The sequence below is a fragment of the Rufibacter sp. XAAS-G3-1 genome (assembly GCF_013623775.1).
Classification (GTDB): domain Bacteria; phylum Bacteroidota; class Bacteroidia; order Cytophagales; family Hymenobacteraceae; genus Nibribacter.
On record NZ_JABFAM010000005.1, the window covers coordinates 288,358 to 403,700 of the forward strand.

Sequence of the window (115,343 nt, forward strand, 5' to 3'; positions counted from 1 at the left end):
TTTTGCGTGGGTGCAGGTGCTGCATTGTTTCATCTTTTACGGTAAGCGCTCACGGCCGCGGGGCCCCGTCTTCCCCTCTCGCACTGCCCTTTCGGCCTGTGAAGCCTGTCTCTTTTAGTTGGTGTTTAGCTATGGCCAAAAGCGAGGCGCGCTCGGGGAAGACTGGAACTGGGGAAAGGAGCAGAAGCGATATCTATCCGTTTGGTACTTCTGACTTTTAAAGCAGATACTCCCCCTTTGAAGGGGGCGAAGGGGACTGTTTACACCTGCTGGTCACACGCATTCCTTTCAACCCTGCAAAGGCGCATTCCCCTCCTGGGAGGGGGGGTGAGTTCTGTTGCAAACCGCAAAAACCGCCTACTCAAAAGACCTCGTAGTGTCTTTAGACCTACGAGTGTCTGTGCCAATGGCATTTCGTCACTACTACTACTACTACTACTACTACTACTACCAGACCTAATAACATAAAAACACTTACGGATACTGCTTAGGAAGTAAATCAGGGCCATGGAGAGCAATGCCCTAAACGCATCTTCACCTCTTCAAATTGGCACATCTCCACATTAAGAATCACCCCAAGCCCAGCTCTTTCCAGGCATCCTGGACCAAGTCCAGTTCATAGCCTTTGCTTTGCAGGAAGTACTGGATTTTCTGGCGGCGGGCTAAGGGGTTGCGTTCGCCTTCGGTGGCGTTTTTCTTCTCCAGCAGGTGCAGCAGGTTTTCCCAGTACACATCGGGGTCAATTTCTTGCAAGCCCTTCCGGATGCAGTAGTCAGAGACACCTTTGGCTTTCAGGCCCAGCTGGATTTTACGGCGGCCCCAGCGCTTGAGCCCATACTTGCCGCGCACGAAGGATTGGGCGTAGCGTTCCTCGTCCAGCAGTTTTTCCTGGGTCAGGAGAATGATGAGTTCATCGGCTTCGTCTAAATCCAGGCCATAGTCCAGCAGTTTGGCGCGTACCTCGTTCTGGGTGCGTTCTTGGTAGGCGCAGTAAGCGGCAATCTTGGGCAGCGCCTCTTTCTTGGTGTAGACTTTCTTTTTCTGGGGGCTGAACACAGGCGGAGTTTTATAGACACAGGATACAAGATTCAGGACACAAGGCTTCCACGTCCAGTTGAAAGAGTGAGCCAAACTACTTAGGAAATACTTCTGGTTCTTGCAAACCAATCAAGACTTCCAAATCTTATGTCTTACGTCTTGAATCTTGCGTCTATCTATAAACCAAAAATAGGCAAAAACAGTTTGCCAAAACGCCGTTTCTGGGCCGAAAACCTAAAAGAAGGGCGAAATGCTACCGCTAAAACCCCGACCTTTGCGGCCTCATTCTCCGCTTACCGCCATGACCAAAGGGGTTCAGTACATGCTGCTTTCCACGTTCTTCTTCGCCCTTATGAACGTGTGCGTGAAGTTTCTGTCGCACTTGCCGCCCATGGAAGTGGTTTTGTTCAGGTCTGCCATCTCATTGATGCTGAGCTACGCCATGATTAGGCAAGCCAAGGTGTCGCCGTGGGGAAACCGGAAGCCTATTCTCATTGCCCGCGGGCTGGCCGGTGGCTTTTCGCTGCTCCTGTTCTATACCACGCTGCAGAACATTCCGCTGGCGGGCGCGGTGACCATCCAATATCTGGCGCCCATTTTCACGGCTTTGCTGGGCGTGTTCATTGCCAAAGAGAAAGTGGCACCCTGGCAGTGGGTGTTTTTCCTGATTTCCTTTTCGGGCGTGTTGGTGATTGAGGGGGTGGATACGCGCATTTCATCGTATTACCTGCTCATTGGCATTGGCAGCGCGTTTCTGTCTGGGGTGGCGTACAACTCGGTGCGGAAACTGAGCGAGACGGAGCATCCGTTGGTCATTGTCTTTTACTTTCCGCTGGTCTCGTTGCCGCTGTCGCTCCTGTTCTGCTTCTTTGACTGGGTGCCGCTGCGCGGAAATGACTGGCTGTGGCTCTCATTGACGGGAATTCTCACGCAGTTGGGGCAGTACTTCATGACACGGTCTTACCAGATAGAGAAACTGGCGCGGGTGGCCAACCTCAACTACCTAGGCATTCTGTACGCGTTGGGGCTGGGAATGGTATTCTTCGGGGAGACGTTTCATTTGTACGCCTATCTGGGTATTGCGCTGGTATTGCTGGGGGTGGTGCTGAACATGCAGTACAGCAGGAAATTACGGAAACAGGAAGCCGCGCAGGCAACCAGTTAGCTGTTTTAGGCATCTATTCTGAAAAACAGGCTTAAAACGGCCTGGCGCTTTTGCATCCTACCGCCTCTTCTCTTTACCTTTCGCATTCTTCCCTTCGGGTTTTCCTGATAGAGCACCTGGGGAATAGAAGATGAAGTATTTTGAATAAATGGTATGTGAGAAGGGAAGCCTGTTTCGTTATGCCGCCAAACGCCTCGTCCATGTTTTCTTTAAAATTGAGTCTGTTTTCCGTGAAGCGTAAAAATCTTCTTTACGTCTTGTGCGGCTGGTTTTGCCTTCTAACCGCCGGGGCCGAGGCGGGCGTGCTGAAAGGAAAAGTGACCGATGAAAAAGGAGAGGGGCTGGCCTTCGCGACGGTGTATCTGCAGGGTTCTACCGTGGGCTCCACCACCAACGAGCAGGGCGATTATCAGTTGATGGTAGACCCGGGCAAGCATACGGTGGTGTTTCAGTATGTGGGCTACAAAAGCCAGACCCGGGCCATAGAAGTAGTAGAGGAGGAAACCCCGAAGCCACTGGTGCTAAACGTACAACTGCTCCCCGATGTCTACAACCTGAACGAGGTGCGCGTAAGCCTCAGCGGTAAGAATCCGGCGTACGGCATCATGGAGCAGGTCATCGCGAAGCGCGAGTACCATTTAAAGGAAGTGCAGGCGTTTACCGCGCAGGTGTACGTGAAAGGGTTGCAGCGGCTTATCAACGTGCCCAAGCGCGTGCTGGGCATCATGAAGGTTCCGGCGGGGCTGAAACCGGGCATTTTGTACCTGTCAGAGTCGGTGTCTGAGATGAGTTTCATGCAGCCGGGCAAGTACCGCGAGCGGATGATTTCGTCTAAGGTAAGCGGAAACAGCCGGGCCTTCAGCTTTAACCAGGCGTCTGAGTTTAACGTCAATTTTTACCAGAACCTGGTCAAAGCGCAAGGCGTGAACGAACGCGGGTTTGTCTCGCCGTTGGCCAACAATGCCCTATTCTTCTACAAGTATGAACTGGTGGGCAGCAGCCAGAACAACGGTCACCTCATCCACCGCATCAAGGTCATTCCCAAACGCAAAACCGACCCGGTGGTGACGGGCTACCTGTACATTGTGGACGGTTCCTGGCGCTTGCAGAGCCTGAACCTGTACGTGACCAAAGACCAGCAGATTGAGTTTGTAGACACCCTGCGCATCACGCAGCAGTTTACCCCGGCCGCCGGCAACGTGTGGGTGCTGCAATCCCAGAAATTCACGTTTGACGTGGAGGGCTACGGGTTTAAAGGCAACGGCTATTTTATGGCCGTTTACAGCAAATACCGCGTAAAACCGGCTCCGTTCGTGAAGCAGCCCCCAGTGCCTGCCACGCCCGCCGCCCCGGCCCCCGTGGTGAGTGCGCCCGTGGTAGCCGCCGCGCCCGCGCCCAAACCTACCCGAAAAGAACGGAAAGCCCTGCGCAATGCGCCTCCGCCCAACGGCGTACCCAATGCCGAGTTCTTCAAGAAAAAAGAGGTATTGCTCATTGAGAAAGACGCCAACACCCGCGATAGTGCTTATTGGTCCGAAATTAGGCCCGTGCCCCTCACCGAGGAGGAGGTAGTAGATTACCACACCAAAGACAGCCTACAGGTCATCAAAGAATCCAAGCCCTACCAAGACTCGCTGGACCAGAAAAACAACAAGTTCTCCGTCACGGGTCTGCTCCTCTCGGGCTATTCTTACCGGAATTCGTTTGAGCGCACCCGCTTCAGCATGGAGCCGGTCACGCGCATCTGGCAGTACAACACCGTAGAAGGCTTGGTGGCCAACCTGCGCATCGCCTACACCAAACAATTTGAAGACCGCCGCAGCTACACCATCGCGCCCACGGTACGGTACGGGTTCAGCAACCAGAAAGCCCAGGCGAAACTACAGGGCACCTACAACTATGATTTGGTGAAGCGCCGGGCAGTGGGCTTTGAAGGCGGCCGGTTTGTAAGCCAGTTCAACGCGACAGAGCCGATTACCCCTTTTGTGAACACCGTGTACACGCTGCTGCTCAAAGAAAATTACCAAAAGCTGTACCAACGGGAGTACCTGCGCCTGTGGCACAACCGCGAGCTGGTCAACGGCCTGTCGGCGACGTTCATGGTAGACTACGCCCAGCGCGAAATGCTATTCAACACCACAGATTACGTGCTGCGCGACCGCGTTTCTAGGGTGTTTACGCCAAACGAGCCGCAAAACGCTGAGCTCGCCACTACCGCCTTCCCGCGGCACGAAGCGTTGACCGCCACCGTTTCGCTTTCCTATCGGCCGGGGGCCGAATACATCTCCCACCCCGACCGCAAGATTAACCTCGGCTCCAAGTGGCCCACTTTCAACTTCTATTACCGCAAAGGCCTTTCCAACGTGCTGGGCAGCGATGTAGACTATGATTTTGTGTCGGTGGGCATCAGCGATTACCTGCAATTAGGCCTGCTGGGCGCGAGCGAGTACTCGGCCAGCGTGGGTACTTTCTGGCGGAAAAACCAGCTATACTTCATGGATTTCAAGCATTTCTCGGGCAACCGCACCATTCTGTCCGGCGATTTCAGCGGCTTTCAGTTACTGGACTACTACCAGTACAGTACCCAGAAAACGTACATTGAAGCCCACTACAGCCATCATTTCAACGGCTTTATCCTGAACAAAGTCCCGCTGCTGCGCAAACTGAAATGGCAGGAAGTTGGCAGCGTCAATTACCTGCACACCAATGTCGCCGGTCATTACCTGGAACTGGGCGTGGGGCTGGAGCACCTGTTCAAGGTATTCCGGGTAGATTTTGTGACCGGTTTCCAGGAGCGCCAGAAAGTAAGCTCCGGCATTAGGGTAGGGTACGGGTTTTAAGCCTCTTTTCCTGGAAATAGGCCTAAAACAGATTCAGAACTTGATTGACGCATCATGCTGCAACTAAAAAGCATTCACCACATTGCTATCATCTGCACAGATTACGCCTTTTCCAAAGCGTTTTACACGCAAGTGCTGGGACTTACCTTAGTGCAGGAAATCTATCGCGCGGAGCGGAACTCCTATAAAGCTGATTTGGCTTTGAACGGAACCTATGTGCTGGAGCTGTTCTCTTTCCCGGATGTGCCCGCCCGCCTGTCTTTTCCCGAGGCGGCCGGACTAAGGCATTTGGCATTTGAAGTGGAAGACGTAGAAGCTGCGCGTCAGGAACTGATTGGGCAACAGGTGGCCGTGCAGGAAATCAGAACAGATGAGCACACCGGCAAACGCTTCTGCTTCTTCACCGACCCCGATCACCTGCCGCTGGAACTGTATGAGCGGTAATGCTACCGTTTTAGCCCTGTTTTCGTGAAAAGAGCCGCAAAACAAAGCCGCAGCTTACGCCGCGGGCTTTCCCATTCCCTGTTAGTTGAAAATTACAGGACGGCAACGGAGATTTTGGCTTCCTTCTCTACCAGGCTCAGGTTTGAGATTCTGGGATAAGGCGAGACTTCCCGCAGGGTAAGCTGGTAGGTTTTACCGCCCAGCGGGACGTTGACCAGCCTGCCCAGCGACAAGGTTTTGGACACGCTGCCGCCGGTTGAATCCTGCACCTGAACCCCTGCGGCCGCGGCCCCGGCCCAGATACAGAGCGCATCTTTGGGGCACCGGCTGTCTTCTATCTTTTGCAGCGTGACGGTAAGGCCGCCTATGGCCACCGGTTTCTGCCAGTAAAGCGTCACCGCTTCGCCCGGCGGGAAAGCGGAAAGCGGCTGGAGCGAAGAAAGTGGTGGCACAAAGACCCTCTGTTCAGCCGAAGCCGCGTTTTTTGTGCGGGCGCAGCCCATCAGGAGAACCAAACCAATAAGAAAGCTGCGGGTGCGTTTCATGGGCGTTTTCTGAAAAAGGGCAGGTTTTCCTCTTCTAGTGATAAGAGCCCTCGGCTTAGCCGAAGGTTGCACCGGCCGGGGTAAATTCTCTAAAAAACTAGGCAAAGACTTACAAGGCCTGCACAGAGAGCATCGCCTTTTGCTTAGTGGGGGAAGGATTGTTGAAGTTGGGGTACGGTTGCACCTCGCTCAGGACAAGGCGGTACGGTTTGTTGCCGAGGTGCACCACCACGGTATCGGCTTCCCGGAAGCCGCGGTTGTTTGGGGCGGGCAAAGGGTTGCCCAGGTAAAGCTGCTGGCTCATAGAGACGCCCTGGGCATCTGTTAATTGGAACGTGGCGGCGGCGTACCCGTACCAGATGCACACTACGTCTTCTGGGCAGCGGCTGTCTCCAATAGCAAGCAAGTTGACCAACAAACCACCCAAAAGCGTGGGTTGGTTGACCGTGAGCAGGGTGGCGCCTTTGGATCGGGCTTGCCGCAGGGCCTCTTCTTCCTCCGGCGAAAGCAACTCAGGACGGGCGCACCCGAAAGCCAATCCCAACAGAAGTACAAACAAAAATCTGCTTTTCATCATAACGCGCGGTTTTGGGCCATGCCTTGGATTAACTGGAAGAGCCTTTTTCTGGCTTAAACGTTGTACGCAAGAAATAGAAATATCAGGCCGAAGCCTGGGGTTCCTGCTTCTTCCCGATGGGCAGATTATACAGAACCACTGACAGGAAAATAACGCCATACGCAATGACCTTCTGCTGACTGGCCACCTCACCGAAGTACAGAAACGCCATGGTGAAGTTGATGATGGGGTTGAGGTACATGAGCACGCCCACCGTGGCAGATTTCAGTTCTTTGAGCGCGTACAGGTTCAGAAACAGCGGAATCACGGTGAACAGCCAACTCAGCAGCACAATCTGTCCCATAAAATGGGCTGTGACGGGCTGCGCGTCTGCGCCCACAAACCACGGGTAACTGGGCCCAATGAACGCAAACGCCAGCAGCAGTTGCAACGTGAGCAGCACAATCTTGTCGTACTCCTTCAGCAGCCGTTGCGTGATGAGGTAAAAGGCGTAAGACGCGGCAATGAGCAGACTGAACAGCAGGTTGTAAAGCGAATCGGTGCCCACCAATAGACAGCTCATCAAACTCAGCGCCACCGAAATCCACTGGTTCACCCGCAGGTGTTCGTGCAGAATAAGAAAGCCCAGCACCGCGGTTAAGATGGGGCACAGCAGGTAAGAGAAAGAGCCAGTCTGGATGTCTACATGGTTCACCACGTAAATGAACGCGAGCCAGTTAATGGTGAGCAACGCGCCGCCCAGCAAGGTGTAGATAATAAACCGCCGCTTTTCTACAGGCCCCTGTGCTTTGAATAGCCGGAACGTCTGTTGCCACTGCTCCCGGCGGGTGGTGCCCGAAATGACCAACAATGTGAGCACCGCCACCAAAATCCGAAAATACAGAATCTGGCTGCTGGGGAATGCCGTCAAGGCTTTCAGCGGAAACGGGATAAAGCCCCAAATGATGAAAGCGCTGATGGCCGCGCCGTGGTACCGGTTAAATTTCACAGGATTTTTTTTCAGAAGCGCAAAGGTAGAAGTTGCGCCGCGCACTGCCTAATACGCCGCATTGTCGGCTTAAAACAAACAAGTTGCGCTCAGAAACCAGACCAATGCGGCCGTTGGCTTCCTGTTTTGGCCGTGTTTTCCAGAAAACAGCCCCAAATCATTTTCATTCCCCTTCGGCCCACGGCCGAAAGTCAGCGTCACGGACTAGGTCTTCTGTTGTATATTTGACTAACAGATGGAGTAATCATGTTTAGTTTCAAAGAAATTGCCCAGGTAATGGGAGGCATGTTGGTGCAGCACACAGGAGAGTATCCCGTGCAGCACCTGGTCACCGACAGCCGTAAAATCGCCAATGCCGCTTCTTCGGTGTTTTTCGCCATCCGGGGCGAATTCCATGACGGGCACCAGTACCTGTCTGAACTGTATGCGGCCGGGGTACGGCAGTTTGTGGTGGAAGACGCGTCGGGCATCATGGATTTGACCAGTTACCCGCAGGCCAACGTGTTGCTGGTGAGTGACAGCATTCAGGCCATGCAGCGGCTGGCGGCTTACCATCGGCGTAAGTTCAGCATTCCGGTCGTGGGCATTACGGGCAGCAACGCCAAAACCATTGTCAAAGAGTGGCTCTCGCAGTTGTTGAGCGTGTCTGAACGGGTGGTCAAAAGCCCCAGGAGCTACAATTCCCAGATTGGCGTGCCGCTCTCGGTGTGGCAAATGAACGAAAGCCATACCATTGGCGTGTTTGAGGCCGGTATCTCCCAGCCAGACGAGATGGAGCACCTGGCCAGCGTGCTGCAACCTACCCTAGGCGTGTTTACCAACCTGGGCTCGGCGCACGACGAGGGTTTTACGTCCCAAACCCAGAAACTGCACGAAAAGCTGAAGCTGTTCGCGCACGTGACCCAACTCATTTACTGTGCCGACCAACCCGTGGTGCGCGAAACCATTCAGGCCGAAGGTTTGCCCGGTTTTGCCTGGAGTACGCAGGAACATCCGGCGGCGCAGGTGCAGTTGAAGGTGCTGGAAATGCACCACGGCAAAACCAAAGTCCGGTTCCGGTACAGAGGAAACGGTCAGGATTTGACACTGCCCTTCGCCGATGAGGCTTCCCTAGAAAACGCCCTCCATTGCCTAGCCGTGTTGCTCTACCTGGGCGTGAAGCCCGAAGAACTGGGCAGTCGGTTTGAACGCTTGATGCCCGTAGCCATGCGCCTGGAGCGCAAAGAAGCCATCAACGGTTGCTACGTCATTGATGACACGTATAACAATGACCTGGCCGGGCTGCGCATCGCGCTGGATGTACTGGGCCAACAGGCTCGGCGGGGTCGGAAAACCCTCATTGTCTCAGATTTACTGGAGGCCGGGCTGGAAGAACACGCGCTCTACCAGCAGGTGGCGCAGGAAATCACGGCCCGGGGCGTAGACCGCGTCATCGGGATTGGCGACATCATTACCCGCCACCAGGACTTTTTCCCGAAGGGCAGCGAGTTCTACCTCGGCACCGATTCCTTTCTGGGCCAGCTCCGCTCCGAGACCTTCCGGCAGGAAACCATTCTGGTGAAAGGCGCGCGCGTATTCCACTTTGAGAAAATTGTGGCCGCCCTGCAACAGCAGGTACACGGCACCATGCTGGAGGTGAACCTAGATGCGCTGGTGCACAACCTCAATTATTACCGCGCCAAAGTGCCCGCCCCAACCAAAATCATGGTCATGGTCAAAGCCTTCGCCTACGGCGCAGGCGCGTACGAGATTGCCAACCTGCTGCAGTTCCACCGCGTGGATTATTTGGCCGTGGCCTATGCCGATGAGGGCATTTCGCTGCGCGAGCACGGCATCACGCTGCCCATCATGGTGATGAACCCCAGCCCAGACAGCTTCCTGAAAATGCAGCAGTACAACCTAGAGCCCGAGATTTACTCCTCAGATTTACTGCATCGGTTTTTAGACTATTTTCCCCAAAAGAGCCCTAAAACGCCACCCATCCACCTGAAACTGGATACCGGCATGCACCGCCTGGGGTTTGACGCCGAAGAGTTGGAAGAGGCCTTGGCTGTATTAGACCAAATGCCCCACGTGCGGGTGCAAAGCGTCTTCAGCCATTTGGCTGGTGCCGATGAAGCTTTATACAATGATTTCACGCAGGAGCAGATAACCCAATTCCAGCAGATGGCCACGCGGGTAGAGAAAGAACTGGGCTATTCGGTGACCAAGCATATCCTTAACTCGGCGGGCATTGTGCGGTTTGGCGAGGAAGCCGCTTTTGACATGGTGCGGCTGGGCATCGGCTTGTACGGCATTGAATCGGCGGGGCAGGAGCAAAGCAGTTTGCAGACCGTGGGCCAGCTCAAAACCACCGTTTCTCAGGTGAAATCCGTCAAAGCGGGCGAAACCGTGGGCTACAGCCGGCGCGGAGTAGCCGCGCAGGACAAGTACACCGCCACCATCGCCATCGGCTACGCCGACGGGTACGACCGCCGCTTCGGGAACGGCGTGGGTGAGGTGCTCATCAACGGGCAGCGCGCGCCCATCATCGGAAACGTCTGCATGGACATGTGTATGGTGGATGTAACTGGGTTAGACGTGCGGGCCGGAGATGAGGTGCTGGTATTTGGCGAAGGACTGCCGCTTACCGAACTGGCGGCCCGTATAGGAACCATTCCGTATGAATTACTCACCAACGTGAGCACGCGGGTGAAGCGGGTGTTCTTTAATGAGTAGCGTTTTAGGGCTCATTTGCGAAAACGAGCCCCAAAACGCGGAAAGTCTTTTCAACCATTCATCATAAGGAATGGGCCTAAGAAGAGATGGTGGAGAGTAAAACCCATCTCTACCTCCCAGGAGGGGAATCAATCTTTGCAGGAGAAAGGATGCGTGGTAGAGACAAGGCCGTGGCTGGTCTCTACAGGTACAATCATCACCGCTTTCGCTACTTTCCCCAGTTCCAGTCTTCCCCGAGCGTGCCTCGCTTTTGGCCCTAGATAAGCATCTACTAAGGTAGACAAACAGTTCAGGCCGAAAGGGCAGTGCGAGAGGGGAAGACGGGGCCTCGCGGCCGTGAGCGCTTACCGTAAAAGATGAAACAATACAGCACCTGCACCCACGCAATAAACGGACAAGCCAAGGGGACAGCAAACTGCGTGCACCTGCTAACCTCCCCAAAGAAGCCAATTTTAAGCAAGTGCTAAACCGCAGCAATGAACCAATAAAGGTGTAAGTATAAACAAAAATGCCACTGAATCTCCAGTGGCATTTTTGTTATGGGAAAGAACAAGGGAAAACCTAGCTTCGGCTATTCAATTTAGAAAGCAACCGCAGGATTTCAATGTATAACCAAATCAAGGTGACGGTAAGGCCGAAGGCGGCGTACCATTCCATGTTTTTAGGAGCGCCATAAGCCACACCCTGTTCAATGGTATCAAAATCCAGAATCAGGTTCATGGCGGCAATAATGACCACAAACACGCTAAAGATAATTCCGGCCACGCCACTGCTGTGAATCAAGGCCATCTCTACCCCAAAAAACTGCAGCACAAACGAAATCATGTAATAACAGAAAATCCCGAAGGTGGCGGTCAGGATAATGGATTTAAAGCGTTCGGTGGCTCTGATCACGCGGGTGCTGTACAGAAGCAACATGCCGCCAAATACGGTGAACGTCAGCAGCATGGCCTGGTTCGCAATGCCGGGGAACTTCGTCTCCAGCAAACCAGAGACTCCGCCTAAAAACAGACCTTGCAGCGCACAGTAAAGCGGGGCAATATAGGCCGCCCACTGTTTTTTGAACGTAATCAGGAAAGCCAGACCCACGCCCACCAGCGGAATGGAGATCAGGAAGGGAAGGGGCACGCCCACCATGCCGAACAAATCCCAGGCGAACACCGCGAACACCAGCACAATGCCCAGCAGCAAAGCAGATTTGCCAATGGTACCGTTCAAGGTCATCGCCGGCCCGTCTAACGCCTGCGGAACAGCCGCTTGGGTAAACGCTTCTTCTTTAAGAGCAGGGTTGTTTGAAGTGAAAAGTGACATGTTTTTTAGTTGGTTTTACGAAATTTACGAGAAATCCTTCAGGCGCGCAAGCCTGGGTTAGCTAATGGATGTATTTATCTTCGGGTAAGTGGTTACTCCACAGATGAGCGGAAAAGGATTTTTAGGAAACTGTAGCTTTCCTGCAACAAGATTTTAATATCCATCCTGGAAAAATTCACCTCGGGTTTCAGCATCACGGTAACAGGCTGAATGGACAGGCTGGTAGGCGCCTTTGATATAAGGTAAATGAATTCTAAGTCGAACAGGTAGCGATTGGTCTTGGTTTTCAGGAACACCTGTTTTCCTTTTTGGTTAAAACCTTTCAGTCCACATTGGGTGTCATTGATGGGTAGGTGGAGCAAGTGTTTGGTGAGAAGTTGAAGAACTTGAGAGATTTTGATTCTAATAGGCGGCACCTGCGCGTAATATTCTGTTTCCCTAACCCCCACTAGTATATCTGCCTCGGCTTGCATTAACCAATTTATGATCTTAGCCATACTCTCTAGGGTGTAGGGGAAGTCAATATCAGTATACAGGCAAAATGGGTTCAAACTTGCCTGTACGCCTCTGCGCACGGAAAAGCCCTTTCCTTGGTTGACTTTATGGTGGAGATAAGAAAAATGGGTCAGGTTTTCTTGTAAGAACTTGATGTCAGCCGGGTGAATGCCACGGGTGGAGCCGTCATTCACTAAAATTAGATGAATTATTAAATTTGGATGGCAAGCTTGCAACTGCCGAAGATTGTCAAATAAGTTATAAACCCAGCCGTCAGCGGGGTTATAACAGGGCACTACTAGGTCAAGCAGAGCAGGGGCTATGGGCGTGTGAGGTTAAGTTGTAGCAAATTTATGAAATTTTAGAGAGTTACTCGTATGCTAGAGGACTGGGTTGTGCATGAACTTGATAAATGCACATGGATAGAAAGAACTCTTTTACCTTTGCCGGAAAGGAAAAGGAGGCATGCCTAAAAAGTACGGTGACAAAATATACGCATTGATCAGTGCAGGGGCCATTTTACTTGTCTTCATAGCTGTGGTGGGCATAGATGTGGTTCTGCATCCGGGGCGTTACCTTTTTGAGGTGCACGGGGATCATATAAAGAATTACTACGTGGTGGCGTACTACGTGAAATATAATTCTGGCCTCTGGTTCACGGGCATGAATTATCCGTTTGGGGAACTTGCGCTTTTCTCAGACAACCAGCCGCTTTTCTCCTTTCCGTTGGCCTTCATTCATCACTATGTCTGGCCTATTGCAAACTATGTCACGGCGGGTCAGAACCTATTTTCAATTTGCTCGCTCGCCATCGGGGCCTGGATTATGCAACGGATTTTACTTAGATTCCATTTGCCGGGTTGGTACACGGTGCCCGTGGCGGTGATTATAGTGGCCATGAGTCCGCAGAACACGCAGTTTGACTTTCAGTATGCGCTCAGTTATTCCTTCGCATTGCTGCTGCCCTGGCTTTTGGTGATGAAATATTTTGAGAACCAGGGTAGTTGGAAGTGGTGGGGGCAGTATGTTCTGGTCTCTTTGGCAATTGGATTTATACATGTTTATTTCCTGGCTATCAATGGGCTCTTTGGGGTAGGGGTAGCGGTAGTCTATGCCATGCAGGAGAAGCAATTCAAGGTATCAGCAAAGTTGCTCCTAGGGGTGGTGCTGCCCAGCGCGTTCTTCCTGCTGTTTATGGCCACTGTAGACCAAGTAACTGACAGGCCCCAGCACCCTGAAGGTTTTTTTGTGCACCGGGCAAACTTAGAAGGTATCTTTTGGCCCTATGATCTTTTCTACCTGCCTCTCCTGCAGAAGGTATTTCCTTCGTTGCAAGATTCCCGGCAGGTGAGTTATGCCTACGCTGGAGTACTGGGTACTTTTTGCGTGCTGTTTTTTGTGGTGAGAGGGCTGCGGTATGTGTTTAGGAAAAGATTTCAGCTTGTGTTAAAGCCTGTATTGCCACTTGCCTTACGGTGGAGTGTATGGCCAGCGGTAGGGACGCTTCTGTTTTCCATGGCCATACCTCTTAAGTATGGTCTGGAGGAAGTAGTGGAAGGGTCTCCTCTTTTGGAGCAGTTCCGGGTTCTATACCGCTTTGCGTGGTCTTTCTATTATGTGTATGCATCAGTGTTGGCTTTCACGTTGTATGCTTTGTACCGGCGGTTGCGGCGTTTAAATAAAAAGGTAGCCGTTCTCGTGCTGGCAGCCGCCTTATTCCTATGGGCCCTTGATACCGTCTTTTTCCTCAGGAAGGAATTCCAGACGCTACGGGGTTTTCCGGTGGGATACTCCTTCAACGGGCAGCAAGACAACTTGGTAGAAGCTCTAGAAGCTAATGGATATGCTGTACATGAGTTTCAGGCAATAGTACCGTTGCCCTACTTCTGCATTGGTTCTGAGAAAATAGGCGTAGGGTATCTCTACAGGTCAGTGTACGAAGGCATGCGGGTGTCACTACAGACGGGGCTTCCGTTGGCTACCATGATGATGGCCCGTACGTCGCAATCACAGGCCTTGGCACAGGCCCAGTTGCTGAGCAGTGCATTGATTGAGAAAACGCTTTTAAGAAAGTTGCCCAATCAAAAGCCTTTTTTGCTGGTGGTCGCCCCTGGGCAGAGAACTCTGGCAGAGGAAGGGCTACGGCAGAAGGCCGCTCTCCTTTTCAAAACTGATAACCTAGAATTCTATAAGTTGCCATTAGAGGCTCTGCGTAAAAATGATAGGTCGCGGATAGCGCAGGAATTTACTCAAGATTCAGCTTCGTTGCCTAAAAAAGGGAATTGGTACCTAAGCCAAGACAAGCCCTTTGTTTGGAAAGGATTGGGAGCCAAAACTACGGGCGGCGTTTTTGGACAAGGTGCCCTACGGGTGGTAAAAGGGCCTCTGCCGCTTTTTGACGCTGTTTTTCCTTCTGGGGAAGATACCCTTTGGGAAGCCTCTGTTTGGAGTAATGCCGCTGCTGACCGGCAGCTACCAACGCTTTACTATGAGCAATTAGATGCCCAAGGGAAAGTGCTGGCACAGCACAAGGTGCTTGGGCATACATCCTTTGACGTGTATGGGAGTTGGGTAAAGCTTGATATCTCCTTCCCTAGGTTGGCTGCCGGGGAACATATTAAGATTTGGTTAGAGGGAAGTGATATCTGGGCAAGTTCTTTCCTGCTTAAACCAGTTGAGACTGATGTGTATTGGCCTTTGCCCAATAACAAGTTGCTGTTTAATAATTTTGCCATACAGGAGTAGGGGATATCAAGCCAAAGAGTTCTCCCCATGCATATCCCTGAACTAATACTGGTTTCGCCCTAAAAATGCACCTATTATGTATAGGCAAGAGGGAAAAGCACGTATCTTTTTGGATTCACCCGGAACACCTTGTACCTTGCAACTGTTTATAACAAGTCTAAATAAAGCAGAGACAGGTGCAAGAACAACAGAAAAGTGTGCGGGATTTGAAGATAGGGGAGAAGGGCATCATTTGTTGCTTAACTGACCCCGAGATGTCTTTGAAACTGCTGGAGATGGGCTGTATTCCCGGCGAGGAGATCAAACTCAACAGCCGTGCCCCCCTTGGCGACCCCATTACCATTATTGTGAACGATTACACCCTTTCTTTGCGTTTAGACGAAGCTGCTACCATCAAGTTAAAGGCTTAGTCTATGTCAGAAGTTCTAGCGCCGGCCCCCGCCTCCGTTCCCCATACCTCCTCCGCTTCCGCCACCCGCAAGGTGGCCAGAGTGGCCCTCATCGGGAACCCTAACTCCGGTAAATCATCGTTGTTTAACCACTTAACCGGTCTGAACCAAAAGGTAGGGAACTTCCCGGGTGTCACCGTTGACAAGAAAACCGGCATCAGCCAACTCACGCCCAGCCTCAAGGCGCAGGTCATTGACATGCCCGGCACGTACAGCCTCTACCCCAAATCCTTGGACGAAAAGGTCATCATCGACCTGCTCCATGACAAAAAGGCGGCCTCTTACCCAGACGTGCTCATCATCACCGCCGATGCCTCTAACCTGAAGCGGAATCTCCTTTTGTTCACCCAACTGGCAGACCTGAAGATTCCGGCGGTGCTGGCTTTGAATATGATGGACGTGGCCGAAAAGCACGGCGTCAAGATTGACCTGGCCGAGTTGCAGCAGGAATTGGGCGTGCCCGTGATTCCGGTGAACGGCCGTACCGGTAGTGGTCTAGCGGCGCTTAAGATTTTGCTTTCGCAGGAGTTGGAGAAACCTAAATCCTCCTTCTTCCAAATCCCCGATGAGTTGCTGGTGATGGTGCGCCAGATTCGCTACTACTTTGAACTGAGCAACGATTACCTGGCCTGGCACTACGCCCACCAATACCAGAAGCTTTCCTTCCTCTCTGAGGATGATAGAGAATACATTGGAGAACTGGTAAAAAAGTACGGCTTCCATTCCAACACGCTGCAGGCCGCAGAAACCATTGACCGGTACACCCGCATCAACGGCTTGCTGCTGGATGCCATGCGCGTGACCAAGGCCGAGAACAATGAGCAGTTCAGCAACAAGCTGGATCAGATTCTCACGCACAAAGTCTTTGGGTACCTCATCTTCTTTTTGGTGCTCTTTTTGTTATTTCAGGCCATTTTCGCGTGGGCGGCTTACCCCATGGAACTCATTGACACCGGCGTGGCCACCCTCAATGCCTGGATTCATACGCTGGCTGATGGCCCGCTCATTGATCTGCTCACCGAAGGCGTTCTGGCCGGGCTGGGCGGCGTGCTGATTTTCATTCCGCAGATTGCCTTGTTGTTTGCCTTCATAGCCGTGCTGGAAGAAACCGGCTACATGGCCCGCGTCACGTTCCTGATGGACAAAATCATGCGCAAATTCGGGCTGAACGGTAAAAGTGTGGTGCCTTTGATTTCGGGCGTGGCCTGCGCGGTGCCGGCCATCATGGCAACCCGCACCATTGACAACTGGAAAGACCGCATGATCACCATCTTCGTGACCCCGCTCATGAGTTGCTCGGCGCGCTTGCCCATTTACACGGTCATGATTGCGCTGGTGGTGCCGGAGAAGTATTACCTGGGGTTCATGAGTCTGCAGGGCTTGGTGCTGATGGGCTTGTACTTGATTGGTTTTCTGGCGGCTATTTTCTCGGCGGCCTTGCTCAAATGGGTGCTCAAAACCAAAGAGCGCAGCTACTTCATCATGGAGTTTCCTACCTACAAAATGCCGCGCTGGAAAAACGTGGGCCTTACCATTGTAGAAAAGGTAAAAGCGTTCGTGTTCCAAGCCGGTAAAGTGATTCTGGCCATCTCCGTTATCTTGTGGGTCATGTCTTCCTACGGCCCGGGCAACGCCATGCAACAGGCCGAGGAACGCGCCACCGCTGAACTTACCACGCTAAATCTAAACGAAGCGGATGCCGAGGCGCACATAGGCGGCCAGAAGTTGGAAGCTTCCTACGCCGGGCAGTTCGGGAAATTCATTGAACCCGCCATTCGTCCGTTGGGCTATGATTGGAAAATCGGGATTGCGTTGCTTACTTCCTTCGCGGCCCGCGAGGTGTTTGTAGGTACCATTTCCACCATCTACAGCGTAGGCGATTCTGAAAACATCTCCACCGTCAAAGAAAAACTGTTGGCTGAGAAAGATGCGTTCGGTCAGCCGTTCTTCACCCCGGCCCGGGCGTTTTCACTGCTTATCTTCTACGTTTTCGCCATGCAGTGCATGAGCACCATTGCCGTGGTGTACCGCGAAACCAAAGGCTGGAAATGGCCTATCTTGCAGATGCTCTACATGACCGGTTTGGCGTACGGTTCTGCGTTTCTGGTATTTAGATTGTTCTCCTGAGCAAGCGTTTCTGGCCTGTTTTCCTGAAAACGGGCCAGAAACGTGATAACAAACTGGTAAGAGCAATCCCGTGTGGCTGCCCAGGCGTTTTCGGGCTGTTTTTTGGAAAGTAGCCTTAATCAAGTCCCTTCCCGTTGAACTATTCACCTAACCAATAGGTTAATTCATATATAGAAAACCTTGCGTCCACGGGTTCTGTAGCTGCGGGTTTTGCGGATTTTCCTCCATGAAATTTCTATTGATAATATCTTAAAGCGCACATAATACGCTGTTGCTTGTGTTTCAGCGGATTTGTTTGTACATTTGTGCGATTAAAGTGAAATGGAGGGGACGAGAGAGTCCCCCTTTTTATTTGTTATCCAGAGTACCAATGGCCTTAGAGGAAATAATAATACAAGGATATGCCCAGGCAGCCCTGCCCGAACCCGACCTGTTCATTGTGAGCGTAAAAGTGTCTGACAGCCCGGTGCGGCCCAAAATAACCATCCTGGCCGACGGTGACCAAGGCATCAGCATTGACCAGTGCGCCAAGATCAGCCGCCGCGTGGCCAAGCAGATTGAGGAGGCTTACGGCGAGGAGATTTCCTATGTGCTGGAGGTGTCTTCGCCCGGCGTGGATTTCCCGTTGACCCAGCCCCGGCAGTACGCCAAAAATGTGGGCCGTCACGTAAAAATCAAGTTAGCCGACGGCGTGGAGAAAACAGGCGAGATACGGGAAGTAACCCAAGACGGCTTTCTTTTTGCCGAAGAAGTGAAAGTAAAACATAAGATAGCGTTGCTGGAGCCCGTGCACGTGGCGTTCAGTGATATTGTGAAAGCGCAGATTGTAATCTCTTTTAAATAAGAAAGACATGGATAGTTCAATATTAATCGAGTCGTTTGCGGAGTTCGCTAAATTCAAGAACATTGACCGCCCTACCATGATGCGGATCTTGGAGGACGTGTTCCGCACTATGATCCGGAAGAAGTGGACGACAGATGAGAATTTTGACATCATCCTGAACGTAGAAAAAGGCGACCTGGAAATCTGGCGTAACCGCGAGATTGTGGATGATAACTCGGAAGACATCTGGGACGATGACAAGATTGCCCTGTCTGACGCCCGCAAGATTGAACCCGACTTTGAAGTGGGCGAGGAAGTGTCTGAACTGGTGAAACTGGAAGATTTCGGCCGCAGAGCCGTATTGACCGCCCGCCAGACGCTGATCCAGCGCGTGAAGGATTTAGAGAAAGACCTGCTGTACCAAAAATACAAAGACCAAGTTGGGGAGATCATCTCTGGTGAGGTGTACCAGGTCTGGAACCGCGAGGTATTGATTCTGGACTCGGAAGACAACGAGCTGTTGATTCCTAAGTCTGAGCAGATCCCCAAAGACCGTTACCGCAAAGGTGACGTGGTGCGGGCGGTGGTGCAGCGCGTAGAGATCATCAACGGGAACCCTAAAATCATTCTTTCCCGTACTTCTCCTCAGTTCCTGGAGCGCTTGTTTGAAAACGAGGTGCCTGAGATTTTTGACGGTTTAATCACCATCAAGAAGATTGTGCGCGAGCCGGGTGAGCGGGCCAAGGTAGCCGTTGAGTCGTATGATGACCGCATTGACCCGGTAGGAGCCTGCGTGGGCATGAAAGGCTCGCGTATCCATACCATTGTGCGGGAGTTGGAGAACGAGAACATTGACGTGATCAACTACACAGATAACGTAGAGCTGTACATCCAGCGGGCGTTGAGCCCCGCCAAGATCAGCAGCATCAAGATAAACGAAGAAACCGGACGCGCCTCCGTTTTCCTGAAACCAGACCAAGTGTCTCTGGCCATTGGCAAAGGCGGGCAGAACATCAAACTCGCCAGTAAGTTGGTGGGCTTGGAAATTGACGTGTTCCGTGAGACCGAGGAGTTTGATGAAGACATCAGCCTGGAAGAATTCTCAGACGAGATTGAAAGCTGGGTAATTGACGAACTGAAACGCATTGGTCTGGACACAGCCCGCAGCGTGATGGCCGTTAGCAAGGAAGATCTGGTGCGCAGAACGGAACTGGAAGAAGAAACCGTGGAAGACCTGCTCAACATCATCCGCCAGGAGTTTGATTCAGAAGAAAGCAACAACAACTAGTGGTGCGCTTTATGTGCCGGGTTATTTGACCTTACTGGAGGGTGGGTGCCATTTTTGGCCTATTTTCCGGGAAACAGGGCAAAAACGCGAAGTCGTCAAGGCCACCCCATCCTTTTTAAATGAGTAAGAAACAAGTAACTACTAAAAGTAAATTATAACAGCATATTTGAACATGTCAGAAGAAAGAACGATGAGGCTTAAACAGGTCGCAACCACCCTAAACATCAGCCTGACCACGGTAGTGGACTTCCTGGGCAAGAAAGGGGTTGAGATCGAGAATAAACCTACTTCAAAAATTACCCCGGAGCAGTTCAATATGCTGTCGAAAGAGTTTGCTTCCTCTATGCAGGCCAAGGCCGAGGCGGCAGATCTGAACCTCCCCGGGAAGAAGCCCCAACCGGAGGAGCGCCCAGAGCCTAAGAAGCAGCCTGAGCCAGAGCCGGAGATGTTTATCAAATCCAGCCAGGTGAGAACCCAGCCAGAAGCACCCAAGCCAGCGGCCCCGGCAGCTCCTGCGCCCCAAGCCGCTCCGGCCCCGGCCGCCGCTGGTGGTTCTTCCTTGCCAGGAATCAAGATTCTGGGCAAGATAGACCTGGATGCGAAAGGCAGACCAGTGCCGAAACCAGCACCCGCTCCCGCCCCAAAGCCAGCCGAAACCCCTGCCCCGGTAGCACAGGCCCTAGCAGCGCCTACTCCGGCTCCTGTAGCGGAAGCCCCTGCAAAACCAGCAGAAGCACCAAGAGCGGCTGAAAAACCTGCTCCGGTAGAAACACCGGCACCAGCTGTACCGGCTCCAACGCCAGCTGCACCTGCGCCTGTTGCAACTCCGGCCCCGGCGCCACAAGCCCCGGTGGAAGCCAAAGCACCTGCTGCTCCGGTTGTAACTGAAAAACCTCAAGCACCAGCACCAGCTGCCCCGGCCCCAACGCCTGCACCGGTTGTTGAAGCTCCTAAACCCGCAGCTCCTGTACCGCAAGCCCCAAGACCAGAGCCAACTGCCCCGGCTCCGGCCGCAGCAGCGCCCGCTCCAACTCCGGCCGATAAGCCAGAAGAGCCCGTTGCGCCAGAAGTAGCCCAGTCCACCATCAAAGCCCAGGCAGACCAGCTGAAAGGCTTGACTGTATTGGGTAAAATTGAATTACCAGTAAGCGGTGGTCGTGGCAAAGGCGGTAAACCAGTGGCGTCTTCAGATGAGCGCCGCAAAGGAAACCAGCCAGGTGGTCAAGGCCAACCGGGTCAAGGCCAGGGCGGCGGAGACAAGAAAAAACGCAAGCGTATTGAAGTTCCTAAAACTGGAGCCCAAGGCAATGCGGGTGGTGGTAATACTACTGCCGCCTCCCAAGGTCACCGCGCCGGTGATAGAGCCACCAGTACCCGTCCGTTAGGGACAGGACAGGCGGCTAACCGCCAAGGCGGAGCGGGTGGGCCAGGCCAAGGACAACGTCCAGGCGGTGGCGGAGGCTACCAGGGCAATCGTCCAGGTGGCGGCCCAGGCCCGGGCCAACGTCCGGGAGGGCCAGGACAACGTGCCGGAGCACCCAACGCCCCACGCGCTGAATTGACCGATAAGGAAATCCAGGATCAGATCAAGGCTACCCTGGCCCGCTTGAGCGGAGGCAAAGGCGGAAACCAGGGAAATCGTGCCAAATACCGCCGTGAGAAACGCTCGGCCGTGGCAGATGCCGCTGATGAGCGCAGAATGCAGGAGCAGCTGGAGTCCAAGATTCTACGCGTAACCGAATTCGTGTCGGCCAATGACCTGGCCGCCCTCATGGACGTGAGCGTGAACGACGTGATCAAGGCTTGTATGAACCTTGGGATGTTCGTCTCCATAAACCAACGTCTGGATGCGGAGGCCATCACCATCATCGCCGATGAATTTGGCTATGATGTACAGTTTGCCTCGGCCGAGGAAGAGGAAAACATTGGGGTGGAAGAGGATGATGCAGAAGAAGATCTGCAGCCCCGTGCGCCAATTGTAACCATCATGGGTCACGTTGACCACGGTAAAACCTCTTTGCTGGACTACATAAGAAGAACAAAGGTAACCGCCGGTGAGGCCGGAGGTATCACCCAGCACATTGGCGCCTACCAGGTAACCACTGAGGCCGGAAAAGACATCACGTTCCTGGATACGCCGGGTCACGAGGCCTTTACCGCCATGCGTGCCCGCGGGGCCAAAGTAACGGACGTAGTTATCATTGTGGTAGCCGCTGACGATAGTGTGATGCCGCAGACGAAAGAGGCCTTGAACCACGCCCAAGCGGCCGGTTCGCCAATTGTGATTGCCATCAACAAAGTGGATAAGCCAACCGCTAACCCAGACAAGATCCGTGAGGAACTGGCCCAGTTGAACGTACTGGTGGAAGAGTGGGGTGGTAAATACCAAAGCCAGGAGATCTCGGCCAAGACCGGGCAAGGGATTGACGAGTTGCTGGAGAAAGTATTGCTGGAAGCCGAATTATTGGAGCTGAAAGCGAACCCAGACCGCCGTGCCGTGGGTACCGTGATTGAAGCCGCCCTGGACAAAGGACGTGGCTACGTGGCGACCGTACTGGTACAAACCGGAACGCTGAAAATTGGTGATATTCTGGTAGCAGGCTCGCATTACGGCCGTGTGAAAGCCATGACCGATGTGTTAGGCCGCCGCCATAAGAAAGCCGGTCCATCCATGCCAATCCAAGTATTGGGTATTGACGGGGCGCCGCAAGCCGGCGATAAGTTTGTGGTGATGGAGACAGAGCGTGAAGCCCGCGAGATTGCCGTAAGCCGTCAGCAATTGCAGCGTGAGCAGAGCATGCGAACCAAGAAACACATTACCCTGGATGAGATCGGTCGTCGTTTGGCCATCGGTACGTTCAAGGAACTGAATGTGATTGTACGCGGTGACGTGGATGGTTCCGTAGAGGCCCTTTCAGACTCCTTACTGAAACTGTCTACCGAAGAGGTACAGGTGAACATCCTTTCCAAAGGCGTAGGTCAGATCTCTGAGTCAGACGTGCTGTTGGCTTCGGCCTCAGATGCGATCATCATTGGTTTCCAGGTGCGTCCGTCTGTGAATGCCCGTAAGCTGGCAGAGAACGAGCAAATCGATATCCGTCTGTACTCCATCATCTACAACGCCATCAATGAGCTGAAAGACGCCATGGAAGGTATGTTGGCGCCAACCGTACAAGAGGTGGTAGTTGCCAACGTAGAAGTACGCGAGGTGTTCAAGATCACCAAGGTGGGAACCATTGCCGGCTGTATGGTCACAGATGGCACCATTACCCGTAACTCCAAGATACGTCTGGTGCGCGATGGTATTGTGGTACACTCCGGTGAGATCCTGGCCCTGAAACGCTTCAAAGACGATGCCTCAGAAGTGAGACAAGGCTACGAGTGCGGTGTCAGCATCAAGAACTTCAACGATCTTCAGCAGGGCGACATTATTGAAGCCTACGAAGAGCGTGAGATCAAACGGACGCTGTAATCCAGAAGAGATCAACTGTTCCTATCAACCAAAGAGAGCCCCGCCTGAGAAGGTGGGGCTTTTTTGTGCTTAGCACCTTAGCCTTTAAGGCTGATTTTCTGAAAAGAGGCCGAAAACAGCGTGGTGCGCCTTTGAAGAAGGTGGTGGAGAGCAGAACCTATCCTCCACGAGGGGAATTCTTCTACTAGCGTTCTACTACCAGTTCTCTATAGCACGGATTTTCGCCGGAGACACCTCACCCCAGTTCCTCCTCCCATCTAAGCTTGTAGGGAAAATTTCTTTTCTTGCTGTTCGGGAGTTCTACTCCTGAACCTGCCTGCCGGGGAGTTCCACTCCGCGGGGAGCCACGGGTAAAAGAAGGGGAGTGGAACTCCCCGGCAATAGGCTTCTGGAGTGGAACTCCGAAAGAACGGTTTGATTCTCTGGAATCTTTTGGAAATAAATAACCGTTCCTTTTTCCTACAAGATGAGCCTCCCACGGAGAGGGGAGCCCCGCTGATGCGTTTCTGGCCTGTTTTACTTAAAACAGGCCAGAAACGCAGGAACCAAAAGGTAGAGACCAGCCACTGCCTTGTCTCCGGCACGCATTGCTTTCTACGGTTAGTTTTCCCTGCGAGGGCAGACATCCTTCCCTCAGCGTTTAGGGGCTGGTTTCAGGAAAATGGGCTGGAAACGGCATTGGCGCAGACACTCGGAGGAGCTGCGCGCCCTACGAGGTCTTTGGAGCGAGCGGCACCAGGTAAGCAGGCCCCAAACGCGAAACCCGGGAGGTCTTCAAGGCCTCATAGGTTTAGAACCAATTGGCGCGAGACTTTAGTCTTGTACCTGGGGATGAAGCGATTCTCCAGACTCGCCGGGAACCACCAGCGCAGAATGGCGGAACAGCGGTTAGTAACTTTCCCCGAATCTCGTTTCGCTAAGTAGAAGCTGCGTTTTAGGCTTGTTTTCAGTAAAAGAGGGCATAAACAGGAAAGCCTCTTCTAAAAGTAGAAGAGGCTTTCCTGTTTACAAGTCACGGCTAATAAAGATTAGAAGAGCAGGAACTTGCGGTTGCGTTTGTTCAGGCTCTGCTGGTACATCTTGCCGTTAGGATTATCCTGGTCAATCAACCGTTTAGATTTCCGCTGTTTCGCTTTCCGGGTCTTCGCCTTACTCTTATAATCAGTAACGGCAAAGCGGCCTTTACCGGTATCATATTTAATGCCAGGCAAAGCCGCATTGGGCTTGGAGGTCATACCGCCGCTGGTTTTGGCAGAGGCTACGGCCTTTTGTTGGTCAAGAAGCATACTGCGATCCATGTTTCCAGCCGCCACTTGGCCTTTTTTTACGCCATCGGGGCCACGGCGGCTGGTTTTTTTCGCCTTTTGCGCCGTCACTTCAGACGCACTTGCCCCCAGCAGCAGGAGCGTCATGGCAAATGCAACGTATCTGAAAAAATTGATCATATAGAATTGATGCGGAGAGATGTAGGAATATGGGGTGTAACGCTAAACGCAGGTCTACTGTTCCAGAGATGGAAACTTAAATTTGAGTAAAATATTATACTTTCCTAAGCTTTTTCCCCTAAAAAGCAGAGGTGAAGAGTATTTTTAACGGGTGGGCGGTGAGAGGAACATTCTGTGTGGATTTCTTTATATTTGCGCCTCTTATTTTTGGAAAAACAGACGTTTAGAAAACAGAACATGGCCCAATACAATAACCTTCTGCTGGAGAACAAAGGCGGTATTTTGTTTATCACGGTAAATCGTCCTAACAAGATGAATGCCCTCAACATTGAGACGGTAAAGGAAATCAACAACGCCTTTCAGGAAGTGTATGATGATACAGAGGTGCGGGGAGTGATCCTGACGGGAAGCGGCGAGAAAGCGTTTGTGGCCGGGGCCGACATCTCTGAGATTGCCGAACTCAACGAGGTGAACGGCCGCCGTTTCGCGGAGCGGGGCCAGGAGGTGTTCTCCCTCATTGAGGAGTGCCCTAAGCCCGTGATTGCCGCCGTGAACGGGTTTGCGCTGGGCGGCGGTTGCGAACTGGCCATGGCCTGCCATATACGGGTAGCCAGCGAGAACGCGCGGTTCGGGCAGCCCGAGGTGAATCTGGGCATTATCCCCGGCTATGGCGGTACCCAGCGCCTGACCCAATTGGTAGGCAAAGGCAAAGCCATGGAACTGATGATGACCGGCGATATGATCTCGGCCGCCGAGGCCAAGGAGGTAGGATTGGTGAACCACGTGACTACGCTGGAAGACCTGAACGGCAAGTGCCTGGAGATTATGCAGAAGATTGTCGCCAAAGCCCCGCTGGCGGTTGGCATGATCGTGGACTGCGTGAATGCCTGGTATGACAAAGAGGAACACGGGTACCAGACTGAGGCCAACTCTTTCAGCCGCTGCTGCGGGTCAGAGGATTTCAAAGAAGGCACCTCGGCGTTCTTAGAGAAACGTAAGCCTGTCTTCAAAGGAGAATAATCTTTTTGGCCGCTTCCATTTGTTCCAATCACTCAGTTACTCCCGTTTTTAGGCTGTTTTGCATAAAACAGCCTAAAAACGGGAGTAACTGTAAACAGGCAGCTATGTTTCGTTTCTATTCTTATTTGACCATTATCACCTCCGCCTCTAGCCTAGTATGAGCCTTGCAAAGAAACTGGTAGGGCAAACCGCGGCGTACGGGCTCAGTAGCATTGTAGGCAGGGCCCTCAATTACCTGTTGGTACCCCTCTATACGGGTGTTTTTGAGCGCGAAGAATATGGGGTGGTGACCAAACTCTACGCCATTGTCGCTTTCCTAAACATTGTGTACACCTTCGGGATGGAGACGGCCTTCTTTAGGTTTGCCAACAAGCCAGGGGTAAACCGGCGGGAACTCTACCATAAGGTGCAGACGCTCATTATGGTCTCTAGCCTTCTTCTAACCGTAGTTATTGTCCTCTACGCCTCACCCATTGCGGCGGCCCTGGACTACCCCGGCAGGGAAAAATATATTATCTGGCTAGCCATCACCATGGCCGTAGATGCTGTCTCGGCCATTCCGTTCGCGCGCTTGCGGTTAGAGAATCAGGCAATTCGCTTTGCTGTTATTCGGCTTACCAATATCTTTCTGGTGATTGGGGGAAACTTGTTTTTCCTGATTTTCTGCCGACAGGTGTACGAAGGCAAATACCTGGCAGAGCTACGCCCAATAGTGGAGACTATTTACGACCCTGGCCTTGGGGTGGGCTATATCTTCCTGGTGAACATGGTGGCCAATTTGCTGTTTATTCCCCTGTTGTGGCGGGAGTTCTCAGATTTTCGGTTTAGGCTGAATCTTGGGGAGATGAAGCCGATGGTGGTGTACGCTTTCCCTATTTTAATAATGGGGCTTGCCGGTGCCACCAATGAGATGCTCTCCAGAATCATGCTGGAATACTGGCTGCCCGAAGGCTTTTACCCGGGGGTAACCACAGACCAAGCATTGGGAGTATTTGGGGCCACCTATAAACTGGCTATTATGATGAGCCTCATGATTCAGGCTTTCCGGTATTCGGCGGAGCCGTTTTTCTTTTCGCAGGCGCAGGATAAAAATTCCCCCAACACGTTTGCCGTGGTCATGCGGTGGTTTGTGATTGTGTGCGCCTTGGCCTACCTGGGCATCAGCGCAAACCTAGACATCTTTCAGTATTTCTTAGGGCAGGAAGAGTACCGCACAGGGTTGGAGATAGTGCCCGTCCTGCTGTTGGCCTATCTGTTCAACGGGGTGTATTACAACCTTACCGTCTGGTTTAAACTCACAGATAAAACGCATTACGGCACATACATCACCATCTTTGGGGCGGTTGTCACAGTGGTGGCTAATTACCTGCTTATTCCGGTATTGGGCTACATGGGCAGTGCCATTGCGGCCTTTCTCTGCTATTTTTCTATGTCTGTGGTGTGCTACGTGATTGGGCAGAAGTATTTTCCGGTGCCGTATCCGTTGAAAGCTATTTTTGGGTACTTGGTTCTGGCTTCTGGCCTTATCTGGCTGGCGTACGCGTGGGAGATGGAGAATTTCTGGCTTCGGCAGGTGTACCATCTGGGCTTGTGCGGGGTATTTCTGGCCGTGGTTTGGGTGGTGGAAAAACCCATGCAGCGGCAGGTAAAAGGATAATTTCCTATATTAGCTGTCTATGACGAGCACCCTTCCTGTTAAAATCATCAATCTGGGCAAGCACCCGCTGCCTGCCTATGCCACCGAGCATTCTGCCGGGTTAGACCTAAGAGCCAATTTAGAGGCACCGGTGGCCCTGAAGCCTTTGCAGCGTACGCTTATTCCCACGGGGCTTTCCATTGAACTACCCGAGGGACACGAGGCGCAGATAAGGCCCCGCAGCGGGCTGGCATTCAAGCACGGCATCTCCATTGTGAACAGCCCCGGCACCATTGACGCCGATTACCGCGGCGAGATCAAAGTGCTGCTGGTGAATCTCTCAGACACAGATTTCGTGGTGGAAGACGGCGAACGTATTGCGCAGATGGTCGTAGCTAAATATGAGCGCGTAACGTGGGAAACCGCAGAAGAACTGACGGAAACCCAACGCGGGGCCGGGGGGTACGGCAGTACCGGGAAACAATAAATTGACTATCTTCGGTTTTTACCCTATTTTAGGAAAAACAGCCTGAAAACGGGAAGAATGCATATCTAAAATGCAAGACAGCCGTAGGTAGGCCTTACTTAAGCAACCTTTATAAGACACACACACTATGAGAATCATTGTACCAATGGCCGGCATGGGCAAGCGTATGCGCCCGCACACCCTCACTGTTCCCAAACCCCTTATTCCTATCGCGGGCAAACCAATTGTACAGCGGTTGGTGGAAGATATTGCCAAGGTGTGCCAGGAACCTATTGAAGAAGTAGCCTTTATCATTGGTAACTTCGGGAAAGAAGTAGAGGCGCGCTTGCTCAAAATTGCCGAGTCTGTTGGTGCCGTAGGTTCCATCCATTACCAGGATAAGCCGCTGGGTACAGCCCACGCCATTCTGTGTGCTGAAAGTGCCTTAAAAGGCAATGTAGTGGTGGCTTTCGCCGATACCCTCTTCAAAGCAGACTTTAAACTAGATACTTCGGCCGAAGGCACCATCTGGGTGCAGAAAGTGGAAGACCCGCGTCCGTTTGGCGTGGTGAAACTGAATGAGCAGGGACAAATCACGGAGTTTGTGGAAAAACCACAGGACTTCGTGTCTGACCTGGCCATTATTGGTATCTATTACTTCAAAGACGGCGAGTACCTGCGCAGTGAGTTGCAGTACCTGCTGGACAATGACATCAAAGACAAAGGCGAGTACCAGATCACCAATGCGCTGGAGAACATGAAGAGCAAAGGCTCGGTGTTCATTCCCGGCCAAATCTCTGAGTGGCTGGACTGCGGAAACAAAGATTCTACCGTATTCACCAACCAGCGCTACCTGGAGTACATCAAAGACGAAGAAGGTTTGGTGTCTGCCAGCGCGCAAGTGAACAACAGCGTGATCATTCCGCCGGTATATTTGGGCGAAAACGTGGTGCTGAACAATTCAGTGGTAGGGCCGCACGTTTCCATTGGGAACAACACGCAGGTGTCGGGCTCCGTGATCAGTAACTCCATTGTGCAGGAAAGCAGCAAGGTAAGCCATGCGCACATAGCTAACTCAATGGTAGGGAATTACGTTGTATACGAAGGGGTGCCTTCAGACCTGAGCTTAGGCGATTACAATACCCTGCGTGGCTAGACCGGATTAATTTTATGTTGAAAAGAGGACTCACGATAGTGGCCGTTTTGTGCGGGTTGGTGGCAGCGGGAGAAAGAAGCTATGCCCAGTCTGAGCGCAAAAAAGAGAAACCCACGTCCCCCGAAACCACCGGGGAACCTTCTCTGACCTTAAGCCCGCAGGAGCAGCAGCTAAGTGAGTCCTATTTTGTGGAAGGCATGAAGTTTTTCGTGTTGGAAGAGTACCCCAAGGCGCTAGACCGGTTCCAACGGACTTACGCCATCAGCCCGAACAACGCCGCCGTCAACTATAAATTAGCCGAAACCAGTTTGTTGCTGGGCAACGTGCGGGGTGCCCTGCCCTTCGCGAAAGCGGCGCTGGAACTAGAGCCCAAAAACAGGTATTACCATCTGCTACTGGCCCAGATCTATACCAACCAGCAGGAGTATGATGAGGCTATCAAAGTCTATGCCCGCCTAACCCAAGAACTGCCCAACACCGAACAGTACCTCTTTAACCTGACGGATCTCTATCTCTCCAAAAACCGTTTAGACGACGCTTTGCGGACGTTAGGCCAGATTGAAGAGAAGTACGGGCTCATTGAAGAGATTTCCTTTAAAAAGCAGCAGATTTACCTCAAGCAGAACAACCTGGTAAAAGCCCTGCAAGAAGGGGAAAACCTGATTTCCTCTAAACCAGAAGAAGTACGCTATTTATTGGCCCAGGCCGAGATTCTGGCCGCCAACAAGAAGTTTGCCGATGCCATAACCGTCACCCAGAAAGCCTTACGGGTAGCCCCAGACAATGCCTACGGCCGACTTATGCTCGCGGATCTTCTGCAACAGCAAGGCAAAACCGCTGAGGCCGATGCCCAACTGGAACTCGCCTTCGGGAACCCTAGCCTGGACATTGATTCCAAGGTGAAGATCCTGGTGGACTACATCCGGCGGTTACCCAATGAGAAAGTGGCGGCGCAAGCCATCAAATTAGCCGAACTGACCACCAAAGCGCACCCGCGCGAAGCCAAGGCCTTCGCCGTAGCCGGCGATATCTTTGTGAATGCCGGGCGTAAGTTGCCGGCGCGTGACCATTACGTGAAAGCAGTCGCTTTAGACCCCGGGCATTACAAAATCTGGCAACAGATAGTGTTACTGGACGGCGAGATGAACCAGAACGACTCCCTCATTGCCCATTCTGAACGGGCACTGGAGTTTTTCCCTAACCAGCCTATGTTCTGGTTCTACAACGGCACGGCGCACCTCATCAACAAAAACTACCCCAAAGCTACCAAGTCATTGGAGTATGGCCGTCGGCTGGCCGGGAATAACAGGGAGCTACAATTACAGTTCAATCTCCAATTAGGCGATGCCTATCATTCACAGGAGCAGTATGCACTGTCTGACCAGGCGTATGAGGCTGCCTTAGCCATAGAGCCTACCAACCCCCATGCCTTAAACAATTACAGTTATTTCCTGTCTATAAGAGGGCAGAACCTGGCCAAAGCGAAAGCCATGGCGGGCACCCTGGTCGCGCAGTTTCCAGATAATCCTACGTACTTAGATACGTACGCGTGGGTCTTGTACAAACTGAAAGAATACCAGGAGGCAAAGCGGTTACTGGAGAAAGCGGTAGCGGCTTCTTCAGACGCCACCATTATTGAACACTACGGCGATGTACTCTACCAACTGGGGCAGCGCGACTTGGCCCTCAAACAATGGGTACGGGCGAACCAGGTAGGCGGTGCCTCAGAGGGCATCAGCAAAAAGATCAAAGACAAGAAACTATATGAATAGTAAGAGTTATATCTACGCATTTGGGTTAAGTTTGCTGGTGTTGGTAGGTTGTCAGAAGAAGGCGGTACCCGTTGCCTCTGGAACCGTGGCCCCGGAAAACATTAACAAAGTAAGCGTTGTCAACACAGATTACACGTACTTCTCGGCCAAAGGAAGAGTACAGAGTGAAAGCAGCAAGATAAGTGCGAACCTCACCCTGCGCATGAAGAAAAACGAAGTCATCTGGGCTTCGGTGCAGGCCCTGGGCTTTGAGGCGGCCCGTCTGAAAGTAACCCCAGACTCAGTATATGTGGTGAACAGGCTCAAAGATGAATTCTTTGCCGGTTCGTATGACATGCTGCGGCAGCGCTACAACGTAGACGTGGATTTCAATACCCTGCAGGAAATCTTGATCGGGAATTTTGTGCCCAGTGACTCTAAGCGGGAAAAGCTGGCGCAGGAAGGCCCAGTGCAGCATTTGCGTACCCTGCGCACGAATCTACAGATAGACCAATTTGTGGACACCACCCGCTACAAACTAAAACGTACCGAGGTTCGGAACCTACAGACCAAAGATTTCATGACCGTAGATTACCAGGATTTTGAAGATCTGAACGGGAAGCCTTTTGCCATGGCCCTCCTGCTTTCCATTCAGCAACCGGAGGGAAACGCCTCTAAAACAACGGTGGTGGCCGTGAAGCACCGGCAGGTTTCCACGTCTGAAACTTCCCTGGATTTCCCTTTTTCCGTACCTTCGAACTATGAACGAAAATAGGGCGGGGCTACTTTATCTTTTATTATTCTTTTTCTTGATTGGGTGTCATTCTGCGGAGGCGCAGCAGAAAAGGACAACCCGTACCCCCTCCAAAACAGCCGCCAAAAAAGCACCGGTCAAAAGCAAAGCGCAGCTGGAGCGCGAAAAAAACGCGAACCTGAAACGTATTCAGGAGGCTAACCGCATTCTGCAGCAGACCGCCCAGAAAAAGCAGGCTTCCCTGGGGCAGCTCAACGTGATCAAAGAAAAGATTACGGTGCAGAAAGGGGTGATCACCAACATTTCCTCAGAAATCAGCTACCTTAACCGTGACTTGCGCACCACTGAGCAAAAAGTGGCCGATGCCCAGGCAGATCTGCAGCGGCTTAAGAAAGAATATTCGCGCCTTATTTACGCAGCCTCCAAAACGGCCAACAGCTACAACAAACTCATGTTCCTGTTTGCCTCAGATTCTTTCAACCAGATGATGCGGCGCATGAGTTACCTGCGCCAGTACACCGAGGCCCGTAAAAAGCAGGCCGCCGCCATAGAGGAAGTGCAGCAGAACCTCAACCAGCAACTCAACACCCTTACTTCGCAGAAAAAACAAAAGAGAAGTCTCTTGACCGTACAGCTGAACGAGAACAAGAACCTGCTCTCTATGCATGACCAGCAAGACCAAGTGATTCAGCAACTCAGTAAGCAGGAACAATCGTTGAAGCAGGAACTGGAGCAACGCCAAAAAGCCGTTCAGCAATTAGACAGGTTGATTGCCGCCAGGGTTCGGGAGGAAATTGCCCGGGCCGCCGCTGCCGCCAAGGCGAAAGCTGCCCGTGAAGCCGCCGCCGCCGCGGCCAAAGCCGGAAAGCCCGCTGGCACAGGCACCAACCCCGGCGCGGCCACCAATACCAAGGCTACCGTTTCCCGCACCGACCGGGTGACCCTTACCCCCGAAGCCGCCGTCCTGTCCTCTAACTTCGCGGGGAACAAAGGCCGTTTCTCCTGGCCGGTAGAACGCGGGTTTATCTCGCAGCGGTTCGGACGGCAGGCCCATCCGGTACTCAAGGGGGTGGTGGTAGAGAACCGGGGCATTGATATTCAGACCGGAGCCAATGAACGGGTGAGATCCATCTTCGGGGGGAAAGTATTGACGGTGCAGACCATCCCGGGCATGAACAATATTGTGATGGTGCAGCACGGCGAGTACTTTACCGTCTACGCCAAACTCCGCACCGTGACGGTGACCGAAGGACAGGAAATCAGCGCCAAACAGACCATTGGTACCGTGTACACAGATGCCGAGGGAACCTCTGAGCTTCAGTTCCAAATCTGGAAAAACCAATCCAACCTAAATCCGCAAGGCTGGCTCATGCCGAAATAAAAATTCCTGTTTTGCGCCTGTTTTTCCAGAAACAGGCGCAAAACACCTTTGAGGGCAGGGGCCCCTTGTGCTTGCCCTTGATTTCCAGATGGCTAGTCTCAAACAGGAATTCCTGTTTTAAGGCTTTTTTGCCGAAAACAGGTTAGAAAACAAAGGGGTAGAGAACTGCGGTTCTCTACCCCTTTGTTTTGAATGGGAAGTTGATAGCGTTGAAAGGCGGTTATAGGTTTCAGCTTGTGGTTTCCGGCGAGTCTGGAGACTCGCTTCATCCTTTGTCCCGAGACTAAAGTCTCGCGCCAGCCAGCAAGTATTTGCAGCAGCTAGTTTGTAAATAGGAGGACAAATAAAACATGCCTTTTGTCATCCTGGAAGGATCTTGTGGGCAAGCTAGAAAAGCACTAATGAAACAAATTTGCCGTTCACGGCCAAGATCCTTTCAGGATGACAGGGAAAAAGAAGTAGTGCTTATTCCTGACCTTGTACTTCGGTTCGATTTCCAGTTACTCCTTTTAAACCTGTTTTCTAAAAAACAGCCCTAAAACGGAAGCGAAGGTCAACGTTTGTAAATAAGGAAAACCGCAGGTTGTTTGTGAAGGTCAGGTACGTTGCCTTTCCAGTCCGCCACCCGCAGGGTTTTGATGAATTCATTGGAGCCCGTGATGTTGGCGGCAATGCACAGCTTGGTGTCTTTGCTTAAGTGCAGCAGCAAATCGTCTATCATCTGTTTGTTGCGGTAAGGTGTTTCCATGAAGATCTGGGTCTGGTCTTTCTGCGCCATTTCTTTCTCCAACCCCTTCAAGGCCTGAATACGGTCACGTTTCTCAATGGGCAGATAGCCGTGAAACGCAAACGACTGACCGTTGAATCCCGAGGCCATCAACCCCATCAGAATAGCCGAAGGGCCTACCAACGGCACTACTTTCACGCCGTGCTGGTGCGCCAGACGCGCCAACTCCGCCCCCGGGTCTGCCACGCCCGGGCAACCGGCCTCTGAAATTACCCCGGCATCTTGTCCGGCAAGCAAAGGCTTTAAGGCAGCGGTTAATTCGGCATCAGAGGAATTCTTATCAATAACCGTAATCTGTAGTTCTTCTATGGTTTGGCTGGGTGCAATGGATTTGATGTAGCGACGGGCGGTGCGGGCATTCTCCACCAGAAAACAGGTGAGCTCCGCCGTTACCTCGGCCACCTGCCGGCAAATGACATCTGCCGCTGTGTCCTCGGCCAAAACAGTGGGAATTAAGAAGAGAGTGCCTTTGGCGGGTGTGCTCATGTTTCTTTGGTGTTTTATCTAAAAGGGGTTCAAAACAGGAGAAGCAGCTTTTCTCTCTTTTGTCATCCTGATTATCTCCCTGCTGTCATCCTGGAAGGATCTTGTGGGCGAACTAGATAGACTTGGGCTTAAGCGCTACAATCGTTCGGGGCCTAGGTTCGTTAGAATGATAGAATTTTAACTGAATTGCCAGAGATTCAAATAGATATTGGTTCAGAATAGGAGTAACTATCCCTGCAGAAACTCCATGGTTAACCCATAGAATTCCTGCGGTTGTTCGGCGTGAAGCCAATGACCGGCGTTCTCAATGGTTTCTATGCGGGCATTGGGGAAGAGTTTCTGAATCTGCGGTAAGTCCTGCTCTGGTTTAATGTAGCGCGAGTTGCCGCCGCGCAGAAACAGCGTGGGGTTGGTAAAAGGCGTGTCTGAGTCAATGTTACTCAGTACTTGAGGCAGGTTTGCTTCAATGGCATCCAGGTTTAGGCGCCAGCCAAAGCTGTTGTCTTCTTTGCGGTACAGGTTTTTGAGCAGGAACTGGCGGGTACCGTAATCATTTACATTCACGGCCAGTTGGTCATCGGCTTCCTGCCGGTTTTTAACCGAAGCGAGGTCAATGGAGCGGAAACCAGCCAGAATATCATCGTGGTGCGGGGGGTAGTACTTAGGAGCTATGTCAGCGACCAGCAGTTTGGAGAGCTTATCCGGGTTTTGCAGGGCGAAGTTCATGGCTACCTTGCCACCCATGGAATGACCAATAATCATGGGGTTCTGCAGTTGGTGCTGCTGAATGAACTCCAGCAGGTCATCTGACATGAGCTGGTAACTGAACTCAGGAGAATGCGGCGAGCGGCCGTGGTTGCGCAGGTCAATCAGGTACACCTGGTAGGTTTTGGAGAACTCGCGGCCCAGGGTCTGCCAATTGTCCAGCGTGCCGAAGAGACCGTGTAAGATAAGGAGGGGCTGGCCTTCGCCTAAGAGCTTATAATTTAATTCCATGGTCTGGAGGGGTTTCGTAAGAGATGCGTTTTAGGTCTGTTTTACAGAAAACAGACCCATTTCGTTTTGGTTTGGTACGGCACGCGGGGCCAAAGGGCTTTCAGTTGCTCTAAATCTATCAGCAAAGAGGTGATTTTAAGCTGTTCTCCGTTGGTGAGCGAAAGCGTGAGGTACTGGTAAGAACTCCAGAAGAAGCGTTTAGACAGGCTGCGGGTGTGCGTGATTTCCCTAATGTGCTGCGGGTTGAGCAGATACTTGCCGCCGGGTTGCAGGAGTAACGCGCTTTTGGTCTCTTTTTCCAATTCCAGGGCATTTTCCCGCTCATAGCGCCAGTACTGAAAATGCACCAGCAACGTGGGCAAAGCGAACAGAAACAGCACCGTGCCCAAACCAATCGCAATGCCTTTTTCCAACGGCGTATCATTCTGTTCCCGCAGCAGCATGCCCAGCATGGTACCGCCCAACCAGAAACTGAGCAACGACCAGAACACCATCTTGAACTGGCGCATGGGCGAGAGAAAGAACACCCGCTGCTGTTTCCTGAACAACCAGGCAAAGAACCGCACGCCGTACTGCGCCGCTATGACTAAGGCGGCTATTTTGAGCAACACGCCTAGCATAGCAGCCGGGTTTTAGGGCTGTTTTTTAGAAAATGAACCGAAAAAAGGAAATATCGCATTAGTAGTTGAGTTGGCGCAAGTAAAGCTGGATGGTGTTCTCCAAACCGTAATACAGCGCGTCACAAATGAGGGCGTGGCCAATGGAAACTTCAGCCAGGTTAGGCAGTTGCTCTCTGAGGTAGCGCAGATTGTCCAGATCCAGGTCATGGCCGGCGTTCAGGCCTAAGCCGCAAGTTTGGGCCACGCGGGCCGCCTCGGCGTAGGGTTTTACGGCCGCTTCGCGGTTGGTTAGGTAGTCGTGGGCGTAGGCTTCGGTGTAAAGTTCAATGCGATCAGTGCCCGTTTCGGCGGCGCCTTCCACCTGCGCGGTAATGGGGTCTACGAAGATGGACGTCCGGATGCCGTGGGCTTTGAACTTGGCAATCACGTCTACCAGAAAGTCTTTGTGTTTAAGCGTGTCCCAACCGGCGTTAGAAGTGATGGCGTCGGGCGCATCGGGTACCAGGGTCACCTGTTCGGGCTTTACGGCTAAGACCAGTTTGATGAAATCTGGGGTAGGGTTGCCCTCAATGTTGAACTCGGTAGTCACCACGGCCTTCAGGTCGTATACATCCTGAAACCGGATGTGCCGCTCGTCGGGCCGCGGGTGCACCGTGATGCCCTGTGCCCCGAACCGTTCGCAGTCCAGCGCGGTTTGCACTACATTTGGCCGGTTGCCGCCGCGGGCGTTCCGTAACGTGGCTATTTTATTTATATTTACGCTCAGTTTCGTCATGGTTCTTTTGCGTTAACGTTCTTCGGGATGAATGGAACAAAGATAAAAGAAACTTGATGTCACTTTCCTAAATGATTTCTGACCCGGGTGCCGTGGCACCTTTACTAAATAAACTATGAGCCTGAAAGAAAAAGTTGAAGCCGGCATTAAACAAGCCATGTTGGCTAAAGATAAAGTGCGTCTGCAAGCCCTGCGCGCCATCAAGTCCCAGATTCTGTTAGCCGAAACCGAGAAAGGCGGCGTGCAGGCCTTAACTCCAGACACTGAGCTGAAACTGCTGACCAAAGCCGCCAAACAACGCCGCGAATCGGCGGAGGTGTACCGCACCCAGTCCCGTACCGACCTGGAGGAAATTGAACTAGCCGAACTGGCGATCATTGAGGAATTCCTGCCCCAGCAACTGGACGAAGGCGATTTACGCGAGCGTCTGCTGGAAATCATCCAGCGCGTGGGTGCCTTGGGGCCTTCAGACATGGGCAAAGTAATGGGCGTGGCCTCCCGTGAACTAGCGGGCCAAGCCGACGGCCGGGCCATTTCCAACGCGGTAAACGCCTTGTTGAACAACACCAACGCCTAATTCCCAGGGGTGAGTACCTTCGACCTTTTCCTGCTTCTGCCGGTGGCGTACGGCGCTTTCAAGGGTTTCTTCAAAGGCCTAGTGCTGGAGATTGCCTCTTTGGCGACGCTCGTCATCTTGACCGTCTTCGGAATGAAAATAGTAGGGCTGGTGACGCCGCCCATCCATGAGTGGCTGGGTGACAAAGCCGGTTTTCTGCCGTTTCTTCCGTACCTGCTGGTTTTTACCGGCATCGGCTTTGCCGTAAGGGCGGTGGGCAGAATGGTCAAGAAAGGTGTACATTTAACCCCGCTGGGCATGATGGACAACGTGGTAGGAGCCGGGCTGGGCGGCGCCAAATGGGCGTTTGCCATTTGCCTGCTGGTGTACTTCGCCAACGCCACGGGCTTGGACGTGGCCCTGCAAACCGTGCGTGAGTCTGACGTGTACCCGTATTACCTGGATGCCGCGCCCAACGCTTGGGCTTTGGTGCAATGGATAATCCCCTTCGGGCGCGAGGCGCTGGAGTCATTTGGGTAAAATCCGCAACTGTCCGTTTTGAGGCTATTTTTACCAAAACAGCCTCAAAACGGGAGTAAGTCCTGCAAAACCGCAGTTGCTGGTCACCGTCAAGTTTCCATGTTTCTGTTTTAGGCCTGTTTTTGGAAAAACAAGCCTAAAACAGAAACATCTTGTTCGCCTTTGCTGGGTGTTTTCAACGGCTAGCCGAAAGGCTTCTGCGGATGGAGGCGTGGCTGGCTTCTCTCTTCTTCCTCTTTACTAAACAGGTTCCTGTTTTAAGCTTGTATTGCCAAAAACAGGCCCAAAACAGGAATATCTTTTTTCGCTTGGTTGCGTTTTCTTCTCTGTGCTGCTGCTTTTAGACAACTTTGATTCCTTTACCTACAACCTCTTTGACTATTTCCGCCAGTTGGGCGTAGAGGTGGAAGTACGCCGGAATGATGTGCCGCTGGAACAACTCAAAGCCTTGCCGCTAGAGGGAATTGTCTTGTCGCCGGGGCCGGGCACGCCCGAACGGGCCGGGGTCATGCCCGCCGTCATTGACTATTACCATGACCGCTTGCCTATGCTGGGTATCTGTCTGGGGCACCAGGCGTTAGGTCAGTTCTTCGGGGCCAAGGTGGTGAAAGGCCTGCGGCCAATGCACGGGAAAATCTCGGAGATTGAGTGTGTACCTGATCCCATTTTTGCGGGGCTTCCCGCCAGTATACCGGTAGTGCGCTACCATTCACTGGTGGTACAGGAATCTCCAGCAGATTTGGTACCGCTGGCGCAAACCTCTGAGGGGGAACTCATGGCGTTCAGGCACGCCCATTTGCCCTTATACGCGTTGCAGTTTCACCCAGAGGCGGCGCTTACCCCGCACGGACTGGAAATACTCAGAAATTGGGTGAATATTGCTAATATTACATCTTTAGAATAGATTATACTTACTATCAATACAAGCGATTTTCTCACATGAATTTGGAAATCAAGAAGGAAGGCGGGTTTGAGTACATAGATGAGGGCGAAGGCGAAGTGCTGTTGCTCCTGCATGGTCTGTTTGGGGCGCTGAGTAACTGGCAGGGGGTGGTCTCCTATTTCCACAAAAACTTTCGCGTGGTCATTCCGCTTATGCCGCTGTACGAAATGCCCTTGCCTCAGGCCAGTGTGCCGGGCTTGGTAGAATTTGTGGAAGACTTTGTGGCCCATAAAAACTTAGCTGACCTAACGCTGCTGGGAAATTCCCTGGGTGGGCACGTGGCGCTGGAGTTCGCCTTGAAACGACCTGAGTACGTGAAGCGGTTAGTCCTGACCGGTAGCTCGGGGTTGTTTGAAGATTCCATGGGCGGTTCTTTCCCCAAGCGCGGCAGCTACAGTTTTGTGAAAGAACGCATAGAATACACCTTTTATGACCCAGCTGTGGCTACCAAAGACCTGGTAGACGAAGTGTTTGAGATCACCAACAGCAACCCCAAAGCCCTCCGGATTATCTACATCGCCAAATCTGCGCAGCGGAATAACCTGAGCAAAGAGCTAGGCAGAATCAAAGCACCCACGCTATTGATCTGGGGCTTGAATGACACCATTACGCCGCCTGTGGTGGCCCATGAGTTCAACAGATTGATCCAGAATTCAGAGTTACGGTTCATAGATCACTGCTGCCACGCCCCCATGATGGAACATCCAACCGCCTTTAACAGTATCTTAGAAGAATTCCTGTTAAAGAACGCTTCGTATGATAGCTGAAGAACTGATAAACCAGATGGTTCCGCCCCTTAGACCCTCAGACACCGGCGAGAAAGCCGTGCGTTGGATGGATGAGTTCCGGCTGAACCAACTGCCCGTGGTCAAGAACCGAAAATACTTAGGTTTGGTCACCGAAGAGAACGTCATGGAGGCTAAGAACCCCGAGATGGTCTTAGCGGACATTCCTTTTGATTTTGAGCACGTGCACGTGCAGCAAAACCAACACTTCTACAACGTGATGGAACTGGCTATCAAAAACAAAGTGCAGGTGGTGCCTGTGCTGGATGACTTGCAGGAGTATTTGGGCGTAATTACGGTAAATGACACCATTTCGGCATTCGGTCAGATGTCGGCCATCCAAGGCCAGGGCGGAATTCTGGTGCTGTGCATGGCCGAGCGTGATTATTCGCTTAGTGAAATCAGCCGGTTGGTAGAGTCAAACAACGCCAAAATCCTGAGCGCCAATGTGTCACCAGATGAAGCCGATATCTTCCGGATAAAGCTGACCCTGAAAATAAATACCGGCGACCTTACCCGCATCATTGCTACCTTGGAACGGTTTGGCTATAAGATAACGGCTCAGTTTCAGGATACTTCCAGCGCGCCAGAAGACCAGGATAGATTAGATATGCTTTTACGCTACTTAAATATTTAACTTTCCTATAGTAGCCAAGGCACTATATTTGTGCTTTCCGTAAATTTATTGCAATCCCTTTGCCTCATCTGTCATGAAAATAGCAATAGTTGGTAAACCTGTGAAAGAGGAAGTGATTCCTTTTGTGCACCGGCTATTTGACATTTTGGCTCGGCAGGGGGTTCAGGTGACCGTGGCAGACCACTTCGTGGAGGCGTTCGCCCCACTTGCCAATATTCCTGCCCACGCAGAAGTATTTACCAGGGAAACCAGTCTGAAAGACGTCAATTATGTGCTGAGTTTAGGGGGAGACGGTACTCTTTTAGATGCAGTGACCTACGTGGGTGCCTTGCAGATCCCCATCATGGGTATTAACATGGGAAGACTGGGGTTTCTGGCCTCTGTGCCGTATGCCCAATTAGACATGGCCATTGACTCTTTGCTTAAAGGACACTTTACTTTAGAAGACCGGTCGCTCATCCATCTGGACAGTGACCAGGAAGTATTTGATGGCATTAACTTTGGGCTGAATGAGTTCACCATCGTGAAGCGGGATACCTCTTCCATGATTGCGGTGCATACCTACATAGACGGCGAATATCTCAACTCTTACTGGGCAGATGGTTTAATAGTGGCAACCCCTACCGGTTCTACGGGGTACTCCCTTTCCTGCGGTGGGCCCGTGATGATGCCGCAGACAAACAATTTTGTGATCTCTCCCGTATGCCCTCATAACTTAAACGTACGCCCTCTAGTGGTCTCAGATAAGAGTGTTATTTCCTTTGAGATTGAAGGCCGAAGCACCAGGTATCTCGTGTCTTTGGATTCCAGATCCAGGCCTGTAGATGCCTCTATCCAGTTGGCGGTCAGGCGTGAAGATTTCAACGCCAGATTGGTGAAATTGAACCAGGTGAATTTCCTGACCACCCTTAGAACCAAAATGCACTGGGGGCTTGATCAGCGAAATGGTTAAATAAAAACAAAAAATTATAAAATCCTATTACCTGCTTGTGGTAATAAAAAAAAGTATAATTTTGTCCGTTGCAGAAGAATGTTCTGCACAGTAAATGGAAGTTCAGTAAGTAATAGTTGATGGCATGAAAAAAATTTTCTCTACTTTTTTAATTTTGTTTGTTCTCTTTATGGCGGCTGCTCCTGAGGCAGAAGCACAGCGTTTCAATAGGAGAAATCTTTACAACAGCGTGGGGATCAGTTTGAATGCCATGAATTACTTTGGCGATGTAACCCCAGAATCTGACTTTACCAGCTTACGCCTGAACTCTACCCGCCCAAGTGTGTCAGTACACTTCACCCGTAAATTCACGCCCAGGATTTCTGGTAGAGCCGCTTTGTCCTGGGGAAGAATCACCGGTGATGACAGCAAAAGCGCTGACTTCTCTGAGCCAGAAAACGAGCCTAGATTCAAGCGTAACCTTAGTTTCAGAAATGACATCAAGGAACTAAGCGTACATGGTATCATTGATTTGTTTGAGAACCGCAGAACATACCTTCGTCGCCCAGACTTTACTCCGTATGCCTTTGTTGGTCTAGCGGTGCTACACCACAACCCCAAAGCGTACTATGACGGCGATAATGCCGCGCTGCCGGCCGGTTGGTATGAATTACAGCCTTTGGGAACTGAAGGGCAGTACGCAAATGGAGGTGGCTATCCAGAGCCTTATAAGAAGGTTCAGTTTGCGATCCCTTTCGGTTTTGGGGTGAAGTACAAGCTTGCCAGAACCTGGGATGTAGGATTTGAGATTACCTGGCGTAAAACTTTTACTGACTACTTAGATGATGTAAGTACTACTTACGCAGATAAAAATGATCTGAGTCAGGCCGCCGCCATCCTGTCTGACAGAAGCGCTGAGAATTCAAGAGCAAGTCAGTACCCCATTATCACTGAGAACGGGTACAGCAGAATAGAAGGATTTGGCGCTAAAGGAAACCAAAGAGGAGACGCCTCAGATGATGACTGGTACATTACCACTGGGTTTTCTTTAAATTATATCCTGGCTCCAGCAAGAAGAGGACCGAAATTCCGTTAACTCGGTAACACCTTTTGATTTGAAGTAAATGAGCCTAAAAACAGTACGCACACTCCTTATTTGCGCCTTGGTACAAATAGGGAGTGTTTTTTTTGTAGTACCTGCTATCGCGCAACAGCAAACGGGGCAACCCAGAACAACCAGTGAGCTAGGGGTTGGTATTGGCGGAGTCGTGTACAAAGGGGAAGTGGCGCCCAGGTACCGGTTGCAGAGTAACAGGCCTGCCCTCAATATTTTCTATAAAAAAGATATCTCTAGCTCTTTGGCCTGGAAAGCAAGCGTACTTATTGGGCGAATCAAGGCCGAAGATGAAGCTTATACAGATAACCCGTCCTTTCTGGCCAGAGAGCTGCCTTTGTCTATGTATAGGCAAGCTACGGTTACCACCAGCCTTCTGGAGCTGAGTGGCGGCATTGACTATAACTTCATGGACTACTATGATTTCAGACGCAATATCCGCTGGACGCCTTATTTTACGGTAAGTTTGGCCGGGTTGGTGTACAATAACAAAACAACGGCATATAGGAACGGCGTAGAAGACCCTAGTCTTATCTATCCATCTGGCAGCGGGAAAGACGCAGCCTATAGAACAGGATTTGCTTTTGCCGTTCCCGTTGGTGCCGGCGTAAAGTACGCCCTCTCTGAGCATTGGAACTTAGGCTTTGAAGCAGGCGTGCGGGTGCTCTTCACAGATGATTTCGACAACCTCACCGATCAGAATGAACAGGTCATGAACCCCCACAGCAGAGACCTGTATTTTTACAATGGGGTTAGCATTTCCTATACTTTCTATAAGATACACTGCCCCATTAAGTAAATGGGATAACGGTAGCGGAGAATCAAATGTGTATAATGTGCTAAGCTTTTCCTAAATTGCATTGAAATTTCTTTTTAATGAGCCTGAAGGAAAAGATAGACATAGGCAATTTGCCCCAACACATTGCCGTTATCATGGACGGGAATGGCAGGTGGGCAAAGAAAAAGGGCAACCTTAGGATTTTTGGCCACCAAAACGCCATTACGGCCGTGCGCGAAACCGTAGAGGCGGCGGCAGAATTGGGGGTGCGCTACTTAACCCTTTACGCTTTCTCAACAGAAAACTGGTCAAGGCCTAAGTATGAAGTAGAAGCCTTGATGCAGTTGCTGGTCAGCACCATCCGGAAGGAAACGGAGACCCTGAACAAAAACAATATCCGGTTGCAATCTATTGGTGATGTGGCGGCGCTGCCCCAGGCCTGCAGAAAGCAACTGGAGGAAGCAATTCAGCTCACCAGCCAGAATACCCGCATGACACTGGTCTTGGCGTTGAGTTATAGCGGCCGTTGGGAATTGGTGAACGCCATGCAAAAGCTTGCGGCGCAGGTAAAAGCAGGTGAGCTGGCGCCAGAAGAGATCAATGAGGCTACAGTGCAGAGTTGCTTGAATACGGCTGGCATGCCTGACCCAGAGCTCTTAATCAGAACCAGTGGGGAGCAACGCATCAGTAACTTCTTGCTTTGGCAGTTAGCGTACACAGAATTGTACATCACAGATTTACTGTGGCCTGATTTCAGGAAAGAACATCTTTATGAAGCCATACTTGCTTTTCAGCAACGAGAACGTCGTTTTGGAAAGACAAGCGAACAATTACAAAAAGCACATTCTTAATGAGTAAGTACTTTTGGCTGTTATGCCTCTTGGTAATGTCTGGTGTAACTGCCACCGCGCAGATCAGACTAGGTGTGGGAAGCAGCAGCAATGCGGCCACATCCATTGATTACGCAAATCCCCGTAAATATAAGATTGGCGGTATCACGGTAAGTGGTGCTAAGTTCCTAGATCCTACTACGTTGATTTCCCTTACCGGGTTGAGAATTGGTGATGAAATTGATGTTCCGGGTGACGCCATCAGCAGGGCCATTCAAAAACTTTGGGATCAAGGTATTTTGGGCGGGGTAGATGTGCGTGCCACCAAGATTGAGGACGATACTATTTATCTTGACTTCTTTCTAACGGAGCGCCCGCGCCTGTCCAGGTTTGACTTCGTTGGAACCTCGAAGGCCCAGTCAGAGGATTTGCAGAAGTCCATTGCCTTGAACAAAGGGAGGGTAGTGACAGATGCGCTTTTAAACTCCACCCGCACCACCGTTCAGAAGTTCTTCCAGGACAAAGGCTATCTCAATGCCCAGGTGGTTATCAGGCAAACGCCAGACTCTGTCATTTCTAACAGCGTAGCGCTTGAAATTAGAGTAGACAAAGGGGAAAAGGTTCGTATTGGCGAACTGGACATTGAGAGAGCCAATCCTGCAACCGGAAAAGCGGAAGGTACTGGTATTGGTGGTTTCTTCTCTGGCCTGTGGAGCAGTGAGGACGATGAAGTCTTTAGTGAGACCAAACTCAAACGCCAGCTGAAGAAGACGAAGGAAAAGAAATTCTATAAAGTCTTCACGGGCGCTAAATTCAACAAAGCGGAGTACGAAGAAGATAAAAAGCTTCTTATTGATTTTTACAACGCTGAAGGTTTCCGTGATGCAGCCATCCTCTCTGATTCTATTTATAAAATCAGTGATGACCGCATAGGCATCAAGATTGTAGTGGACGAAGGGCGCAGATATTACTACCGCAACATTACCTGGAGCGGTAACTACCTGTATGACGATGCCATGCTGGCCAGAGTACTGGGCCTGAACAAAGGAGATGTCTACAACAGAGAAGAACTGGACAAACGTCTGAACTATAACCCCAACGGAAATGACGTGACCTCCCTGTATATGGATGACGGTTACCTGTTTTTCCAGATTGAGCCCGTTGAAGTGGCCGTAGAAGGGGATTCCATTGACATTGAGATGCGCTTAAGCGAGGGAACCCAGGCCACAGTGAACTCAATCACTGTTACCGGAAATACCAAAACCAGTGACCACGTGATTCTACGGGAGTTACGCACCTTACCAGGGCAAAATTTCAGTAGATCGGCTTTGATCCGTTCGCAGCGGGAGCTTTCCAACCTGGGGTACTTTGACCCAGAGAAAATTGGAATGGAGCCCATCCCTAATCCAGAAAACGGGACGGTAGACATTCGGTACACGGTAGAGGAACGGCCTAATGACCAGATTACCTTGTCTGGTGGTTGGGGTGGTGGCCTTGGCGCGGTAGGAACGGTAGGTTTGGTGTTGAATAACTTCTCTCTGCGCAAAGCCGCCGATTGGAAAGAATGGCGACCTGTTCCTTCCGGAGATGGGCAACGGTTAGCCCTTAACATTCAGGCCAACGGTAAAAGATACCAATCTTATTCCTTATCGTTTACGGAGCCATGGCTGGGCGGACGCAGGCCTAACTCCTTGACAGTGAGTTTGAGCAAATCCATCCAGAGATTCAACCAGCTAGACGAGTTTGGCCAATCTGAAGATGCGTTCATTGACATTACCGGAGCAAGCGTAAACCTGGGCAGAAGACTGCGGTGGCCAGATGACTATTTTACCTTAAGTAATTCTATTTCTTACTTCAGGTATAATATGAGCAATGGCTCTACCATCTTCCAGGGCTATGCAGAGGCAGACCAGATTAGAGATGCGAACAACATCTCCTTTATTACCTCCTTTGCCCGTTCCAGCATTGACAACCCAACCTACACCCGGTCTGGTTCTTCCATTGGCCTGAACGTGACCTTTACGCCGCCTTACTCTTTGTTTAAGAGCACGGTCAATAATTTCCAGTGGATTGAATTCCATAAATGGATGTTTGATGCATCTTGGTTCCACTCTTTAAGTGGCGACGGTAAGCTGGTTTTGAATACCCGTGCCCACTTCGGTTTCATTGGAACATACGGTTCCAACGGAGTAATCGGGCCCTTTGAACGATTCAAGTTGGGTGGTTCTGGCTTAGGAGGAGGTTCCTTCATTGTGGCTACAGATTATGTGGGCTTAAGAGGCTACGAAGACGAAAGTATCTCGCCAAATGCGGCGGGTGGTATCGCCTTCAATAAATATGTGGCAGAATTGCGCTACCCGGTTTCTTTGAACCCAGCGGCTACTGTTTATGTGCTTGGTTTTGCTGAGGCAGGTAATAACTTTGGAAGCTACCGTGAATACGATCCATTCAAACTATATCGTTCTGTAGGGGTAGGAGCCAGGGTATTTATGGCCGCCTTCGGTTTGCTGGGCTTTGACTATGGATGGGGGCTTGACACCGTGCCCGGGCGCCCTGGTGCGAGTGGAGGTCAGTTCCACTTTATCATTGGTCAACAAATCAGATAATTGGAACAGAATTTGTTAAGATAGGTGTAATGAAGAAGTTGGGGTGCTTTTTGTTTGTAGGCTTGTTCTTTCTGTTTGGGCAGGATGTGGGTGCGCAGCGCTTTGGCTATATAGATTCTGGTTTTATCTTGCAGAAAATGCCTGCCTATGCCACAGCGCAGGCCGAGGTAGAAAAACTGTCGCAGACCTGGCAAAAGGAAATTGAGGGCATGCGGGCGGAACTTGAAAAGCTTCAAAAGAGTTATCAGGCTGAAGAGATCTTGTTAACGCCCGACATGAAAGTGAAGCGGCAGGAAGAACTAACCCGCAAAGATGCCGAAATACGGGAGTACCAGCGGAAGATGTTTGGGTTTGAGGGCTCTTTGTTTAAAAGACGGCAAGAACTGGTTAGACCCGTACAGGATCAATTATTTGAAGCGGTTGAGAAGATCGTTCGGCAACGTGGCTTGAACTTCATGTTTGACAAGTCTGGAGATGTGGTGATGTTATATACTGATCCCCGGCATGATTACACAGAATTTGTATTGGAAGAGTTAGGCCTTGCCTCCAAGGAACAGAATACGGCAGGTGCCCGCCCCGCAGATGCTTTGGTAGATGATCCCGCCGATGTGCCGCCACTCCCTGCAGGGGCGGTGACGCCACAAAACCCGACGACTAAAAAAGCAGAACCAATCCGTAAAACAACCCCGGTTAAAAAGAAAAACAATTAAACAACTAAGTAACTTACAATGAACAAACTGAAATCTCTGTTAGTAGCCTCCTTTTTACTAGTGAGTGTGGCTTCTTTTGCACAGACAGGAACCGTGAAAGTTGGTTATACCAACGCCAATTACATCATCAGCCAATTGCCTGAGAGCCGCCAGATTGAATCTGATCTGAAAGCCCATAGCAGCCAATTGGAGAAAGAGCTTCAGAATAAGTACAAAACGTACCAGGAAAAAGTAGAGGTGTACAAAAAAGGTGCCCCTACCATGACGGATGTGGTGAGAGCAGATAGAGAAAAAGAGTTGACGACGTTGCAAGCCTCTATTGAAGAGTTTCAGCGTAACGCTGATGCCTCTCTGCAGAAAAAAGAGCAAGCCGCGTTAGAGCCTGTCATGAACAAAATCCAGAAGTCAATTGACAAAGTGGCCAAAGAGAACGGATACACCCACATCTTTACCGCTGAAGCTTTGTTATACGGCCCCGAAGATGGAAACAGCTTCACTGACCTGGTCTTGAAAGACCTGGGCGTAACACCGGCTCCTAAAGGTGCCGCCGCTGCTTCAGCCGCTACCCCAGGTGCCTCAACTTCTCCTAAGCCAGCTGTCCAAAATTCAGCTCCGGTTAAGAAGAAAAAATAAGGTTTAAGACCTCTTTAAGTAAAGAGCCGGTGACGATTATCGTTACCGGCTCTTTATTTTTGTGCTAAATTTTGAAAAATAGGCTTAAAACAGATGCAATTACCAGGCGGCATAGAAGACGAGTATGAAGAATTGGCGAATGCTGATTCTGATGAGTTATATGAGCATCACCGCATTCAGGTGGATAAGGGACAGGCACTATTGCGGATTGACAAATTCCTGATGGATCGCCTGCCTAACGTGACCCGTAACAAACTCCAGGATGCCATCAAAGCCGAATCTGTACGCATCAATGGAAACCCCACCAAGGCTAGCTATAAAGTAAAGCCGTTGGATGTGATTACGGTTACCCTCGCTACGCCTCCCAGAGACACCGATGTTGTTCCTGAAAACATTCCTTTAAACATTGTATTTGAAGATGAGGAGTTGATGATCATCAATAAACCTCCCAGTATGGTGGTGCATCCAGCGTATAACAACTGGTCTGGTACGTTGGTCAACGGATTAGTGTATTACCTGCAGAATTTGCCTACTGCCAGAAACGGAGAAATACGCCCAGGCTTGGTGCACCGGATTGACAAAGACACGTCTGGGCTGTTGGTGATTGCTAAGTCTGAGTTGGCCATGGCCTTTCTGGCCAGGCAGTTTTTTGACCATTCTATTGAACGAACGTACTATGCCTTGGTATGGGGAGTACCGGCCCAGACAAAGGGAACCATTGTAGGACACATAGGGCGTAGCGCAAAAGATAGGAAAGTAATGGCGGTTTACCCAGATGGGGAATTCGGGAAGCCCGCCGTTACCCATTATGAGGTACTGGAAAGCTTTACGTACTGTAGTTTGATCAAGTGCAACTTGGAGACCGGGCGTACCCACCAGATTAGAGCGCATATGAAGTACCTGGGGCACCCGCTGTTCAATGATGCTACCTACGGTGGTGATAGAATCTTGAAAGGCCAACAGACAGGCTCCTACAAGGCTTTCGTCCAAAATACATTTGAGGTCTTGCCCAGACAGGCCTTGCATGCCAAGTCACTGGGTTTTATTCATCCTACTACGCACCAGTTCGTTTTCTTTGAATCTGACCTCCCCGTTGATTTTGTGGCTGCTTTGGAGAAATGGCGTCAATACGGGCAGGTTCTTCAGAATAGAATCAATTCTTAATAAAGAGGTTTAAAACTCAGCAGGACAGGGGTTATACCCTTCTTGGTTCATTTCTGTGTTTGGAACTGGCTTTTTTGGAGCGATTGGGAGGTGCACGCCTTTCTGAGTTCCCTTGGCTTGTCCGCTTTTTGCGTTGATTATTAGCATGTGCACGCCGTTTGCTGTCCCCTTGGCTTAGCTGCTTTTTGCGTGAGTGCAAGTGCTGTTCCATCTCTGCCGATATGCGCTCACGGCCGCGAGGCCCCGTCTTTCCCTCTCGCACTGCCCTTTCGGCCTGGGAAGTTCTCTTCTCTTAGTAGCTGTCTGTCCAGGGCCAAAAGCGAGGCGCTCTCGGGGAAGACTGGAACTGGGGAAAGTAGTAAAGGCCATTGCAGCAAGGGCAGTTATTGGTTGTACAAGTTATATTGTCCTTATTTTCCTGTAAAGCCGTATTCCCCTCCTCAGAGGAGTAGGGGTGGGTTCTGTTTCTCTCCGCAATACCGCGACCTCGTAGCGTCTACCAAGTCTGTGAGTGGCTCTGCCAACTCCGTTTCAAGCCTGTTTTCTCTAAATCTCCTTTAGAACACGCTACCCCCTTACGCTAGCAGATACTCTCCCTTTGAAGGGGGCGAAGGGGGATGTTTACGCCTGCTGGTTCACGTATTGCTGGTACGAACGCAATAACTCCCACTCCAAAGACCTTGTAGCGTCTTTAGACCTGCGAGTGTCTGCGCCAGCTCCGTTTCTACCGCACCCAAACCACAATCTGAAGGGCAGAACAGAAGTCCCCTCCTAAGGTAGGAAGGGCTGGGGGTGGTGGTAACCACAAAGCAAAAGAGCTACCAATCTGGGCTGCTGAAAGGAGAAGGTTCTAGGGGACTTCAAGCTACTTCCTCTTGATTGCTTATTCACTCATAGCCTCTAAATAATACCAGCATCACCTGGCTTTAGCGCTTTAGCCTCTTCTCCGGTATCTATAACTGCTGTCACACAAGCCTGCTCATGGTTCCCGGCGAGTCTGGAGACTCGCTTCATCCTTTGTCACAAGAAGGGAGTCTCGCGCCAGTTTACTTTCTAAACCTGTGGGGTCTTGGAGACCTCACAGGTTTCCGTCCAGTTTCCGCAAAATACCCCAAAAACGCATCAGCGGGGTTCCTCCTCTCTACTGGAAAGGGGCTAAGGATGAGGTTATCTTCTGCGGGAGGTCAGCAACTTATAATGATGCGCAGTATGACTTTGATATTTTGATTTCTATGGAGCTTTTATCTATTCAATTCGTTTTTGCACTATTTTTCCAAAAGTGTGCCAAAACTGAGTAGCAAGGAAGTTCTTTCATTTGATGGTTGTACAAGTGTTCATGTGCACTGCTGTTTTGGGCCTGGTTCTGCAAAAACAGACGTTAAACAGTTTCATTTTGCTGAGATTTGGCTCGTGCAATTTATGGCTTTGCTGTTTTCTGCTTTTGAGTTTTCTTCTGTACTGTGAGCTTACACCTCTGAGCAGGATAAGGAGGGGAATTTTTCCTTCAATCCGCTTTCCAAAAAAATCCATGGTTCAAGTTTCCTATTTGAAGCTATATGACTGAAGTTTGAAACTTCGGTAAAGCCGCAGCCTCAACATGTCTTTTCTGAAGTATAAGATGCAGCACAGAGCCAATTGTTCTGTGCGAACGGGGCATTTCTGCTTTTACCAAAAAAATTACGGCTCAAAACTTAGCTTCTAACGGATTCATAGGCTATAGAATATACTTGTGTAAAAAGTAGCCCCAGATTCATAGGATAACCAAAAGTAAGCAGATGATGCTGTTATGAAGGCATAAAAAAAGCGCCTCTTAATCTAAGAGGCGCTTTTTTGTGTTCTTGAAGGAAGATTACTTCATAGCTTTAAGGCCATTCAATCCATTTGTGGCATCAGCGTTGGCTGGGTCTAAGGTTTTTACCTCTTGCCAGTATTTAGTAGCGTTGGCTTTATCCTTTTTGGTATAGTAGTAATAGCCAAGGTAGTTGTTTGCCGTGATTAAGTCTCTCTTGTACTTCTCTTTATCACCTGCGGTAAGCTTGATAAACTCTTCGTAGTGAGGTTTGGCCAAGCCTTCCTTGGTTTCAGGGTCTAAGTTAGAGTTCACACGGGCTCTCCAGAAGTGACCATACGCATACGTAGGGTTGCTTTTGGTGATGATCGTGTACACGCTGTCTGCTGTCTTATAGTCGTCGTTCAACTCATGGGTGTACCCATAGTAGAACAAGTCTGTATTATTGGGAGGTGAAACGGCGAACTTCGCTTTATAGGCCTCAATGGCTTTAGGGTAGTCTTTAAGGCTCAGGTATTGTTTCGCCAACAGATCATTGTAAAGCGGATTCTTGGGGTCAACTTTTTTGGCCTGCTCAATAACCGCAATGGCTTCCTGGGGCTTCTTGTTCTCTACCAGCGTATTGGCATAGTACTCATAGTCTGACGGGATTCGTTTAGACTCATCATACTTATTGAAGTACGCCGTGATGGCTTCTAATGCTTTGTCATACTGTTTGGTGTCATAGTAAGTGTATGCCAACAAACGGTTCATGGCAATGTTGTTAGGATCGCTCTTCAGAACAGATTGGATCTCTGTCATGGCATTGGCGTAATCCTTTGTCAGGTAGAGGATAGAGGCGTACTTAGCACGGGTCTCAGGCGTGTTTTCGGCCATAGATACGTACTTCTTGATGTACTCAGAACTTTTCTCATACTGTTCTGCGCGGTAATACAGTTCTGCTAACTCAAGGTAGGTGGGAGCGTAGTTGGGGTCTGCTGCCAACGCGGCATCCAACGCTTCTTTTGCTTGGGTAAAGTTGCGGGACTGTACATAAAGTTGCCCTTTACGCAAGTGCGCTTTCGCAAATTTGCTGTCTGCGGCAAGGGCTTTGTCATAGTTCGCCATCGCCTTACCACCGTCTACCGTCTTGTTGTGCAGGTAAGCATCACCAAGTAGAACAAACGCGTTCGCATTCTTGGTATCTTTGCTGGTAGCTTCCTCTAAAACCTTAATAGCAGGTGTTAAATCTTTTACGCCTGAGGTAACATAGGCTTCCCCAATCATGATCTTGATATTGTTGTCCTTGTTTTTAGTCAGGGACAATGCTTTGTCAAAAAGCTGTTGTGCTTCGGCTACTTTGTTTTGCTCAAGAGCTGCTTTGCCTTGCTTTACCAAGCTGGCGGCAGCATTGTCTTGTACAGCGTAGGAAGCGAATGCTACTTGCGCCTGGGTGGACTGTATAACAGATTGTGTCAGTTCAATCTCACCAGAACGCAGCTCATTGTTATGTGCTGAGGCTCCAGCGGCGGTAAAGAAAGCGGCCGCTAAAACCCCATACGTCTTCCAGTTCTTAGTCATTTGTTTTGGTTGTTAGTGTAAGTGAAACTCTGTTTGTAATTATTCTCTGAACCCTACTACCCTTACTGGCATAGAAGCTGGCACTAAGCCAGACTTTAGGATGATCCTTTGGCCTTTATCACCGGTAATGAAAGATGCAAAACCTGTGCCAAGTCCGGTTCGGGCCTCTTTGCTTACTATAAAAACCTCTCTGCGTAGTGGATAAGTTCCTTGTGCTAAATAACCTTGATAAGGTTGTACAAAATCATCTTCAGAAGTGGGGTTCTCTTTGCTGCTGATGCCCACCACATTTACTTTGTTGAGAAAACTAATGGCGGTGCTGTCATGCCGGTCGCTGATCCAGTTCACGCCTATTACTCCAATGGCGTTTCTATTTTGGGCTACGTAGTCAACCAAGTTTGAGTTTGACGTAGAGGCATACGTATTGGGCGGCAAGGGTTTCTTCTGGTTAATAGAATCAATAATGAACCGGGCGGTGCTGGAATTACTATTATCAAACACAATAGTGATCTTGCCATCCTGGGCAGTGGGGTCTAGCTGGCGCCAGGTTGTGGTGGCACCTGTAAAGATACTCCTAACCTGTTGTAAGGTGAGGGTGGTATCTGTGTTTTCCTTGTTTAAGATGAGGGCTATGCCGTCTATGGCAATCTTGTTGATCCTGGGGGTTATTTTGATTTTATCAAATTCAGCCTTCTCCTGGTCATTCAGTTCCCGTGCCATTATGGCGAAGCGAACGGTATCATTTAAAAGATCATGCACTACCTGTACTTCAGGTTTATACACAGCATGTACTTTGGCATATTTGTATAACCCCTGAAAGGTCTGGATCTGGGCATCAATGATGGGCGCAAAGGATTCATCTACGCTTATTTTGATGCTTCCGCTGGTTGGGGTATCTGCCGTTTTGCCGCCAGACTGACCGCAAGAAGCCGTAGTCAAGGCCACACCCGCAGTACATAGAAAAGCTAAAAGATTAATCTTCTTCATTTCGTCTGGTTTTTTTGAAATACTGTTGGTACGCCCTCACAAATCTAATCAAACCATAGAAAAGGAGTAGTCCGCCAAAGATATACTTATATTCCTGGGGGAAAGGTATCTGTTTGGGAGTAGAAAGAAGAACGTATAGGCCGAAGCCAAAGTATAAAAGCACCATGAGCAGCGACACATATTTCATGATGTTGACATAAGTGTTTCGCTGGGGTGGGCGCTGTGGCCTTCTAGAGTAAGTCATGGGTCTGCTTCTGGTTTGTCTTCAAGCATAGTACGTGAATGATAGGCGGCAGGGTAAAAAAGAACTCCGAAGACAAACCATTCTGAAAGGAATGTCTGTCTCCGGAGCTTTTCATTGTAAAGAGCCAGTGCAGTGGTTACTTAATCACGATGCGGTAAGGAACTGTATATTTTACAGATACTTTACGGCCGTTCTGCTCTCCAGGGTTCCATTTAGGCATCCCCTTGATGACACGTACCGCTTCCTCATCAAGACCATAACCAAGGCCTTTCAGAACTTCAATATTGGTGATTTCCCCGGTTGGGCCTACTACGAAAGAGAGTACCACGTTACCTTCGGCACCAGCACGTTGCGCGGCTGATGGAATACGGAACTTCTCACTCATGTATTTCATCATAGCCCCCATTCCGCCCGGGAACTCAGGCATTTTCTCTACCGCAATGTACACTTTATCTTCAAAGACTTCCTGAACCGGGCCGGTTGGGCCGGTGCCGTTCTCAATGCCTTCAAGCGTGGGTGGTGCCGTAGGGTCACCTTTTACGGTCTCAGTACCAGCGTCAGTTCTTGAAAGTTCTTTCACGTCAGGAATCTCTTCCTTCGTTACTTCCTCATCTTTCTTTACTACCGGAGGCGTGAATTTAACGGTTGACCGTACGGGTGGCGGTGGCGGTGGTGCATCTGGTGGTGGGGGTGGCGGTGGCACTATCTTCTCAACGGAAGGGGGTGCTGCTAAGTCCACTACTTTTACTACCGGAGCTACTGAAACCTCCTCTTCGCCTTTGAACATAGACTGAATCAAAGGAATACTCAAGAAGAGTACAAAGAGAATGATGGAGATGACAATTGCCCGGTTTACGTGCTTCGTGTATAATTTACGAAGCATGTACGCTCCATACTCTTTGTTACGGCCTTCAAAGACCATGTCATCAAGAGAGGCGGTTGCTAAACGTTGATTATCCATTATTGCGCTCCTCCTTTTTCTGCGTTTCTAAGTAGCGTGGCATCTGCGTTGTCTAACTCCACAATGGCGTACTTTTGAGTACTGGTGATAGCCATCTCGTCTAAGATATCTACCAGATTCTTATAAGAGGAAGTCTCATCGGCCTTTATTAGTACTACCAGGTTAGGGTTAGCGCGTGTAGCTTCCAGTACCGTTTTTCTGATACCGTTGGCAGACCAGTTGCTTTCCTCTACCGTAGGAATTGCGCCAACGTTTGGCTGGTGCAAGCCACGGTAATAGAAGATTCTGTTGTCTGCGCCAAGTAAAACGGTAAAGGCATTAGATGCTTTCAGCTCATTTTGCTCAACTTCATTTTTTGGCTTCACAGGCATGTTGATTTCCATGATCTGTGGTTTAGCCAACGTGGTGGTCATTACGAAGAAGGTAAGCAACAGGAAGCCTAAGTCCACCATGGGCGTCATGTCCACCTTGGTAGAGCCTTTCTTGGCCCGCTTTTTACCGCCTTCGTCTCCGCCGGACTGTTGTATTTCTGCCATGTCGTTTCCCTTACGTTATTTAATAACAGGTTTAACTTCCATATCGGTTACAAGATTGAAACGGTTCACGTTTTTGTCTTGTAAGATCTCAATTACACGACCAGCTACCGGGTAGCCTGCTGTTTGGTCTCCTTTGATGGCTACAATAGACTGGGGGTTAGAGTAGCGGGCCAATTGTACCCAGTCGCCTAACTCATTTCTGGCAGAATCAATAGGAATACCTGGCTGGTTCACCTTTTTCTGATCTTCGGGTTTCAGAGCCAGATAGGATTTAAGTTGAGAGATGGGAACTCCAAAGGAAGCCAGTGACGCGAAAACGTCTTTCTCTGGCTGGGTGAAGCCTACTCCGTATTTCTCACTTATCTTATCTATCAGTCTCAGTTTAGTGGCTTTGTCATCTACTCCAAAGAAAACCCGCTCATCATTACCAATACTAATGGTGATAACGTTGGCATCTGGGGCCTTGATTTCTGTGGTGGCAGAAGGCGTGTCCACTACCAGCACTTCCTCTGGCGCGAACTTCGAAATAAGCATGAAGAACGTTACCAGAAGGAATGCCAAGTCCACCATGGGCGTCATGTCCAGGGATGGAGAGGTTCTATGTGGTTTTACCTTAGGCATTTTTTTCCTTCTATGTTAGAAGTTCAATTAAATTGTTCTGTTGTTCTCAGTGTGCTGAGCGGCATACGTCTGGATGATGCTGTAAGAAGCCTCATCAATGCTGTAGGTCAACTCATCAATCTTGCTGGTAAAGTAGTTGTACGCAATAATAGCGATAGCAGAACCGGTAATACCAAGGGCTGTGTTGATTAAGGCCTCAGAGATACCGTTTGCCAGCTGGGTAGCATCTGGTGCACCACTTGCCGTTGCAAGGGCCGCGAACGCTTTAATCATACCCAATACCGTTCCAATCAAACCTACCAGGGTAGATACAGAAGCGATAGTAGAGATGATGACCAGGTTTTTCTCCAAAACAGGCAATTCAAGGGCAGTTGCTTCTTCAATTTCCTTCTGGATAGCCAAAATACGCTGATCTTTGGTCATGCCGTGCTCATTGTGCATTTCCTGGTACTTTAACAGACCGGCTTTTACCACGTTACCTACTGAGCCTTTTTGCTGGTCGCAGATAGCGATGGCACCATTGATGTCATTCGCGTTCATTTTCTGACGTACGCTTCTCACAAAGTGCTCCAGGCCTTTGCCGCCCTTCGCTTTGCTGATGGTCAAGAAACGCTCAATTGAGAAAGCGACTACCAGAATGTTAATGGCGATCAAGATGGGTACAATGAAACCTCCCTTGTACACCTGGCCTAGCATGTTGCCTGGCAGAGGGTGGTTGGCGTTGTCACCGCCCTCAAAGTTGGCTGGGTTACCAAGAATAAACAGATAAATAAGAACAGCAGCAATAATGGCTACCGGAATTACAATACTTGCGAACATTGAGCCTGCTTTGCCTTCATTCTGTTGTGCTGGTTTTGCAGTTGCAGGTGCACTCTTTTTTTCCATTTTTCTAAAATTTAGGTTTAGTTGTTTGTGTTACTGTGTTAGTTGTTTGAGTTAGTTGTTAATAATGAATTGGTTGTTAAAAAGTTAAATGCTCTTTTGACATGAATAATTCCCTTAATATCATTAATTCAGTGAGAGAATGACTCTAGCTTGGGAGCAACCTAGATACAAGCCTAGGGATTTAATCGCAAAATATCAAATAATACCTTAAATTTTACTGAAAAAATCCAATCCATTTGCAGTATACTTAAGAATATTGATATTACTCCTTTAGCTTGTTTTGGTTTTAGCTTCGTTCCAATAGACATCCATTTGGGCCAAAGTCATCTCACTTAGTTTCTTCCCCTGGGCAGCAGCTGCCTGCTCCAGGTACTGGAAACGGTGAATAAACTTCTGGTTGGTTTTAGCCAGCGCCTCCTCTGGGTTGAGCTCCAGAAAACGGGCAAAGTTGATGAGTGAGAAGAAAACATCGCCCAACTCATCGGTTGCTTTGGCCTTGTCCTGGGGGCTTAAATGGGGTTTGTCAAACTCAGCCTTGAACTCAGCTATCTCTTCTTCCACCTTCTCCCAAACTTTGGAGGGTTCATCCCAATCAAATCCAACGCCGCGGGCCTTCTCTTGGATGCGCATAGCTTTCACCATGGACGGAAGTGATGAAGGAACGCCTGCCAAAACAGATTTATTGCCCTCCTTCAGCTTTAAACTCTCCCAGTTCTTTTTAACTTCTTCCTCTGTGTCGGCTTTGGTGTCTCCGTAAATGTGCGGATGCCGGAAAACCAGCTTGTCACATTGGGCATTCAAAACCTCCGCAAGATCAAATTCTCCTTGTTCAGCAGCAATCTTTGCGTAGAAAACCAGGTGCAGCAGTACGTCGCCCAGCTCTTTTTTGATTTCCGGCATGTCCTGGGTGAGAATGGCCTCAGAGAGCTCGTAGGTTTCCTCAATGGTGAGGTGCCGAAGGCTTTCCATGGTTTGTTTCCTGTCCCAGGGGCATTTTTCACGCAAATCATCTAAAATATCCAGCAGACGGTTAAAAGCAGCTAGCTGGGCCTGTCTGGAGTAAGCGGGTACTGCGGGGGTTTCCATATAACAAAGATAAACGTAATGTTAGGATTTCATGCGCTATGCGTACTTTCTTAATAAAACAGTAACACAACAAACCTTGAACTTTACCGGTGCAAGTATAGTGGCGGACTCGTTTTCAGAGCTTGTTTGGATTTCAGGTTTGCCGGCTCAACTAACCAGAGAAAGGTTCTGCGAAAGCGTTTTTTGAGCAGCGTAGCAACGCTACGGGGTGACGCAACCGCGAACGCAGGTTCTTTTTAGGATTGTTTGCAGCGCAAAGATGAAATGTAAACAAACTCTCAGGCAGATTTCAGAAAAACACACCTTAAACGGAGCACGTTCCTGCCCAGACCTTGTCCCAGCGAAGAACGATTTATTTACTACCATGATGCACGTTCCTGCAGGATTCCATAAATGAAAGACTAAAAAAATAATTTATTTTCTGATGACTCCGCGCAGGGCCGTGCATTAAAGCGCGCTACTGCCCAACTCTACAGCAGTTGCCTGTAGAAAACAGATACGTTTTCCGCAGGGAATAGACACAAGTCCTTCGCCGTTTTGGCGGTAATTTTGTAAAAGAAGCCTATAAACGCGGCAGCCCACAGCAGGGAAGGGCTTTGGTAATAAGAAATAGGCTGCTCCAGTACCACCGCTTACCGGCTACTCCGCTTTCTGCCAGAGCCTTCTGGGGGCGGCCTAATCTCCTGTGGTAAGCCACGTTAAGAGGTGAGTATAGGAGAGATGCCGCTACCTTTGTCTCCTTCTTTGCGTTGAATCATTTCAATTTTACTACTTTTGCGTTTTCAAAAACAGGAATCAGTGGCACTTATAAAATCAATTTCAGGAATAAGAGGTACAATTGGGGGAGCGGTAGGGGAAGCCCTTACCCCGGTAGACGTCGTGAAATTTGCGGCGGCGTTTGGCACCTGGGTGCTGCAAACCACCCAGAACGATACCATTGTCATAGGCCGTGACGCCCGTCTGTCTGGCGAGATGGTTAACAGATTAGTGGCCGCTACGCTACAAGGCCTGGGCATTAACGTCATTGATTTAGGGCTGTCTACCACGCCAACCGTAGAGATGGCGGTGCCCGCCAAGAAAGCCGGCGGCGGAATTATTCTCACCGCCAGCCACAACCCCAAGCAATGGAACGCCCTCAAACTCCTGAACCAGAACGGTGAATTCATCAATGACGCCGAAGGAAAACTGGTGTTGGAGTTAGCCGAGCAGGAGTCTTTCCAGTTTGCCGAGGTGACCAAACTGGGCAAATACACCCAGACTGATAAATTCCTGAAGAAACACATCAAAGCCATTCTTGACCTGCCCCTGGTAGACGTAGAGGCTATCAAATCCAAAGGCTTTAAAGTGGTGGTAGACGCCGTGAACTCCAGCGGAGGGTTTGCCGTGCCCATGTTGCTGGAAGCCCTGGGGGTAGAGCACATTGAGAAAATTCACTGCGACCCCACCGGGCACTTCGCCCATAACCCCGAGCCTCTGCCAGAAAACCTGGGCGAGATAGCCCGGGTAATGGAAAGAGGGAACTTTGACTTAGGCATTGTGGTAGACCCAGACGTTGACCGGCTGGCGTTGGTGAACGAAGACGGCAGCATGTTTGGCGAAGAATACACCCTGGTAGCCGTGGCCGATTACGTGCTCCAGAACCAGGTAGGAAACACGGTCTCCAACCTGTCCTCTACCCGCGCCCTGCGCGATGTCACCGAGAAAGCCGGAGGCCAGTATTTTGCCTCGGCCGTAGGCGAGGTGAACGTAGTGAACATGATGAAAGCCCAGAACGCCATCATTGGCGGTGAAGGCAACGGAGGCATCATCTACCCAGAACTGCATTACGGCCGCGACGCCTTGGTGGGAATCGCGCTGTTTTTGACCCATCTGGCTAAATCTGGCCTGAGAATGTCCCGCCTGCGGGCCAAGTACCCTAACTATCATATCTCTAAGAACAAGATTGAGCTTACCAAAGAGATTGACGTAGACGCCGTACTGGCCAGAGTGCAGAAACAGTACGCCAAACAGCCTATCAATACCATTGATGGCGTGAAAATTGAATTCAACAAAGAGTGGGTGCACCTGCGCAAGTCTAACACAGAGCCCATCATTAGAATTTACGCCGAGTCTGAGAACATCTCTACCGCAGATCACCTGGCCAACAAGATCATCGGCGACATCAAAGAAATCATCTCAGACAAATCTGAGTAGAATTCTCCGTTTAGGGCCTGTTTTACTGGAATCAGGCCCTAAACGGAGACATCTCTGTTAATCACAAGGCAGGTAGAACGTCAAATCTTGTTACGGGATACCTGCTACTTGATACCCAAAATATGAACCGTACCTGTTTCACCTGCTGTTGTTGTAAAAAGTAAAATCTGCCATGCGTGTATATTTAGATAATGCGGCCACTACGCCCCTGGATAAAGAAGTTTTTGACGTAATGGCTCCCTTCATGCTGGAGCACTACGGAAATCCATCGTCTATACACGCCCACGGCAGACAGGTGCGCGCCGCCATTGAAGGTGCCCGCAAAACAGTAGCCGGTTTAATCAATGCTTCGCCCTCTGAAGTGTTCTTTACCTCCGGCGGTACTGAGGCCGATAACCTGGCCCTTATCTGTACCATTCGTACGCTGGGTCTGAAACACGCTATTTCTTCTCCGCTAGAACACCACGCCGTATTGCACTCGCTGGAAGCGCTGGAGAAAACCGGTGAGATACAGTTAACCATGTTGCGCGTTGATGCTAATGGCGTGCTGGATTTGCAGCATCTGGAAGAGACATTGGTCTCCCAGCCCCGCACGTTGGTGTCCATCATGCACGCCAACAATGAGTTGGGCAACCTCAATGACCTCCAAACCATCGCGCATATCTGCCAGAAGTACAACGCCATCTTTCACTCAGACACGGTGCAGACCATGGGCCATTACCGCCATGACGTGCAAACACTAGGCGCGAACTTCCTGGTAGGCTCGGCGCATAAATTCCACGGGCCAAAAGGCGTGGGTTTCATTTATGTAGATTCATCCATTAAAATCCATCCCTTGATTCAAGGCGGCTCGCAGGAGCGCAACATGCGCGGCGGCACCGAAAACGTGTACGGCATCATCGGCTTGGCCAAAGCCCTGGAGATTGCGTACCGCGACATGGACGAGCACCACCGCCACATCCAAAGCCTCAAAGACCGCATGATTTCTAAACTGCGCGAGCAAATAGAAGACGTGCAGTTCAACGGCCTTTCGGCCGAAGCCGATAAAAGCCTCTACACCGTCTTAAATGTGAGCCTGCCGGCCTCAGACATGAACGAGATGCTGCTCTTCAACCTGGACATCAACAAAATATCCGCCTCCGGCGGAAGCGCCTGCACCAGCGGCGTAGACCTGGGTTCCCACGTGCTGCGCGCCATCGGCACAGACATGGAGCGGGGCAACGTGCGGTTCTCGTTCAGCAAGTACAACACCATAGAGGAAATTGATTACGCCGTGGCTACCCTGGCCAAACTGTACCAGAAAGAGACCGTGTAAGCGATTGCTCTACATAGAAAGTGTAGCAACAGGAAGTCTCGCCCATCAAGCGGGGCTTTCTGTTTAGAGGCTCTTTTTGGTAAAACGGCCCCTAAACAGAAACGTAACCTGCGGGTGACTGAAAATCAGCTTATATAGTAGTAGTTTTCTTTGCCCTTGTTGGTGTTCTCACCAACAAGCAGAATTGCCACTGCATTTGGGTTTGTTGGTGAGAACACCAACAAAGGCGGCTTAATTGCTTATTGACCTTTTCTAGATTTATAGTATTAGACAGGTTCTAATTATGATACGTAGCAGCAGAAAGCCCCGCTCATGAAGCGGGGCTTTCTGTTTTGGGGCTGTTTACAGAAAAATAACCTAAAAACGCGGTCTGGTTTGCCGTAACTAGGCTGAATGTGAAGCAGAACCGTAGTAGCTTTGCAGCATCACTTGACAGACATGGCAGACATAGGCAAAGAGGTACAACGCGCCGCCGCATACCTTACCCAAGGCGATTTAGTCGCCATTCCCACCGAGACCGTGTACGGACTGGCCGCCAACGCCTATGACGAGGCCGCCGTGGTGAAAATCTTCGAAGCCAAGAACCGTCCCGCCTTTGACCCGCTCATTGTGCACACCCACGCTGTTACGGAGGTAACCTCCATCGTCCGCGAAGTGCCGGATGTGGCCTATCTGTTGGCTGAGCGTTTCTGGCCCGGCCCGTTAACCTTGATTTTGCCCAAAGCGGAGCATATTCCGTTACTCGTAACCTCGGGGCATGACTCCGTAGGGGTACGCATTCCCAACCATCCGCTTACGTTGGAACTGCTAAGGCAATTGCCTTTTCCGGTGGCTGCGCCCAGCGCCAATCCGTTTGGCTACGTGAGTCCTACCACCGCGCAGCACGTGCAGGCCCAGCTGGGTAGCAGAATTCCGTACATCTTAGACGGCGGGGCCTGCGCCGTGGGCATTGAATCCACTATTCTGAGTTTGAACGGGAACGAGGTAGAGGTGCTTCGGTTAGGCGGACTGGCGTTGGAGGAATTGGAGGAAGTGGTGCAGATTTCCAAAGCGCGTATTAAAACGTCCTCCTCTAATCCCGCCGCACCCGGTATGCTCAGTAGCCATTATTCGCCCCGTAAAAAGGTGCTGCTAGGCTCTATTGAGGAGAATCTACAGTTAGTAGACCCGGCCAGAGTTGGCACCATCTCCCTGCAAAAGAATTTCCCGCAGGTTCCTATTGGGCAGCAAATCCAGCTTTCGACCAGGGGAGACCTCGGCGAAGCCGCCCGGTGCCTGTTTTCCGCCCTCCGTTCCCTGGATGAGCAACCCATTGACTTCATTTTGGCAGAGCCGATGCCGGAGCAAGGCTTGGGTCGCGCCATCAACGACCGTCTGCAGCGGGCCAGCTTCAGAGGATAAGAAGAACTGCGTTTAGCGGCTGTTTTTCAGAAACCGGCCTCTAAACAGCTAATAAGGTTTACCGCATTCTAACGCTGACACGAGCCGGAGGCTCGCGCCAGCGGCTCAACTATTCACAAGCGGTTTCTCTTCTTTTGTTTTAACCTCAATTCTCAAAAAGCAGCCCCAAAACATTAAACAAACAAAAACGCCAGCCTTTTTAAAAGGCTGGCGTTTTCTATTCCAAAGTAAGTTCCGCTTACAGGTTCCGCAACACAAACTCGGTCATTTTGGTGAATAAGTGAATGCTGGTGTTGCCGCCGCTGATGCCGTGGTTCCGGTTAGGGTAGTAGGCGCTCTCAAACGGAATATTGGCTTTCACCAGGGCGTTGACCATCTCCACGGAGTTCTGGAAATGCACGTTGTCGTCGCCGGTGCCGTGGATGAGCAGGTACTTGCCGCGCAGTTTGTTCGCGTGGGTGATAGGGGAGTTGTCATCATATCCTTTGGCGTTGTCCTGCGGCAATTTCAGGAACCGCTCGGTGTAGATGGAGTCGTAGAAACGCCAGTTAATCACCGGTGCCACCGCGATGGCCGCTTTGAACACATCAGCGCCTTTGGTGATCGCCAGCGAGCTCATGTACCCGCCGTAGCTCCAACCCCAGATGCCGATGCGGCTTTTGTCTACGTACGGCAGATTGCCCAGGTGCTTCGCGCCTTCAATCTGGTCGATGGTCTCGTAATGGCCCAGGTTCCCGTAGGTCATTTTCTTGAAATCAGCGCCGCGGCCGCCGGTACCCCGGTTGTCAATTACGGCAATGATGTAGCCTTGCTTGGCGAGGTAGCTGTGCCACAGATAGTTTCGGCCTCTCCAGCTGTCCACTACTTCCTGGCTACCCGGACCACCGTACAGGAACATCAGCACGGGGTATTTCTTGTTTGGGTCAAAATCAGTGGGTTTGATGGTATAGCCGTTCAAACTCACGTTTTCAGCGGTCTTGAACTGGAAGAACTCGGGCTTGGGCATGTTGTACGTCGCCAGCGTGTTCTTCAGGTTCTCGTTGCTCTCCAACACTTTAATCTGCTTCCCGTCTGAGGTGTGCAAACTCACCACCGTAGGCGTGGTGATGGTGGAGTGATAGTCCAGGTAATATTTAAAGTCGCGGCTCAGGTTGATGGTGTGCGTACCTTTGGCGGGGGTAAGACTTTTCTTGTTCTTGCCGTTCAGCCCGATGCGGTACAAATGACGCTCCAACGGAGAAACTTCGGTAGAGGAAAAGTACACCAAGTCGTTTTTCTCGTCTACGCCGTAAAAGCTGCTCACTTCCCATTTGCCCTTCGTGATTTGGCGCACCAGTTTGCCGTTCATGTCATAGAGGTACAGGTGATTGAAACCGTCTTTCTCTGAATTATGCACGAACTGTTTGCCGTTAGCGAGGTAGGTCAAATCATCGGTGATGTCAATGTAGGCTTTGTCGGTTTCTTTCAGGATGACGTTGCTCTGGCCAGTTTGCGTGTTGGCGTGCAGAATCTCCAGCGTGTTCTGCAAACGGTTCATTCTCCGGATGGACAACAGGTTAGGTGTGTTGGTCCAGTTGATGCGCGGGATGTACTGGTCGGCCTCAGCGCCGGTTTCCATTTTCACGGTTTTGCCGGAGCCTAGGTCAAAAGTATAGATGGCCACGGTGGCGTTTTTCTCCCCGGCCTTCGGGTACTTGAACTTGTAGTCTTGCGGATAAAGCGGGCCCCACATCTGCATGTTGTACTCGGGCACTTGCGTTTCATCGAACTTGTAGAACGCAATCTGGTTTCCCTGCGGCGACCAGAAGAACGCCTGCGCGAACCCGAATTCCTCTTCGTACACCCAATCGGTGCCGCCGTTGATGATGAAGTTCCACTTGCCGTCGTTCGTAATCTGGCGCTCCTGCATGGTGGCCAGGTCTACGTAGAACAGGTTGTTGTCCCGCACAAACGCCACGTACTTGTTGTCGGGCGAGAAGGTGGCGTAGCTCTGCTTACCGCCCTGGCTCAGTTTCTGAAGTTGCTTGCTGGCGCGGTCATACACGTAGAAATGGCCCTTGCTGCTGCGGCGGTAAATGGGCTCGTGCTCGGTCTCAAACAAAATTTTGGTTTCATCGGCGCTGAACGTGTAATCATCATAGTCCAATGTTTTGCCGTTTACCTTGATGGCCTCGCCCTCAATGATGGTGCTCACCGGCTGACCGGTGGTCACGTCTACCTGCACGATGTCCACGGCCTGGTTGGCCTGGTCGGCTACCTGGCTGGAGTAGAACTGGCCGTTGCGCATCCAGTTCACGCCGTACACCGAGCGGGCCTGGAACGTGCCTTTCCGGAAAATGTCGTCTAAATCAAAGTCGCGTTTCTGCTGGGCCTGGGTGCTGACCGCCATCAAAAGGCAGGAAGCCGCCACCAGCCAGCGGTTCATGGTATGTCTCATTCGGTTGGTTAGAAAGTTCGTAGCCTTAAAAATAGGTATTTATTGGGAATGAGAGAGGAGAGGATGGAAGGAATGAGAGAATAAAAGAGAATTCTGGAATTGGCTCTTTTGCTGCTTTTAGCCTGTTTTCTGAAAAAGAGCCGCTAAATAGTACATCAGCCGCTATCATTCCATCCTTCACTCTCTCAATCATTCAATTACAACTTGATGCACACATTCTGCGGGTCGGTGAAAAAGCGGAGGGCTTCCCAACCGCCTTCCCGGCCTACGCCGCTTTGTTTGGTGCCCCCGAAGGGCGTGCGCAAATCCCGAAGCAACCAGGTGTTCACCCAGACAATACCGGCTTGCAGTTGATGCGCCACGCGGTGGGCGCGGGTGAGGTCTTGCGTCCAGACGGAGGCGGCGAGGCCGTATTGCGTGTAGTTGGCGTAGGTGAGGGCTTCTTCCTCGGTGTCAAACGGCATCAACGTGACTACCGGCCCGAAGATTTCCTCAGTGTTGGTGCGGCAGGTGTGGGGCAGACCTTCAATAACGGTAGGCTGAAGGAAAAAGCCGTTCGCGCAGCGGCTTTCCAGTTGCACCCGTTCGCCGCCGGTGAGCAGCGTGCCGCCTTCTTCCTGCGCCAGCGCGATGTACTGCTGTACTTTCTGCAAATGCGCTTCTGAAACCAGCGCACCCATGTTGGAGGCAGCTTCCATCGGGTCACCCACCGTCAGGTTTTTGGTTCTTTCCAGAAAAGCAGCCTTGAAACGCTCGTACAGCGGATGCTCCACCAGAATGCGGGAGCCGCAGAGGCAAATCTGCCCCTGGTTTGCGAAGGCGGCCTGCACAGCGGTATTCACGGTGCGCTCGAAATCACAATCAGCGAAGATAACGGTGGCGTTCTTGCCGCCCAGTTCCAGCGACAGTTTCTTGAACATCGGGGCCGCCGTACGGGCGATGGTTTTGCCGGTTTGGGTACCGCCAGTGAAAGAAATAGCCTTGACCTCGGGGTGCTCGCACAGCGGTGCGCCCACTTTGGGGCCGGTGCCGTGCACGATGTTCAACACACCCGCGGGTAACTGGGCCTCTACGCACAGTTCCGCCAGCAGATGGGCAGTGTACGGCGTGATTTCTGAAGGTTTGGCTACCACGCAGTTCCCGGCGGCCAGGGCCGGGGCAATCTTCCAGGTGAACAGGTACAGCGGCAGGTTCCACGGGGAAATACAGGCCACCACGCCCAAGGGTTTGCGCACTGTGTAGTTTACCGCCACGCCTTCCATGGTGTGGGCCTCGGAGGCGAAGTGCTGAATTCCCGTCCCGAAGAAATACAGATTGCTGCTGGCTCTGGGGATATCTACGGTGCGGGAAAGCGAGAGCGGCTTGCCGTTGTCGGTGGTTTCGGCCTCGGCCAACCGCTTCAGGTTCTGGTCTATCAATTCCGAAAGCTTTATCAAATACCTACCCCGTTTCTCCGCCGAAAGCGCCGACCACGCCTGGAAAGCCGCCTGCGCCGCCTCTACCGCCACCTGCACATCTCGCTCATCAGAATCCGGAATCTGGGAGTAGATCTCGCCCGTGGCAGGGTTGATATTGGGCAGATACGCGCCAGAAATTGGAGGTTGGAAAGTGCCGTTGATGTAGTTCTGAAGGTGCAGCATGGAAGGAGGCTAGAGGCTAAATGTAAGTCAAAACGTAGCGGCGTTACCCTGTAACGCCGTGGTTCTCGTGGGCAGGAACGGTTCCATTGAACTATAAAGGGTTTGTAAAATCTAATGCGGCCTGTTTTTGTGGGCAAGGCTTGTCGGGGCTTCGGCCTCGGCGTTACAGGGTAACGCCGCTACAAATTCCCCAATCGTCCGCCATCTACCGGCACGTTGATGCCGTTGATGTAACCGGCGGCAGGAGTAGCTAGAAACGCAGCAGCGGCGGCCACTTCGGCAGGCTCCGCGAACCGGTTGGCTGGGATACCCGCCAGCATCTCTTTCTCAATCTCTTCTCTGCGAAGGCCGGTTTTCTGCATTCTGGTTTCGATGAGCGCATGGTGACGGGCGGTGACGGTAGCCCCGGGCAGCACGTTATTTACTGTAATCCCGAAGGAAGCCAGCTCAAAGGAAAGCGTCTTCGCCCAGTTGGCCACCGCGCCCCTGATGGTGTTGGACACGCCCAAGCCTTTGATGGGTTGCTTCACCGAGGTGGAGATGATGTTGATGATACGTCCGTAGCCCGCGTCCTGCATGTACGGCACCACCGCCTGCACCAGCACATGGTTAGACAACAGGTGCGCCGCGAAAGCGTTCTCAAATTCCTCCAAGGCTGCATCCAGCGCGGGGCCGCCCGCCGGGCCGCCGGTGTTGTTCACCAGAATATGGGCCTCGCCTAGTTTTGCCAGATGGGCCTCTAAACGCTCCTGTACTTCGCGCGGACGGGTGAAATCTGCCACTACGTACTGGTGCTGCTGTCCGGCTTGGGTGGAGAGTTCCTGCAAGGTTTCCCGTAGCCGTTCTTCGTTGCGAGCTACCAAGGTGACGGTAGCACCTAGTTGCGCTAACTCCAGGGCCACCGCTTTCCCGATGCCCTGCGTACTGCCGCAGACCACGGCGTGCTTGTGCTGTAAATTCAAATCCATTGTAAAGAGTGCTGAGTCTTGAGTGCTGAGTTCTGAGTGAGCAAAATAAGGAATAATGCGGTGATCTGCTTCCTGCCTTCCTGTCATCTTGGAAAGATATTGTAGGCAAGTGGTAGTAGCGCTTTGGGTAAACGTTGGTCAAGTTCCCTAACAAGATCCTTTTAGGGTGACAATAAGGGTTCCCTGTCTGTTCACTGCCCTTTATTCTGATGTTTAAGGGCTACTTTTCAGAAATTAGCTTTAAAATGGTGCCTATCTTTTATGCAGGAGGTTTCGTACCTTGGAGCAGTCTCTGGCGGGAGCCAAAGACGCATTCTGTACCCAAACGCTAGTATCATGGCTTTACAACCCGCCTTCAACTTCAAGAAATGGATAGAGGAACACCGGCACCTGCTCAAGCCGCCGGTGGGCAACCAACAGGTGTACAAAGACAACAAAGATTTTATTGTGATGGTGGTGGGCGGCCCCAACTCGCGCAAAGATTACCACCTCAACAACGGCGAGGAATTCTTCTTCCAACTGGAGGGCGACATTGTACTCAAAGTCATTGACAACGGTGAATTCAAAGACATTCACCTCCGCGAAGGCGATATTTTCCTGCTTCCGCCCAACGTGCCGCATTCCCCGCGCCGAGGCCCCAACACCGTAGGCTTGGTGATGGAACGCTACCGCGATGAAAGCGAACTGGACGGTTTCCAGTGGTACTGCGAGAACTGCCACACCAAGCTGTACGAAGAGTTTATTCCGGTCTCAGACATTGTGGGGCAGTTGCCGGTGGTCATGAATGCCTTCTGGGCCTCAGACGAAAAACGAACCTGCTCCAACTGCGGTGAGGTCATGGCGAAGCCGGAGGTGGCACAGTAGTAAAGTGCTGCTGCATTTGTACATCAGTTGGCCGCTATTCTGAGTAAAATACTGAATTGTCTAAAACATCCGTTAAACTGTAAGTAAGAACAAAGTAGTATGACCAGAGAAGTTTTGATACAACGCACCATCGATAATCTTTCTAAGCTGCCTGACCAGAAGCTGAAAGAAGTGTCTGATTTTGCAGAATTCCTATTAAGTAAGTTGGAAGATAGCCTCTTAACAGAAGGAATTCAGAAGTTGGCAATGGATTCCAAAGCATTCCAGTTCTTGGAAGAGGAGGAAGAATTATACACTGAAGCTGATTCAAAAGAAAAGTATACGTGAGGAAAGGAGATATTCTACTGATCCCGTTCCCTTTCACAGATTTAACGGGACAGAAGAACAGGCCTGCCTTGGCCTTGGTCACCACAACTGCAGACATCACAGTAGCTTTTATTCCTTCTCAGATAAAGTGGCAGGAAGAGCACGATTTAAAACTTGGGCCATCTGCTGAAAAACGGCCTTAAAAAGACCTCTTTGGTAAGGCTTAGCAAATTAGCTAACCTTGACAAGGAGTTGGTGATTGGAAAATTAGGCCATCTTCTGGAGGCAGAGATTCAGCAGTTGAATCAAAACTTAATCAAGTTACTCCAACTAGAAAAGTAGAAAAAGCCTCCAAAGCTTACATAAATGCGGGTTCTATCATGAAGGCAAAGTCATGCTTCTGTTTATGAACAGACATGGATAATAGCATCATTAGATACACGCTGTCATTTGTCATCTTTCTTGCACCATTAGCAGGATTGACACTGTGGATCTACATATTCTGTAAAGGCTACCTAGGTTCAAATTTCAAGAGGTTGCTTTTTTTCCTGTTGCTGTGCCTGCTACCGCTTGCCCTACTTATGGATAGTTTATTTTCTGTTTCAAATTAGCCCATGGCCAGAGTTGATTCTTCCTGCGGTCATGTGGTTTATATATCCATTCATGTATCTGTTTGTGCTGGGAGGAGTAGTAATGTTGCTGAGCATATTGGTATTGGGAGGAGCTAAACTGTTTGATAAAAGTAAATCTCACTACTAGGAAACCAAAGGCCCGCCTTCCCCAAAGAAAGCGGGCCTTTGCTATGTTGTACGTTTAAGTGCCGTTTTTTAGAAAACAGGCTTAAAACGCGTTTATTCGTCTTCTGTGTCTTCTTTCATGTTATGGTACACGGCCTGTACGTCATCGTCTTCTTCCAGGCGGTCTAGCAACTTGGCCATGTCTTCCTGCTGCTCCGGCGAAAGTTCCTTCAGAACGGTAGGGTAACGCTGCAACTCAGAGGTTTTTACGTCAATACCGCGTTCTTCCAGGGCTTTCTGCATGGCCCCGAAATCTGGGAAAGAGGTTTGGATGATGATTTCGTTTTCCTCTTCGTCCTTGTCAATGCTCTCCAGCCCGAAGTCAATCAAATCCAGTTCCAGTTCCTCCAGATCCAGGCCTTCGGCGTTCAGGTGGAACACGCCTTTGCGCTCAAAGATAAAGTCGAATTGGCCGGTGCGGCCCAGCTCGCCGCCGGTGCGGTTGAAGTGCATGCGCACGTTGGCCACGGTGCGGTTCACGTTGTCAGTAGCGGTTTCTACCAGCACGGCCACGCCGTGGGGGCCGTAGCCTTCATATACTACCTCAGAGTAATCATTTTCTTCCTTGCCTTGGGCGCGTTTAATGGCGGCTTCCACGCGGTCTTTGGGCATGTTCACCCCTTTGGCGTTCTGGATGCACACGCGCAGACGGGCGTTGGTGTCTGGGTCTGGGCCGCCAGATTTCACAGCCATCACAATCTCTTTCCCTATGCGGGTGAACTGCTTGGACATCATGTCCCAGCGTTTCATCTTCCGGGCTTTCCGGAACTCAAATGCTCTTCCCATTGCGGTTTTCTAAAACGAAGTACAGGCAAATATCGGGAAAAACGGCGGATAGCCCAAGCGGGTTGCTATACATGTTCGGCTAAATAATCTTCCAGCCGCAGGTGGCCTTTGGCCGGGGCCACGCAGTCGGTTTGGGCGACTTCCACAAAGAAGGCGGCTTTCTCATAGAGCGATTGGTTGAGCAGGCGCACCATGGGCAGAAAGGTACGAACCAGCCAGTAAGGCACTCTGGGCACCGGCTTGTTTTTGCCCACCGCCTTGCCCACCAGTTCCGCCAACTGCAGCCGCGAATACGCCACCGGGCCACCCAGTTCTATGGTAGACACCGGAAGGGTGAGGGCCTGCACGCAGGCTTCGGCCACTTCATGCTCGTGAATGGGGTTGGTGATGGCGTCGCCGGGGCCGAAGGAAGCCAGACGCCCTTTGCGGGCCAACGGCAACAGATTCAGGAAAGCCGAGAAAAGAACCGGGGGTTTGATGATGCTATTGGGGATTCCGCTTTTCCGAAGGGCCTTCGTGAAGTCTTCGTGGGCCTTGAAGTACGCCACATTGGGGTGATTCTCTCCGCTGAAAGCCGCCACGTACACAAACTTCTTTACCTGCCCGTAGGCTTGCGCCAGCTTGAGTACATTCAGGTTGCCCTGGTAGTTTACCTCATGGAACGAAGCGCGGCTATCGTCTGAAAGGCTAAGGCTCTTCCCCAACGCCGAGATGATGTAGTCTACCCCTTCCAGCAAAGCGGGCGTAAGCGTTCCGGGTTCAGTGGGGTCACAGACCATGACCTCGTCTACCCACGGGGTAAGCTGCTCTGCTTTGAGGGGAGTGCGGGCGGTGGCCCTTATTCTATAGGATTGCTGTCTAAGCACTTCCAACACCGATGAACCCAGGCTACCGGTGCTTCCTAAAACAAGTACAGTTTCCATAGGCAGGAGAGAAAGGGGGGTAGTCATATTCCTACATTTCCCTAAACTAAGCGTTTTTTACCGATTTTTCAAATAAAGTGCATTCAGATGTGCAAATCTTCAATGGAACGCCTGCTGGGCTGAGGAAGAAGACCTTGGCAGAAATATGATGCTTGCCTTCCTTACTACTGTTTTTGGCCTGTTTCTGGAAAATCTGCTAAAAAACGGCATCCGGCGCAAGAGGTGGTGGCTTCAATCTCTACCAAAAGGGCAGGATTAACCAAGGCGGTCACTTCTACCATGCTGGCCACTGGCCTAATGTCTTTGAATAACTCGCCGTGGGCGCGCCCTGCTTCCTTCCAATGGCTGATGTCGGTTCACCGGTTTCAAGCCTGTTTTTTGAAAACCAGGCGTAAAACCCGAAGCCGTTTCTCTTGGAGCAAGACAATCTGGAAGAGTTTTCGTAAGTTGAGCAACGGTTCCTGATTGCTTGCCCTGCTTCCCATGTCGCACCAGCCCCTTAAAATTGACATCCACACGCACATTCTGCCGGAACGGTGGCCCGATCTGCGGGAGCGCTACGGCTATGGTGGGTTCATCAGGTTGGAGCACCACAAGCCCTGCTGCGCCCGCATGATGCTGGACGACCGGTTTTTCCGCGAGGTTCAGGAAAACAGCTGGGATCCATCGGCCCGCCTGCGGGAGTGCGACCAACACGGCGTGCACGTGCAGGTATTGAGCACGGTGCCCGTCATGTTCAGTTACTGGGCCAAGCCCGAACACACCTGGGATCTATCCAAAATCCTGAACGACCATATTGCCGGGGTGGTAGCGCGGTACCCCACGCGGTTTGTGGGCCTGGGCACCTTGCCCATGCAGGACACAGAGCTGGCCATCAAAGAACTGGAGCGCTGCATGAAAGAACTGGGACTGGCCGGCGTGCAGATAGGCTCCAACGTGAACGACACCAACCTGGATGATGCCGCCCTGTTCCCCATTTTTGAAGCCGCCGCCCAGTTAGGAGCCGCTATCTTTGTGCACCCCTGGGACATGATGGGCGAAAAGAAGATGCGCAAGTACTGGCTGCCGTGGCTCGTGAGCATGCCCGCCGAGACCTCCCGCGCCATCTGTTCCCTCATCTTCAGCGGAGTTTTGGAACGATTGCCCAACCTGCGATTGGCCTTCGCCCACGGCGGCGGTTCGTTTCCCTTCACCCTGGGCCGCATCCAGCACGGCTTTGACGTGCGCCCCGACCTTTGCGCCGTGGACAACCCCGTTGCGCCCGAAACCTACGTGGGCAAATTCTGGATTGATTCACTGGTGCATTGCCCCAACACCTTAGATTATGTGGTGAAGCAGTTTGGGGCCGATAAAGTGGCGCTAGGCTCAGATTACCCGTTCCCGCTGGGCGAACTGGAGCCGGGCCAACTCATTGAGTCTATGCCGTATACTGACCAGGTAAAAGAACTTCTTCTGGGCGGAGCCGCTTTGCAGTGGCTGGGTTTGGAGAAAGAACGGTTTCTGGTGCAAAAGCTTCAGCAGACAAACCAAAGCTAAGCCTAAATCCCGCTCGCCTCCCGGGCGCGGGTGAGCTACGTGCGGACTCCGGCGGTGTGGATGAAGTTGAACGTGTTAAATAATCTGAATCTTATGAAAACGTATATCAAGTTCATTGTTTCAGTTGCCCTACTGTTTGCTTTTAAGCCTACAAGTTCTTTTGCGCAAATAAACAAAAACGAATTAGCGTTAGGGCTGGGCCTTGCTTCGGGTAATGGATATCCTGTTTACAGGCTTCCAGACAGTGATGGCGGAATATATACGGCAATGCTTTATGCAGAATATGGTCTAAGCAATTTATTTAGCGCGGGGCCCTACTTTCTGTATTCACGTGAAGTGGCTACTTATACCAATGATTATTATCCTGCCTTAAACTCAAAAGATGTCTGTTCTGGGTATGACGTTGGGGTGAGAGGTTCTTTCAATACAGGCTCCTTCCTATTTACACAATCAAACGTACACCTTTACTTTACAGGGTTTTACGGTTATACCTTTAGGTCTGTGGTGTATGATAAAAAAAACATATACCGAGATGACTTCAATACCAAAGTACATGATGCCTATCATGGAGGATTAATTGGGCTATCCTATCATTTACATCCCAAAATTGAATTGTATGGTGAAGCCGGTTTCTCAAAAGAGTTAATACTGGGGGTAGGCTTTCGGTTCTTGGTGAAAAGAAATAATAAGACATCATCAGTTATTTAACTGACGTTAGAGCTTGTTTACATTTGAGGTTTGCTGGCGAAAATGACCAGAGAAAGGTTCTGCGAAAGCGTTTTTTGAGCCGCGTAGCAGCGCTACGGGGCGAGAAAAAGGCGAACGCAGGTTCTTTTTATGGCCGTTTGTAGCGCAAAAATGAAATGTAAACATGCTCTTAGACTCACCTTTCTTTAGACAGGTATCTGGGGCAGATTGGTTTAAACTATTATGCAATTTCAAGATATACCTTGGGTAGTACGAACAGCTCTAGAGCATGTTTACATTTCATCTTTGCGCTGCAAAATGCCATAAAAACGCTTCCGCAGAACCTTTCTCTGGTCATTTTCGCCAGCAAACCTCAAATGTAAACAAGCTTTTAACCTTATCGCTTTCCTAGCTTCTCGCTTTTAAACATCTTGCGTTTAAGGCCTGTTTTTCTAAAAACAGGCCTTAAACGCAAGATTGCATACAGAAGAGTTCCAGTTAAAGTTTTTATGGTGGTCTAACGCCTGTTAGGTAATTTAGCCAACCGTTCATTGTTGATTTTCCTATAACCCGCATGTCTTTTCAAAATACCCTTGCCTTTGCCCAGTCGTTAGATCAGGCAGACCCGCTTCGTTCTTTTAGAGGTCAGTTTTATATTCCGCAGCATAACGGGAAAGATACCGTCTACCTCTGCGGTAATTCTTTGGGTTTGCAGCCTAAGAGCGCCAGGGCCGCCTTGGAAGCGGAGATGGCGAAATGGGCAGAGCTAGGCGTGGAGGGGCACTTTACCGGGGAAAACCAATGGTTTACGTACCACACAGGCTTGGCGGAACCTACGGCCAGAGTAGTGGGGGCCAAGCCCGGGGAAGTGGTGGTGATGAACCAACTCACGGTGAACCTGCACCTCATGCTGGTTTCCTTCTATCGGCCGCAAGGGCAGCGGTATAAAATTCTGACCGAGGCCGGAGCTTTCCCCTCAGACCAGTATGCCCTGGAGAGCCAGGTGAAATTCCATGGATTTAATCCAGATAATGCCATCATTGAGGTAGCGCCGCGCGAGGGGGAGCACATCCTTCGTGCCGAGGACATCATCAGAACCATTCAGGAACACGGGCAAGAGCTGGCGTTGGTGATGATGGGTGGCGTGAACTACTACACGGGGCAGGTCTTTGACATGGCGGCAATCACGCAGGCGGCCCATGCGGTGGGTGCCACCTGTGGGTTTGATCTGGCCCACGCGGCCGGTAATGTGACGTTGCAATTGCATGATTGGGACGTGGACTTTGCCGTGTGGTGTACCTATAAATACATGAACTCGGGCCCGGGCGGAACTTCGGGGGTGTTTGTGCACGAGCGCCACGCGCAGAACCCAGAGTTGCCCCGGCTTGCCGGTTGGTGGGGCCATGACCAGAGCGTGCGGTTCCAGATGAAAAAAGGCTTTATTCCCATGGCGGGGGCCGAAGGATGGCAACTGTCCAACAGCCAGATTCTGCCCATGGCCGTGCACAAAGCCTCATTGGAACTCTTTGACCAGGCGGGCATGGAAAACCTGCGGGCCAAAAGCGAGCAACTGACCGGCTATCTTGAATTCTTACTCAAAGGACTACGGCAGCCCAAAGAAGCTCTGGAGGTGATTACCCCTGAAGAGCCATCGGCCAGAGGCTGCCAACTTTCGCTGCTGGTGCACCAGAACGGGCGGCAATTGTTTGAAACGCTCATGGCCAACGGCTTCATCCTGGACTGGCGCGAACCCAACGTGATACGGGTAGCACCCACCCCGCTGTACAATACCTTTGAAGACGTGTACCGGTTCGGGCTGTTTCTGGTGGCGCATTTCAATCAATAGACCTACCTCCCACAGGTGTTTAAGGCAGCGTTTAGAGGTGTTTTTCAGAAAAACGGCCTTTAAACGCTGCTTCTTTTATAAAATACCAGTAGGTTAAAAGATAGCTTCTGAGAAAGAGTACGTTAGCTGGTTTCTGGCTCTGTTGTTTTTTTCTTCTTTTTCTGAAAATAAGCCGGAAACAGGCGCGTAGTTTCCGTATGAAGTAGGCCATTATACGAAGCTTATGAGCGCCTCCTTCCAGAAACAGCAGCGGCCATGGATATGTACCTGATTTCATTTGTGGTGATAGGAATCGCCGCTTTGGCCATGGCCTGGTTGCCTATCTGGTTTAAGGAGGTGCCTTTCTCCTACACCATGCTCTTTATTGGCGTAGGATTTCTGCTCTATAAATTGCCATTAGGGCTGCCAGAGCCAGATCCGCTGCGCCAGAATGAATTAGCCTTGCACCTGTCAGAACTGTGCGTCATTGTCACGCTCATGGGCACGGGCATCAAAATCAACCGCAGGTTTTCCTTGTATAGTTGGCAGGTACCGTTGCGGCTGGTGAGTTGGACTATGTTGCTCTGCATTGGGGCGCTGGCCTGCATAGCGTGGTGGTGGCTCGGTTTTCCGGTGGCCTCGGCGGTATTGCTGGCCGCGGCCCTGGCGCCCACAGACCCGGTGCTGGCCTCTGATGTGCAGGTGGGGCCACCCAGTGAGGAAGTGGAAGACGCCACCCGCTTCGCCCTCACCGCCGAGGCTGGCCTGAATGACGGCATGGCCTTTCCGTTTACCTGGTTGGCCATCGCTTTAGCCCTGCACGGACTGAACCCCGAAAACTGGTTAGGGCATTGGCTTGCCTATGATTTGCTGTACCGCATTGTGGTAGGCGTAGGAATGGGTTTTCTGCTGGGCAAAGTGTTGGAGTACCTTTTGTTTAAACTCCCTAAGAAGGGGAGTTTCCCCCAGACGCAGGACGGATTTGTGGCCATCTCGGCTACGTTGCTGGTGTACGGGCTTACTGAAATGGTGCACGGCTACGGGTTCGTCGCCGTCTTTGTGACGGGCCTTACCCTCAAACACTACGAAAAGGATGCTGGTTACCACCGAGAAATGCATGATTTCACCGACCAGATTGAGCGGATTCTGGTTGTGATTGTCTTGATTCTGTTGGGCGGAAGCATCAGCCGGGGTTTGTTAGAGGCACTTACCTGGCAGGGGGCGGTGGTGGGCATCGGCTTTCTGTTAATCATACGGCCGCTGGCTGGGTACATTGGTCTTTTGGGTGTTCCGGTGAAAACACGCGAGAAATGGGCCATCAGCTTTTTCGGGATTAGAGGCATTGGATCCATTTTTTACGTCTCCTTTGCTTTGGGCGAGGCCGAGTTCGTGAACCCAGAGGAAATATGGGCCATTGTAGGGTTCACCATTCTGCTTTCCATTTTCATTCACGGCGTCTTGGCCACTCCTGTCATGCGGCACTTAGACAAAGCCCGGAGGCCAGGGGATTTCATTGATCCTGAGCAGGCCGCACAGGAAATGTCAGAAGATGAAAAAAGCGGCACGGCCGAAAACGCTGCATAATACATTGCTATAACTTTGCTTGATGCCGTCCTTAGCAACAGAATTCCGTGCGCAGTCTGCTTCTTTCCAATTAGCCATGCCAGACGCAGAGGTGTATCTGGTGCCTGATTTCATTTCTGAGGAAAAGCAGATGCCGTTACAACAGACATTGGAGAACAACATAGCGTGGCGGCAGGAAAAAATCAGAATGTTCGGCAGGCAGATAGATCAGCCAAGGCTCACCGCCTGGTACGCCGATGCCGGTAAAGCCTACACCTACTCTGGGCTTACCTGGGAGCCGCTGCCCTGGCTCCCCGATTTGTCAGAACTGAGAAGCCAACTGGAAAAACTCACCGGTGCGGCCTTCAACAGCGTTTTGTTGAATCTCTACCGAAACGGACAAGACAGCATGGGCTGGCACGCCGATGATGAGCCGGAACTAGGCCGGAACCCGATTATCGCATCAGTAAGTCTGGGCCAGGAGCGCACGTTCTCATTCCGGCATAAGCAGCAAAAAGACCTGAAACAGCAACTCGTCTTGCCTTCCGGAAGTCTGCTGCTCATGGCTGGCCCCACCCAGCATTTCTGGCACCATCAACTCCCTAAAACCACCAAACCTCTGCAACCCAGAATCAACCTCACGTTTAGGTTTATTGAATGAATGAGAGAATGAGGGGATTTGGAGATGAGGAGATGAGGAGATTTGGAAATTTGAAAATTTGAAAATGAACCTGTTTAGAGTTTTTCATTAACCGCATTTAAAGGAATTTCTCTGGGGCAAGTGCCCGCTTTTACCGTCGTTTTTAGGCTATTTTTATGAAAACAGGCTAAAAACGAGAGGTTTATTTGTACACTGCCGTAAGCGTCCGTCTGTACCCCGTTTTCAGGCTACTTTTATGAAAACAGGCGCAAAATTCTAAACAGCTTCAATGAAAAGATGTTCAGTGGGGAGATTGGAGTTATTTTCTATAGCCGTCTACAGCCCGTATTTACTTCCGTGACTTCCTAGAAGCAGATCCCAAAGCACGGAAGTAAATCCGAGCATAATATCAAAAATCATCTCCACATCTTCTCATCTCCACATCTTCTCATCTCCACATCTTCTCATCTCCACATCTTCTCATCTTCTCATCTCCAAATCTTCTCATCTCCTCATCTCCTCATCTCCAAATCCCAAAATCTCTCATTCAAAAAAGAGCCGTTTGGTACGTGCCTATCATCTTGGCTTCGTGCTCCAGAAGCCATTGTTTTCGCCAGAGGCCCCCGGCATACCCGGTCAGCTGCCCTTGCGCTCCTACCACGCGGTGGCAAGGCACCAGCACCAGCCAGGGGTTGGCTCCGTTGGCCGCGCCCACGGCCCGTACCGCTCCGGCATTGCCCATTCGCTTGGCCAAGCCTAAGTAATGATCAGTGCGGCCCGCCGGAATCTGTTGCAAGGCCTGCCATACCTGTTGCTGAAAAGGAGTGCCTTGGGCGAGCAATGGGATGTTAAAGGTTTGGCGGTTACCGGCAAAATATTCTTCTAGCTGGGTGGCCGCCTGCGTCAGGCAAGGAGGTGAAACAGGGCTGTCCGTTTCTGGGCCGTTTTCCAGAAAAGAAGCCCTAACCAGATGGTTTTCCGTAGAGGTTAGCTGGATAGTGCCAATGGGAGAAGGCACATGGCGCACAAAGAGCAACGGAGGAACAGGCATGGCAAGGCTTTTTCACAAATTTTAACCTAAGTTTACCTCTTCTTTCCGTAGAATGCACTATTTCAGGGCGGTTTCTGCGCCCGCAGATTTTATGTAACGTAAATTGATGGAGAAAACCACCCAACTCAGTGTCATGGGCGGGGGCCTGGTAGGCTGCCTGCTGTCTTTGTACCTGGCCAAACAAGGCTACCGGGTGGATGTCTACGAACGAAGGCCAGACCTGCGCCGCACCGACATTGGCGGCGGCCGCTCCATCAACCTCGCCCTGAGTGACCGGGGCTGGCGCGCGCTGGAAACCATCGGCATAGCCGAGGATATCAAGAAAGTGGCCATTCCTATGTACCGCCGCATCATGCATGACAAGAACGGCAACCTTTCTTTTCAGCCGTACGGGCAGGAAGGACAGGCTATCTATTCTGTTTCGCGGGGTGGGCTGAACCAAGCCTTATTAGACCTGGCCGAGGCCGAGCCTACCATCTCATTGCATTTCCAGCAGCAGGTCATGGAGGTGGAAGTAGCCACCAACAGAGTGACCATGCTGGATAATAGCACCGGCCAGGCGCGCCACATTCAGCCAGACGTGATTTTCGCCGCCGATGGGGCGTATTCTATGGTGCGGCTGTCGTTGCAGAAAACAGACCGGTTCAATTATGAGCAAAGTTACCTGGACTACGGCTACAAAGAACTCACCATTCCGCCTGCGGCCGATGGTAGCTGGCAATTGGAGAAGAACGCGCTGCACATCTGGCCGCGGGGGCAGTACATGATGATTGCGCTGCCCAACGTAGACGGCTCTTTCACCTGTACCCTGTTTTTCCCTTATGAAGGCGAACCCTCGTTTCAGTTTTTGCAGACCGAGGCCCAGGTAAACGCCTTCTTCCAAGAGGTTTTCCCAGATGTGACCGCGCTTATGCCAGACCTGGCGCAGGAGTTCTTTGAAAACCCCATTGGCTCACTGGTGACCATCAAATGCCTGCCCTGGCGGCACAGCGGCAAAATCCTCTTGCTGGGAGATGCGGCCCACGCCATCGTGCCGTTCTACGGCCAAGGCATGAACGCCGGGTTTGAGGACTGCACCGTGTTGCGTGGCCTGCTGGAACAGCACCAAGACGATTGGGAAACGATCTTCCAGACCTTTCAGGACGTACGCAAACCCAATACAGACGCCATCGCAGATTTGGCTGTCTATAACTTTATTGAGATGCGGGACAAAGTGGCTGATCCTCGTTTTTTGCTGCAAAAGAAAATAGAAGCCAAAATCACCGCTCAATACCCAGATTCCTGGCTTCCGCTGTATTCCATGGTCACCTTTTCCCCAGATATTCCGTATGCAGAGGCACTGGCCAACGGGCAGCGGCAAGAAGAGATTATGCGCCAGTTAATGGAATATATTGAGAAAGAAGGAGATTATGACAAACCCCTGGTGCAGCAGTACCTTCAGGCCAAACTGACGTAAGCCAACTTTCGTTTTTAACCCGGTTTTCTAAAAAGACGCTAAAAACACCACCTTTGTAGTAATTTCCTTTACCCAACTACAAACACCTGTCCTGCCGCTTTGCAGAAGGTGAGGTGAACTGATTTTTTTACATGATACTTTCCCGCTTAAAAGATTACTACCTGGCCATAGGCTCCTTTGTGTTGGTGCTGGGGATCACCCTCTATGCCTATTACGTGTCCAAAACCAATGACCAGGTGGAGGATGCCCAGCTGTTTGAAATCAGGAAAGTGCAGATCAAGGCTACCTTGGAACGGCGCATGGGGTATTATCTGCAGATTCTGAAAGGAGTCAACGGCTTGTTTGCCGCGTCAGATACCGTTACCCGGGCAGATTTCCAGAAGTATTTGGGTTCGCTACAGGTAGGCAAAAACTACCCGGGAGTACAGGGCATAGGGTTTGCGGTAATGGCTACCCCAGAACAAGTGCCTTTGTTGGAAGAACGGGTGCGGGCAGAAGGCTTCCCTAATTTCCAAGTGCATCCGGCCGCGCCGCGCACAGAATACTCCGCCATTATCTTCCTTGAGCCCATGACCGCTTCCAACAGGCGGGCGTTTGGGTTTGACATGTTCAATGATCTTACCCGCCGCGAAGCCATGGAGGCCGCCCGTGATTTCAACCTTCCGGCCATGACCGCAAAAGTGAAGCTGGTGCAGGAGGGTGACGCCAACGTGCAACCCGGCCTGCTTATTTACATGCCGGTATACTTTGGCGGAAAAGATCCCGTGGATTTGATGGCGCGCAGAAACCGCTTGAAAGGCTTTGTGTATGCTCCCTTCAGGGCAGCTGACCTTTTTACCAATACCATTGGCAATGACTTCAATGATATCAGTATTTCCATTTATGACGGGAAAGAGGTAAAAGAAGAGGCGCTGCTGTATAGAAACGTGGCTGACATAGGCCTGTCTGAGAGCAGTGATAGTTTATTGCTGTCTACCGATGTCATGCGTATTGCCGGCCGCACCTGGACGTTGCGCTACAAAGCCACCCGGGCCTTTTCAGAAGCCTCGGGCATAGACCAGCATGATCTCATTCTGCTGGGCGGCAGCATTATCAGTTTGCTTATCTTCTTTGTGATCTGGTCTCTGCAACGCTATCTGCGGTCAAACCAGCTCACCGAACTCATTACCAAGAATACCACCGCCGGCCTGTTCATGCTGGACGAACGGGGCTACTGTACCTTCCAGAATCCGGCGGCCAAGCGCTTGCTGGGCTATGACCTGGACCAACTGAAAAGCAAGCCTTTGTATGAGATCGTGCACCAGGGCAAGGAGGCCGGAAACCTGTCGCCTGAATTAGTCTCCCAAAAATCCTTCCTCTTTGAAGACACCTTCCTCTGCCACAATGGTAACCCAATTCCGGTGGCCTGTTCCACGCGTTTTGTAAAGCAGGGTGGCGCGGTGGTTGGGCATATTCTGGAGGTGCGCGACGTGACCGAAGAGAGAAAAGCCCAACAGGCCCTCATAGAAAGCGAGGCCCGCTTCCGGAACATGGCAGACAGTGCCCCGGTATTGATCTGGATCACCGATGAGAAGAATAACTGCACGTACGTAAACCGGCAGTGGCTTAAGTTTACGGGCTCTAAATTTGAGGACAATGCGGAAAAAGGATGGCTGCAGTTCATTCACCCCGACGACACAAAACAAATGGCCCAATCTTACCTACAGGCGGCCGAAGCCAGGAATGAGTTCAAAGTAGAATACCGCCTGCGCCGCCGCGACGGGGAATACCGCGGCGTGGTCACCATGGGGATTCCCCGGTTCAGTACCGAGGGGGGCGAGTTCCTGGGTTACATCGGGTCGGCGATTGACATCAGCGACCGGATCAAGATGGAGCAGAAGCTGAAGCAAATAGCAGATACGCTGCAGTATATCTTTATGCAGGTACCGGCCATTGTGGGGCTGGTGCGGGCAAAAGATTTCAGGTACACGTTGGTTAACTCGTATCTAAGCAAGTTGTACGAAGGCAGAGCGGCGGTAGGCGTAAACGCCGTTGAGACTTTGCCAGAGGAACGGCGCGAGCGGTTCAAGGCAATCATGCAGCGAATCAGAGACACCGGTGAGCCGTACGTGGGGCAGGAAGTAGCCATTCCCTTTGAAACCGCCGAAGGCCAGCAGACACTACGCCATTTCAACATTGTCTACGAGCCCATCAAAAACAGCAACGGGCAAGTGGAGTCTATCCTCACCTTTGCCGTAGAAGTGACAGAGCAGGTGAAAAGCCGCGAGCAACTCTCCGCCATCAATGATGAGCTGAACCAGAAAAACCAGGAGCTTACCCGCATCAACAATGACCTGGACAACTTCGTGTACACCGCTTCCCATGATTTGCGCTCTCCGCTGGCCAACCTGGAAGGCCTTACTTCGGCCTTGCTGGAAACGGTAGAGGGGAAAGAAGGCAGTGAGGAACAGCTATTGCTGCAAATGGTGGCCTCTTCCATTGCTAAACTCAAAGGCACCATCCATGACCTTACAGAGATCAGCAAAGTGCAGAAAGACCTAGACTCCCAGGCCGAGGTGCTTTCCTTTGCCGAGGTGCTGGCCGGGGTAGAGGACGACATTGCTCCTTTGATACAGGAGGCCGGCGTTCAGTTGAAAACCACCTTTGAGGTAAAGCAACTGCAATACGCGCGCAAAAACCTGCGCAGCATTCTCTACAACCTGGTTTCCAACGCCGTTAAGTACCGAGACCCTTCCCGGGAACTGACGGTGGCCATCAATACCTATCGGCAAGAAAATCACGTCGTGCTTACCGTAGAGGACAACGGCCTGGGCATTCGCGAAGACCAACAGCAGAAGCTGTTCACCATGTTCCGGCGGTTCCACTCGCACGTAGAGGGTACCGGCATTGGACTGTACATTGTCAAACGCATCATCGAGAACAACGGCGGCCGCATTGACGTGTGCAGTGAGCCCGGCCGGGGCACCAAATTCATGGTCTACTTCAAAGAGATGTCTCTTCAAAAGGATAGCTGATTTAAGCCTGATTTCTGAAAAACAGGCTTAAATCAGCTTGCTAAAAGGCAACCGAAATGCAGGAGAGGCCAGTTAACCCAGCAGCGGGAGCAGCACATCAGGGTCAATCTTCTCCAGCATCTGCTCTACCTGCTGGCGGGTGAAGCGGCCGTTTACCTGAAGCATCAGAAAAGAGTTGCCGTGCTTGCGGTAGCCCACAATTTCCTGTACCTGCTCATTAGACTGCCTTATCCGGAACTGCAAGGCGCCGGGTGCCTCGTCTAACAGCGGTATGGCCGCATAATTGTCTTTCTGCAACACTTGGTCTAACTCCTGGGTAAGGCTTCGTTCCAGCAGCCGCTGGGCTTTGTTGGTGGTGGGGGTGAAGGTAAGAACCCGCACCGAAGTAATGTTAGCCAACGCCGCCCGAAGAGTGGTGTCAGTGGTTTCCTTCGCTAAATACCGGGAGACAAGCCCTACCGGAACTGTGGTTCCCTTAAAGCCTGCCTCATTTTTGTACTTCTGGTAAAACTCGGTTGTTGACTGGGCGGCAGGCAAATTATTGGTGCTGCTGCAAGCCTGCATAATGCACAGCAAGACAGCCGCCAAAAACGGCGAAAGCTGACGAAAGGCCGGTTTCTGAGATCTATTAACGACTGGAGTAAGCATAGCAAATGATGTTTTTTACCTCTTCTACGGAAAAGAGGGCGAAAACGCTTGCCGCACAAAAAACAGAAAGGGCCTTTACTTGAGAGACTCCCTTCGGGCTTAGCCCGCACTATTACACTTCCTCGGTGCTTTGGGGCTGTCTGTGGTAGATATCGGGGGTGTGGAGTTGCATAAACCGTTCTGGATGAGGCAGCGGCTCAAACCCGAACTGGGTGTACAGGCTATGCGCGTCTTCGGTGGCTAACATCCACCGGCGGAGCCCCTGCAACTCGGGATGGCTTCTAAACGCTTGCAACATCCATTTAGACAGGCCCTTGCCTCGGTAGTCTTCCAGCACAAATACATCGCATAAATAGGCGAACGTGGCATAGTCGGTGATCAGACGGGCGAAGGCCACCTGCTTTCCTTCAGCATAGATGCCTAGGCACAAAGAATGCTCAATGGCCTTTTTGACCACTTGCTTAGGAATACCCCTTGACCAATACACCTCACGTAAGAAGCCGTGTATCACTTCTAATTGCAGCAGGTCTTTGTCAAAGCTTAACAGATAACCGTCTTTGTTTACTTGTGGGGCGGGAGTGGAGAAGTGCATGCGGGGAGGTATTTATTGACTCCAATATCACCATTGAGGTTTTAAAACAAAAGAATAAGATAGAATAGTTATATGCAATTCTTCAAAAGCAGGTTATGCCAGCCTTCCAGTTCATGGTCAACCTCTGAAAACCTGGTAAGAGAACCGGCCAGACAGGTTGTTGAGGAGAGCGTTTTAGGCCTCTTTTTCTGTAAACGGCTTAAAAACACCGGTGCCTCTTGGGCAGTTCTCTTAATTAAAGTAATGATGTCGCTCGCTTGCGGTACGCGAGCGAGTGTCCCCCTTTAGTTGATGATTACTTTTCCAGAACTGCCCTCTCTTCTGGATGTGGAGCAGAATTGGAACGTCTGTAAACAGCAAGAGCCCGCCAAAGCGGACTCTTGCTGTTTACAAGGATTGAAAGATAGAATATAGTATAGAACGTAGATAGTAGTTTGTATAGTGGTTGGCTTATTTATTAGAGACCATTTTTTTATCTGCTTCTTTTTCTTTGGCGGCCATTTTCTGGGCCGCTTCTTTTTCCTTTAAGGCCTGGGCACGTTCCTGCGCGGCTAATTTTTTAGCGGCCTCTTTTTCCTTCAGGGCTATCTTAGCCTCACGCTCTTTTTCTTTGGCGGCCATGGCTTTCTCCTTCAAAGCGTCTTTTCTCTGCTGCTCTTTTAACTTTAGGGCCTCTTCTCTTTCTTTTAGAGCAATTCTTTTAGCTTCTTCTCTCTGAAAATACGCTTCATCCAGCGCATCATATTTAGCATCTATCAGGGCTTCGCGGGCTATTTGTTTATGTTTGGCTAGCTCTTTCCGCTCCTTGGCTTTTTGCTTTGCCAGTTCTTCCCGCTCTTTTTGCTTTGCCTTCAGCTCGACAGCACGTTCTCTCTCTCTTTGCTTGGTTGTTTGCGCGTACGTGGAGCCTATTGCCAAGGCAAGCACAAATAGCAGAAGGGTAAGTCTTTTTAGCATAGCATTAGTTGTTTGTAATTGTATAAAGAGCTAGTGTCAGCACAAATGACAATACAATATTTGATAGATACAAATAATTATTCTAAAAAATGCATATTTAATTAATGAATATAACTTAGCTAAGTATCTGTTGATTGATGGCAAAAGCACGGGAAAAGAGGGTAATCCAAGAATAAACATGAATGTAGCCCTGGGTTTCTGTTTGGCATATAAGACGCAGAAGAAGTCTGTTTTGCTAGAAACTTCACTCCAGAAGTGTTTCCCACAAATATGCCGCTACAAGTGCGGCCAAAAAAACGGGCCTGTTGTTTCAATACAACAGGCCCGTTTCAAACATAGGCAATGAAACCCTTATAGCTTAGAACTCTGCACTCTTAGGGAAGCGCGGGAAAGGAATCACGTCTCTGATGTTGCCCATACCGGTCACGAACAGCAGCAACCGTTCAAAACCCAGTCCGAAGCCGCTGTGCGGAACGGTGCCGAAGCGACGGGTGTCAAGGAACCACCACAATTCTTTTTCGGGTACGCCCATCTCCTGCATGCGGGTCACCAGTTTCTCGTAATTTTCCTCGCGCTGGCTACCACCAATGATTTCGCCAATGCCGGGGAACAGCACGTCCATGGCGCGCACGGTTTTTCCGTCTTCGTTGAGCTTCATGTAGAAACTCTTGATGTCTTTGGGGTAGTTGGTGAGAATAACCGGCTTTTTGAAATGTTTCTCTACCAGGTAGCGCTCGTGCTCACTCTGTAAATCGGTGCCCCAGTCTACTTTGTATTCAAATTTCTGCTTGGCGGTTTTCAGAATCTCCACGGCCTCGGTGTAGGTCAGGCGCTGGAAGTCGTTTTCCACCACAAAGTTCAGGCGACCGAGCAGTTCCTTGTCGTACATGTCATTCAGGAACTGAAGGTCATCGGCGCAGTGGTCCAAGGCATAGCGCACTAGGTATTTCAGGAAGTCCTCGGCCAAGTCCATGTTGTCTTCCAGCTCATAGAACGCCATTTCGGGCTCAATCATCCAGAACTCGGCTAAGTGACGGCTGGTGTTGGAGTTTTCGGCCCTAAAGGTGGGCCCGAAGGTGTAAATCTCAGACAAAGCCATGGCCAGCACCTCACCTTCCAACTGGCCGGAAACAGTGAGGTTGGAAGAACGCCCGAAGAAGTCCTCAGAGAAATCTACTTCACCGTTCTCGGTACGCGGCGGGTTCACGGGGTCTAAGGTAGTGACCCGGAACATCTCACCGGCTCCCTCGGCGTCAGACGCGGTAATCACCGGGGTGTGCACGTAGAAGAAGCCTTTCTCATTGAAATAGTGATGCACCGCAAACGCCATGGCGTGCCGTACGCGCAATACCGCGCCAAACGTGTTGGTACGCGGCCGCAGGTGGGCAATCTCCCGCAGGAACTCCAGCGAGTGGCCTTTTTTCTGCAAAGGGTACGTCTCTGGGTCTGCTACGCCCAATACCTCAATGGTGCGGGCCTGAATCTCAACGGTCTGGCCTTTGCCCTGGCTTTCTACCAGCGTACCCAGCACAGAAACGCTGGCGCCGGTGGTCACTTCCCGCAGGGCCTCGTCGGTGAACAAGGTCATATCGGCTACCACTTGTATGTTATGAATAGTAGAGCCGTCATTCACGGCAATGAACGTCACAAATTTGTTTCCGCGCTTGGTGCGCACCCAACCTTTTACCAACACCTCCTGTCCGCTGGCGGGCGTCTGGAGCAGGGCATTTACTTTGGTTCTTTTCATGTTCTTTCTCGTATCAAGTAGCACGTATCAGGTATCAAGTAGCAGGTATTCAATTGGTGCAAAAGTAGGTATCCAATCGCAAAAAATCTTAACTGAAAGAAGCGTCTTGCTACGTGATACCTGCTACTTGATACCTTGCGCCATTGGCGCGTGCCAAAATTAACCTTTTTTGCAAACCAGCAGTAAAAAACCATAACTTTGGGCGAGGCCGCACCTGTGTGACCAGTGCCGTTGACTTATGCAGAGACTTGATTTAAAACAGCTTTTATCCCAGAAATTATCGCCGCAGCAGATACAGTTCATCAAATTGCTGCAGGTGCCAACCGCTGAGCTGGAGGCCCGCATCAAAGAAGAACTGGAGGTGAACCCCGCGCTGGAAGAAGGGGATGCCGCTGACGAGCCTTCTACGGATAATGACGATTCTAACAGTGATGCCGATGAAGATTTCGACAACACCGAGGACGATTTTGCCGAAGAGGAAGCGCGCCGCGACGATGACGAGGTAGATTTAGGGGATTATATCAACGATGATGAGATAGCCGGTTACAAGATGCAGGGCGACGGGCCGGGCGAAGAGGAAGACCGCGAAATGCCCATCGCGTTCACCGGTTCCCTCACTGATGCGCTCATGGATCAATTGGGTTTCCTGAACCTGAACCCCAAACAAATGGCCATTGGCGAGCAGTTGATTGGCTCTATTGACCAGGACGGCTACATCAGACGCGAACTGCAGGCGATCTCCAACGACTTGGCTTTCTCCCAGAACATAGAGGCCAGCGAGCAAGAGATTGAAGACGTGCTGCGCCGAATCCAGGCGTTTGACCCGCCCGGCATTGCCGCCCGAGACTTGCAGGAATGCCTTTTACTGCAATTAGAGCGCCGCGACCCAGACGAAATCACCGAGGTGGCCGAGCAAATCATCCATGACTGTTTTGACGAGTTCACCAAGAAGCACTACGCCAAGATTCAGCAGAAACTGGAGTTGGAAGACTATGAGCTGAAAGCCGCCATTGACTTAATCCTGAAGCTGAACCCCAAGCCCGGCGGAACCGGCGGAGCCACGCGGGTGCAGTACGTGATCCCAGATTTCATCATCACCAACGAAGACGGCCAACTGCAACTTTCGCTCAACGCCCGTAACGCGCCAGACCTGCGCATCTCCCGCTCCTACGCCGACATGTTTGAGGCCTATGACAAAGGCTCCAAGAAAGACAAGAAGCTGAAGGAGACGGTTACCTTTGTAAAGCAGAAACTAGACGCCGCCAAATGGTTCATTGACGCCATCAAGCAGCGCCAGAATACATTGCTCCGCACCATGGAAGCCCTGCTGCGCCGCCAGTATGATTATTTTCTGGACGGCGATGAAAGCAAGCTGAAGCCCATGATCCTGAAAGACATTGCCGAAGACATTGGCATGGACATTTCTACCGTGAGCCGCGTGGCCAACAGCAAAAGCGTGCAGACCGAGTTCGGGATTATTCCCTTAAAGTTCTTCTTCTCAGAAGGCATTGCCACCGATGCCGGCGAAGACGCCAGCAGCCGCGAGGTAAAATCCATCCTGAAAGACATCATTGAAGCCGAAAACAAGCGCAAGCCCCTGTCTGACGATAAAATTGAGAAGATGCTCAACGAGAAAGGCTACAACATCGCCCGCCGCACCGTAGCCAAGTACCGCGAGCAACTGAACATCCCCGTAGCCCGCCTGCGCAAAGAACTGTAACCCGCGGAGGAGGGCAATTAGAATTAAGAATTAGGGATTTTTTGAAGGAAGTATGAATAGTATCAACCTTGTCTCACAGGCACACCAATGGAGTTAGTTCACCTAAGGGCCAATTCCTAATTCTTAATTCCTACTTAAAAAAGTGAATCCCCGCCTCGCCACGGTGCTCTCGGTGTTGTTTCATCCGTTGATACAGCCCACGTACCTGTTCAGTCTGCTGCTGTACTACCTGCCACCCGAAGTGTTCTCCTATTCGCCGGAAGGCCGACGGTTGATTGTGCTGTTGGTCTTCATTATCACGTTCCTGCTGCCGGTGCTGGGAACCCTGATGATGCAACAGGCCGGACTTATCTCTTCCCTGACCCTGGAGGCCCGCACAGACCGACGCTGGCCCCTTCTGTTAGCCGCTACCTGTTACACCGTGCTCACGGTGGTGTTCTATAGAATGTCCTTCTTTGACAGCTTGTTCTATTTGATGATGGGGGTAATCACCGCCTCGGTCTACCTAACGCTGGTCATCAATCAATTCTGGAAAATAAGCGCCCATAGTATTGGATTAGGAGGCGGTTTGGGAATTTTAGTGCTGCTGCACGGCTGGCTGCCGGAAGGTTATCTGTTGTACCCCATTGTGCTGGGATGCGTGATCTGCGGGGCCGTTATCTCTGCCCGTCTGGCCTTAGGTGCCCATACCTCCAACCAAGTCTACGCGGGTTTCACCTTAGGTTTCCTGCTGGGCATCTCCCTCTGGGGGATGCCCTTGTAAAGCTGCTTTTAAGGTGTTTTTAGAAAAACAGCCTTGAAACAGCAAGCGGCAAGTAAACAGAAAGTTGTGGTAAGCTCTTCACCACCGTGCCAAACAGAATGCCACTATCCTCTCTAAACAGGGCATTTTGAGCCTACTTTTCTTAAACTAGCGCCAAAACGGAACTCGATATCAACATAGCTTTTGCGCTCATAAGAAGATGAGTAAGGATACCTGATGTTCCGCAATCTGGCCGGTGGCTCCCGGCGAGTCTGGAGTCTCGCGCCAGTAGATTCTACCCGGATGCTTCCGCAATGCCGCCTGCTCTAAAGACCTCGTAGCGTCTGTGCCAATGGCGCGCCAATCAGGAGGTTGGCTGTCCAAGGGTGCGTAGAGCGCTCGCGCTAACTCTACCACAACAATGCACAACAATAGCAGGGTCGCCAGTTTACTCTAACCCTGTGAGGTCTTCAAGAACCTCACAGGGTTCTTCGTTTTGGGCCTATTTCCCGCAAAACAGCCCCAAAACGCATCAGTCCTGCTCTGAGCAGGGTTCAAGCTTTCAACTTGGATCTACAATGTCCGGAAGTGTGAAACTTCCGTGAGGCAATGCCTTAAACCGGCTGTTGCTGAGTCAGCAACAGCAAACGCCATTTTATAAACAGTACATCGTAACCCATTCACCTCCCAGGAAAGCCCATGCAGGAGCGTTCCCGCCTGGTGTTGGTTGCGATTAAGAAGGCTTTTACGGATATTGTGGAAGAATTACCCGTTTCCCACATCATGCGATTCAAGTCTTTGGCCCTTCTTGCTTTCTTCAGCCTATTGTTATTTACTTCCTATAAAGGAGAAGCACAAACAGGTAAAACGGAAACCCAGGTTGTTCAGAGCTTTATGCGTTTTCTGGCCGGGCAGAACGGCAGGCACAACCGGGTAGACAAGAACATGTTGCCCTGGAATCTGTCTGACGTGTATGTCAACGACTCCCTCTGGGCGAAGGTCAACATCTCAGATGAAAGTCGGTTGGCGGCTAGGCAGGGGTTGCATGGGGCCGGCCCGCAGCTCAAGATGGATTACCGCCTCGCCAAACCAGAATTTGAGCTAATCAAAAACAGAATGAGAGGGCAGAGGCGGACGGAATGGACAACTCAGGATTTTCCGGAGAACATTGTCGTTTTGCAGCAACTAGGGCTGGCACCGGCCGCCTATTACGCTTATTCCTATCCCATTGTGTTGCTCTCTAAAAAGCTGGTGCTGGTGAAAAGATATTTCCATGCCAGCAATGTATATAACCGTTGGTCTTGCCTAGAGGCTTACCGCATAGACAAAGCCGGTAAATTTACCTTTGAAAACTGCTACCTGAGAACCTATGCCATGTAAGGGCTGAAAAACAACGAGTTGCCGTTATGCAATTCATTCTAAGGTTTTTATCTTTTTTCTAATTGGTTTAATCCAATCACCTTTCTTATATTTAGCAGTACAACCCTACATCTGTCACGAATGAACAAAACCTTACAGCTAGTATTAGGGGCCGCTTTTCTGGCCATGCCCGCCTTTGCCCAACAAGTAGAGCCGTTGGACGCGGCCATCGTAGAGAAAATCCGCCAGGAAGGATTAAACAAATCACAGGTCATGGACATCGCCTTTTACCTGACAGATGTGAACGGCCCGCGCCTTTCGGGGTCTACCGGACTGGCCAAAGCAAACCAATGGACGAAGGAGAAACTGACTTCCTGGGGCTTGCAGAACGCCGTGATTGAACCATGGGGCACGTTCGGGAAAGGCTGGGAAGTGGAGAAGTCGTATCTGGCGCTTACCAAGCCGTATTACCAACCCATGATTGGCTCACCCAAGGCCTGGACACCTAGCACCAACGGGCCGGTGAAAGCACAGGTAATGTTGGTGAAAGCCGCCAAAGAAGAAGATTTAGCGCAGTACGCCGGTAAACTGAAAGGCAAGATTGTGATGATGGAGGTGACCACGCCCATCAAAACCACCTTCACCGCCGATGCCACCCGCTACACCGACGAGCAGCTCCAGAAACTGGCCGAGCCGGTGCAAGCCACCGCCGGACGCACGCCCATGACCGACGAGCAACGGGCCGCCATGATGGCCCGCCGGGCGTTGCTGGGCAAAATGAGCGAAATGTTCCTGAACGAAGGAGCCGTAGCCATGTTCAGCGGACGCAGTGGTTCGCACGGAACCTTCTTCACCAGCAACGGTGCTTCGTACGCCATGGACGCCAAACCAGTATTGCCCGAGTTTGAAGTAGCGCAGGAAGACTTAGCCCGCATGAGCCGCCTTTTGGCCGCCGGAATTCCCGTGGAAGTGGAGTTGGAAAGCAAAACCCGTTTCTTAACCGAAGATCCGCAAGGCTACAACGTCATCGCAGAGATTCCGGGCACCGATAAAAAGCTGAAGTCTGAGATTGTGATGCTGGGCGGTCACATTGACTCCTGGCACGCCGCCACCGGCGCCACTGACAACGCCGCCGGGGTAGCCGTGATGATGGAAGCCGTCCGGATCATCAAAGCCTTGAATTTGCAACCAAAGCGCACCATCCGGATTGCCCTTTGGGGTGGCGAGGAGCAGGGTCTGCACGGTTCGCGTGGCTACGCCAAAAAGCACTTAGGCGATCCTGCTACCATGAAACTGTTGCCGGAGCACGCCAAAATAGCGGCTTATTATAATCTGGACAATGGTTCTGGTAAAATCAGAGGCATTTACACGCAAGGCAACGAGGCCGTGGCGCCGTTGTTCAAAGAGTGGCTGAAGCCGTTCCATGATTTGGGCGCTACCACCGTGACCAACCGCAACACCGGCGGCACCGACCACCTTTCCTTTGACGGTTTGGGTCTGCCCGGCTTCCAGTTCATTCAGGATGGTTTGGAATACAACACCCGCACGCACCACACCAACCAAGACACCTATGACCGCCTGCAGGCCGATGACCTGAAACAAGCCTCTGTGATTGTGGCTTCGTTTGTGTACCAGTCGGCCATTAGAAAAGACAAACTGCCGCGCAAAGCGCTTCCGCAGCCTAGACCGCAGTCGTAAGTTTGCCAAAGCCTATAAAAGGCAGAATGGCCTCTCTTCTTTTGCCGGGAGAAAGGCCATTCTGCCTTTTATACAGATGAATTATGAGTGTTTACCAGTTAATAACCCCTCTTAGTTCAATCCTGCGGCTGAGCATCTGCTAAAGCTCGCTTTTGTGAGAGAATCCCCTCTTGGGAGCTCATCTTGTAGGGAAAAACAGTAGGCATTTTAATGAAAGAGAAGGCGCTTCCTACCCTTCCGCTCGGGTTCCGCTCTTTCGGATTGATAAATCCCCGACCGAGTGGTTCGGGATTGGAAATCCAGAACAGCAACTTTTTGAAACTTCCCTACAAAGGGGTGGGTTGCGGCGCATTTCTGGCTTGCCTACCTTGGTTCTCTGGCGCAGGCATCTGCTTGTGCCTACTGCAATAGATGACCTATTCTGTTTTGCGCCTGTTTTCAAGAAATCAACCTGAAAACGTGCGGAGCCAGGAATGGTAATAGAAAAATTCTAAACAGAGCATCAATCTCCAGACCCAATGAAGAAGTACCGCCTGCCTATTTTGCTTGGTGTATTCATCGTCTTTTCCTTTTACTGCCACGGCCAGGCTCCTTCCGTCAACAACATCGTGCCCAAACCTGTCTCCTATACCGCTACTGGTGAAAGACCGGTAACCATCAATCGGCAAACCAAGATTGTGGCCGATGCCCAGTTCCAGGAGCAGGCGGTGTATTTGCAGGAACTGCTCACAAATCAGCTAGGGCTTGCCTTGGAAATTGCCACCCCGGAAACGAAGCAGGGAAAGCATTCCAAAATTGTTCTGGCCCATGATACCATTGAAGCCCACCGGCCCGAGATGTACTGGCTGGAGTCTGGCGGATCTATCATCAGAATGAAGGCCAGAGATGTGGCCGGCATGGTGCACGGCATCCAGACGCTGTTACAGTTGCTTCCGCTGGAGAAAGTAAAGCAAGTGGCGTTCCCCACAGTAGAAATCAAGGATTATCCGCGCTTCGCGTACCGCGGCATGCACCTGGACGTAAGCCGCCATATTTTCCCGGTTGATTTCCTGAAGAAGTACCTAGACTATCTGGCGTTCCATAAGTTCAACAACTTCCACTGGCACCTCACCGATGACCAGGGCTGGCGGCTGGAAATAAAAAGCTACCCCAAACTGACTCAAGTGGGTGCCTGGCGAAACTCTACGCTCATTGGGCATTTCAAAGACACGCCCGCCCGCTATGACTCTATCCGCTACGGCGGATTTTACACCCAGGATCAAGTGCGGGAAGTGGTGCGCTACGCCGCTATCAGAGGCATCAACGTCATCCCCGAGATTGATATTCCGGGCCATAGCCGGGCGATTATTGCCGCGTACCCAGAGTTCAGCACCCGACCCGATACCGTTTGGCAGGTAGCCAATACCTGGGGCATGTACAACCGCCAGAACAACGTGTTGGCCCCAAACCCCGCTACTTTTCAGTTTCTGGAGACCGTGTCCCACGAGGTGGCCGATCTGTTCCCTTCAGAGTACATCCACATTGGCGGCGATGAGTGCAGCAAGATCTGGTGGAAAGCCGACCCAAAGACGCAGGCATTTATGAAAGCCAACAACCTCAAAGACGAGAAAGAACTGCAGACCTACTTCATCAAACAGGTATCGGGCTATCTGGCCAAAAAGAACAAGAAAGTGATTGGCTGGCACGAGATTCTGGAAGGTGACCTGGATACCACGGCGGTGATCATGAACTGGGGAGGCGCCAAACAAGGGATTGAGGCAGCCCAACGGCGGCACCCCGTGATTATGTCGCCCGGTAATCCGCTGTATTTTGACAATTACCAGTCCAAAGACCCCAGAGACAGCCTGGCCATCCATGGCTACAATCCGCTAGACGCCGTGTACCACTTCAACCCGGTACCGGCAGAGCTGCAGCAACTCAAACTGGACAAATACATTCTGGGTGCCCAGGCCAACGTCTGGACGGAGTACATGGGCTATCCTTCAAAGGTGGAATACATGGTGTTCCCGCGCATGACCGCCCTCAGCGAAGTACTCTGGACAGATCCCAAACAGAAGAACTTCACTGATTTCAAGCGAAGGGTTCATGCGACCATGTTGCCCAGATACACCTTCTGGGGAAGCGCGTATTTCAAAGACTTTGAACGCTGGACAATCGCCGATAAATAAAACCCGGTAGTACGTTTCTTTTGCTGAGATAAGGCACTATTCTGTTTCGGGCACCGTTTCAAGAAAGCGGCCCAGAAACAGAGATAAGCTTGAGTACTAGGTATAAACCTGTATATTTACCCATTGCCCATTTACTTTTACCCATGGCTTCACATCCATCTGCGCTGTTGCTCAACTGCATGCTCACCATCTCGTTCCTGATCTTGATGTGGCGCTTAGAAGACCCTAATATCATAGTGACCCTTGCGGCTTTTCTGGGGTTTATGATGTTTGTGGTTCTAAAGATCATCATAGTCTTGCGGGAACGGAAAGGCAAATCTTCTAAATAGCTTTATCTATGGAATCATTCTTTTTAAACCTATCCCCCTCCAACCAGAACGGCTCTGCGCTTTCAAAGCTGTATCTGTTCATGGCGGCGGTGTTCTTTCTACTAGGCGGATTGGGCGTTTACAGGCAGTACACGGCCAATGAAGTAGCCCTAAGTGTGTACCTTTTGCCTTTGCTGCAACTGGCGTTAGCCATTTCTTACATCATAGTGGCCTGGCGCCGCCGGAAGCCTGCTGGTTCCAGCTATGTGCAGGTAACGGAAGAACAGTTAGAGCTAAAGCTATCCCTCAACCAGGCTTCGGTTGTCTTGCCCTGGAATACCATCAGCTTGCTGCGGGTGCAGTCAGATAAACTGTTGTACCGGCTTACCTCGGGGCAAACGGGTCAGATTGAGTTCGACTCTATTCCGGAAGAATATGAAGAGGCGGTGCGCGATGCCATCCGCCAGGCCGGGAAACGCAAAGGCGTGAGTCTGTAACTACCACAAACATGATTTCTCAGCCGCAGGGCGTTTTGGGGCTGTTTTCATGAAAACAGCCCCAAAACGCCCTGCGGCTTTTTTGTTCCTCCCCAGACAAAGCTGCTGCTGTAGTCTCTGCACGTGTCTGAATCTGTAGAAATGCTGCTTGAAAAAGAAATTCCCTCCTGGAAGCTGATCTTGTAAGAACAAAGCAAAGGTGCTTTGTTGAGGCCTAAAATGAATAAACAGAGCAAAAATATAATCAAGCTTGCCTCGTTTTTAGCTCCTTTTTCCTAAAACAGCCTCAAAACAGCTTTCCAGGTGTGTCATACCTCTATTGTATGATAGGTGCCTTTGAAGGAGATGCTGATGCAGTAGCCCCCACCCTTACCCCCCGAGGAGGGGAAATACGCCTTTGCAGGGGATAGGAGGCATTACAACCCGTGATACCAAATCACCTTAACGATCTTCCTTTACTGGTTAGATGCCCCCTGACACAAGCAGACGCTTGCGCCGGAAAACCAATGGGAGCAGGTAAATACTAGTTGGCATAACCGCTACTACATTATTTACTTTCCCCGGTTCTAGTCTTTCCTGAGCGCTACCGCCAAAGATGACACAATACAGCACGTGCACCCACGCAACAAACAGAAAAGCCAAGGAGACAGCATACAGCCTGCACCTGCTAATTTTCCTCAGCAGGCATGAGGCGCATCAACAGTAACTTGCAAGTAGAGGCTATTTGGACTTTTCTGAGGGCATAGTTAACCCTTCGCACGCCAAGCCGTAAAAAGAGCAGATGAGAATTATCCGCTTGCCATCAGTACAAGATCTAAACTATGAAAAATTACCTGTCCTGTATGCTCTTCGTGGCCGCTGTGTCCTTGTTCTCCAGTTGTGGCGGCTCCTCCTCAGATGCGACCTCCGTAGACGCGGCGGGCAAGCACAACGAGGATCTGCTGGAAAGTACCGGCAAAGAGGCACGGGCCGGCTGGTTTGTGGCGGAGGCAGGCAGCGGCAGCATGTTTGAGGTGGAGTTGGGCCGGCTGGCCAGCAGCAAAGCCACAGACCCCCGGGTGAGGCAACTGGGCGAGTTGATGTTGAACCACCATACCCAGGCCAATGCCCAACTGAAACAGATTGCCAACCTGAAGAACCTGATGGTGCCCACCAGGCTGAGCGACGATCATCAGAAAACCTACAATCAAATCATGAGCAGTTCTGGGGCCGCGTTTGACAAAGCGTACCTGGAGGCAGTAGTGGAAGACCATAAAGAAGCCATTGAAAAGTTTGAAGAGATGTCTGAAGATGGAACAGACGTAGAACTGAAGGCTTTCGCGGGGAAGAATCTCCCCACCCTGCGCGCGCACCTGCTACAGGTAGAGCAACTGGAAGATGAAATGGAGCCTAGATAGTGTTTCCTACACCAACAGCCGTAGCTGCCTCAGCGAGCCGTACATGAAATCATTTTCTGGTCTAGTGACATGGCGAAGGGCAGCCGATAAGAAAGAGAAAGAACTATGAAAAAGATATTTTATGGAATGGCGGCCTGGTCTATAGTGGCTGGAGCAGCCTGTAGCAGAATAGATGCCAATACGTCTAACACGGTGCCCACCACAGATGCCTACGCAGCAACGGTTACCGCCACCAATGCCGCGACCGGAATGGTGGGAGTGGGCGGTTCAACAGTAGATGCTTACGTGGCTCCCGGCACCACCAGCAACGTGGCCGGAACCGGAACCATGCGGTACGGTACCCGCAACATCACAGAGGCTACTTTCCTCATGGAGGCCGCCAGTGGCAGTATGATGGAAGTGCAGCTAGGCAAGCTGGCCTTAGAGCGCAGCGCGAACTCAGAAGTGAAAAAATTCGCCCAGATGTTGGTAGACCACCATACCAAAGCGCACCAGGAACTCATAACCATTGCCTCTGGCATGAACATTACCCTTCCGTCTTCGCTTTTGCCCATGCACCAAGAACTGGCAGACCAGTTGTCTAAACTAACCGGTAATGAGTTTGATAAAGAATACATAGATGAAATAGAGGATGTGCATGAAAGTGACATCGCTTTGTTTGACGTAGTGAGTAATGCGGCACCCACCACAACGGTAAAAGCCTTTGCCATCAGAACCCTTCCTGTGCTCCGTATTCATGAGCACCAGGCAGATGAACTGGAAGCCAAAGTGAGTAAGTAAGAAGTATTGCTTTAGAAGAAAGAGCCTGCTGCAGCAGGCTCTTTCTTCTAAAGCATTTCCTATTTCCGTCCCCTTCAGAAATAGCCACCCGCTTAGAAGATCAAATAGAGTAGTGCTCTGCTAACGTTTAAAGAGCTTCTTCGCCGCAGACGATACCCGTTACCGGCTTCCGGAAGATGAAAATAATCTGCTATCCAGTACTTGCCCTGTTTCTGGCCTTCGGCACCTCCTGCAGTGGTGACCAGAAGAACACGCCGTCTACCACAGACTCAGAGGCGGCGGCAGACGGCTCTGCCGAAAGTCCCGCCGCTGCTACCAATAGCGCAGGCAGCAGCGGCATGGGTGGTGCCGTGCCTATCCATGCCCTGGCCTCAGATACGTTGTATTCAGACTCCACTAATCTGGAGTAGGGAAGCTGCAAGTGATTGTGAATCACGGTTTATCTATTGCAAAATCAGTATTTGTTCAAGAGAAATGTGTTAACTGCTACCCAGTTAGTGCGTATACAAGCCAGAACGAACTAGAATGAAACAAACAAAAACTATGAGAAAAGTAATGTCAATGCTGGTGGCCGGAGCAATGCTTGCGGGCACAGCGTGTACGAGCACGAATACAGCTACTGGTACTACCGGAACAGGTTCCGGCACTACCGGAGGAACTACTACAGGCACCACCGGAACTACCGGGGGCGGTACCACTGGTGGAATGAACGGCGGAACCACAACTGGAACTACTGGTGGTACTACTACCGGCGGAACCACTGGTGGTACTACTGGCACAACAGCTGGCGGTACCGCCGCCGGAGCTGCGGGAGGCACTACCATGGACATGACCAACATGACAGATGCCATGTTCATGATGACCGCCGCCAGCAGCAACATGTTTGAGATTCAGGCAGGGAAGTTAGCCACGCAGAATGCCTCTCATGCCGAAGTGAAAAAGTTTGCCCAAATGATGGTAGACCACCACACCAGAGCCAGCCAGGAGCAGATGACCCTCGCTTCCCAAATGAAAATCACTCTGCCTACAACCTTGATGCCTATACACCAGACCATGCTGGACAGGTTGAAAGGAAAAACAGGCAAAGGCTTTGACGAAGACTACATGGACGCCATGGAAACAGCCCATAAAATGGACATTGCCATGTTCCAGATGAAAAGCGCCAATGCAGAAACGCCTCCCGTGAAAGCCCTGGCCACCAAGACCCTTCCTATGTTGAAATCGCATCAGGAAATGGCCACCAAACTTGAAGATCAGGTAGATTGATTTCGGCCTTTCTGGCCATACCATACTGTCTGGGTTTCCAGGGCGTTTCAGCAGAAACACCCTGGAAACCCAGACATTCTTTTAGAGCGGGTTTACATTTCGTTTTCGCAGCGCAAAAGCCAAAGTTTAAAAGTAGCGGTATCACCAAGTAATTTAACTCAAGCCCAAGGCCTGCGTATAAAAACTAGTCTATAAACAGTTCTACACGCGATCATCTTTAAAACTATGAAAAGAATAATGCCCTTCTTTGCCGCCGCCGCCTTGCTAACTGGCGCAGCCTGTGACACCTATACCTCCACGACAGATCCTGCTACTTACGCTACCGGCTACGGTTTTCCCGGCGATAATAATAGCGTGGGTACCGGCAATACCGGCAGCATGGGCGTAGCCGAAGCCAACAACAACGCTACCTTAGATAATCCGGCCACCGGCACCAACTCAGACAGCGTAAATGCAAACCAGAACCTGGATCATCTCTTTGCCATGAGAGCCGCCAGCGGTGGCATGTTTGAGGTAGCAGCGGGTAAACTAGCCTCTACCCAAGGACAGAATGCCGAAGTGAAGCAGTTTGGCCAACGCATGGTCACCGACCACACCAAGGCCAACACCGAACTTCAGGCTATTGCCTCCGCCAAAGGCATTACCCTGCCAACCGCGCTTATGCCAGAGCACCAGCAGCACCTGGACATGCTGTCCAAGCTGACCGAGCTTGAGTTTGACAAAGCGTATATGCAGCACATGGTAGAGGCCCACGAAATGGACATCAAACAGTTTGACCAGGAAGCCAAAAACGGCAAAGATCCCGAGATAAAGGCTTTTGCCGCTAAAAACCTGCCTATTCTGCAAGAACACCGCAAGATGGCCCAGCCAATTTATGAACAGGTGGGTAGAGCCAGGCAACAAGCAGTAAGCAGATAAACCACCTTCTCTCCCAAAGCACAACCTGCCTGCCCCAGACCTCTGGTGCAGGCAGGTTGCTTTTTAGGCTATTTTCAGAAAACCAGCCCGAAAAGGAACGAGCTATCTTCTGGGCAGCTCTTGAGGCAGGTGTTTTTTGGAAGCCTGAATTCAGTACCTTTGGGCAAACTTTACAAAAACAATGAAACATATCATGCCATTCTTCGCGGCTTGCGCGCTGTTTGCCGGGGTTGCCTGTTCTACGTACACTTCCACCACAGACCCCAATGATAAGGGTTCAGGTACTGCGCTTGACGCGGAAGTAGGATCTTCTACGCCAGCTGCTGCCCAGGCGCATCCTACTACTGCTACAACCCACGCCTCCGCTGAAACTGCTCCTGAAGCAAAAGCAGATACTACTGCCGCCCACGCAGCAGAAGCAGCTCACTAGTTCTAAAGGCCAATCGTCTTTCACTTGTCTTCCTCTTTACCAGAAGCTCAGATTTCCCGAAGGGAGGAAAGCCCATAAAACAGAAATGCCTCGCTCCAAAGCAAGGCATTTCTGTTTTATGTAGCCCTGAGATTTATGATTCGTCCCCAACGCGTGTGAGCTACCTGCGGCGTCCCGCCGCTTCTAGGTATATTTATTAAGTACGGAGACAGCATTGCGTTATCCTATTTGTCTTCCTCCTGGAAGGATCTTGTGGGCGAACTAGAATAGCTTTGATGGAGCACTAGTGCCGTTCGCCACCTAAGATCCTTCCAGGAAGACAACCAAAGAGTAGGACAAATTAATTTTATCCGCCTACTTCACGCACCCAAGTTGCCCTTTGCAGAAGCTGAACAAACGTATAGCCTTAGTCAATCCACCCCTATCCTTTCCAGGCTCCTCTTGTAGGGAAACTTTGGCTGATGTCGCTGCTGCGGAGTTCCCCTCCGCCGGGAGCCATGGGCAAAAGAAGGGGAGTGGAACTCCGAAAGAGCGGGGATGGTGTTTTGGGCCTGTTTTTCGGAAAACGCACCTAAAACGCACCAATCCGCTTCCCCAACAGGACGGGAGAAAAGCGGTTCAAGCTGTCCTTCCCCTGCTTTGGCTTGTCAGGGGACAGGCCAAGGAAGCGATCAGCCGCTTTTTTCCCTTACAAGATGAACTCCCGGGAGGGGATTCTTCTTTCTTTTGCGGTATTTCCCTCCTCTGAGGCTCATCCTACCCCACCGGATTTTGTACGCATTCCGTCCCCCTTTGAAGGGGGTAGGGGGATGAGAAAGGCGGAAGAAGAGACAAGGCTTTTGTTCAATGCTAAACAGCCGGTGTAAAGAACAAGGAACGCCATTACCAGCAGGAGTAATCATTCCCCTACCCCCTTCAAAGGGGGACGATTAGATACCGTGCTCCTTTGTTTTAGCCTTATGGGGTAGGGTGAGTTTCACCGGCGTGAATAAATCGCAACTTGAGTTAACGTATACAAAGTGGCCAGAGATCGCGGGCTACTCACACGCGCCGGGGACACGAGCGAGTGTTATATTCTACCCTGTTTTATCGTTTCAGGGCTGATTTTCTGAAATCAGCCCTGAAAGACTATTCGGTTTTCTTTTTCCGGCCCGGGGCCTTTTTCTCTTTCACAAGCGTTGTGGCAGCAGCATCTGTCTCAACGGTTTCCTTTTTCTTCCGCCCGCGGGGTTTCTTCTCTTTTTCCACTTCTTCGGCGGGCTCGTCTTCGGGTTCATCGGCTACAAACACCGGCGCGTCTACGTAATGGCTGGTGCTCAGTTCCTCTTTCAGGAAGCGGGCGGTGTAGCCTAAGTTCAGTTCCGCTACTTCCTCTGGGGTTCCCTGGGCCACAATCATGCCGCCCTTCGCACCGCCTTCGGCCCCAATGTCTATCACATGGTCAGCGACCTTGATCAAGTCCATGTTGTGCTCAATAATGAGTACTGAGTTTCCTTTGTCTACCAGCTTGTTCAACACATCAGACAGGTGTTGGATGTCTTGGAAGTGCAGACCGGTGGTGGGTTCATCCAGAATGTAGAGCGTGCGGCCGGTGTCTTTCTTGGAAAGCTCGGTGGCCAGTTTCACGCGCTGCGCCTCGCCACCGGATAAGGTGGTAGCTTGTTGCCCCAGCGTGATGTAGCCGAGGCCTACCTGGTTCAGGGTTTGGATCTTGCGCAGAATACGCGGTTGGTGCTCAAAGAACTCCACGGCGGCTTCCACGGTCATGTCCAGTACATCCGTAATGGACTTTCCTTTGAACCGGACTTCCAGCGTCTCGCGGTTGTAGCGTTTGCCTTTGCAGGTCTCGCAGGGCACGTACACGTCTGGCATGAAGTTCATCTCAATAGTCCGCATGCCCGCGCCTTCACAAGTTTCGCACCGTCCGCCTTTCACGTTGAAGGAGAAGCGTCCGGCGGCATAACCTCTAATCTTCGCCTCGGGCATAGACGCGAACAAACTGCGGATCTCCGTAAACACGCCGGTGTAGGTAGCCGGGTTAGAGCGCGGCGTACGGCCAATAGGGCTTTGGTCTACCTCAATCACCTTGTCAATGTGCTCCAGGCCTTCAATGGCTTTGAACGGCAGCGGCTCGCGCTTGGCGTTGAAGAAGTACTTGTTCAGGATGGGGTAGAGCGTGTCATGGATCAATGACGATTTTCCACTGCCTGACACCCCCGTTACGCAAATCAGTTTACCCAACGGCAACTCCAGCGTCACGTCTTTCAGGTTATGGCCCGTGGCGCCGCGCAAAGTCAGGCTTTTGCCGTTTCCTTCGCGTTTGTGCTTGCGCACCGGAATGCCTCTTCTGTAGCTCAGGTAATCTGAGGTAGTGGTGCCGCTTTCCATCATTTCCTTTGGCGTACCAGCCGTTACGACTTGTCCGCCGTGCACACCCGCACCCGGCCCAATGTCCACCACGTAATCGGCGGCCAGAATCATGTCCTTGTCGTGCTCCACCACCACCACCGAGTTGCCCAAGTCCCGAAGGTCTTGCAGGGCCTTGATGAGTTTCTCGTTGTCGCGCTGGTGCAGCCCAATGCTGGGTTCGTCCATGATGTACAACACGCCTACCAACTGCGTGCCTATCTGCGTAGCCAGCCGTATCCGCTGGCTCTCGCCCCCGGATAATGTGCGTACCGAGCGGTGCAGGTGCAGGTATTCCAACCCCACATCCACCAAAAAGCCAATCCGTTTCCGGATCTCTTTCAGCAGTTCGCGGGCAATCAGGTTCTGGCGTTCGCTCAGGCGTTCCTCCAAATTGGCTACCCAATCGGCCAGTTCCTGGATGTCCATTTCAGACAGTTGGCCAATATGCTTGTTGTCCAGCTTAAAGTGGAGCGATTCTTTTTTCAGGCGGTAGCCGTTGCACTCGGGGCAGGTGCTTTGCTGCGTATATTCCTGCACCCAGTTGCGCACGTTGTCTGAGTCAGACTCCAGCTGTTTTTTCAGGAAGTTGAGCACGCCCTCAAACACGAACGGCTCTTTCTTGCCTTTGGGATCTTCTTCCTCAAAACCATATAACAGGTGGTGCCAGGCTTCTTCGGGAATGTCTTGGATGGGAACGGTGAGCGCGGTTTTGTGGCGTTTCAGTAAGGCCTGAATCTGGGCGAAAATCCAGATGTCGCGGTACTCACCCAGCGGTGCGATGCCGCCCCGGCTGATGCTTACGCTTTTGTCTGGCACAATGGATTCCTCGGTCAATTCCTCAATTTCACCCAACCCGTTACACACCGGGCAAGCGCCGTACGGCGAGTTGAACGAGAAGGTATTAGGCGCCGGGTCATCATAGGCGATGCCCGTGGCTGGATCCATCAAGTGCCGGGAATAGAACTGCGTCTCGTTGGTATCCGCATCCATGGCCAAAGCGGTGCCTTTGCCGTGTTGCAACGCGTTCTGGATGGAGGTAGACAGGCGGTACCGGTCATCGGCCGAAGGCACCAGCTTGTCAATCACAATCTCTATGTCGTGGATTTTGTAGCGGTCTACCTGCATCTTGGGCGTGAGTTCCACCAATTCTCCGTCAATGCGGGCGCGCAGGAAACCCATCTTTCTTATCTGTTCAAACAGCTCACGGTAATGGCCTTTCCGGCCTTTTACCACCGGGGCCAGAATGATGGTGCGCTTGCCGTTGAAGTGTTCCAAAATGTGCTGCACAATCTGGTCATCAGACTGCTTCATCATCTTCTCGCCGGTCACATAGCTGAACGCCTCCCCGGTGCGGGCGTAAAGCAAACGCAGAAAGTCGTAGATCTCAGTGATGGTGCCCACCGTGGAGCGGGGGTTGCGCGAGGTGGTTTTCTGCTCAATGGAAATCACCGGCGAAAGGCCTTCAATCTTGTCCACGTTGGGCCGTTCCAATCCGCCCAGAAAGGAGCGGGCGTAGGCAGAAAACGTCTCCATGTAGCGGCGCTGCCCCTCGGCGTAGATGGTGTCAAAGGCAAGCGAAGATTTCCCGCTGCCGCTGATGCCCGTGAACACCACCAACTGGTTGCGCGGTATTTTCAGGCTGATGTTCTTGAGGTTGTGTTCCCGCGCCCCGTACACTTCAATGAAGGGCACATCTGCGATGGAAGAAGTATTTTTGGCTACCGGCGTAGCAACAGAATCTTTTGGCATCATCCGACTTGGTTCGGTTTAAAGAGCAAAGGTAGGCATTCCCGCGCTACAAAAGGAGCGGGCAATCCATCTCTTCTTAACCGAATTCAGAGCGGATTAGTTTAGTGGAGGAAGAGGTTTTTAGGGTGGAGGTTTTGAGGTTGTTTTTGGGAAAAGAGGCGGGAAACGGTGTTGGCGGAGACACTCGTAGGAACTGCGCACACTACGAGGTCTTTGGAGCGGACGGCATTATAATTAGATACTAAATTGGAGGTTTCACGTGCCACAGTTCTGTTTTATCTAACCTGTGAGGTTTTAAAAACCTCACAGGTTTCTCCTTTTTTGGGCTGAATTTCAGAAAACTGGTCTAAAACAACCCATCATCCTTCGGGCTTTACCTAACTCAAAAGGCCTCGTAGTGTGCGCAGCTCCTACGAGTGTCTTACAGAGCCACCCCACTCAAATGCTCCAACCGCTCCCCGCTTAATGTCAAATAGCCTTTCATCAAATTAGCGGTTAAGCAAGAATGAACCGGCAGAACACCCACTAAGCCACCAAGCTTAAAATGCTTCATTAACTCTGGCGTGGTACGCACAATACCATGTTCCTGCGAGAGCGAAACTACTGCTGTGCCTGACAACGGCGCTCCCCAACCATTCTCTGTCAACGGTACTACTAACCCAAAAATTACTCCTCCATCTGGCAGCGGAAGAATGTCTTTGGAAAAGTGTACCGAGCCGCCGTAGAGAATGACCTCGTTGCGGTCTGGGTGCAGGGCGACGATGGGGCAGGCCACGGCAACGGCAATGTCTTGCAGGCAGCAGGAGGTAATGTGGTGTTGGGTGAGGTCATAGAAAACGAAGTTTCCGGGGCGTATCTCATCCATGCCCGAGAAATCCTCCATCACGCTGCAACTGGGCGTGTCGCCAATGGAGAGTTCCAGCGCAGGCCAGGCAGCGGAATACTGTTCTTTCAGCGCCCGCATTTTCTCCAGCGTCTGTTGATGAATGGCAGAAATTGTCTCTTGGTTGCGGGCTTTGTAGGTGTGGCCGGCGTGGGCCAGAAAACCTTTGAACGTATGTGGTGCTGTTTTCTGCAATTCGGTTAAAACCGCATCCAACGCGGCGGTGTCTTCGGTCTTGATGCCGGTTCGGTTGTAGCCAGTGTCGGCCTTCACCCAAATGTTCACCGGTGCCGTCAAATATTCCCGCAGGAAAACGACATCATGGGCGGAGGTGACAGTGAGGTTCAACGTGATTTGCTTAGCCAACTCTGCGATCTGCGGCAGCTGACGGCGGTTCAGCGGGAAGGCGATGGTGATGTCCTGCCAGCCGTACCGGGCGAAGTACTGCGCCATTTTCACCGAGGAAACAGTGATAGCCGTGCTTCCTTCGGCCTTAAACCATTCACCTACCTGCTTAGATTGGTGCGTTTTGAAATGCGGCCGCAGCCGAACGTTCTGCCGTTTTGCTTTTTCCGCCATCCGGCGGATGTTGGCGCGGGCGATGGTTTCATTCAGCAAAAGGGTAGGCTCAGTGATTTGGGCAAGAAAAGACATAACAGGCGGTAAAGATTCAGGTCAAAGATACACAAGTCTGTTGGGCCCCAGAAAGCCAGAGCGGGAGGAAAGCTTTTCGTTTCTGGCCTGTTTTACAGAAATCAGCTTAAAAGCAGAGAAATGGAGTTTAAGCAGACCGAACAGGTCTTCCGGGCCGTGGCCCACTGGGTTTGGCAAGCACCGCGGGCTTCTCTTGCTTCATGCGCTTGGGGCCATACCAGAGCCAAAAGCCGGTGATGGTGAAGATGAGCAAGGCCACGCCCATGACGGTACTGTAGATCACTTTCAAGACACCGCTGTCTACCCCGAAGACCCTGTCCAGGATGGTGCCGTCATGCAGGTTCTCTATAAAGTCGGCGCGGCGGGTTTCCAGGTGCAGGAGTTGGCCGGTAGCTCCGTCTAGCTGTACGCCCAGGTACTTTTCCACGAAGAGGAATTTCACGGTGCCTTTGTCGGGGCGCATGTCAATGCGGTCTAGCGTGAGGGAAACGTCTGCGCCCAAGGAGTCACGCACGGCCCGGAACGCGTTGGCGGTGAGGCTGTCTACCGGGAGCCAGTCTTTGAGGTTGGTGGAGGTGCCGGTGTGGGTTTTGGCCAGGATCATGCCGCCCGTGTGTTTCTTCCAGCCCAGCAGAAGCCCGGTGATGGAAATAACAAAGAAGAAAACAAAGAGCAGCGCCCCGGTAATGCGGTGCACTTTCCGGAAATCGCGCAGGACGCGGGCTTGTTGCTGTCTTTTGGTGGAGTCGGTCACGGCAGTAGGCGTTGTTTCTCTCTAGCTCGGTTAAAACAAAGTTAGTGTATATCTGCCTTGCGGAAAACCAAAAGAGCCCGGAAACGTTTCCGGGCTCTTTTATAGAAATAGGGGTAAAAAGCGGTTATTTCACCTCTACCAAGTTCGCTCTTAATTCCTGAGGTACATCGTCAATGGAAACAATCTTGAGCCCTTCGCCTTGCAGAGGAGCAAACGCGGTGCTTTGGCTGAGCAGGGCCTGTACGTCTTTCTGGTTGAATTTATACATGGCACCCGTAGCCGGATCAACAATCAACAAGCCAATAAAGCCGCCGAACACAATGTTGCCAAAGTACCAGCCGTTTAAATCAGCTTCTAAGGTAAGTGTCTTGTTACTATAGCCTGTCTTGCTGAAGTTAATAGAGTAAACCGCTTTTTTGAAGAAGCCATTGCCTGACTTGAGAACTACGGTTGTAGGGGTTTGGCCAGCAGCTACTTCTTTACCGTTGCGGTCAACAATAGTAAAGCTGGCACCGTCTGGCGCACTTGAAAGGCTGATGGGATATTTGGTTTTAGAAACAATTGAAGCGCAGCCAGAAGCCAATAGGGTAGTGGCGCACAAGAAAATAGTAAAGGTTTTTTTCATTATAAGTTAAAGGGTTAGGGTATAGGAGCGGGTATAAATAAAAGGAATAGCGTAATTTGTAATTTAGGAAGGCAAATATAATTATATCTTAATCATGTAAAAGCGGGCAGATGCGTTTCGTAATAAAAAAGTTAGCGGAGGAAAGATAGAAAGGTGTCAGCAAAGGCTGAGGTTTGGCTTCGCTGTAAAACCAAAAGAGCCCGGAAACGTTTCCGGGCTCTTTTGTGAAATACGGGCCAAAATCGGCCAGAAATAGCGGCTCCTTAGAAGTTGGGAGACAGCAGGTATTTGCTGTAGAAATCATCAATGACCTTGACGGCATCAGTAGCGTTGTCTACCAGGTGCACCAAGTCCAGGTCTTCGGGACTGATATTGTTCTCCTGGGTCAGCATCACGTCCCTGATCCAGTCAAACATGCCTTGCCAATACTTCTTGCCTACCAGTACAATGGGGAACTTCCCAATCTTTCTGGTCTGGATAAGGGTGATGGCCTCAAACAGTTCATCCAGCGTGCCAAAGCCGCCGGGCATGCCAATAAAGCCCTGGGCGTATTTCACGAACATCACCTTGCGCACAAAGAAGTAGTCAAAGTTGATGAGCTTGTCTGGGTCAATGTAAATGTTGTTGAACTGCTCAAACGGCAACTGGATGTTGAGCCCCACCGAGCGCCCGCCCTCAGAGTGGGCGCCTTTGTTGCCGGCTTCCATAATGCCCGGCCCCCCGCCCGTGATCACGCCGTAGCCGTGGCGCACCAGTTTGGCGGCAATCTCTTCGGCCATGAGGTAGTACGGGTTGTCTGCCTTGGTTCTAGCCGACCCGAAAATAGACACGCACGGGCCAATCTTGGCCATTTTCTCAAAACCTTCCACAAACTCAGACATCACTTTGAAGATCTGCCAGGAGTCAGCTATCTTGATCTCATTCCAGTTTTTATCTGTAAAAGCCTCTCTAATGCGCTTGTCGTCTTCACTGATGAAGTTGGCGTCTTGTTTGGCTATTTTCTTTGCTTCCTGTAAGGAGTCAACCTTGTTGTCATTTGCCTCTGGCTGAATAATAGTGGTGCCGCTACCTGCATTGGTGGTTTGGTCATGCAGCTGGGTCTTACTGGTCTTTCTCAACTTTGTCATATAGCAATCCTGTATTGAGCCTGGTTTACGGAAAAGAGGCCGTAAACAGGCACCGTAACCTAAATAATTGTGATAATAGTGCAGGGTAAACTGGCGGTCTGGAACAGTTATTTAGACCTGATGGCAATTACGGGATCCAGATGGGAAGCAATGACCGCCGGAATAATGCCTGAGAGTACGCCAATCACGACCGATACGCCCAACCCCAGAAGAATGTTGCCGGGCGTAAGGATAATATCCAACGAGCCCATGGGAATTAAGGTTATCAATGACACCAGCAAGATGCCCACCCCGCCACCTATGAGGCTCAGGAACACAGACTCAAACAGGAACTGGAACAGGATAAAGAAGTTTTTCGCGCCCAAAGATTTCTGAATGCCGATGATGTTGGTGCGCTCTTTCACAGACACGAACATGATGTTGGCAATGCCAAACCCGCCCACCAGAATAGAGAAGCCGCCAATCACCCAACCGGCAATGCCAATGATGGAGAACATCTCGCCAATGGCATCGGCCATCATCTCTGAGCGGTTAATGGCAAAGTTGTCTTCCTGGTAAGGCTTCAACCCCCGTATGGTGCGCATCTTGCCTTTCACCTCGTACTCCAGGTTCTGGAGGCCCACATCCTCTACCTTGCCTTTGATCATGAGCGTGGGTTGTACGCCCCTGGGGCCGCTGGAAAACATCTTCCCGAAGGCCCCGAACGGCACGTAGGCGTTTTTGTCATTGGTGGGCATGCCTTCAAAGAGACCAGCCCCCTGTTTTTCCATGACCCCGATGACCGTGAATTTCTGACCGCTGATTCTAATATCGCCGCCCAGGGCGCTGCCGTAGGGGTAAAGGTTTTGCGCTACCTCGTTCCCAATAATGATTACGTTGCGGGAGCCGTCAATTTCCTGCTGGGTAAAAAAGCGGCCCTCTTCAATAGGCACCTCGGCTACTTTATTGAAGTCTGCGGTCACGCCCTGCAGCATAATGCCGCCAATGCTGTTGTTGCGGTGCTTAAAGGTGTTGCCGCCCCGCCGGGCTACCAACGCCACGCCTTCGGCGTTCTCCAGCGTCTCATGCAGGTACCGGTATTCCCTAATGGTAGGTGACGGGCGCTGCATGAATTTCCACCAGGGTATGTCAGAGCCGTCGCCAAAAATCCAGGGGAACTTCTCTACGTACACCGTGCGCTCGCCCACAAAACTCATGCTTTCCCTAATGCTGCGCTCCAAAGAGTCTACAATGGTAAACACCGATATAATGGCGAAAATGCCGATGGTGACGCCCAGCAACGAAAGAATGGTGCGCAGCAGATTAGACCGCAGGGCCTGCCAGGCAAACTGAAAACTCTCATAAACCAGACGTAAGTACAGCATGTTGGGAAGATACAGGTTTTAAAGGAGAGAAAGAGAACATGCTCTTCCTGAAATCGTTAGTAGTAGAACAAAGGTATTAGTAGCCAAACGGGTTGTTTTCTTACACGCCTATGTCTGCCACAACGCCAACTTTCAGGGGCTAGAGATACTTATTATTTGCCTGAAAGTAAAATAAATTAGTGCAAAGTGCCTACCTTTGCGCTCTATTTTACAATATTTTAATACCGTAATATTAAAAAATGAAGTTATCAGAGTTTAAATTTGACCTGCCCAATGACCTGATGGCCACCCATCCGGCACCCAACCGCGATGAAGCCAGAATGATGGTGCTTCACCGTGACAGCGGCAAGATAGAACATAAAGTATTCAAAGACATCATCTCTTATTTTGATGACGGTGATGTGATGGTGACCAACAACACCAAAGTGTTTCCGGCCCGTTTGTACGGAAACAAAGAGAAAACCGGGGCCAAGATTGAAGTGTTCCTGTTGCGCGAGCTGGACAAGCGTATTCACCTTTGGGATGTGTTGGTAGACCCGGCCCGTAAGATACGGGTTGGTAACAAACTCTACTTCGGGGACAGTGATCTGGTAGCGGAGGTGATTGACAATACTACGTCCCGCGGCCGTACCATCAAGTTCTTGTATGACGGCCCAGACGAGGAGTTCTACAAAGTGGTACACAGCCTGGGCGAAACGCCGCTTCCCAAATACATCAAACGCGAGCCAGAACCAGAAGACGAAGAGCGTTACCAAACCGTGTACGCTGAGGTTACGGGCGCGGTAGCCGCCCCCACCGCCGGTCTGCACTTCACCAGAGAAGTGCTGAAGCGCCTGGAACTGAAAGGGGTGGACGTAACCCCGGTGACCTTGCACGTAGGTTTGGGTACGTTCCGTCAGGTAGATGTAGAAGACCTGACCAAGCACAAGATGGATTCTGAGCAGTTCTTCGTAGCCGAGGAAACCGCCAAAATCGTGAACAAAGCCCTGGATGCCAAGAAACGCGTTTGCTCTGTAGGAACCACCACCATGCGCGCGCTGGAGTCATCCGTTTCGGCCAACAGCCGCCTGAAGCCAAACGAAGGCTGGACTGATAAATTCGTGTTTCCTCCGTATGACTTCAAGATCGCGAACAGCCTAATCACCAATTTCCACATGCCGGAGTCTACGCTGTTGATGATGGCCGCGGCCTTTGGCGGGTATGACCTGGTCATGGAAGCGTACCAGACTGCCATTAAAGAGAAATACAAGTTCTTCAGCTACGGAGACGTAATGCTGATTCTGTAAGCCCAGATATTTCCATGGAAAGCCCCACCAGTGCAGGTCACTGGTGGGGCTTTCTGTTTATAGCTTGTTTTCAGTAAAATAGCTTTAATACCGCTATTGGTTGGTTTCTACCTTTTGGCATTTGTCTGGAACTGCTGATTAGTAGGTGCACGCATTTTGCTGTTCCCCTGGCATGTCCGCTTTTTGCGTGGGTGCAAGTGCTGTACTGTTTCATCTCTGGCGGTATGCGCTCACGGCCGCGGGGCCCCGTCTTCCCCTCTCGCACTGCCCTTTCGGCCTGCACTGCCTGTCTCTCTTAGTTTTGCCTGTCTATGGCCAAAAGCGAGGCGCGCTCTGGGAAGACTGGAACTGGGGAAAGTAGCAAAACCCTTTTCCTATGGCGCAGATTTACTTCCGTGACTTTCGATAATGCCTCAATAAGTCACGGAAGTAAATCCGCGCCATAGTAGCGGTTATTGGCTGCATTGCCCTTGTTTTTCTGCAAAGGCTAATTCCCCTCCTGGGAGGGGTGGGTTCTGGCTCTTTGCTGATGTCGCTGTTCGGGAGTTTTACTCCCGAACCTGCCTGCTGCGGAGTTCTACTCCGCCGGGAGCCACGGGCACTCGGTCGGGGAGTGGAACTCCGAAAGAGCGGGGATGGTGTTTTGGGCGTTTTAGGCCTGTTTTGCGGAAAACGAACCTAAAACGCACCTACCCGCTTCCCCGATAGGACGAGAGAAAAGCGGTTCAAGCTGTCCTTTCCCTACTTCGGCTTGTCAGGGGACAAGCCAAGGAAACGATCAGCCTCTTTTTCTCTACAAGATTAGCCTCAGAGGGGTAGGGGTGGGTTCTAGGCTTTCCGCCAACTCATTCCAAGGCGCACCAAGCATGCAATAGAGGTGTAAGATGTTGCGGATGATATACCGTCATCAGGTAAGAGGCTAATTTTTTCGCTAACGCTAGGAGGTTAAAAGAAATGGCTTATCTTTAATTGCTGATTGGAAAAATGCAGTGAGCGTAAATTCTGCCTTCCCCCAAAAAGAGAAAGTAACTTTTCAGTTAAGAGCTTGTTTCCATTTCAACTTTGCGCTGCAAACAATCCTAAAAAGAACCTGCGTTCGTGGCTGTGTCGCCCCGTAGCGCTGCCACGCGTCTCAAAAAACGCTTCCGCAGCACCTTTCTCTGGCTAGTTGAGCTTGCAAACCTCAGATTTAAACAAGCTCTAAAGAATTGTAGTGGGTGCCCTTCTCACTGCTTTAAACGAGAAAAGGGCATGCTCTAAGTTGTATAGTTGGTGATCCTTGCTTTTCAGGAATGTCTAATGGAAGATAAAACGCAAAAGGGTAGTGAGGTTTTGAAGCAGGAAGCGGCGCTGAAAGACGGGGCCGCAGCCCGCCCGCTCACCGCAAATAAGGAAGAGACCGCTACGCACATTAATGTACCAGAGCCAGAAGGGGACACCGCTAGTTACCAAGAGCAACTGCAGGCGTTGCAGCGGGAACTACAGCAGGCCCGCCAAGAACTGGAAGACGTTAAGGAACAAGCCAAAAACGCCGCCTCGGTGAAAATGAACACCAGTCTGTTGCAGGAGGTAAGAGAGTTCAAGCGCGTGATGGAACTGGAGCGGCTGAGCAAGCAAGTGCTGGAAAAAAACACCCAGCCCGGCAGTACCCTTGAATCAACGGTGGCCTTTTGCCTGAAAGGCATAGAAAAGCTCTACAAAGGCATGTACTGTTCCTGCACGCGGCTAGAGGGAGATAAACTCTATATGATAGCGGCTCCTAGCCTGCCGGAAAGTTTCCGTGAAAATAGCAACGGCATTACTATTGGAAAAAAAGCCGGTTCTTATGACGCAGCAGCATTTCTGGGGGGGAGAGTAATAGCCTCAGATATAAAGACAGATCACCGCTGGAAAGACTATTTTCAATTGCTGCTTCCTTATGGCCTGGAGTCCTGCTGGTCTTTTCCGCTGGTGGGGTCTAACCAGAAAGTGTTGGGCACCTTGGCCGTTTACCACCAAGAGGTAAAAACCCCCACCACGGAACAAGAAGAAACCCTGGAAGGTATCCGCCACCTGCTGCAACTCATTCTGGAAAACAAGCGCTCTGAAGAAGAGCTGCGCTTCAGCAATGAACGGTTTCACTACGCCACCATGGCCACCAATGACGCCATTTGGGACTTTGACATATTGGCTGGCAGAATCAACTGGGGCATTGGGTTTGAAAGATTGTTCGGCTTTAACGTAGAGGAATTCGGGCCCGAGCTTGATGTTTGGGCCGCACAGGTGCACCCAGATGATTTAAAGAGGGTGGAGGCTTCTTTGCAGGAATTTATCTCAAAGGGAGATCAGGAGCATTGGCGTGAAGAATACCGGTTCAGGAAAGCCAGCGGAGAATATGCGTACGTGGTAGACCAAGGCACGCTGCTCAAAGACGATACCGGCAGGCCCACCAGAGTAGTAGGGGCTATACAGGACGTGACCAGTCACAAACTAGTAGAGGAAGAGTTGCGGAAGCTTTCTTTGGTGGCCCGTGAAACAATGAACGCGGTCATCATCATGCGGCCAGATGGCGCTATCCAATGGATCAACTCAGCCTTTACTCGTATGTTAGGATATACGTTGGAAGAAATAGAGGGGAGAAAGCCCAATGATTTCTTAGTAGGCCCTGAAACCGACCTCCCTACCATTCACTACCTGTACCAGCAATTTAACCGTACGCCCCTGGAGGTAGAGATAGCGCATTATACCAAATCTAGGGAAAAGCTCTGGTTTAAACTGCAGATGCAGCCTTTGTTTGATGCGGAAGGCCAGGTAGACTGTGTGTTTGCCCTCTTAACCGACATCACCCAAAGAAAAGCCGAGGAACAGCAACTGCGCTTGCTGGAGTCTGTGATTTCCAACGTGCAGGATGCCATCATCATCAGTAAAGCCAATCTGGAAAAATCGGGGCAACTGGAGGCTGTCTTCTTCAACAAAGCCTTCACCCAGCTTACCGGTTATGAAAAAGAGGAAGTGTTAGGCGGAAACCTGAGTTTCATAGTTGGCCCCAATACCAACCAGGAAACCGTGTCGCTGTTTCAGCAATCCATGGCGGAAGGCCAGGTGGGGGAGGCCGAGCTGGAAATCTATAGAAAAGACAGAAGCTCCTTTTGGGTGCAGTTGCTCATAATGCCCATGTTAAACAGCCAGCAGGTACTCACGCATTGGATCTCCATGTTCCGTGACATTACCAACCGCAAACACTATGAACTGGAGCGCGAAGTGTTTATCTCTGAGCTAACCCAGAACAACGCAGACTTAAAGCAGTTCACGTTCATCACCTCGCACAACCTGCGCGCGCCTTTGGCCAACCTCACCGGTATCGCCAACCTGATAGACACGCAGACCATTCCAGAGGGCCGCAACAAAATCCTGATCCAGAAATTCAAGGAATCTACGGCGCAGTTGAACGCCATCATCAATGATTTGCTGGAAGTGTTGGTCATCAAAAACAATCCGCACACCAACAAAGAAGAAGTAGACCTGGCAAAGGCCTTTGAAAAAGTAGTGCTGTCTGTTGACGGACTTTTAGCAGAGAAAGACATCCAACTCACCACAGACTTCTCGCAGGTGCCTCAGGTGTATTACAACGCGGGCTATCTGCACAGCATCTTGCTGAACCTGCTCACCAATGCCATCAAATACCGGTCGCCAGACCGGGCGCTGCACATAGGGGTGAAAGCCGAAAAGGTAAACGGGAAAGATACGCTTTACTTCACAGACAACGGGCTGGGCATAGACCTGAAAAGGTTCGGTGAGCGCATCTTCGGGCTGTACCAGCGGTTCCACCACCATAAAGACAGCAAAGGCATGGGCCTCTACATTGCGCACTCGCAAGCCAAGGCCATGGGCGGCAACCTGAGCGTGACCAGCGAGGTGGACAAAGGCACCACTTTCATCCTGGAATTCTAAAATCAGCCCGAAAACAGATAGAAACCTCTTTGCAACATTGCGAAGCGGAAGGAAAACAACCGCGCCAGGCGCTGAAGAGCCTGGCGCGGTTGTTTTCTTGCTGTTTGGGAGTTCTACTCCCGAACCTGCCTGCTGCGGAGTTCCACTCCGCCGGGAGCCACGGGCAGGTGTTGCAGAAGAAGGGGAGTAGAACTTCCCGGCAGCCAGCTTCCGGAGTGGAACTCCGGAAGAGCGGTCACCAGGAAGCAAACCTGCGTCATACTAGGAATTTCCCTCGTTCGCCTCTGGCGAGGTGAGTTACCTCCGGCGTCCCGCCGCTTTCTAAACATCAAAAATATACCAGGAAGCAGATTGTCATTGCTTTTTCAGCTCTACCAGACGCTGAACTCCGTTGTTTTCCGCCTACTTTTTACAAAACAGCCCCAAAACAGAACTGGTCTTGGCACCTTGCATTGTGTATCTTGCACCCTCATGCTGTCACCAGATTTAAAGAAATACGCGATTATTGTGGCCGGTGGCTCCGGCAGCAGAATGCAGGCCTCAATGCCCAAGCAGTTTTTGCCCATTGCCGGTGAGCCAGTGCTCATGCACACCCTCAGAAGGTTCCATGCCTTTGAGGCTGAAATGCTGCTGGTGGTGGTACTGCCCGGGGCTGAGATCTCCACGTGGCGCGGCCTGTGTGCCGCGCACCAGTTCACCATTCCGCACCAGGTAGTCTCCGGAGGCAACAGCCGGTTCC

The 115,343-nt window shown here is 51.2% G+C and carries 96 protein-coding genes (1 of these 96 running past the window's edge); 58 read left to right on the forward strand and 38 right to left on the reverse strand.

Annotated features, from left to right (window positions below; genetic code table 11):
• Positions 1-570: 570 nt before the first annotated feature.
• Complete coding sequence (locus tag HHO50_RS05560; protein WP_181305004.1) at positions 571-1,056, reverse strand: regulatory protein RecX; 486 nt, start codon at positions 1,054-1,056, stop codon at positions 571-573.
• A 256-nt stretch (positions 1,057-1,312) separates the two neighbouring features.
• Between HHO50_RS05560 and HHO50_RS05565 the strand changes: the two genes are divergently transcribed.
• The 3 genes from HHO50_RS05565 (at position 1,313) to HHO50_RS05575 (ending at position 5,487) form a co-directional block, all read left to right on the forward strand.
• Positions 1,313-2,203: a DMT family transporter gene (locus HHO50_RS05565; RefSeq protein ID WP_255478611.1), complete on the forward strand. Its 891-nt coding sequence runs from the start codon at positions 1,313-1,315 to the stop codon at positions 2,201-2,203.
• A 230-nt stretch (positions 2,204-2,433) separates the two neighbouring features.
• Positions 2,434-5,043 (forward strand): DUF5686 and carboxypeptidase regulatory-like domain-containing protein, encoded by a 2,610-nt coding sequence (locus HHO50_RS05570; protein WP_370457527.1) that lies wholly within the window; start codon positions 2,434-2,436, stop codon positions 5,041-5,043.
• Positions 5,044-5,097: 54 nt separating this feature from the next.
• Entirely contained in the window at positions 5,098-5,487 is a 390-nt protein-coding gene (locus tag HHO50_RS05575; protein ID WP_181305006.1) for a VOC family protein, read from the forward strand.
• A gap of 92 nt (positions 5,488-5,579) precedes the next feature.
• On the opposite strand, the gene HHO50_RS05580 is transcribed toward HHO50_RS05575, so the two are convergent.
• The 3 genes from HHO50_RS05580 to HHO50_RS05590 all read right to left on the reverse strand — a co-directional run bounded on the left by HHO50_RS05580 (position 5,580) and on the right by HHO50_RS05590 (position 7,597).
• The gene (locus HHO50_RS05580) at positions 5,580-6,032 is read right to left on the reverse strand and encodes a hypothetical protein (RefSeq protein ID WP_181305007.1); all 453 of its coding nucleotides are present in this window, start codon (positions 6,030-6,032) and stop codon (positions 5,580-5,582) included.
• Positions 6,033-6,141: 109 nt separating this feature from the next.
• On the reverse strand, positions 6,142-6,609 hold the full coding sequence (locus tag HHO50_RS05585) for a hypothetical protein (RefSeq protein WP_181305008.1): 468 nt from the start codon (positions 6,607-6,609) through the stop codon (positions 6,142-6,144).
• Positions 6,610-6,691: 82 nt separating this feature from the next.
• Positions 6,692-7,597 carry an EamA family transporter gene (locus tag HHO50_RS05590; RefSeq protein ID WP_181305009.1) on the reverse strand — a complete coding sequence of 302 codons (906 nt, stop codon included), beginning with the start codon at positions 7,595-7,597 and terminating at the stop codon, positions 6,692-6,694.
• Between the two features lie 246 nt (positions 7,598-7,843).
• Here HHO50_RS05590 and HHO50_RS05595 point away from each other — a divergent pair, with 246 nt between their 5' ends.
• A complete protein-coding gene (locus tag HHO50_RS05595; RefSeq protein ID WP_181305010.1) occupies positions 7,844-10,315 on the forward strand; it encodes a bifunctional UDP-N-acetylmuramoyl-tripeptide:D-alanyl-D-alanine ligase/alanine racemase in 2,472 nt (823 codons plus the stop codon).
• Positions 10,316-10,876: 561 nt separating this feature from the next.
• Here HHO50_RS05595 and HHO50_RS05600 read toward each other — a convergent pair.
• Both HHO50_RS05600 and HHO50_RS05605 read right to left on the reverse strand, forming a co-directional pair.
• Positions 10,877-11,626, reverse strand: coding sequence for a Bax inhibitor-1/YccA family protein (locus HHO50_RS05600; protein ID WP_181305011.1), 750 nt, complete (start codon positions 11,624-11,626; stop codon positions 10,877-10,879).
• Between the two features lie 92 nt (positions 11,627-11,718).
• Positions 11,719-12,417, reverse strand: coding sequence for a glycosyltransferase (locus HHO50_RS05605; protein ID WP_181305012.1), 699 nt, complete (start codon positions 12,415-12,417; stop codon positions 11,719-11,721).
• 169 nt (positions 12,418-12,586) lie between these two features.
• Here HHO50_RS05605 and HHO50_RS05610 point away from each other — a divergent pair, with 169 nt between their 5' ends.
• The 6 genes from HHO50_RS05610 (at position 12,587) to infB (ending at position 23,025) form a co-directional block, all read left to right on the forward strand.
• On the forward strand, positions 12,587-14,866 hold the full coding sequence (locus HHO50_RS05610; RefSeq protein WP_181305013.1) for a hypothetical protein: 2,280 nt from the start codon (positions 12,587-12,589) through the stop codon (positions 14,864-14,866).
• Positions 14,867-15,042: 176 nt separating this feature from the next.
• Positions 15,043-15,276, forward strand: coding sequence for a ferrous iron transport protein A (locus HHO50_RS05615; protein WP_370457528.1), 234 nt, complete (start codon positions 15,043-15,045; stop codon positions 15,274-15,276).
• Between the two features lie 3 nt (positions 15,277-15,279).
• Positions 15,280-17,442 carry a ferrous iron transport protein B gene (feoB, locus tag HHO50_RS05620; RefSeq protein WP_181305014.1) on the forward strand — a complete coding sequence of 721 codons (2,163 nt, stop codon included), beginning with the start codon at positions 15,280-15,282 and terminating at the stop codon, positions 17,440-17,442.
• Between the two features lie 370 nt (positions 17,443-17,812).
• The gene (rimP, locus tag HHO50_RS05625) at positions 17,813-18,286 is read left to right on the forward strand and encodes a ribosome maturation factor RimP (RefSeq protein ID WP_181305015.1); all 474 of its coding nucleotides are present in this window, start codon (positions 17,813-17,815) and stop codon (positions 18,284-18,286) included.
• Between the two features lie 7 nt (positions 18,287-18,293).
• Positions 18,294-19,553 carry a transcription termination factor NusA gene (gene nusA / locus HHO50_RS05630; protein ID WP_181305016.1) on the forward strand — a complete coding sequence of 420 codons (1,260 nt, stop codon included), beginning with the start codon at positions 18,294-18,296 and terminating at the stop codon, positions 19,551-19,553.
• A 172-nt stretch (positions 19,554-19,725) separates the two neighbouring features.
• Positions 19,726-23,025, forward strand: a complete 3,300-nt coding sequence (infB, locus tag HHO50_RS05635; RefSeq protein ID WP_181305017.1) for a translation initiation factor IF-2 — start codon at positions 19,726-19,728, stop codon at positions 23,023-23,025.
• 1,028 nt (positions 23,026-24,053) lie between these two features.
• Here infB and HHO50_RS05640 read toward each other — a convergent pair.
• A complete protein-coding gene (locus HHO50_RS05640) occupies positions 24,054-24,470 on the reverse strand; it encodes a hypothetical protein (protein ID WP_181305018.1) in 417 nt (138 codons plus the stop codon).
• 237 nt (positions 24,471-24,707) lie between these two features.
• Here HHO50_RS05640 and HHO50_RS05645 point away from each other — a divergent pair, with 237 nt between their 5' ends.
• The 7 genes from HHO50_RS05645 (at position 24,708) to HHO50_RS05675 (ending at position 32,634) form a co-directional block, all read left to right on the forward strand.
• The gene (locus tag HHO50_RS05645) at positions 24,708-25,490 is read left to right on the forward strand and encodes an enoyl-CoA hydratase/isomerase family protein (RefSeq protein WP_181305019.1); all 783 of its coding nucleotides are present in this window, start codon (positions 24,708-24,710) and stop codon (positions 25,488-25,490) included.
• Positions 25,491-25,647: 157 nt separating this feature from the next.
• A complete protein-coding gene (locus HHO50_RS05650; protein ID WP_181305020.1) occupies positions 25,648-27,147 on the forward strand; it encodes a lipopolysaccharide biosynthesis protein in 1,500 nt (499 codons plus the stop codon).
• Positions 27,148-27,166: 19 nt separating this feature from the next.
• A complete protein-coding gene (gene dut, locus HHO50_RS05655) occupies positions 27,167-27,613 on the forward strand; it encodes a dUTP diphosphatase (RefSeq protein ID WP_181305021.1) in 447 nt (148 codons plus the stop codon).
• Between the two features lie 127 nt (positions 27,614-27,740).
• Entirely contained in the window at positions 27,741-28,748 is a 1,008-nt protein-coding gene (locus HHO50_RS05660) for a sugar phosphate nucleotidyltransferase (RefSeq protein WP_181305022.1), read from the forward strand.
• Between the two features lie 14 nt (positions 28,749-28,762).
• A complete protein-coding gene (locus HHO50_RS05665; protein WP_255478612.1) occupies positions 28,763-30,520 on the forward strand; it encodes a tetratricopeptide repeat protein in 1,758 nt (585 codons plus the stop codon).
• Positions 30,513-31,274 (forward strand): DUF4292 domain-containing protein, encoded by a 762-nt coding sequence (locus HHO50_RS05670; RefSeq protein WP_181305023.1) that lies wholly within the window; start codon positions 30,513-30,515, stop codon positions 31,272-31,274. Before HHO50_RS05665 ends, HHO50_RS05670 begins: the two co-directional genes overlap by 8 nt.
• Positions 31,261-32,634, forward strand: a complete 1,374-nt coding sequence (locus HHO50_RS05675) for a murein hydrolase activator EnvC (protein WP_181305024.1) — start codon at positions 31,261-31,263, stop codon at positions 32,632-32,634. The genes HHO50_RS05670 and HHO50_RS05675 overlap by 14 nt, the downstream gene beginning before the upstream one ends.
• A gap of 553 nt (positions 32,635-33,187) precedes the next feature.
• Here the strand turns inward: HHO50_RS05675 and HHO50_RS05680 are convergent.
• The 4 genes from HHO50_RS05680 to HHO50_RS05695 all read right to left on the reverse strand — a co-directional run bounded on the left by HHO50_RS05680 (position 33,188) and on the right by HHO50_RS05695 (position 36,298).
• Positions 33,188-33,907, reverse strand: coding sequence for an SAM-dependent methyltransferase (locus HHO50_RS05680; protein WP_181305025.1), 720 nt, complete (start codon positions 33,905-33,907; stop codon positions 33,188-33,190).
• A gap of 228 nt (positions 33,908-34,135) precedes the next feature.
• The gene (locus HHO50_RS05685) at positions 34,136-34,903 is read right to left on the reverse strand and encodes an alpha/beta fold hydrolase (protein WP_181305026.1); all 768 of its coding nucleotides are present in this window, start codon (positions 34,901-34,903) and stop codon (positions 34,136-34,138) included.
• A 41-nt stretch (positions 34,904-34,944) separates the two neighbouring features.
• Positions 34,945-35,523, reverse strand: coding sequence for a hypothetical protein (locus HHO50_RS05690; RefSeq protein ID WP_181305027.1), 579 nt, complete (start codon positions 35,521-35,523; stop codon positions 34,945-34,947).
• A gap of 58 nt (positions 35,524-35,581) precedes the next feature.
• The gene (locus tag HHO50_RS05695; RefSeq protein WP_181305028.1) at positions 35,582-36,298 is read right to left on the reverse strand and encodes a pyridoxine 5'-phosphate synthase; all 717 of its coding nucleotides are present in this window, start codon (positions 36,296-36,298) and stop codon (positions 35,582-35,584) included.
• A 115-nt stretch (positions 36,299-36,413) separates the two neighbouring features.
• On the opposite strand from HHO50_RS05695, the gene HHO50_RS05700 reads away from it, so the two are divergent.
• The 13 genes from HHO50_RS05700 to HHO50_RS05760 all read left to right on the forward strand — a co-directional run bounded on the left by HHO50_RS05700 (position 36,414) and on the right by HHO50_RS05760 (position 48,525).
• Positions 36,414-36,875: a GatB/YqeY domain-containing protein gene (locus tag HHO50_RS05700; RefSeq protein ID WP_181305029.1), complete on the forward strand. Its 462-nt coding sequence runs from the start codon at positions 36,414-36,416 to the stop codon at positions 36,873-36,875.
• Positions 36,876-36,884: 9 nt separating this feature from the next.
• Positions 36,885-37,394 carry a CvpA family protein gene (locus HHO50_RS05705; RefSeq protein ID WP_181305030.1) on the forward strand — a complete coding sequence of 170 codons (510 nt, stop codon included), beginning with the start codon at positions 36,885-36,887 and terminating at the stop codon, positions 37,392-37,394.
• 328 nt (positions 37,395-37,722) lie between these two features.
• Positions 37,723-38,298, forward strand: a complete 576-nt coding sequence (locus HHO50_RS05710; protein WP_181305031.1) for an aminodeoxychorismate/anthranilate synthase component II — start codon at positions 37,723-37,725, stop codon at positions 38,296-38,298.
• Between the two features lie 35 nt (positions 38,299-38,333).
• Positions 38,334-39,104, forward strand: a complete 771-nt coding sequence (locus tag HHO50_RS05715) for an alpha/beta fold hydrolase (protein WP_181305032.1) — start codon at positions 38,334-38,336, stop codon at positions 39,102-39,104.
• Positions 39,094-39,759, forward strand: a complete 666-nt coding sequence (locus HHO50_RS05720) for a CBS domain-containing protein (RefSeq protein ID WP_181305033.1) — start codon at positions 39,094-39,096, stop codon at positions 39,757-39,759. Before HHO50_RS05715 ends, HHO50_RS05720 begins: the two co-directional genes overlap by 11 nt.
• 73 nt (positions 39,760-39,832) lie before the next feature.
• Positions 39,833-40,711: an NAD kinase gene (locus tag HHO50_RS05725; RefSeq protein ID WP_181305034.1), complete on the forward strand. Its 879-nt coding sequence runs from the start codon at positions 39,833-39,835 to the stop codon at positions 40,709-40,711.
• Positions 40,712-40,835: 124 nt separating this feature from the next.
• Entirely contained in the window at positions 40,836-41,786 is a 951-nt protein-coding gene (locus tag HHO50_RS05730; RefSeq protein WP_181305035.1) for a DUF6089 family protein, read from the forward strand.
• A gap of 67 nt (positions 41,787-41,853) precedes the next feature.
• Positions 41,854-42,603 (forward strand): DUF6089 family protein, encoded by a 750-nt coding sequence (locus HHO50_RS05735; protein ID WP_181305036.1) that lies wholly within the window; start codon positions 41,854-41,856, stop codon positions 42,601-42,603.
• 83 nt (positions 42,604-42,686) lie between these two features.
• Positions 42,687-43,433, forward strand: a complete 747-nt coding sequence (locus tag HHO50_RS05740; protein WP_219921468.1) for an isoprenyl transferase — start codon at positions 42,687-42,689, stop codon at positions 43,431-43,433.
• On the forward strand, positions 43,433-46,018 hold the full coding sequence (locus HHO50_RS05745; protein ID WP_181305038.1) for an outer membrane protein assembly factor: 2,586 nt from the start codon (positions 43,433-43,435) through the stop codon (positions 46,016-46,018). The genes HHO50_RS05740 and HHO50_RS05745 overlap by 1 nt, the downstream gene beginning before the upstream one ends.
• Positions 46,019-46,047: 29 nt before the next feature.
• Positions 46,048-46,728 carry an OmpH family outer membrane protein gene (locus HHO50_RS05750; protein ID WP_181305039.1) on the forward strand — a complete coding sequence of 227 codons (681 nt, stop codon included), beginning with the start codon at positions 46,048-46,050 and terminating at the stop codon, positions 46,726-46,728.
• Between the two features lie 18 nt (positions 46,729-46,746).
• Positions 46,747-47,361: an OmpH family outer membrane protein gene (locus HHO50_RS05755; protein ID WP_181305040.1), complete on the forward strand. Its 615-nt coding sequence runs from the start codon at positions 46,747-46,749 to the stop codon at positions 47,359-47,361.
• Positions 47,362-47,454: 93 nt separating this feature from the next.
• Positions 47,455-48,525 carry an RluA family pseudouridine synthase gene (locus tag HHO50_RS05760; protein ID WP_181305041.1) on the forward strand — a complete coding sequence of 357 codons (1,071 nt, stop codon included), beginning with the start codon at positions 47,455-47,457 and terminating at the stop codon, positions 48,523-48,525.
• A gap of 1,849 nt (positions 48,526-50,374) precedes the next feature.
• Here HHO50_RS05760 and HHO50_RS05765 read toward each other — a convergent pair.
• The 7 genes from HHO50_RS05765 to mazG all read right to left on the reverse strand — a co-directional run bounded on the left by HHO50_RS05765 (position 50,375) and on the right by mazG (position 57,194).
• Positions 50,375-51,874 carry a lipopolysaccharide assembly protein LapB gene (locus HHO50_RS05765; RefSeq protein ID WP_181305042.1) on the reverse strand — a complete coding sequence of 500 codons (1,500 nt, stop codon included), beginning with the start codon at positions 51,872-51,874 and terminating at the stop codon, positions 50,375-50,377.
• A gap of 39 nt (positions 51,875-51,913) precedes the next feature.
• Positions 51,914-52,861, reverse strand: coding sequence for a PstS family phosphate ABC transporter substrate-binding protein (locus HHO50_RS05770; protein ID WP_181305043.1), 948 nt, complete (start codon positions 52,859-52,861; stop codon positions 51,914-51,916).
• Between the two features lie 380 nt (positions 52,862-53,241).
• On the reverse strand, positions 53,242-54,066 hold the full coding sequence (locus HHO50_RS05775; RefSeq protein WP_181305044.1) for an energy transducer TonB: 825 nt from the start codon (positions 54,064-54,066) through the stop codon (positions 53,242-53,244).
• A complete protein-coding gene (locus HHO50_RS05780) occupies positions 54,066-54,602 on the reverse strand; it encodes a biopolymer transporter ExbD (RefSeq protein WP_181305045.1) in 537 nt (178 codons plus the stop codon). Before HHO50_RS05780 ends, HHO50_RS05775 begins: the two co-directional genes overlap by 1 nt.
• Before the next feature lie 15 nt (positions 54,603-54,617).
• Positions 54,618-55,223: a biopolymer transporter ExbD gene (locus HHO50_RS05785; RefSeq protein WP_181305046.1), complete on the reverse strand. Its 606-nt coding sequence runs from the start codon at positions 55,221-55,223 to the stop codon at positions 54,618-54,620.
• A gap of 27 nt (positions 55,224-55,250) precedes the next feature.
• Positions 55,251-56,108, reverse strand: a complete 858-nt coding sequence (locus HHO50_RS05790; RefSeq protein ID WP_181305047.1) for a MotA/TolQ/ExbB proton channel family protein — start codon at positions 56,106-56,108, stop codon at positions 55,251-55,253.
• A gap of 270 nt (positions 56,109-56,378) precedes the next feature.
• A complete protein-coding gene (gene mazG / locus HHO50_RS05795; protein WP_181305048.1) occupies positions 56,379-57,194 on the reverse strand; it encodes a nucleoside triphosphate pyrophosphohydrolase in 816 nt (271 codons plus the stop codon).
• A 798-nt stretch (positions 57,195-57,992) separates the two neighbouring features.
• Here mazG and glmM point away from each other — a divergent pair.
• From glmM to HHO50_RS05810, 3 genes are all read left to right on the forward strand, one after another.
• Positions 57,993-59,387 (forward strand): phosphoglucosamine mutase, encoded by a 1,395-nt coding sequence (gene glmM / locus HHO50_RS05800; RefSeq protein ID WP_181305262.1) that lies wholly within the window; start codon positions 57,993-57,995, stop codon positions 59,385-59,387.
• Positions 59,388-59,559: 172 nt separating this feature from the next.
• Positions 59,560-60,702: a cysteine desulfurase family protein gene (locus HHO50_RS05805; RefSeq protein ID WP_181305049.1), complete on the forward strand. Its 1,143-nt coding sequence runs from the start codon at positions 59,560-59,562 to the stop codon at positions 60,700-60,702.
• A 438-nt stretch (positions 60,703-61,140) separates the two neighbouring features.
• Positions 61,141-62,103: an L-threonylcarbamoyladenylate synthase gene (locus HHO50_RS05810; RefSeq protein ID WP_181305050.1), complete on the forward strand. Its 963-nt coding sequence runs from the start codon at positions 61,141-61,143 to the stop codon at positions 62,101-62,103.
• Positions 62,104-62,341: 238 nt separating this feature from the next.
• On the opposite strand, the gene HHO50_RS05815 is transcribed toward HHO50_RS05810, so the two are convergent.
• From HHO50_RS05815 to HHO50_RS05830, 4 genes are all read right to left on the reverse strand, one after another.
• Positions 62,342-64,540: a S9 family peptidase gene (locus tag HHO50_RS05815; RefSeq protein WP_255478613.1), complete on the reverse strand. Its 2,199-nt coding sequence runs from the start codon at positions 64,538-64,540 to the stop codon at positions 62,342-62,344.
• Positions 64,541-64,565: 25 nt separating this feature from the next.
• On the reverse strand, positions 64,566-64,733 hold the full coding sequence (locus HHO50_RS05820; RefSeq protein WP_181305051.1) for a hypothetical protein: 168 nt from the start codon (positions 64,731-64,733) through the stop codon (positions 64,566-64,568).
• 4 nt (positions 64,734-64,737) lie between these two features.
• Positions 64,738-66,180: an aldehyde dehydrogenase gene (locus tag HHO50_RS05825; protein ID WP_181305052.1), complete on the reverse strand. Its 1,443-nt coding sequence runs from the start codon at positions 66,178-66,180 to the stop codon at positions 64,738-64,740.
• A 179-nt stretch (positions 66,181-66,359) separates the two neighbouring features.
• Positions 66,360-67,148, reverse strand: a complete 789-nt coding sequence (locus HHO50_RS05830; protein ID WP_181305053.1) for an SDR family oxidoreductase — start codon at positions 67,146-67,148, stop codon at positions 66,360-66,362.
• A gap of 336 nt (positions 67,149-67,484) precedes the next feature.
• On the opposite strand from HHO50_RS05830, the gene HHO50_RS05835 reads away from it, so the two are divergent.
• Together HHO50_RS05835 and HHO50_RS05840 are read left to right on the forward strand one after the other, a co-directional pair.
• On the forward strand, positions 67,485-68,012 hold the full coding sequence (locus HHO50_RS05835) for a 3-hydroxyanthranilate 3,4-dioxygenase (protein WP_181305054.1): 528 nt from the start codon (positions 67,485-67,487) through the stop codon (positions 68,010-68,012).
• 99 nt (positions 68,013-68,111) lie between these two features.
• Complete coding sequence (locus tag HHO50_RS05840; protein ID WP_181305055.1) at positions 68,112-68,339, forward strand: hypothetical protein; 228 nt, start codon at positions 68,112-68,114, stop codon at positions 68,337-68,339.
• Positions 68,340-69,169: 830 nt separating this feature from the next.
• On the opposite strand, the gene HHO50_RS05850 is transcribed toward HHO50_RS05840, so the two are convergent.
• The 3 genes from HHO50_RS05850 to HHO50_RS21505 all read right to left on the reverse strand — a co-directional run bounded on the left by HHO50_RS05850 (position 69,170) and on the right by HHO50_RS21505 (position 71,174).
• Entirely contained in the window at positions 69,170-69,901 is a 732-nt protein-coding gene (locus tag HHO50_RS05850) for a YebC/PmpR family DNA-binding transcriptional regulator (protein ID WP_181305056.1), read from the reverse strand.
• 65 nt (positions 69,902-69,966) lie between these two features.
• On the reverse strand, positions 69,967-70,824 hold the full coding sequence (locus tag HHO50_RS05855) for an SDR family oxidoreductase (RefSeq protein ID WP_181305057.1): 858 nt from the start codon (positions 70,822-70,824) through the stop codon (positions 69,967-69,969).
• Positions 70,825-70,988: 164 nt separating this feature from the next.
• Positions 70,989-71,174 carry a hypothetical protein gene (locus HHO50_RS21505; RefSeq protein WP_370457532.1) on the reverse strand — a complete coding sequence of 62 codons (186 nt, stop codon included), beginning with the start codon at positions 71,172-71,174 and terminating at the stop codon, positions 70,989-70,991.
• Positions 71,175-71,307: 133 nt separating this feature from the next.
• On the opposite strand from HHO50_RS21505, the gene HHO50_RS05860 reads away from it, so the two are divergent.
• From HHO50_RS05860 to HHO50_RS05880, 5 genes are all read left to right on the forward strand, one after another.
• Positions 71,308-72,360, forward strand: coding sequence for an amidohydrolase family protein (locus HHO50_RS05860; RefSeq protein ID WP_181305058.1), 1,053 nt, complete (start codon positions 71,308-71,310; stop codon positions 72,358-72,360).
• Positions 72,361-72,453: 93 nt separating this feature from the next.
• A complete protein-coding gene (locus tag HHO50_RS05865; RefSeq protein WP_181305059.1) occupies positions 72,454-73,068 on the forward strand; it encodes a hypothetical protein in 615 nt (204 codons plus the stop codon).
• A 553-nt stretch (positions 73,069-73,621) separates the two neighbouring features.
• Positions 73,622-74,893 (forward strand): kynureninase, encoded by a 1,272-nt coding sequence (kynU, locus tag HHO50_RS05870; protein ID WP_181305060.1) that lies wholly within the window; start codon positions 73,622-73,624, stop codon positions 74,891-74,893.
• Between the two features lie 255 nt (positions 74,894-75,148).
• A complete protein-coding gene (locus HHO50_RS05875) occupies positions 75,149-76,456 on the forward strand; it encodes a sodium:proton antiporter (protein ID WP_181305061.1) in 1,308 nt (435 codons plus the stop codon).
• A 22-nt stretch (positions 76,457-76,478) separates the two neighbouring features.
• Positions 76,479-77,096 carry an alpha-ketoglutarate-dependent dioxygenase AlkB gene (locus tag HHO50_RS05880; protein ID WP_181305062.1) on the forward strand — a complete coding sequence of 206 codons (618 nt, stop codon included), beginning with the start codon at positions 76,479-76,481 and terminating at the stop codon, positions 77,094-77,096.
• A gap of 526 nt (positions 77,097-77,622) precedes the next feature.
• On the opposite strand, the gene HHO50_RS05885 is transcribed toward HHO50_RS05880, so the two are convergent.
• On the reverse strand, positions 77,623-78,126 hold the full coding sequence (locus HHO50_RS05885; protein ID WP_181305063.1) for a methylated-DNA--[protein]-cysteine S-methyltransferase: 504 nt from the start codon (positions 78,124-78,126) through the stop codon (positions 77,623-77,625).
• Between the two features lie 106 nt (positions 78,127-78,232).
• On the opposite strand from HHO50_RS05885, the gene HHO50_RS05890 reads away from it, so the two are divergent.
• The gene (locus HHO50_RS05890; RefSeq protein ID WP_181305064.1) at positions 78,233-79,582 is read left to right on the forward strand and encodes an NAD(P)/FAD-dependent oxidoreductase; all 1,350 of its coding nucleotides are present in this window, start codon (positions 78,233-78,235) and stop codon (positions 79,580-79,582) included.
• Positions 79,583-79,713: 131 nt separating this feature from the next.
• Entirely contained in the window at positions 79,714-82,596 is a 2,883-nt protein-coding gene (locus tag HHO50_RS05895) for a CHASE domain-containing protein (RefSeq protein WP_181305065.1), read from the forward strand.
• Between the two features lie 72 nt (positions 82,597-82,668).
• Here HHO50_RS05895 and HHO50_RS05900 read toward each other — a convergent pair whose 3' ends face one another.
• The 4 genes from HHO50_RS05900 to asnS all read right to left on the reverse strand — a co-directional run bounded on the left by HHO50_RS05900 (position 82,669) and on the right by asnS (position 86,540).
• Entirely contained in the window at positions 82,669-83,244 is a 576-nt protein-coding gene (locus tag HHO50_RS05900) for a DUF4252 domain-containing protein (RefSeq protein WP_181305066.1), read from the reverse strand.
• Positions 83,245-83,356: 112 nt separating this feature from the next.
• The gene (locus HHO50_RS05905; RefSeq protein WP_181305067.1) at positions 83,357-83,836 is read right to left on the reverse strand and encodes a GNAT family N-acetyltransferase; all 480 of its coding nucleotides are present in this window, start codon (positions 83,834-83,836) and stop codon (positions 83,357-83,359) included.
• Positions 83,837-84,286: 450 nt separating this feature from the next.
• Entirely contained in the window at positions 84,287-84,763 is a 477-nt protein-coding gene (locus HHO50_RS05910) for a hypothetical protein (protein WP_181305068.1), read from the reverse strand.
• Between the two features lie 388 nt (positions 84,764-85,151).
• Entirely contained in the window at positions 85,152-86,540 is a 1,389-nt protein-coding gene (asnS, locus tag HHO50_RS05915; RefSeq protein WP_181305069.1) for an asparagine--tRNA ligase, read from the reverse strand.
• 238 nt (positions 86,541-86,778) lie between these two features.
• On the opposite strand from asnS, the gene rpoN reads away from it, so the two are divergent.
• Positions 86,779-88,260, forward strand: coding sequence for an RNA polymerase factor sigma-54 (gene rpoN, locus HHO50_RS05920; protein WP_181305070.1), 1,482 nt, complete (start codon positions 86,779-86,781; stop codon positions 88,258-88,260).
• Between the two features lie 142 nt (positions 88,261-88,402).
• Positions 88,403-89,023: a hypothetical protein gene (locus HHO50_RS05925; RefSeq protein WP_181305071.1), complete on the forward strand. Its 621-nt coding sequence runs from the start codon at positions 88,403-88,405 to the stop codon at positions 89,021-89,023.
• 189 nt (positions 89,024-89,212) lie between these two features.
• On the opposite strand, the gene HHO50_RS05930 is transcribed toward HHO50_RS05925, so the two are convergent.
• The gene (locus tag HHO50_RS05930; RefSeq protein WP_181305072.1) at positions 89,213-89,386 is read right to left on the reverse strand and encodes a hypothetical protein; all 174 of its coding nucleotides are present in this window, start codon (positions 89,384-89,386) and stop codon (positions 89,213-89,215) included.
• Between the two features lie 315 nt (positions 89,387-89,701).
• Here HHO50_RS05930 and HHO50_RS05935 point away from each other — a divergent pair, with 315 nt between their 5' ends.
• From HHO50_RS05935 to HHO50_RS05985, 11 genes are all read left to right on the forward strand, one after another.
• Positions 89,702-90,382, forward strand: coding sequence for a hypothetical protein (locus HHO50_RS05935; RefSeq protein WP_181305073.1), 681 nt, complete (start codon positions 89,702-89,704; stop codon positions 90,380-90,382).
• A gap of 120 nt (positions 90,383-90,502) precedes the next feature.
• Positions 90,503-92,059 (forward strand): M20/M25/M40 family metallo-hydrolase, encoded by a 1,557-nt coding sequence (locus tag HHO50_RS05940; RefSeq protein ID WP_181305074.1) that lies wholly within the window; start codon positions 90,503-90,505, stop codon positions 92,057-92,059.
• 518 nt (positions 92,060-92,577) lie between these two features.
• A complete protein-coding gene (locus HHO50_RS05945; RefSeq protein ID WP_181305075.1) occupies positions 92,578-94,227 on the forward strand; it encodes a beta-N-acetylhexosaminidase in 1,650 nt (549 codons plus the stop codon).
• A gap of 143 nt (positions 94,228-94,370) precedes the next feature.
• The gene (locus HHO50_RS05950; protein WP_181305076.1) at positions 94,371-94,556 is read left to right on the forward strand and encodes a hypothetical protein; all 186 of its coding nucleotides are present in this window, start codon (positions 94,371-94,373) and stop codon (positions 94,554-94,556) included.
• A gap of 8 nt (positions 94,557-94,564) precedes the next feature.
• On the forward strand, positions 94,565-95,032 hold the full coding sequence (locus HHO50_RS05955; protein ID WP_181305077.1) for a hypothetical protein: 468 nt from the start codon (positions 94,565-94,567) through the stop codon (positions 95,030-95,032).
• 821 nt (positions 95,033-95,853) lie between these two features.
• Entirely contained in the window at positions 95,854-96,429 is a 576-nt protein-coding gene (locus HHO50_RS05960; RefSeq protein ID WP_181305078.1) for a DUF4142 domain-containing protein, read from the forward strand.
• A gap of 105 nt (positions 96,430-96,534) precedes the next feature.
• A complete protein-coding gene (locus HHO50_RS05965) occupies positions 96,535-97,209 on the forward strand; it encodes a DUF4142 domain-containing protein (RefSeq protein ID WP_181305079.1) in 675 nt (224 codons plus the stop codon).
• Between the two features lie 176 nt (positions 97,210-97,385).
• The gene (locus HHO50_RS05970) at positions 97,386-97,619 is read left to right on the forward strand and encodes a hypothetical protein (protein WP_181305080.1); all 234 of its coding nucleotides are present in this window, start codon (positions 97,386-97,388) and stop codon (positions 97,617-97,619) included.
• 133 nt (positions 97,620-97,752) lie between these two features.
• Entirely contained in the window at positions 97,753-98,475 is a 723-nt protein-coding gene (locus tag HHO50_RS05975; protein WP_181305081.1) for a DUF4142 domain-containing protein, read from the forward strand.
• 225 nt (positions 98,476-98,700) lie between these two features.
• Complete coding sequence (locus HHO50_RS05980; RefSeq protein ID WP_181305082.1) at positions 98,701-99,393, forward strand: DUF4142 domain-containing protein; 693 nt, start codon at positions 98,701-98,703, stop codon at positions 99,391-99,393.
• A 181-nt stretch (positions 99,394-99,574) separates the two neighbouring features.
• The gene (locus tag HHO50_RS05985; protein WP_181305083.1) at positions 99,575-99,823 is read left to right on the forward strand and encodes a hypothetical protein; all 249 of its coding nucleotides are present in this window, start codon (positions 99,575-99,577) and stop codon (positions 99,821-99,823) included.
• Between the two features lie 1,128 nt (positions 99,824-100,951).
• Here the strand turns inward: HHO50_RS05985 and uvrA are convergent.
• From uvrA to HHO50_RS06015, 6 genes are all read right to left on the reverse strand, one after another.
• Positions 100,952-103,984 carry an excinuclease ABC subunit UvrA gene (gene uvrA / locus HHO50_RS05990; protein WP_219921449.1) on the reverse strand — a complete coding sequence of 1,011 codons (3,033 nt, stop codon included), beginning with the start codon at positions 103,982-103,984 and terminating at the stop codon, positions 100,952-100,954.
• A 418-nt stretch (positions 103,985-104,402) separates the two neighbouring features.
• The gene (locus tag HHO50_RS05995) at positions 104,403-105,518 is read right to left on the reverse strand and encodes an alanine racemase (protein WP_181305084.1); all 1,116 of its coding nucleotides are present in this window, start codon (positions 105,516-105,518) and stop codon (positions 104,403-104,405) included.
• Between the two features lie 127 nt (positions 105,519-105,645).
• Positions 105,646-106,272, reverse strand: coding sequence for a PepSY-associated TM helix domain-containing protein (locus HHO50_RS06000; RefSeq protein WP_181305085.1), 627 nt, complete (start codon positions 106,270-106,272; stop codon positions 105,646-105,648).
• A gap of 124 nt (positions 106,273-106,396) precedes the next feature.
• Positions 106,397-106,897, reverse strand: a complete 501-nt coding sequence (locus HHO50_RS06005) for a hypothetical protein (protein WP_181305086.1) — start codon at positions 106,895-106,897, stop codon at positions 106,397-106,399.
• 263 nt (positions 106,898-107,160) lie between these two features.
• On the reverse strand, positions 107,161-108,024 hold the full coding sequence (locus HHO50_RS06010) for a TIGR00730 family Rossman fold protein (RefSeq protein WP_181305087.1): 864 nt from the start codon (positions 108,022-108,024) through the stop codon (positions 107,161-107,163).
• A gap of 107 nt (positions 108,025-108,131) precedes the next feature.
• A complete protein-coding gene (locus HHO50_RS06015; protein ID WP_181305088.1) occupies positions 108,132-109,388 on the reverse strand; it encodes an ABC transporter permease in 1,257 nt (418 codons plus the stop codon).
• 239 nt (positions 109,389-109,627) lie between these two features.
• Here HHO50_RS06015 and queA point away from each other — a divergent pair, with 239 nt between their 5' ends.
• Together queA and HHO50_RS06025 are read left to right on the forward strand one after the other, a co-directional pair.
• On the forward strand, positions 109,628-110,674 hold the full coding sequence (gene queA, locus HHO50_RS06020; RefSeq protein ID WP_181305089.1) for a tRNA preQ1(34) S-adenosylmethionine ribosyltransferase-isomerase QueA: 1,047 nt from the start codon (positions 109,628-109,630) through the stop codon (positions 110,672-110,674).
• A 1,299-nt stretch (positions 110,675-111,973) separates the two neighbouring features.
• A complete protein-coding gene (locus HHO50_RS06025) occupies positions 111,974-114,604 on the forward strand; it encodes a PAS domain S-box protein (RefSeq protein WP_181305090.1) in 2,631 nt (876 codons plus the stop codon).
• A 113-nt stretch (positions 114,605-114,717) separates the two neighbouring features.
• Here the strand turns inward: HHO50_RS06025 and HHO50_RS06030 are convergent, their stop codons facing one another.
• Positions 114,718-114,864: a hypothetical protein gene (locus HHO50_RS06030; protein WP_181305091.1), complete on the reverse strand. Its 147-nt coding sequence runs from the start codon at positions 114,862-114,864 to the stop codon at positions 114,718-114,720.
• A 211-nt stretch (positions 114,865-115,075) separates the two neighbouring features.
• On the opposite strand from HHO50_RS06030, the gene HHO50_RS06035 reads away from it, so the two are divergent.
• Positions 115,076-115,343, forward strand: partial view of a 2-C-methyl-D-erythritol 4-phosphate cytidylyltransferase gene (locus HHO50_RS06035; RefSeq protein ID WP_181305092.1) — the beginning only. 431 nt of this gene lie beyond the right edge of the window; only the first 268 of its 699 coding nucleotides appear in the window; it begins with the start codon at positions 115,076-115,078; its stop codon lies beyond the right edge, outside the window.

Coding starts and splice junctions, on each gene's coding strand:
- HHO50_RS05575 (WP_181305006.1), top strand. CDS start 5,098: ATGCTGCAACTAAAAAGCATTCACCACATTGCTATCATCTGCACAGAT.
- HHO50_RS05580 (WP_181305007.1), bottom strand. CDS start 6,032: ATGAAACGCACCCGCAGCTTTCTTATTGGTTTGGTTCTCCTGATGGGC.
- HHO50_RS05585 (WP_181305008.1), bottom strand. CDS start 6,609: ATGATGAAAAGCAGATTTTTGTTTGTACTTCTGTTGGGATTGGCTTTC.
- HHO50_RS05595 (WP_181305010.1), top strand. CDS start 7,844: ATGTTTAGTTTCAAAGAAATTGCCCAGGTAATGGGAGGCATGTTGGTG.
- HHO50_RS05600 (WP_181305011.1), bottom strand. CDS start 11,626: ATGTCACTTTTCACTTCAAACAACCCTGCTCTTAAAGAAGAAGCGTTT.
- HHO50_RS05610 (WP_181305013.1), top strand. CDS start 12,587: ATGCCTAAAAAGTACGGTGACAAAATATACGCATTGATCAGTGCAGGG.
- feoB (WP_181305014.1), top strand. CDS start 15,280: ATGTCAGAAGTTCTAGCGCCGGCCCCCGCCTCCGTTCCCCATACCTCC.
- rimP (WP_181305015.1), top strand. CDS start 17,813: ATGGCCTTAGAGGAAATAATAATACAAGGATATGCCCAGGCAGCCCTG.
- nusA (WP_181305016.1), top strand. CDS start 18,294: ATGGATAGTTCAATATTAATCGAGTCGTTTGCGGAGTTCGCTAAATTC.
- infB (WP_181305017.1), top strand. CDS start 19,726: ATGTCAGAAGAAAGAACGATGAGGCTTAAACAGGTCGCAACCACCCTA.
- HHO50_RS05640 (WP_181305018.1), bottom strand. CDS start 24,470: ATGATCAATTTTTTCAGATACGTTGCATTTGCCATGACGCTCCTGCTG.
- HHO50_RS05645 (WP_181305019.1), top strand. CDS start 24,708: ATGGCCCAATACAATAACCTTCTGCTGGAGAACAAAGGCGGTATTTTG.
- HHO50_RS05650 (WP_181305020.1), top strand. CDS start 25,648: ATGAGCCTTGCAAAGAAACTGGTAGGGCAAACCGCGGCGTACGGGCTC.
- dut (WP_181305021.1), top strand. CDS start 27,167: ATGACGAGCACCCTTCCTGTTAAAATCATCAATCTGGGCAAGCACCCG.
- HHO50_RS05660 (WP_181305022.1), top strand. CDS start 27,741: ATGAGAATCATTGTACCAATGGCCGGCATGGGCAAGCGTATGCGCCCG.
- HHO50_RS05665 (WP_255478612.1), top strand. CDS start 28,763: ATGTTGAAAAGAGGACTCACGATAGTGGCCGTTTTGTGCGGGTTGGTG.
- HHO50_RS05670 (WP_181305023.1), top strand. CDS start 30,513: ATGAATAGTAAGAGTTATATCTACGCATTTGGGTTAAGTTTGCTGGTG.
- HHO50_RS05675 (WP_181305024.1), top strand. CDS start 31,261: ATGAACGAAAATAGGGCGGGGCTACTTTATCTTTTATTATTCTTTTTC.
- HHO50_RS05680 (WP_181305025.1), bottom strand. CDS start 33,907: ATGAGCACACCCGCCAAAGGCACTCTCTTCTTAATTCCCACTGTTTTG.
- HHO50_RS05685 (WP_181305026.1), bottom strand. CDS start 34,903: ATGGAATTAAATTATAAGCTCTTAGGCGAAGGCCAGCCCCTCCTTATC.
- HHO50_RS05690 (WP_181305027.1), bottom strand. CDS start 35,523: ATGCTAGGCGTGTTGCTCAAAATAGCCGCCTTAGTCATAGCGGCGCAG.
- HHO50_RS05695 (WP_181305028.1), bottom strand. CDS start 36,298: ATGACGAAACTGAGCGTAAATATAAATAAAATAGCCACGTTACGGAAC.
- HHO50_RS05700 (WP_181305029.1), top strand. CDS start 36,414: ATGAGCCTGAAAGAAAAAGTTGAAGCCGGCATTAAACAAGCCATGTTG.
- HHO50_RS05715 (WP_181305032.1), top strand. CDS start 38,334: ATGAATTTGGAAATCAAGAAGGAAGGCGGGTTTGAGTACATAGATGAG.
- HHO50_RS05720 (WP_181305033.1), top strand. CDS start 39,094: ATGATAGCTGAAGAACTGATAAACCAGATGGTTCCGCCCCTTAGACCC.
- HHO50_RS05725 (WP_181305034.1), top strand. CDS start 39,833: ATGAAAATAGCAATAGTTGGTAAACCTGTGAAAGAGGAAGTGATTCCT.
- HHO50_RS05730 (WP_181305035.1), top strand. CDS start 40,836: ATGAAAAAAATTTTCTCTACTTTTTTAATTTTGTTTGTTCTCTTTATG.
- HHO50_RS05745 (WP_181305038.1), top strand. CDS start 43,433: ATGAGTAAGTACTTTTGGCTGTTATGCCTCTTGGTAATGTCTGGTGTA.
- HHO50_RS05750 (WP_181305039.1), top strand. CDS start 46,048: ATGAAGAAGTTGGGGTGCTTTTTGTTTGTAGGCTTGTTCTTTCTGTTT.
- HHO50_RS05755 (WP_181305040.1), top strand. CDS start 46,747: ATGAACAAACTGAAATCTCTGTTAGTAGCCTCCTTTTTACTAGTGAGT.
- HHO50_RS05760 (WP_181305041.1), top strand. CDS start 47,455: ATGCAATTACCAGGCGGCATAGAAGACGAGTATGAAGAATTGGCGAAT.
- HHO50_RS05765 (WP_181305042.1), bottom strand. CDS start 51,874: ATGACTAAGAACTGGAAGACGTATGGGGTTTTAGCGGCCGCTTTCTTT.
- HHO50_RS05770 (WP_181305043.1), bottom strand. CDS start 52,861: ATGAAGAAGATTAATCTTTTAGCTTTTCTATGTACTGCGGGTGTGGCC.
- HHO50_RS05775 (WP_181305044.1), bottom strand. CDS start 54,066: ATGGATAATCAACGTTTAGCAACCGCCTCTCTTGATGACATGGTCTTT.
- HHO50_RS05780 (WP_181305045.1), bottom strand. CDS start 54,602: ATGGCAGAAATACAACAGTCCGGCGGAGACGAAGGCGGTAAAAAGCGG.
- HHO50_RS05785 (WP_181305046.1), bottom strand. CDS start 55,223: ATGCCTAAGGTAAAACCACATAGAACCTCTCCATCCCTGGACATGACG.
- HHO50_RS05790 (WP_181305047.1), bottom strand. CDS start 56,108: ATGGAAAAAAAGAGTGCACCTGCAACTGCAAAACCAGCACAACAGAAT.
- mazG (WP_181305048.1), bottom strand. CDS start 57,194: ATGGAAACCCCCGCAGTACCCGCTTACTCCAGACAGGCCCAGCTAGCT.
- HHO50_RS05805 (WP_181305049.1), top strand. CDS start 59,560: ATGCGTGTATATTTAGATAATGCGGCCACTACGCCCCTGGATAAAGAA.
- HHO50_RS05810 (WP_181305050.1), top strand. CDS start 61,141: ATGGCAGACATAGGCAAAGAGGTACAACGCGCCGCCGCATACCTTACC.
- HHO50_RS05815 (WP_255478613.1), bottom strand. CDS start 64,540: ATGAGACATACCATGAACCGCTGGCTGGTGGCGGCTTCCTGCCTTTTG.
- HHO50_RS05820 (WP_181305051.1), bottom strand. CDS start 64,733: ATGATTGAGAGAGTGAAGGATGGAATGATAGCGGCTGATGTACTATTT.
- HHO50_RS05825 (WP_181305052.1), bottom strand. CDS start 66,180: ATGCTGCACCTTCAGAACTACATCAACGGCACTTTCCAACCTCCAATT.
- HHO50_RS05830 (WP_181305053.1), bottom strand. CDS start 67,148: ATGGATTTGAATTTACAGCACAAGCACGCCGTGGTCTGCGGCAGTACG.
- HHO50_RS05835 (WP_181305054.1), top strand. CDS start 67,485: ATGGCTTTACAACCCGCCTTCAACTTCAAGAAATGGATAGAGGAACAC.
- HHO50_RS05840 (WP_181305055.1), top strand. CDS start 68,112: ATGACCAGAGAAGTTTTGATACAACGCACCATCGATAATCTTTCTAAG.
- HHO50_RS05850 (WP_181305056.1), bottom strand. CDS start 69,901: ATGGGAAGAGCATTTGAGTTCCGGAAAGCCCGGAAGATGAAACGCTGG.
- HHO50_RS05855 (WP_181305057.1), bottom strand. CDS start 70,824: ATGGAAACTGTACTTGTTTTAGGAAGCACCGGTAGCCTGGGTTCATCG.
- HHO50_RS05860 (WP_181305058.1), top strand. CDS start 71,308: ATGTCGCACCAGCCCCTTAAAATTGACATCCACACGCACATTCTGCCG.
- HHO50_RS05865 (WP_181305059.1), top strand. CDS start 72,454: ATGAAAACGTATATCAAGTTCATTGTTTCAGTTGCCCTACTGTTTGCT.
- kynU (WP_181305060.1), top strand. CDS start 73,622: ATGTCTTTTCAAAATACCCTTGCCTTTGCCCAGTCGTTAGATCAGGCA.
- HHO50_RS05875 (WP_181305061.1), top strand. CDS start 75,149: ATGGATATGTACCTGATTTCATTTGTGGTGATAGGAATCGCCGCTTTG.
- HHO50_RS05880 (WP_181305062.1), top strand. CDS start 76,479: ATGCCGTCCTTAGCAACAGAATTCCGTGCGCAGTCTGCTTCTTTCCAA.
- HHO50_RS05885 (WP_181305063.1), bottom strand. CDS start 78,126: ATGCCTGTTCCTCCGTTGCTCTTTGTGCGCCATGTGCCTTCTCCCATT.
- HHO50_RS05890 (WP_181305064.1), top strand. CDS start 78,233: ATGGAGAAAACCACCCAACTCAGTGTCATGGGCGGGGGCCTGGTAGGC.
- HHO50_RS05895 (WP_181305065.1), top strand. CDS start 79,714: ATGATACTTTCCCGCTTAAAAGATTACTACCTGGCCATAGGCTCCTTT.
- HHO50_RS05900 (WP_181305066.1), bottom strand. CDS start 83,244: ATGCTTACTCCAGTCGTTAATAGATCTCAGAAACCGGCCTTTCGTCAG.
- HHO50_RS05905 (WP_181305067.1), bottom strand. CDS start 83,836: ATGCACTTCTCCACTCCCGCCCCACAAGTAAACAAAGACGGTTATCTG.
- asnS (WP_181305069.1), bottom strand. CDS start 86,540: ATGAAAAGAACCAAAGTAAATGCCCTGCTCCAGACGCCCGCCAGCGGA.
- rpoN (WP_181305070.1), top strand. CDS start 86,779: ATGCAGAGACTTGATTTAAAACAGCTTTTATCCCAGAAATTATCGCCG.
- HHO50_RS05935 (WP_181305073.1), top strand. CDS start 89,702: ATGCAGGAGCGTTCCCGCCTGGTGTTGGTTGCGATTAAGAAGGCTTTT.
- HHO50_RS05940 (WP_181305074.1), top strand. CDS start 90,503: ATGAACAAAACCTTACAGCTAGTATTAGGGGCCGCTTTTCTGGCCATG.
- HHO50_RS05945 (WP_181305075.1), top strand. CDS start 92,578: ATGAAGAAGTACCGCCTGCCTATTTTGCTTGGTGTATTCATCGTCTTT.
- HHO50_RS05950 (WP_181305076.1), top strand. CDS start 94,371: ATGGCTTCACATCCATCTGCGCTGTTGCTCAACTGCATGCTCACCATC.
- HHO50_RS05955 (WP_181305077.1), top strand. CDS start 94,565: ATGGAATCATTCTTTTTAAACCTATCCCCCTCCAACCAGAACGGCTCT.
- HHO50_RS05960 (WP_181305078.1), top strand. CDS start 95,854: ATGAAAAATTACCTGTCCTGTATGCTCTTCGTGGCCGCTGTGTCCTTG.
- HHO50_RS05965 (WP_181305079.1), top strand. CDS start 96,535: ATGAAAAAGATATTTTATGGAATGGCGGCCTGGTCTATAGTGGCTGGA.
- HHO50_RS05970 (WP_181305080.1), top strand. CDS start 97,386: ATGAAAATAATCTGCTATCCAGTACTTGCCCTGTTTCTGGCCTTCGGC.
- HHO50_RS05975 (WP_181305081.1), top strand. CDS start 97,753: ATGAGAAAAGTAATGTCAATGCTGGTGGCCGGAGCAATGCTTGCGGGC.
- HHO50_RS05980 (WP_181305082.1), top strand. CDS start 98,701: ATGAAAAGAATAATGCCCTTCTTTGCCGCCGCCGCCTTGCTAACTGGC.
- HHO50_RS05985 (WP_181305083.1), top strand. CDS start 99,575: ATGAAACATATCATGCCATTCTTCGCGGCTTGCGCGCTGTTTGCCGGG.
- uvrA (WP_219921449.1), bottom strand. CDS start 103,984: ATGATGCCAAAAGATTCTGTTGCTACGCCGGTAGCCAAAAATACTTCT.
- HHO50_RS05995 (WP_181305084.1), bottom strand. CDS start 105,518: ATGTCTTTTCTTGCCCAAATCACTGAGCCTACCCTTTTGCTGAATGAA.
- HHO50_RS06005 (WP_181305086.1), bottom strand. CDS start 106,897: ATGAAAAAAACCTTTACTATTTTCTTGTGCGCCACTACCCTATTGGCT.
- HHO50_RS06010 (WP_181305087.1), bottom strand. CDS start 108,024: ATGACAAAGTTGAGAAAGACCAGTAAGACCCAGCTGCATGACCAAACC.
- HHO50_RS06015 (WP_181305088.1), bottom strand. CDS start 109,388: ATGCTGTACTTACGTCTGGTTTATGAGAGTTTTCAGTTTGCCTGGCAG.
- queA (WP_181305089.1), top strand. CDS start 109,628: ATGAAGTTATCAGAGTTTAAATTTGACCTGCCCAATGACCTGATGGCC.
- HHO50_RS06025 (WP_181305090.1), top strand. CDS start 111,974: ATGGAAGATAAAACGCAAAAGGGTAGTGAGGTTTTGAAGCAGGAAGCG.
- HHO50_RS06030 (WP_181305091.1), bottom strand. CDS start 114,864: ATGACGCAGGTTTGCTTCCTGGTGACCGCTCTTCCGGAGTTCCACTCC.